Below are 87744 nucleotides of genomic sequence, written 5' to 3'. Positions count from 1 at the left end.
CGGAACCCACAGTGCCGCCGCTGCCGGCCGAACCGGCCCCGCCGAACCTGGTCGAGCGCGTGATCGGTGCGGTCAAACACTGGTTCACCCAGGGCAACGTGCCGGTGAAGATCGGCATGCTGGTGCTGCTGGCCGGTGTCGCCGCGCTGCTCAAGTACGTCAGCGACCAGGGCTGGCTGGTGGTACCGGTCGAACTGCGGCTGGCGGGCATCACCGTCGGTGCGCTGGGCCTGCTGGCCTTCGGCTGGCACCAGCGTGAGCGCCGGCGGATGTTCGCGCTGGCCTTGCAGGGTGGCGCCATCGGCGTGCTGCTGCTGACCATCTTCGCCGCCTTCAAGCGTTTCGATCTGCTCGCGCCCGGTTTCGCTTTTGCCAGCTCGATCGCCCTGGTGGCGGGGCTGTGCGTGCTGGCGGTGGTGCAGAACTCGCGCACGTTGGCGGTGCTGGGCATCCTGGCGGGCTTCATGGCGCCGCTGTGGCTGTCCACAGGCAGTGGTAACCACGTCGGGCTGTTCAGCTACTACGCCGTGCTCAACGCGGGTATTTTCGTCATCGCCTGGTATCGGCCGTGGCGTGTGCTGAACCTGCTCGGTTTCGCGTTCACCTTCGGCATCGGCACGTTCTGGGGCGTGCTGCAGTACGACGCGGCCAAGTTCGCCAGCACCGAACCGTTCCTGCTGCTGTTCTTCGCCTTCTACCTGCTGATTCCGCTGTTGTATGCGCGCCGGCAGCCGGCTGGGCGGCGCGATCTGGTCGACGGCAGCCTGGTGTTCGGCACGCCGCTGATCGCCTTCTCGCTGCAGGCCGGCATGCTGCACGAACAGCCGATGACGCTGGCCCTGTGTGCGCTGGGCCTGGCCGCGATCTATGCATTGCTGGCCCGCGCTCTGATCGCGCGCGCGTCGTACACAGTGCTGGCGCAGTCGCATGCGGTACTGGCGGTGGGCTTTGCGACGCTGGCGGTGCCGTTGGCATTCTCGGCGCGTGCCACCGGCGCGGTATTCGCGCTTGAAGGTGCCGGCCTGGCGTGGCTGGGGTTGCGCCAGAAGCGCTGGTTGCCGCAGGTGACCGGTGCGCTGCTGCAGCTCGCCGCCGCATTCGCGTTCGTGGTGGGTGCCGACCATTGGCATCAGGACCAGCGCTTCCTGCTCAACCCGACCGCGATCGGCGCGCTGCTGCTGGCCGTGGCGGGCTTCGCGGCGGCGTGGAGCTATCAGCGCAGGCAGCGCCATGACATCGCCCTGGCGTATTACCTGTGGGGCCTGCTGTGGTGGTTGGGTGGTCTGGTGCATGAAATCGGCCGCTTCTTCCAGCATTCGGCGCAGGCCGATGCCGTGCTGGTGCAGGCCGCTATCACCGCCTGGTTGGCGTCGGAAGTACAGCGCCGCATGCCGGCACGTGCGCTGGGTGTGACCGCGCTGGTGATGCTGGCAGCGGGCTTCCCGTTGGCGCTGCTGCAGAGCGACGCGCACCAGCAGCCGTTTGCCGGCTATGGCGCGCTGGCATGGGCAGTGTTCGCCGTGCTCGGCGTGCGCAGCCTGCTGTGCCTGCGTCAGGGCAGTGGTGGCGTGGCCCGTATCGCCCAGTTCCTGTGGTGGCTGCTGTGGCCATCGCTGCTTTCGCTGCTGGCCCTGTGGGGCGGCGGCGACGCGCGCCTGGCGCAGGGCTGGACCGCATTGCTGGTCACCCTGCCGTGGTTGCTGCTGGCGGCGCTGTCGCTGTGGCGCTGGAACGTGCTGCGCTGGCCGCTGGGTGCTGCGTTTGATCCGGTGCGCCTGCCGCTGCAGAGCGTGATTTTCGCGGTGCTGGCGTTGGCCTGGTTGTTCGGCCTGACCCTGGCGGGTGACGCCACGCCGTTGCCGTGGTTGCCGCTGCTCAATCCTGCCGAACTGGCACAGTGGGTCAGCCTGTTGCTGATCGCGCGCTGGCTGTATGACGTACAGGGACCGGCGCCGCTGCAGCGGTTGCGTGTGCCGGTGCTGGCCGTGGCCGGTTTCATCGCGTTGACCAGCACCGTGCTGCATGGCGTGCATCACTGGGGCGGGGTGGTCTGGGATCCGACAATGGCCCGCTTCAGCCTGGCCCAGACCAGCCTGACCGTGTTGTGGAGCGTGCTCGGCGTGATCGCCTGGGTGTGGGGCTCGCGTCGCGGCCAGCGTGTGCTGTGGATGGTCGGTGCCGTGTTGATGGCCGTGGTGCTGGCCAAGCTGGTGCTGATCGACCGACAGCACCTGGGCAACCTGCTGGGAATCGCATCGTTCATCGCCTACGGCCTGCTGTGCACCGTGGTGGGTTACCTGGCGCCCGCGCCGCCGAGCGCGCCGCCAACCGTGGAGGAAAACCAATGAGGAAGTGGAGCCGAGCGTTGCTGCCGGTATTGTTCGGGGTGGCCGGTGTAGTTGCTGCACAGGCCACGGACTACCGCGCGCAGTACGCCGAACAATGGCCGCTGAGCCTGTCCAGCGCACAGTCCGGTGCCTACCGGGTGGTGCTGGAGCCGGCGATCTATCGCCGTGCAGGCACAGCCGATCTGGGCGACCTGCAGGTGTTCAACGCCGCTGGCCAGGCATTGCCGTCGGCGCTGCTGGCACCGGACCAGCCGTTGGCGCAGCCGCCGGTACAGCGCGAATTGCCGTGGTTTGCACTACCGCCGCTGGCCGAGGCCCAGCGCAACGACCTGCAGCTGCTGACCGAGCGTGATACTGACGGCCGTGTGCGCCGGGTCGAAGCCCGGCTCGGTGGTGGTGCGGTGGCGAACGGGCAGGGTGGCTGGTTGATCGATGCCAGTGTGCTCGGCCAGCAACCGCTGGCAGCGCTGGTGCTGGACTGGGCCGAAAGCAGCCAGCCACTGCAGGCGCAGGTACAGCTGGATGCCAGCGACGATCTGCAGCGCTGGCAGTCGATCGCCCGCGACGTCCCCCTGGTGGACCTGCAGCGCGCGGGCAAGCGCCTGCTGCAGCGCCGCCTGCAGGTCGACAGCAACGTGCGCTACCTGCGCATCCTGCCGCAGGGCGAGGCGCGCCTGCCGGAGCTGCGCAGCGTCCTGGCGGAACTGCCGCCGGCGCCGGCAACGGTGCCGTGGGAGTGGCTGTCGCTGGAACCGACCGCGCAGGGCAAGGGGGAATTCACCTTTGAACTGGATGGTCGATTCCCGGTGACCCGCGCCGACGTGGCCAGCACCGACAACAGCCTGGTGCAGTGGACCTTGTTCAGTCGCGATGACGCTGCCGCCGAATGGCAGCGCCGCAGCGCGCCCTGGATTGCCTATCAGCTGCAGCAGGGCGCACCGGGCCAGCGCCAGCAATCGGCGGCACAGCCGTTGGGCGGCATGTACCGCGACCGCTACTGGAAGCTGGTAGCGAGCCCGGTGGAGACCACCAGCGCGCCGACCCTGCGCCTGGGCTATCAACCGGAAGTGATGGTGTTCCTCAGCCAGGGCGCGGCGCCCTACGCGCTGGCCGTGGGCAGTACCACCGCGCGCCGCGCAGAGGCACCGATCACGGTGCTGATCGAGGAACTGCGCCAGCGCAATGATCCTTCGTGGCAGCCGACGCTGGCACGCTTGGAAGGCAGCCCGGAGACGCTGGCCGGTGATGCGGCGCTGAAGCCGCAGCACGACTGGAAGGCGTGGCTGCTGTGGGCGTTGCTGGGGTTGGGGGTGCTGGTTGTCGGCGGATTGGCGTTGAGCCTGCTGAAGCAGAAGCCGTCGCCTTCGGCGTAGTTTGCAGCGAACGGCGCAGCCCCTCGTGGGTGGTCGGTTGGTCGCAGGGAGCAAAAGCCTCGCTTGGCCGGGCGGGTGGGCTGGGCAGGGGACGCCGCAAGTACGTCCCTGTAGGCTTGGCAGCCGCATCCATGCGGCTGACACCCCTGCCCAGCCCACCCGCCCGGCCTCTGACAGTTTCCGTGTGCGTCCACCCACGGAAGAGAAAAAAAGAAGAGCAAGAGCAGAAGCGGGTCGCTTCGCTCGAGACCCCTTCTTCCTTCATCCGACACCAGAAACCGCCTTTGCTTTCGCCATCCGCTCCGCCTCATGAACCTGTCGAGGCCGGGGTGGTGTGGGCTCGCGGGGGCGTAAGCGCCATGGATGGCGCGCCCGAGCCTCCAGGGATGGATTCACGGCGTCCCCCGCGGGCCCACACCGCCCCGGCCCACCCACAGCACCACGAAGCGCCAGCGCTTCGGCCGTTGCTGTTGCCGTTGCCGTTGCCGTTGCTTCGAAGCCTGCCGCAGGCAGCGGCGCGGCCGCCAGCCGCACCCGATACAATGACCGTCTGCCGCAAACCGGCATCCCATCTCCAGAGCCAAAGAGTTGCCCATGTCCATCGTCCGCATGACCGACCTCGACCTCTCCGGCAAGCGCGTGCTGATCCGCCAGGATCTGAACGTGCCGATCGAGAATGGCCGCATCACCTCCGAACAGCGCATCACCGCTTCCCTGCCGACGCTCAAGCGCGCGCTGGAGCAGGGCGCGGCGGTGATGGTCACCTCGCACCTGGGCCGCCCGAAGGAAGGCGTGTGGAGCGAAGCCGATTCGCTGGCGCCGGTTGCGCAGCGCCTGTCGGTGCTGCTGGGCCGCGAAGTGCCGCTGGTGCGTGACTGGGTCGACGGCGTCGACGTGCAGCCGGGCCAGTTGGTGCTGCTGGAAAACTGCCGCATGAACGTCGGCGAGGGCAAGGACGATGAAGTCCTGTCGAAGAAGTACGCCGCCCTCTGCGATGTGTTCGTGATGGATGCGTTCGGTACCGCGCATCGTGCGCAGGCGTCCACCCATGGCGTGATCCGTTTTGCCCCGGTTGCTGCCGGTGGCCCGCTGCTGATGGCCGAGCTGGATGCGCTGGCACTGGCACTGGATGCACCGGCCAAGCCGCTGCTGGCCATCGTCGCCGGCAGCAAGGTCAGCACCAAGCTGGAACTGCTGGCCAACCTGGTCGGCAAGGTCGACCAGCTGATCGTCGGTGGCGGTATCGCCAACACCTTCATCGCGGCGGCCGGCTACAAGGTCGGCAAGTCGCTGTACGAGCCGGACCTGCTGGATACCGCGAAGAAGATCGTGGCCGACGCCAAGGCGCGCGGTGCGGACATCCCGCTGCCGGTGGACGTGGTCACCGCCAAGCAGTTCCTGCCCGACGCGGTTGCCGAAGTGAAGGCCGTCGATGCGGTGGCCGAGGATGATCTGATCCTGGACATCGGCCCGCAGACCGCCGCGCAGTACGCGCAGCTGATCCAGAAGGCCGGCACCGTGGTCTGGAACGGTCCGGTCGGCGTGTTCGAGTTCGAAGCCTTCAGCAAGGGCACCGAAGCGCTGGCCCGCGCCATCGCCAGTTCGCCGGCGTTCTCCATCGCCGGTGGTGGCGATACCCTGGCCGCGGTCGACAAGTTCGATATCGCCCAGCAGGTCAGCTACATCTCCACCGGTGGCGGCGCATTCCTGGAATTCCTGGAAGGCAAGACCCTGCCGGCCGTTGCCGCCCTGGCCGCGCGCGGCGCATGAGCGTCGACCTGCGGGTGGACGGAGAAGAGCGTGCAACGCTCTTCTTCGACATGGACGGTACGCTGATCGATTCGGAAGTGGGCATCACCACCTGCATCGCCTATGCGCTGCAGAAGATGGACCATCCGGTGCCGTCGCAGGAAACCCTGCTGGGCTGGATCGGTCCGTCGCTGCGCACCACGTTCGCGCCGCTGTTCGGCGATGCCGAACGGGTGGAGCAGGCCGTGGCCTTCTATCGCGAGCGCTTCGACGTGGAAGGCTGGCGCGAGCACACGATCTATCCGGACATCGAAGCGGTGGTGCGCGCACTGCACGAACGGGGGCACCGCTTGGCCGTGGTCACCGCCAAGAACGAGCCGCATGCCCGCCGCATCGTCGAGCATCTGCCGTTCGGTGACCTGTTCGAGGACGTGATCGGTTCCACGCCGGATGGCTCGCGCAGCAGCAAGCCGCAGCTGGTGGGCGAAGCGCTGCATCGCCTGCAGCTGGCACCGGAACGCTGTTGGATGATCGGCGACCGCCGCATGGACATCGAAGGTGCCCGTCATCACGGCCTGCGCAGCGTGGGCGTGCTGTGGGGCTTTGGTGGCGAGCAGGAGCTGACCGAGGCCGGTGCAGGGCAGTTGGCCCGTGATCCGGCGCAGCTGCTGGCATTGCTGGCCTGAAGTAGACGAGGCAGCGCGCCGGGCCTTGCCCGGCGGCGTTTCCGCTGCCATCGACCGGCGTATGTCCGGAACATGTCCGTGCGATGTCCCGCAGAGTCAGGCAGCACAAGGCTGTAACCGTATACATGGGACGTGAAGGATGTGCTAATTTCCGTCCTTTAACGGGAGAGGCCCATCCATCATGTTCGAGCGTCAGCGTCGCACCAAGATCCTTGCCACCCTCGGTCCGGCTACCGATCCGCCGGGCGTGCTGGAGGATCTGTTCCGCGCCGGCGTCAACGTGGTGCGCCTCAACTTCAGCCACGGTGACCCGTCCGGCCAGGCCAAGCGTGCCGCCGATGTGCGCGCCGCCGCGCAGCGGGTGGGCGTGGAAGTGGGCATCCTGGCCGACCTGCCGGGCCCGAAGATCCGCATCGAGCGCTTCGCCGAAGGCAAGGTGCATCTCAAGGCCGGCGACCGTTTCGACCTGATCGCCAGCACCAATGCCGGACCGGGCGATGCGACCCAGGTGGGCGTGAGCTACCTCGGCCTGCCGCAGGACGTGACCGCCGGTGACGTGCTGCTGCTCGACGATGGCCTGATGCAGCTGCAGGTGGTGGAAGTGCAGGGCGAGCGCATCATCAACACCGTGCTCAATGACGGTCCGTTGTCCGATCGCAAGGGCTTGAACAAGCAGGGCGGTGGCCTGTCGCTGGGCGCGCTGACCGAGCGCGACAAGGAGCTGATCGGCATCGTCGCCAAGATCGGCGTGGACTTCATCGCCGTGTCGTTCTGCCGCAACGCGCAGGACATGAACGATGCACGCGAGATCGCCGAATCGCACGGCTGCTACGCCGCGCTGGTGTCGAAGATCGAGCGCACCGAAGCCATCGAGAACCTGGAAGAGATCGTCGACGCCAGTGACGTGGTGATGGTGGCGCGTGGTGACCTGGGCGTGGAAATCGGCGATGCCGAGCTGCCGGGCCTGCAGAAGAAGATCATCAAGGCCTCGCTGGCGCAGAACAAGGTGGTGATCACCGCCACGCAGATGCTGCAGTCGATGGTCGAAAGCCCGATCCCGACCCGCGCCGAAGTGCTGGACGTGGCCAACTCGGTCATCGACGGCACCGATGCGGTGATGCTGTCGGCCGAAACCGCCGCTGGTGCGTATCCGGTCAAGGCGGTCGAAGCGATGGCGCGCATCTGCCTGGGCGCCGAGCGCCAGTTCCAGACCGAGACCGACTTCGGCGCCTCGCCGCGCAACCTGGAACGTGCCGACCAGGCCATTGCCATGGCCACCATGTTCCTGTCCCAGCACGTGGGCGTGCGCGCGATCGTGGCGATGACCGAATCCGGTGGCACCGCCCGCTATCTGTCGCGTTTCCGTGCCTCGGCTCCGGTGTTCGCGGTGACCCGCCACGACGGCGCCCGCCGGCAGATGGCGCTGATGCGCGATGTGTTCCCGATCAACTTCGACAGCCGTGGCTTCACCCCGCGCGAAGCCGCACGCGGCAGCATCCGCCTGCTGGTGGAAGGCGGCATGTTGCAGGCCGGCGACCGCGTGGTGTTCACCAGCGGTGAGCACATGGAAACCCACGGCGCGACCAATACCCTGCGCCTGCTGGAAGTGGGCGACGACGGCCGCGCCAGCGGTCTCGGCGACCTGTAAGACGTGTCGCGTCGGGTCGGAGCCGCTGCGCGGGTCCGACCCCGGGGTCAGATCCCCGAAGGGGCTCTGACCCGATCCGGCAGGACATTTCCTGACCCGCACAGACAGTGGAACCGGTTCCATCCGAGCCTCCACGTCGGGGCAACGGGTAGCGGGGCTATACTTACGTTTTTCCCGCACCCGCCACAGGAAGTACATGAGCATCGAACAGCTGGCTGAAACCGCCCAGGCCATGGTTGCCCCGGGCAAGGGCATCATCGCGATCGACGAATCCACCGGTACCATCGCCAAGCGCTTTGCCAGCGTCGGCATCGAGAACACCGAAGAGAACCGTCGCGCCTACCGCGAACTGCTGCTGACCACGCCGAAGCTCAACGAGCACATTTCCGGCGCGATCCTGTACGACGAGACCATCCGTCAGTCGACCAAGGACGGCGTGCCGTTCGCCAAGTACATGGCCGACCACGGCATGATCCCGGGCATCAAGGTGGACAAGGGTGCGCACCCGCTGGCCGGTTGCCCGGGCGAGCTGGTCACCGAAGGCCTGGACGGCCTGCGTGAGCGCCTGCAGGAGTACTACAAGCTGGGCGCGCGCTTCGCCAAGTGGCGTGCGGTCATCAACATCGGCGAGAGCATTCCGTCGGGCACCTGCATCGAGTCCAACGCGCATGCGCTGGCCCGCTATGCCGCGCTGTGCCAGGAATGCGGCCTGGTGCCGATGGTCGAGCCGGAAGTGATCATGGACGGCGAGCACGACATCGAGACCTGCTACGAAGTCACCGAAGCCACCCTGCGCTCGCTGTTCGACGCGCTGTACCAGCAGAACGTGCTGCTGGAAGGCACCATCCTGAAGGCCTCGATGGTCATCTCCGGCAAGGGCTGCGACGAGCAGGCCGACGTCGAGGAAGTGGCCGAGTCGACCGTGATGTGCCTGAAGAGCACCGTGCCGGCGATCCTGCCGGGCGTGGTGTTCCTGTCCGGCGGCCAGGGCGATGAGCAGTCCACCGCCCACCTCAATGCCATGAACCAGATGGGTCACCTGCCGTGGCCGCTGAGCTTCTCCTATGGCCGTGCCATGCAGCAGGCGGCACTGAAGCTGTGGGGCAAGGACATGAAGGGCAACTACGCCGCCGCGCAGAAGACCGTCTACGAGCGCGCCAAGGAAAACGGCCAGGCCGCCCTGGGCAAGTGGAACGGCTGATCCGTCGTTTCGCAGCATGAACTGAACAAGGCAGCGCCGGCATCACGCCGGCGTTTGCTTTTGCCGGTATCGTTGCCGCCTCCCGCACGCCAGGCCAGTGCGTGGGGGCATACATGGAAGGCCAAGGAGAAAAAACATGCGTATTACCGCAATCACGCTGGCCGTTGCCACGGTGCTGGCTGTCGGCGGCTGCAACCGGATGGGTGGCAGCCCGGACGTGGGCAAGGCCCCCTCGCTGGAGTTCGACAAGCCGGTATCCGGCGAAATCACCTCGCGCAGCGGCGTCAATTTCAATGATGGCAGCCACCATCAGCTGTACCAGCTGAAGCTGGACGACAAGCAACTGGTCGGCATCAAGTTGACCGGCGCGCTGCGCGGCTCGATCGCCGTGTTCAACAACGGCGTGCTGGTGGCCAGCAGCAGTTCGGGCTACGAGCGCGGCGACGACGTCTCGCTGGCATTCCGCGCCAATGGCACCGGCAGCTACCAGGTGGCCATCAATGCCGACGGCCCCTCCGCCTTCGGCCCGTACCGCCTGCGCGCCGAGAAGCTGGTGCCGTATGACGGCAAGCCGATGGTGGCCGAAGGCGAGATCGTCGACCTGCTGGTCTCCAAGTCGCAGGATTACACCCTGCAGGTGGACAAGGCGGGCATGTACGAGATCCGCCTGGAATCGGATGCGTTCGATACCGTGCTGAAGCTGGACGGCAACGGCGCTCAGTCGGAAAACGACGACGGCGGCGACGGCACCAATTCGCGCATCGGCATGCCGCTGGAACCGGGCAAGTACACCCTGCGCGTGCGCAGCCTGGGCGAAGACGGTACCGGCGCCTTCAAGCTGACTGCCAAGCGCACCGAGCTGCCGGCCAACATGGTCATGCGTGATGGCACCACCCTGCCGAACTCCGGCAGCGTGTTCGCCATGCTTGATGGCGAAGGGCGCCGCCGCTTCCTGCTGAGCCTGCCGCGTCCGGCCGATGTGCGCCTGGATGCGATTTCCAGCCAGGTGGATACGGTGCTGCGCGTGGTCGGTTCGAACGTGGAGCTGGTGGACGACGATGGTGGCAATGGCACCAACGCACGCCTGGAAGAATCGCTGCCGGCCGGCCACTACACCGTGGACGTAACCAGCCTGAGCGGCGAAGCGGGCATGGTGGAAGTGCGTGTGCAGGTCGACGGCGCCGCTTCGGCCGCGGCATCGGCGGCTGCTACGGCGGCGGCCGACGCTGCCGCCGAAGTAACGAACTGACGCTGTCGCGACGGATGTAAACGAAAAGGCCGGGCAATGCCCGGCCTTTTTTTCTTCCACGCCCCGCATTGTTTCAATGCGCCGGCACGAATCCGGTATCGCCCAGTGGGGGCAGCAGCGACCCGCGCCCGCTGTCGGCGACCTGACCTGCGGCCGACAGCGCCTGCTGGTAGGCCTTGGCGGTCGCCGTGTTGAATGCCACCAGCACGATCCGCATCGGCTGGGCGTGGCTGCGCTGCCAGGCCAGTGTTTCGGTCACCGCGATCTGCGCCGCCTGGTACAGCGGATAGCCATACACCCCGCAGCTGATGGCCGGGAACGCGATCGACTGCAGGTTCAGCGATTCGGCCAGCTGCAGCGACTTCCAGTAGCAGTTGGCCAGCAGTGCCGGTTCGTCGCGCTGGCCGTCGTGCCAGACCGGGCCGACGGTATGCAGTACGTGCCGTGCCGGAAGTGCATGGGCATCCGTTGCGCGCACCTCACCGGTCGGGCAGCGCACGCCGGGGCGCAGCTCCGGCAGACGCTCGCACTCGGCCAGCAGGCCGGGGCCAGCCGCACGATGGATCGCGCCGTCGACACCGCCGCCACCGAGCAGTGATTCATTGGCCGCGTTGACGATCGCATCCACCGCCAGGGCCGTGATGTCGCCCTGCCACACTTCGATCTTCATGCGTCCGTCTCCTGCCTGTAGTTGTTGCGCGCCGTGCCCACGCTGGCTGCACCCGCATCTTGCGGGACAGGGCATCGATGCTGCGTCATGACCGTCTCACGCACTGCGATCTGCCCTGTTCATGCACGATGGCCGGCAGTGCCTTCACGCAGGCTGAAGCGAGCGCCGCAGGCGGGCGAAACGAAAGTTTCCGAGGCGGTATGCTTCTGATTTCCTGGGAAAACGGTCCGCTTGCAACGGCAATGCCCAGTCAGGATTGCCCAAATGGAAACGCCCACCGCGAGGGTGGGCGTCATCCTGCTGTCATCGACAACGCGGCGATCAGGGCAGACCGGCCAGCCAGTCGTCGTCGGAACCTTCATTGACGTCGGCGAACAGCGGCGTGGAGAAGTAGCGTTCACCGGTGTCCGGCAACATCGCCAGGATCACCGCGCCCGGTTCAGCGCGATGTGCCACGTCCAGTGCGCTGGCCACGGTGGCACCGGCGGAGATGCCGACGAAGATGCCTTCCTCTGCGGCCAGCTGGCGGGCAGTGGCGATCGCGCGATCATCTTCCACGGTCACCAGTTCGTCCACCACATTGCGGTTGAGCACATCGGGCACGAAGTCCGGGGTCCAGCCCTGGATCTTGTGCGGCTTCCAGTCATCGCCCTTCAGCAAGGCGGCGCCTGCCGGTTCGGTGGCGATGATGCGGGTGTCGGGGCGGGCGACCTTCAGCACTTCACCGACACCGGTCAGGGTGCCGCCGGTGCCCCAGCCGCTGACGAAGTAGTCCAGGCGCTTGCCGGCGAAATCACGCAGGATCTCCGCGGCGGTGGTGTTGCGGTGGTAGGCCGGGTTGGCCGGGTTGGCGAACTGGCTGGCCAGGAACCAGCCGTGCTCCTCGGCCAGCTCGCGCGCCCTGCGCACCATGCCGCTGCCGCGCTCGGCGGCCGGGGTCAGGATGACCTTCGCACCGTAGGCGCGCATCAGCTTGCGGCGTTCCACCGAGAAGGTCTCGACCATCGTCGCCACGAACTTGTAGCCGCGTGCAGCGGCCACCATCGCCAGGGCGACGCCGGTGTTGCCCGAGGTGGCTTCGACGATGGTGTCGCCCGGCTTGAGCAGGCCACGCTGTTCGGCATCGAGGATGATCGCCAGCGCCAGTCGATCCTTCACCGAGCCGCCCGGATTGAAGGATTCAACCTTGGCGTACACGGTCACGCCCTGCGGCGCCAGGCGCTGCAGCTTGACGATGGGGGTGTTGCCGATGGTGTCGAGGATGGAGTCGTACAGGGCCATGGGAGCGCTCCAGGAACAGGCCGCGCCGGGCTCGGCGGGCATAAGGGAAGAAGGCTGGCTGTTCAGGCCAGCGGCTGCCGGCTGACCGTAGCGCCGGCATATGACGCCCGGAAATGACCAGATACCTTTCTTAAACAACCTTTGGTTATAAGCTGGTGACGGCAATTGACCCTAGAGTGGACCTCCGCCCCCACATCGCCCGCCTGCCATGACGCTGACCCAGCTGCGCTACCTGGTTGCCATCGCCGACGCCGAGCTGAACATCACGCTCGCCGCCTCGCGGGTGCATGCCACCCAGCCCGGCCTGTCCAAGCAGCTCAAGCAGCTGGAGGACGAACTGGGCTTCCTGCTGTTCGTACGCAAGGGACGCAGCCTGGAGTCGGTCACCCCGGCCGGCACCGAAGTGATCAGCCGCGCCCGCGCCGTGCTGTCCGAAGCCAACAACATCCGCACCTACGCGGCCAACCAGCGCCGCGAGAGCCAGGGCCAGCTGATCCTGACCACCACCCACACCCAGGCGCGCTTCGTACTGCCGCCGGCCGTGGCGCGCATCAAGCAGGCCTATCCGCAGGTCAGCGTGCACCTGCAGCAGGCGGGTGAGGCCGATGCGCTGGACCGGCTGAACCAGGGCGATGCCGATATCGCGATCATCAGTACCGCCGGCAGCGAACCCAGCGACGGCATCGCGGTGCCGCTGTTCCGCTGGCGGCGGTTGGTGGTGGTGCCCAAGGGCCATCCGCTGGACCGCGCCGGCCGCGTACCGGACCTGGCAGCATTGGCCCGCCAGCCGCTGATCAGCTACGAATCCTCGACCCGACCCAACTCCTCCCTGCAGCGTGCCTTTGCCGCGCAGAGCCTGGTGCCCGATCTGGCGCTGACCGCGCTGGATGCCGACCTGATCAAGACCTACGTGCGCACAGGTCTGGGGGTGGGGCTGCTGGCCGAGATGGCGATCAGCGCCAACGACGAGGACCTGCGGGTGTGGCCGGCACCGGCGCCGATCACCGAGTGCATCGCCTGGGCGGTGCTGCCACGCGACCGGGTGCTGCGCGATTACGCGCTGGAGCTGGTGCATGTGCTGGCCCCGCAGATCGATCCACGCGATCTGCGGCGGGTGCTGGACGGCAACCAGGCCGCGTCCTGGCCGGTGCCGCCGACCTGGGAATCGCTGACGCAGACCATCACGGTTTGAGGGTTGGTCGAGCAGGGCTGCGCCCTGCACCCGCTACCAGCCGGAGCAACAGCAACAGCAACAGCGTGCATTCCGTGGGGTGGCGGGGCGGTGTCGGAGTGCGGGGACGCCGCAAGTACGTCCCTGTAGGCTTGGCCGCGGCATCCATGCCGCGGACACCCCGCAATCCGACACCGCCCCGCCTCTGACAGATTTCGACGGCTGTTGGTAGGTGTCGACCTTGGTCGACACGGTAGATCCACGCCATGCGTGGATGCTTTTCGATCAATTGCCGAAATATTCGATTTCGTTGGAGATTCATCCACGCATGGAGTGGATCTACAGATCGCGGAAATCTGTCGAAGGCGGGATGGGTCCGGTTGCGGGGGCGTGAGCCGCATGGATGCGGCGACCGAGCTTACATGGACGTACTTGCAGCGTCCCCCGCAACCGGACCCACCCCGCCATCCCACAGGAAGCCAGCTTCTGCTGTTGCTTCGGCCGTTGCCGTTGCTGTTGCCTCTGCGGGTGCAGGGCGCAGCCCTGCCGATACCCCCCTCCTGCGACGGTTCGTCGCACGGCGCCCCCGGGGGGCACCTCTACACTAGCGCGGTGATCCGTACCGTCCAGCTGCATCGAACCCTGCTCCAGCTTGCCTTCATGGCGACGCTGCTGATGGTGCTCGCGCCGCTGGTCAGCCGCGCGCTTCAGGCGCAGCCGATGGATCATGCGGGCATGGCAGGCATGGACCACACGGCCATGGGCCACGACATGCACGACATGGCCATGGCCGGTCACGCGCACCACGATGCAGATCCGGCTGTGCCCCGCCCGCCCGCCGATCCGCACGCCATGCATGGCGAGGCCTGCGAGTACTGCGTGCTGGCCATGCGCCTGCTGCCGTGGCTGGCAGTGCTGGTGCTGCTGCTGCCACTGCTGTGGCGGCCGAAGCTGGTGTTCCCATGGTCACAGCTGCGCCTGCCGCTGCTGCATTGGCCGGCACACGCCGCGCGTGGCCCGCCGCCGATCTCCACCGTCCGCTGATTTCCCTATCGAATCCGTCGCACGATGCCTGCAAGGGCGTCGTGCGCGCGTGCGTACCTTGGAGCTGTTCCCATGAAAATGACTTTCCCCGACGCGGGCGCCCGTGCGCGCCTGCCGCTTGCCCTTGGCGTTGCCTTGGCCGCGCCCTTCGCCCATGCCGCGCCCGCTGAAGATGCGCGGACGCTGGATACGCTGGTGGTCACCGCCGCTGCACCGTCCTCACCCTTGCACTGGGTGACCGATCCGCGCCTGCCGCGACAGCCGGTGCCGGCCAGCGATGGCGCCGATTACCTGAAGACCGTTCCCGGCTTTTCCGCCATCCGCAACGGCGGCACCAACGGCGACCCGGTGCTGCGTGGCATGTTCGGTTCGCGCCTGAATATCCTCAGCAACGATGGCAATCTGATTGGTGCGTGTCCCTCGCGCATGGACAACCCGTTGTCCTACATCTCGCCGGAGAGCTTTGACCGGCTGACCATCATCAAGGGCCCGCAGAGCGTGCGCTGGGGCGCGGGTGCGTCTGCGGGCACCGTGCGTTTTGAGCGTGATACCCCGCGTTTCGACGAGCCCGGGCTGCGTGCCGATGCCAGCACGCTGGTTGGTTCGCGCAACCGCAACGACCAGGTGCTGGACCTCACCCTGGGCAATCCGACGGGCTATGTGCGTGCCAGCGGCAATCGCTCCGAAGCCGATGACTACAAGGACGGCAACGGTGATGTGGTTCCGTCGAAATGGCGCAAATGGAATGGCGACGTAGCCGTTGGCTGGACGCCTGATGCCGATACCCTGCTCGAAGTATCCGCCGGTGCCGGCGATGCGATCGCGCGCTACGCCGGGCGCGGCATGGACGGTGCCGCGTTCGAGCGCACCAGCTACGCCGCGCGCTTCGAGAAGCGCAACCTGCCCGGGGCGTGGGACACGCTGCAGGCCAACGTGTACTACAACGAAGCCGACCACGTGATGGACAACTACACGCTGCGCGAGCCGAACCCGCACAGCATGATGCCGATGCCGATGGCGTCGAACGTGGATCGCCGCACGCAGGGTGGGCGCATCAGCTCCGAATGGCGCTGGCAGGACGTGCAGCTGGTGGCCGGCGTCGACGGCGAGGACAGCCGACATCGCGGCCGCATGGGCATGGGCCGCGGCACCTACAGACAGGCGGACTGGAACACCGACGCCAACTTCCGCCGCTACGGTGCGTTCACCGAATTGACCCTCGGCGCCGGCACCGACCAGCGCTGGATCGGCGGCCTGCGCGTCGATCGTGCTAGCGTGCGCGATGAGCGCGCCGACATCGGCGGCATGATGATGGCCATGCCCAATCCCACCGCCGGCCAGCGCCGCAGGGACTGGCTGGGCAGTGGCTTCCTGCGCTACGAACAGGATCTCGCCGATGGCCTGACCTGGTATGCCGGCCTTGGTCACAGCCAGCGCATGCCCGACTACTGGGAACTGTTCTCGCCCGATCATGGCCCGGCAGGTGCGGTCAACGCGTTCGCTGGCATCCAGCCCGAACGCACCACCCAGCTCGACGTCGGCCTGCAATACAAAGGCCCGCGCGTGCAGGCCTGGGTCTCCGCCTATGCGGGGCAGATCCAGGACTACATCCTGTTCACCTATCGCGGCAGCGGCATGATGGGCATGAGCCAGGCCGACAACGTGCAGGCGCGCATCGCCGGTGCCGAGGCCGGTGTGCAGCTGCAGCTCGACGCGCAGTGGAAGCTGGGTGGCACCCTGGCCTATGCCTGGGGCGAGAACCGCGACCAGCATCGCCCGTTGCCGCAGATGCCGCCGCTGGAAGCGCGCCTGAGCGCTGACTGGGAAGGCCAGCGCTGGAGTGCCGGTGCGTTGGTGCGCGCGGTCACCCATCAGCACCGGGTCGCGGACGGGCAGGGCAACGTGGTGGCGCAGGACCTCGGGCCGAGCAGTGGCTTCGCCACGCTGGCGCTCAATGCGGCCTATCGTTTCAGTTCGCAGCTGCAGCTCAGCGCCGGTGTCGACAATCTGTTCGACCGCGCCTACAGCGAGCATCTGAATCTGGCCGGCAGCGCCGATTTCGGCTTCCCGGCCGATCCGGTACGCATCAACGAGCCCGGCCGCAGCCTGTGGATGAAGGTGAACTACCGATACTGATCCGCTGGGCATGGCCCGGCGCTACCCATGCGCCGGGCAAAGAAGGCCTGCGTCCAAAGAAAACGGGGTCGGATCCCCGCCAGGTTCCGACCCCGCCCGGCGCCCTCGGCCGGGCCTCCCGACTCTACGACGGCGTCGCCGCTCATGGCGCGCCGGGATACATCCCGACATACACCGACACCGTGCTGCGGACCCCTGCATGGAATGGGCGCGCAGCGCTATCGCAGCACCCGTTCCACGCCGGTAAACGCTTGGCACATATCGCTTTTGCGGGGCCTTGCCTACACTCGGCGGCCGTGGATCGCTCAGGATTGTTCATGTTGGCTCGTATCGCTTCGACCCTGGCCCTTGGCCTCAGCCTGGCCGTGCTGGCCGGGTGCGCAGGCAAACAGGAGGCCGCCGCGCGTCGGCAGGGCGAAGCCGTGCCGGTCACCGCGCAGGTCGTGCAGGCGATGCAGTGGAGCGACACGCTGCAGGCGCTGGGTACGGCCAAGGCGCGCGAGTCGATCAGCGTGACCGCCAAAGTGAGCGAGATCGTCGAGCGCGTGCATTTCGAAAGTGGCCAGCAGGTCGCCGCTGGCGCGCCGCTGGTGACCCTGCGCGGTCAGGCCCAGGAAGCCGCATTGGTGCAGGCGCAGGCGACCTTCCGCGAAGCCGACCAGTTGTACAAGCGCCAGCGCGAACTGGCGGCACAGCGGTTGGTGTCCAGCGCGACCCTGGATACGCAGAAGTCGATCCGTGATGCCGCCGAAGCACGCGTGGCGCAGATGCAGTCGGACATCGGTGATCGTCGTGTGCGCGCGCCGTTCGCCGGCGTCCTCGGCATCCGCCAGATCAGCCCGGGCACGCTGCTGACGCCGACCACGGTGATCGCCACCCTCGACGACGTCGAGCGCATGCACATCGATTTCCAGGTGCCGGAAGTGGAGCTGGCCGCGCTGACCATCGGCGACAAGGTGCAGGCCACCAGCGTGGCCTGGCCGGGCCGCACCTTCGAAGGCGAGGTCAGCACCATCGATGCACGTATCGACCCGGCCACCCGTGCGGTGACTGTGCGTGCCGACTTCGCCAACGGCGACCACGCACTGCGTCCGGGCATGCTGCTAGACGTGCGCCTGTTCCATCCTGATCGACCGGCACTGGTGGTGCCGGAAATCGCCGTGGTGCAGGTCGGTCGCGACAGCTTCATGTATCGCATCAAGGCCGATGACACCGTCGAACGCGTGGACGTGGTCACCGGTGCACGCCGCGCTGGCGTGGTCGAGATCAAGCAGGGCCTGCAGGCAGGCCAGCGCATCGTGGTGGACGGCACCGGCAAGCTGCGTGCAGGCCTGAAGGTGGCGGCCACCGACGCCGCGCCCGCCAGTGGCGCCCAGCCGGTGACGGCTGAAGCACCGGTCGCTGCCGAGGGTCACGGCGGATGAAGCTGTCTGACATCTCCATCCAGCGGCCGGTGTTTGCCGTGGTGATGAGCCTGCTGTTGCTGGTGCTGGGCGTGATGTCCTTCACTCGCTTGACCCTGCGCGAACTGCCGGCCATCGACCCGCCGATCGTCTCGGTGTCGGTGGACTACACCGGTGCCTCGGCAGCGGTGATCGAGAGCCGGATCACCCAGGTGCTGGAAGACGCGCTGGCCGGCATCGAAGGCATCGATACGATCAACGCGCGCAGCACCAACGGCCGTTCGCAGGTCAGCATCGAATTCACCTCCAATCGTGACATCGAAGCGGCGGCCAACGACGTGCGCGATGCGGTCAGCCGCGTGGCCGACCGCATGCCCGAAGAGGCGCGGCCACCGGAGATCGCCAAGGTCGAGAGCGATGCCGATCCGATCATCTGGTTCAACATGGTGTCCTCGACCATGGACACGCTGGAACTGAGCGACTACGCCGACCGCTACGTGGTCGACCGCTTTTCCAGCCTCGATGGCGTGGCCCAGGTCCGCATCGGTGGCCGCCAGCGCTATGCGATGCGCATCTGGCTGGACCGCGACCAGCTGGCCGCACGTGGCCTGACCACCGGCGACATCGAAACCGCGCTGCGCAACGAGAACGTGGAACTGCCGGCCGGCCGCATCGAATCCACCGACCGCGATTTCACCCTGCGCGTGGAGCGCAACTACATCAAGCCCGAAGACTTCGCGACCATTCCGCTGGGCAAGGGCAGTGATGGCTATGTGGTGCGCATGGGCGATGTGGCGAAGATCGAGCTGGCCTCGGCCGAGCGTCGCGCGTATTACCGCAGCAACGGCGAGCCCGGCATCGGCCTGGGCATCGTCAAGACCTCCACCGCCAACTCGCTGGACGTGGCGCGCACCGCGCGCGCCGAGGCCGAACGTGTTGCGCTGACCCTGCCCAAGGGCACGCAGATCTTCGTTGCCTTCGACAACACCACCTTCATCGAGGCCGCTGTCGACCGCGTGTACGCCACGCTGGTGGAGGCGATGATCCTGGTGTTGGCGGTGATCTGGCTGTTCCTCGGCAGTTTCCGCGCGGCATTGATTCCGGCGGTGACGGTGCCGGTGTGCCTGGTGGCGGCGTTCATCGCGCTGTATGCGTTCGACTTCTCGATCAACCTGCTGACGCTGTTGGCGCTGGTGCTGTGCATCGGCCTGGTGGTGGATGACGCGATCGTGGTGGTGGAGAACGTGCAACGCCGCATCGACCTGGGCGAGCCGCCGCTGGTGGCGTCCAAGCGCGGCACTGCGCAGGTCGCCTTCGCGGTGATCGCCACCACCGCCGTGCTGGTGGCGGTGTTCCTGCCGGTGGGTTTCCTGGAAGGCAATACCGGGCGCCTGTTCCGTGAACTGGCGGTGGCCCTGGCCGCAGCGGTTGCGCTGTCAGCGTTCGTCGCGCTGACGCTGACCCCGATGATGGCCTCCAAGCTGCTCAAGCCGCATACCGGGCAGGCCCCGCGCGGGCTGCACGGTTTCATCAACCGCAATCTGGAATGCCTGGCCAGCGCTTACGGTCGCGTGCTCGATCATCATGTGGATCGCACGTGGATCTATCTGCTGGTGATGGTCGCAGCGCTGGCGGCCAGCTGGCTGCTGATCAAAGTGCTGCCTTCGGAACTGGCTCCGGCCGAAGACCGAGGTTCGTTCCAGATCATGATCGATGGCCCGGAGGGCGCTGGCTACGACTACACCGTGCAGCAGGTGCAGCAGGTCGAAGCGCTGCTGGCACCGCATGTGGGCGCGGACAAGCCGATCGTGCGCGCCAACCCGCGCGTGCCCGGCGGCTTCGGCGCAAGCGAGGAAATGCACACCGGCCGCGTCAGCGTGTTCCTGCAGCCGTGGCGCCAGCGCAGCGAAGGCACGCCGGAAGTGGCCAATGAACTGCAGAAGGAACTGGACACCATCCGTGGCGTGCGCGTCCGTACCCAGGTCGGTGGCGGCCTGGTGCGCAGTGGCGGGCAGCCGTTCCAGATCGTGCTGGGTGGCCCGGAATACGCCGAGATCGCGCAGTGGCGCGACCGCATCCTGCTGCGCATGGCCGACAACCCCGGCCTGGTCGGTCCGGACTCGGACTACAAGGAAACCCGTCCGCAGATGCGGGTGAACATCGACCGCCAGCGTGCGGCCGACCTCGGCGTGCCGGTCACCGCGATCGGTTCGGCGCTGGAAACGATGATGGGCTCGCGCCGCGTCACCACCTTCGTCGACAACGGCGAGGAGTACGACGTGCTGGTCCAGGCCGGCCGTGATGGCCGCGCCAGCCCGGCTGACCTCGCCGCGATCCGCGTGCGTGCGACCTCCGGCGAACTGGTGCCGTTGGCCAACCTGGTCACGCTGAGCGAAGTGGCCGAAGCGGGCACCTTGAACCGCTTCAACCGCCTGCGCTCGATCACCATCAGTGCCGGCCTGGCACCTGGCTACCCGCTGGGCGAGGCCATCGCCTGGGCGCAGCAGGTGACCCGCGAAGAGCTGCCGCAGTACGCGCAGGTGAACTGGAAGGGCGAATCGCGCGAGTACCAGAGTGCGGGTGGCGCGGTGCTGCTGACCTTCGCCATGGCCCTGCTGGTGGTGTACCTGGTGCTGGCCGCGCAGTTCGAGAGCTTCATCCACCCGCTGACGATCATGCTGACCGTGCCGCTGGGTGTGCTCGGTGCGCTGGTTGGCCTGTGGCTGAGTGGCGGCACGGTGAACCTGTTCAGCCAGATCGGCATCGTCATGCTGGTCGGCCTGGCGGCCAAGAACGGCATCCTGATCGTCGAATTCGCCAACCAGCTGCGCGACGACGGGCGAACCGTGCGCGAAGCAATCATCGAATCGGCGATGGTGCGCCTGCGTCCGATCCTGATGACCTCGATCGCCACCGTGGTCGGCGCGATTCCGCTGGTGGTGGCCGGTGGCCCCGGTTCGGCCAGCCGTGGCACCATCGGCATCGTGATCATCTTCGGCGTCACCCTGTCCACCTTCCTGTCGCTGTTCGTGGTGCCGGCGTTCTACGCGCGGCTGGCCCCGTATACCCGCTCGCCAGAGGCGGTGAAGCGCGAGCTGGAGAAGCAGGAGGCCGACTCGCCGTCGGTGGGTGGTCATGCCTGAGCCGGCGCGCATTCTGCAGGGCGAAGGCTTCCTCCTGCGGCCCTGGCGCAGCGATGACCTGGAGTCGCTGCTGCGCCACGCCAACGACGCGGACGTCTCGCGTGGACTGCGTGACCGCTTCCCGTATCCGTACACCCGCGAGGATGGCGAAGCCTTCCTGGGCGGGCGCGTGCTGGCCCCCGGCACGCTGAACCTGGCCATCGAGATCGACGGCCAGGCCTGCGGCAGCGTGGGCGCCCAGCAAGGCGTGGCCGAGCGCGGGCATACCGCTGAACTGGGTTACTGGCTCGGCCAGGTCCATTGGGGGCGGGGCCTGATGACCGGCGTGGTCGGTCTGTTCGCGCCCTGGGTGATGGACGAGCTTGGCCTGTTCAGGCTGCAGGCCACGGTGGTCGACTTCAACCTGGGCTCGGCCCGGGTACTGGAAAAGAACGGTTTCCAGGAAGAGGGCGTGGAGCGCTGCGCCGTCTACAAGCGCGGCGTCCTGCATGACCTGCGCCGCTTCGCCCGGGTGCGGACCGCGCTGCCCTGAAAGGCCGCCGGGCATGGCCCGGCGCTACCGGGTGCGCCGCCGTTTCCATTGACCGCCGGAGGTGCTGCCGTCTCCGGGGGTAGCGCCGGGCCATGCCCGGCGGAGAACACGCCCCCGCATCCGGCGCTATCGCAGCGACCTTCGATCAGGGAGAATCGACCGGTCCCTTCCAGCCGACGGGACGTCCTCACAACCCGCCGACTGGAGAGAGCGCGCGTGGAAGCTACCGTACATTTCATCAACAGCATCATCTGGAGCAAGGCGCTGATCTTCATGTGCCTGGCCGCCGGCCTGTTCTTCAGCCTGCGCACCCGCTTCATGCAGATCCGTGGTTTCGTCGAGATGTGCCGCCTCACCGTGTCCGGTGAGAAATCCGACGCCGGCGTGTCCTCGTTCCAGGCCCTGGCCATGTCGATGGCCGGCCGCATGGGCATCGGCAACATCGCCGGCGTGGCCACCGCCATCGCCTTCGGCGGCCCCGGCGCGATCTTCTGGATGTGGGTGATGGGCTTCCTCGGCGCATCCACTTCGTACGTGGAATGCACCCTGGCGCAGATCTACAAGACCAAGGATGCCGAAGGCCGCTACCGCGGTGGCCCGGCCTACTACATCGAAAAGGCGATGGGCCTGAAGTGGTATGCCATGGCCTTCGCCATCGCCACGATCATCGCTGCCGGCTTCCTGATGCCCGGCGTGCAGGCCAACGCGATCGCCGACAGCATCATCAATGCCTGCCGTGGCACCGCGCTGTGCGGTCCGCTCGATGGCCAGTCCTTCGGCATGGAATCGGTGCAGGCGCTGAAGCTGGGCATCGGCATCGTCGTCGCCCTGCTGCTGGGCGTGGTGATCTTCGGTGGCGTCAAGCGCATCGCCAACTTCGCCGAAGTGGTGGTGCCGTTCATGGCGGCCGGCTTCATCCTGATGGCCATCGTCATCATGATCATCAACTACGACCGCGTGCCGGAAATGTTCGGCATCATCTTCAAGAGCGCCTTCGGTACCCACGCCGCGTTCGGCGCGATGATGGGCCTGGCAGTGGAGTGGGGCATCAAGCGCGGCATCTACGCCAACGAGGCCGGTCAGGGTTCGGGTCCGCACGCTGCGGCGGCTTCGGAGGTCTCGCACCCGGCCAAGCAGGGGTACGTGCAGGCCTTCGCCATCTACTTCGACACCATGATGGTGTGCACCGCCACCGCCTTCCTGATCCTGGCCAGCGGCACCTACAACGTGTATTCGCCGGTCGCGGGTGCTGAGCCGATCTTCCAGGGCCTGGCCGGCATTCCAGAAGGTGCGGGCTACGCGCAGGCGGGTGTGGAAGCGGTGCTGCCGGGCTGGGGTTCGGCGTTCGTGTCGGTGGCGATCTTCTTCTTCGCCTTCACCACGATCATGGCCTATTACTACATGGCCGAAACCAACCTGACCTACGTCAACCACAACAGGAAGCGGCCGTTCACCGTGCTGCTGCTGCGCCTGGGCATCATCGGCATGGTGGTGTTCGGTGCCTTCCACAACGCCACCCTGGCCTGGGCGCTGGGCGACATCGGCGTAGGCCTGATGGCCTGGCTGAACATCATCGCCATCCTCATCGTGCAGAAGCCGGCCATGCTGGCGCTGCGCGATTACGAACGACAGAAGAAGCTCGGCCTGGATCCGATCTTCGACCCCGATGCCCTGGGCATCAAGAACGCCGATTTCTGGCGTCAACGCAAGCTGGAGTTGTCCCGTAGTGAATGATCCCTGGAAGAATGCCCGCCGCCCGTCGTCGCGACCGCCGCGGGCCACCCCGCTGCCACCGCGTGAGGGCGGCACCCCGCCGCCACCGGGGCGTGGCAACGACGAACTGCGCCTGTATGGCTGGAACGCGGTGCAGGCCCTGTTCGCCAAGCGTCCGCAGGCGCTGCGCAAGCTGTACCTGGTGGAGTCGCTGATTCCGCGCATGCAGCCGGTGCTGAAGTGGTGCGTGGCCAACCGCGTGGGCTACCGCGTGGTGGAAGAGGGCGACCTCAACAAGCTGGCCGCCACCACCCATCACGAAGGCCTGGTGGCCGACGTGCTGCGCGCACCGGTGGTGCCGCTGGCGCAGTGGCTGGCCGAACTGGGCGAAGGCCCGGCGCTGGCACTGTGGCTGGATGGCGTCGGCAATCCGCACAACTTCGGTGCGATCCTGCGCTCTGCCGCGCACTTCGGTGCCAAGGCGCTGCTGCTGCCTGCCAGCAGCACGCTGGCACTGTCCGGCGCGGCCGCACGCGTGGCCGAGGGCGGAGCAGAGTCGGTGCCGCTGGTGCAGCTGCCTGAAGACGCAGAAGCGATGGCGCAGCTGCGCGCGGCCGGTTTCGGCCTTGCCGCGACCCTGGTCGACGGTGGCGATGACGTGTTCCGCGCATCGTTGCCGGCCCGCCTGGTCTACGTGATGGGCGCGGAAAGTGAAGGCATGGATCGCGGCCTGGCCAGCCAGTGTGACCAGCAACTGTCGATTCCCGGCAGTGGCGCGGTTGAAAGCCTGAATGTCGCTTCCGCCACTGCCGTGCTGCTGGCGCAGTGGGTCAGCCAGCGCCGCTGATGGGTGGGTTTGCGGGCGCCGGGTAACGCCGGTGCCCGCGGATCGGAGCAGATCCACGTCGTGCGGGATTTCCTCATGCCGGGAAGGTGCCTCCTGCGTTGCACTACGCACGGCATGCACGGTTCACCGGTAGCGCCGGGCAACGCCCGGTGGATTTCCTGACAGTGCGATGCGCAAAGCATGCATGACGAATTGAAAGTTTCCTTATTGGTGTGCCGTTCCCGGCGACGCAGGGTGGAAGTCCATCCAACGTCGTACAGGAGTGGTCCCCATGCATCATCCTCCCCGCAGTACGGTGCGTGTCTGCCTGGTACTGGCATTCAGTGCGCTTGCCGCCGTGTCCGCGCAGGCCAACGAGCGCACGCTCGACGGCGTCAACTTCACCGGCCCGCTGATCACCCCCAATCCTGCCGGTATGCCGGCAGGTCGCTGGTACGTCGAACCCTATCTGGTGCGGGTCGACAGTTCCTCGTCCTTCGACCACAACGGCGACCGTCAACGCAGCGACGAGCGCAGTGGCGCGTGGGCGATGGTGGTGCCCATCGCCTACGGGTTCAGCGATCGGGTGACCGCCCAGGTCAACCTCAGTGCCTCGCGTGCAGAATCAGGCAACGCGCGCAGCAGTGGTTTCCGCGCCGGCGACACCACCGCACGCCTGCAGTACCTGCTGCAGCCTTCCAGTGCCGATGGCACCACCCCGGCGGTGTCAGTTGCACTGGTGCAGCGCTTCAGCACCGGCAGTCACGACCGGATCACCGGCAACCCGCTCGACGCCCAGGGTGACGGCACGCAGCGCACCGTGGCTGCGCTGGCGGTGCAGCAGGTGCTGTGGCTGGCGAACGATCGCCCGCTGCGCTGCCGCGCGCAGCTCAGTGCCGGGCCATCGCCCTCACGCACTGCGATTTCCGGCGGCAGCGTGTATGGCACCGATGACGGCTTCCAGGGACATATCGCGCGCGGTTCGGTGCTGGGTCTTTCGGTGGGCGCCGAGTACAGCTTCAACGAACGCTGGGTGGGTGTCATGGAAATGGCCGCCAGCCGTGAAAGCGGCCAGCGGCTGACCGGCTTCGCACCGGACGCGGCCGGTACGCTCCAGCGCATCGATGAGGCCCGTCCTGCCAGCCGCAACCTGACCTTCGCGCCGGCGATCGAGTACCACTTCAGTCCGTCGCTGGGGGTGATTGCCGGCGTCGAATTCACCGTTGCCGGTCGCAATACCGGCCGCATCATCAGCCCCCAGGTCGCCCTGGGCATGTTCTTCTGATGGGGGCCCTGCGATGAATGTCGAAACGATCGTCAATGCCGTTCTTGCCGTTGTCTGGAGCCCGTACCTGGTGGTGCTGTGCCTGGCGACGGGTCTGTACTTCAGCGTGCGTACCCGCTTCATCCAGCTGCGCGCGCTGCCGGACATGCTGCGCCTGATGTTCCGCCACGAACGCTCCGATGCCGGTGTCTCGCCGTTCCAGGCGTTGTCATTGTCGCTGTCCAGCCGGGTGGGCGTGGGCAACATCGCCGGTGTCGCCATGGCCATTGCCTTCGGCGGTCCCGGCGCGATCTTCTGGATGTGGGTAGTCGCCTTCCTCGGTGCCTCAAGCGCGTTCATCGAGTCCACCCTGGCGCAGATCTACAAGGATCGCGATGCCAAGGGGCAGTATCGCGGTGGTCCGGCGTACTACATCGAAAAGGGGTTGGGCCAGCGCTGGTACGCCGTGCTGTTCGCGCTGGTCACGGTGCTGGCGGGGGCGATGCTGGCGGGCACGCAGTCCAACGCCATCACCAGTGCGGTGAACGAAGCGTGGGATGTTCCGGTAATGGTCACCACCGGTGTGCTGCTGGTGGTGTTGGCGGCGATCCTGCTCGGCGGCGTGCGTCGCATCGCGCGCGTCGCCGAATGGGTGGTGCCGGTGATGGCCGTGGCCTATCTGCTGGTCACTGCGGTGGTGATGGTGCTCAATGTCGAGAAAGTGCCTGAGGTCATCGCCCTGGTGCTGCGCAGCGCGTTCGGTGTTGACGCCGCATTCGGCGCGATGATCGGCACCGCGATCCAATGGGGGGTGCGTCGTGGCGTGCTGTCCAACGAAGCGGGCATGGGCAGCGGCGCGCATCCTGCCGCCGCAGCGGAAGTGTCACACCCGGTGAAGCAGGGGCTGGTGCAGTCGTTCTCGGTGTACATCGACACCATGGTCGTGTGCAGCGCGACGGCCTTCCTGATTCTCTCCACCGGGCTCTACAACGTCTACGACCCGGCGGTGAACGGTGTGCCCGATGAGGCACGACTGCTGCTGGGCAACCTTCCTGGCGTGGAAGCGGGGCCGCGCTTCGTGCAGCACGCGGTGGAGTCGGCCTTGCCCGGCTTCGGCAAGTCATTCGTCGCGCTGGCGATCCTGCCTTTCGCCTTCACCACCATCCTCGCCCTGTACTACATGGCCGAGACCAACGTCAGCTACCTCTGCCGCGATCGTCCCCGACAGTGGGTGATGGGTGCCTTCCAGCTGCTGTTCCTGGCTGCTACGGGCTACTCGGCGATGAAGAGTGCGACAGTCGCGTGGGCGCTGGGCGATATCGGCGTAGGCATGATGAGCTGGCTGAACATCATCGCCATCCTGCTGCTGCAGAGGCCCGCGCTGGCAGCACTGCGTGATTACGAAAACCACCGGCGTCACGGGCGTGATCCGTTGTTCAATCCGAAGCTGCTGGGAGTTCGCAATACCAGCGTGTGGGCGGAGTAAGTGCCCAGGCAGGTAGCGCCGGGATGGCCCGGCGCTACCTGGTCAAGCGTTGATCCACGTCATGCGTGGATGCGGCTTCACTCGTTCGGCGGCGTGGTGGCCTTCGCTTCACTGCCGAAACTGCCATCGGCTTCGGCGGCCAGGTAGGCAAACACGGTGTAGGCCGCCACGTTCTGCGCCAGCGCCTTCGGGTCGATCTTGTCGAGCGTGTCGTCGGCGGTGTGGTGCAGGTGGAAGTAGTCCGAGCCATCCTGCGCCAGCCACGCCCATGCACCGCCCTTGGCCGCCAGCGGGCCGACGTCCGGGCCCGGGCCACCCTTGTCGGCCTGGTACTCGATGCCCAGCGGCTTCATCACCTCGGCAATCTGCTTCGTTGCCTCGCGCGAGCCTTCCGGGTTCGGCGAACCGGTGTTGAAGGCGTAGATGCGTCCAGCACCGAAATCGCTCTCGGCGGCCAGCTGGTGCAGGGCCACGTCCTTGGCGTGTGCCTCCGCGTAGGCCTTGCCGCCATACAGACCCTGTTCTTCGTTGGCGAAGGCGATCACGCGGATGGTGCGCTTCGGTGCCTGCTTGAGCTGGCCGATCAGATGACCGGCGGCCATGGTGATGCCCACGCCCGCACCGTCATCGACCGCGCCGGTGCCCAGGTCCCATGAATCCAGATGTCCGCCGATGACGACTACTTCCTTCGGCAGCGTGCGGCCGGTGATCTCACCGATCACGTTGTACGAGGTCGCGGTGCCATCCCAGCCACAGTCCAGCGCCACTTTCACCGTGGTCGCGCCACGCGCAAGCAGGCGGGCCAGCTGGTCGGCGTCGGGTACCGACAGCGCCGCCGACGGCACCGGGGTCAGGCCGTCATCGAAGCGGGTGATGCCGGTGTGCGGCACACGGTGCGAATCAGTACCGGCCGAACGCATCAGGAAGCCGACCGCGCCCTTGCGGATGGCCTCGGACGGGCCCTTGCTGCGGATCGCGCCGCCACGGCCATAGTCGCGGCCATCGCGGAACGGCAGCATCTGGTAATCGACGAAGGCGATCTTGCCCTTCAGCGAACCGGCCGGTGCGGCCTGCAGCGCAGCCAGATCGGCGAAGCGCACCACCTCGGCTTCCACCGTACCGCCCGGGCTGCCACCCAGCGCAGTGATCTGCAGCGGCTGCGGGTTCCTGCCGGTCACCGCAGCGTGTTCACTACGGCGCTCCCACTTCGGGAAGGTCACCGGTTCCTTCCACACCTTGTCAAAGCCCAGTGCCTTGAACTTGGCTTCGGCCCAGGCCACGGCACGCGCGTCGGCCTCGCTGCCGGCGATGCGCGGGCCGATCTCGGTGGTCAGCGATTCGACCACCTTCCAGCCGGTGTCGTCGGCCAGCGCCTGGTCGCGCAGCTGTGCGGCGGTAGCCAGCGAGGCCGGCGGCAGGGTGGTGGCATGCGGCGCCGCGAAGGCCGGCGCGGCCAGCAGGGCGAGGGAGGATGCGATGGCAAGGACGCGGCGACGCATGGACAGCTCCGGGAAGGGTGTAAGCCTTGGAGCTTAACAGTCGTTCAGCGCCGCGCATGGGCGGGAGGTCATGGCCGCTGCGGATGCTGTTTTCCGCCAGATGCAGCAAAGCGAAAGCCCCGCCGGAGCGGGGCTTTCGCATGCCTCTGCGGTAGCGCCGGGCCATGCCCGGCGAGCGCAGCGGCAAGATGGCGTTCCGCCGGGCATGGCCCGGCGCTACCACCTTATTTCTTCAGGTTGTCGCGGATCTCGCGCAGCAGCAGAACTTCCTCGGCCGGCGCTGCCGGTGCCGCTTCCTTCTTGCGCGACAGGCGGTTGATCACCTTGATCACCAGGAAGATGGCGAAGGCCACGATCACGAACTGGATCAGCGTGTTGATGAAATCACCGTAGCCGATCACCACGGCCGGGATTTCCTTGCCATCGGCACCGATGCTGGCCGGCGACAGCGTCCACGCAAGCTGCGAGAAATCGACCTTGCCGATCAGCATGCCCAGCGGCGGCATGATGATCTTCTCCACCAGCGCGGTGACGATCTTGCCGAAGGCCGCGCCGATGACCACGCCGACGGCGAGGTCGATGACGTTGCCGCGCATCGCGAATTCCTTGAACTCGGTGAGCATTCCCATTGTTGTTTTTCTCCTGAGGGCGAGGGGGGACAGCGCGCAGGGTAGCGCAGGTGATGTCAGCCGGCGATCACGCCGTGGCGCTCGGCCACGTTCTCAAGGCGTGCGCTGAAACGGTCGCCGGGCTTCAGCGCGGCCACGCCGGACGGCGTGCCCATGAACACCAGGTCGCCGGCACGCAGCTGCCACAGCTTGGACAGCTCGTGCAGGATCTCCGGCACGTTCCAGATCATCTGATCGAGCAGGGACTGCTGGCGTACTTCGCCGTTGATCTCCAACGACAGGTTGAGCGCAGCCAGGTCACCGACTTCACCGGCATGCACGATCTCGCTGATCGGCGCGGAGGCATCGAAGCCCTTGGCCGAATCCCACGGGTGGCCCTTTTCCTTGGCGGCGGCCTGCAGATCGCGGCGGGTCAGGTCCAGGCCCACGGCATAGCCATACACCAGTGCCTCGGCATCGGCCACGGCCAGCTCGCCGGCGGGTGCGTCACGGCCGATCGCCACCACCAGTTCCACCTCGTGGTGCAGGTTGCTGGTGGCAGGCGGGTAGGGGATCACATCATCGTGGCCGACCACGATGGCGTCGGCCGGCTTGGTGAAGAACATCGGGCGGCCGCGATCGTCGGCTGCAGGCACGGCAGCACCCATCTCACGCGCATGGTCGGCGAAGTTGCGGCCGACACAGTAAATGCGGTGCACGGGAAAACTGCCGCCGCCAACGACCGGTACACGCGGCGTGGCTGCAGCAGGGATCACATCGGAGACATCGGACATGCGGGCATCCAGGAAGGGAGTGCCCGCAGTCTAGAACGCAGCAAGGCCCGCCGTCAGCGGGCAGCGTCGATCAGCGCGAGGCCGGCAGCGCCGACTTGCGCACCACGTGGTACTCGCCCTCGACCACGTTCGGGTCGGCCGGGCGGCTCGGGCCGGGCTTGCGCGAAGCCAGCAGCTTCCACGCCAGGCCCACTAGGATCATGGCCGCACCGACGAATACGCCGATGAACACCATCGCGGCCAGGATCGCCAGGCCGAGCAGGCCCACGGCAACGCGCACCAGCGGATGACGCGGCTTGCGCGGGGCAAACAGGGTGCGGAACTGGTTGAAGGCGAAATCGCGATTGAACATGGTGGCTCGATAGGCTGGAAATCAGCGAGCCATGAGTATCGGCAGCTGCCACTGTCATTGAGTGAAAAACTCGTTAAATATAGCCTTGGCTTATTACGGATCAATGACTTGTGTTCATGTCGCAGCTAGTCACATGACCAGGCATGCGACAATGCGCGATTCCGTCCGAGCCTTCGCCATGACTGCCGCTGTCGCCCTGATCACCCTTGATGCCATTGCCGATGGTGCGTTTGCCGAGGTTGAAGCGGTGGTCGATGGCGATGCCGAGTCGCTGCTGCTGTACCGCGACGGTGAGCAGGTGCGCGCGTTCCTGAACATCTGCCCGCACGCGGGCCGCCGCCTGGACTGGGCACCGGGCCAGTTCCTGAAGAGCCGCGAAGGCCATCTGGTCTGCGCCGCCCACGGCGCCTCGTTCGCGCTGGACAGCGGCGACTGCATCGCCGGCCCCTGCAAGGGCGACCGCCTGCGCGCCGTGCCGGTGGACGTCCGCGACGGGCAGGTCTACCTGGCCTGATGCATCGGTGTGCGGACCAACGGTCCGCACCCACCAAGCCAACAGTCCGCACCCAATAGATCAACAGGTATCCAGAGATCCATCCACGCATGGCGTGGATCTACTGCAGATTGCGGCGATTTGTCGAAGGCGGGGTGGGTCCGGTTGCGGGGGTGTCCGCGGCATGGATGCCACGGCCAAGCCTACAGGGACGTACTTGCGGCGTCCCCCGCCACCGGGCCCACCCCGCCATCCCACGGATAGCCAGCTTTTGCTGTTGCTCCGGCTGTTGCCGTTGCCGTTGCCTCTGCGGGTGCAGGGCGCAGCCCTGCCAACAAACCCCCACCCTCAGAACATCAGGTTGATCATCACCACCACCACGCACGTATAGATCAGCGACAGCGGGCCGCCAACCCGCCACATCTCGCGCGGGGTGTAGTTGGCCGGGCCGGTGATCATCGAAATCACCGGGTTCGACGCCGTCATCAGGTTGTTGGACGCCGACAGCGCCACGATCAGCGCGAACGCGGTCGGGTTACCGCCTGCCGCCAGCGCCAGGTTCACCGCGATTGGCACCATCACGATCGTCGCCCCCACATGGCTGATCACCAGCGAAAACACCGTGGTCAGCAGCGCCAGCGCCAGTTCCAGCACCCAGATCGGAATGCCGGTGGGCAGCTTGTCGATGGTATGGCCGGCCACCCACGCCGCGGCGCCGCTGGAATCCATCGCCCAGCCAAGCGGAATCAGCCCGGCCATCATGAACACCGTCTTCCAGTTGATCGAGGCATAGGCCTCGTCCATGCGCAGCACGCCGGTCAACAGCATGCCGGCCACGCCGGTCATCAGGGTCAGCGCCACCGGCAGCTTGCTGGTCAGCGCGATCAGGATGGTCAGGGCGAAGATCGCCATGGCGATCTTGAACTTGTGCGGGCGCTGCTCGCCGGTCGGGTAGTCGGTGACCACCACGAAGTCGCGGCTCTTGGCGGCCTGCGCCAGGTCGGTCCAGATGCTGTGGAAGACCAGCATGTCGCCGGCGCGCAGCTGCACATCGCGCACATCCTCGCGGATCACCTGCTTGTCGCGGTTGATCGCCAGCAGGCTGATGCCGCGTTCCTTGCGCAGGCGCAGGTCGGCCGCGCTCTTGCCGATCACGTTCGAGGTCGGCGGCACCACTGCTTCGGAAATGCCGGCGCGGCTGGGATTGAACAGGTCGCCCAGGTGTTTCAGGCGCGAGGACATGCGCAGGAACTGGTTCTGCGCGAAATCGTGGATCTGCTCGCGCGGGCCCATCGCCCCCAGCACGCTGCCCACCCAGATGCGCATTTCCGCTGGCGGCGCCAGGCGGGTGTCATTGCCGGTCTTCAGCGCCAGCAGCAGGGGTGAATCATGCAGGTTCTCCGCTTCGCCCAGGGTCATGCCGACCAGCGGACTCTCGGCGGTGACCACCAGCTCGAACACATCCCCTTCGATACCGTAGGTCTTGGCGAAGTAGCTCTCGGTGCGGGCCGGCGTGGTGCCGTCGTTGACCAGGCTTTCCTCTTCCACCAGCTTGCGGTCGCCGTAATAGCGGAAATACAGCAGCGAGGCGATCAGCAGGGCGATGCCGATCGGCAGCGGCGCGAACATGCGCAGCGGCTCGATGGTGGCCAGGCCGGAGGGCAGGTTGTTGTTGGCCGAGGCCAGCAGATCGTTCAGCAGGATCAGCGGCGAGTTGCCGACCATGGTCAGCGCGCCACCCATCACGATCGCCGCCGAGATCGGCAGCAGCAGGCGCTGCATGGTCAGCCCGGTGCGCGCGGCCAGGCGCGAGGCGACCGGCAGGTACAGCGCCATCACCGATGGGTTCTGCATGAAGGACGAGTTCAGGCCGGCGATGGCCGTGGTCATCATCAGCAGCCGCTGCTCCACACCGTGGCCTCGCCGCAGCAGCCAGGCCGCAAGGCGGTTCAGCGCACCGGTGCGGTCCAGGCCGGCGCCGAGGATGGTGGTGGCGATGATGCTCATCACCGCGTTGCCGGAGAAACCGCCGAAGATCTCCTCCGGCGCGATCAGGCCGGTCACGCCCAGCACCACCAGCACCACCAACGCGACCACGTCGGCGCGGATGCGCTCGAACAGGAACATCGCCATTGTGAAGCCGACCAGCCCGAGCACGAGCTTCATGTCAGTGGTCAGCGTCAGCGCGGTATCCATGTGGGGCGCGGCGTCCTCAGGCGTTCATCAGGTGCGGTCGTACAACAGGTCCCAGACACCATGGCCGAGCTTCTGGCCGCGGGTCTCGAAGTGGGTCTGCGGGCGCCAGTCCGGGCGCGGCACGCTGCCACGCGGGCCGGCACGGTTGACCAGGCCGGGGGTGGCATCCAGCACGTCCCACATCTGCTCGGCGTAATCTTCCCAGTCGGTGGCGCAGTGCAGACGGCCACCGGAGCGCAGTTTGCGCACCAGCAGCTCGGCAAAGCCCGGCTGGATCAGGCGACGCTTGTTGTGGCGCTTCTTGTGCCACGGGTCGGGGAAATAGATGCGCACTTCGTCCAGTGCGCCATCGGCGATTTCCTTTTCCAGCACTTCCACCGCGTCGTGGTGGTACAGGCGCACGTGGTCGGCGTTGTCGTCGGCCAGCGCGTTCAGCAGGCGGCCGACGCCGGGCGCGTGCACTTCCAGGCCGATGTAGTCGCGGCTCGGGTCGTGCTGTGCGGCAAAGCGCAGCGCGGCACCGTTGCCGAAGCCGATTTCCAGCACCTTGCGTGCATCGCGGCCGAAGGTGGCATCCAGATCACGCGGTTCACCACTGAAATCCAGGCCGAAACGCGGCCAGCGCTCGTCGAACGCGCGCTGCTGGGCGGGGGTGAAACGACCTTGGCGCAGCACGAAGCTGCGCACTTCACGGCGGCCTTCGTTGACCGTGAACGGCTTGGGCGGCGCCTTCGAACCGGCGCTGTCGAATGGATTGGTCATCAGCCGATCAACCCATCGATCGGCGAGGACGCACTGGCGTAGCGCTTGCGCGGAATGCGGCCGGCCAGGTATGCCTCGCGGCCTGCTTCCACGGCCTTGCGCATCGCGCTGGCCATCAGCACCGGGTGGCGCGCACCGGCGATGGCGGTGTTCATCAGCACGCCGTCGCAGCCCAGCTCCATCGCGATCGCCGCGTCCGAAGCGGTGCCCACGCCGGCGTCGACGATGATCGGCACCTTGGCGTCTTCGATGATCTGCAGCAGGTTGTACTTGTTCTGGATGCCCAGGCCCGAGCCGATCGGCGCGGCCAGCGGCATCACCGCAGCGCAGCCGATCTCTTCCAGGCGCTTGGCCAGGATCGGGTCGTCGGAGGTATAGACCATCACCTCGAAACCGTCCTTGACCAGCTGTTCGGCGGCCTTGAGGGTCTGCACCACGTCCGGGTACAGCGACTTCTGGTCGCCCAGCACTTCCAGCTTGGTCAGGTTGTGGCCGTCCAGCAGTTCACGGGCCAGGCGGCAGGTGCGCACGGCATCCTCGGCGGTGTAGCAGCCGGCGGTATTGGGCAGGATGGTGTAACGGTCCGGCGGCAGCACGTCGAGCAGATTCGGTTCGCCCGGGTTCTGGCCGATGTTGGTGCGGCGGATGGCCACGGTGACGATCCGGGCGCCTGCGGCCTCGGTGGCCAGGCGGGTTTCTTCCAGATCCTTGAACTTGCCGGTGCCGGTGAGCAGCCGCGAGCTGTAGGTCTTGCCGGCGATCACCAGCGAATCGGGGGAGACATGAGCGTTCATGGCGCGATTATCGCTTATCCGCCTGAAGATGGGGTCGTCGCAGAAGGCGGGGTCGGATCCTTTTGCCACAGGCAAAGGGCTCTGACCCCCGCTGTCCGCAGGGCGCGGGCTTTGCTTCAACCACCGCCCAGCGCATGCACGATCTCCACCACATCGCCCTCGGCCAGTACATGCTCGGCATGACGGCTGCGGCTGACGATCTCGCCGTTGACCTCCACCGCCACCCGGCGCTGCAGCAGCTGCTCGGCCGCGAGCAGGTCCAGGAGGGTCGCCGAAGCGGGCAGGGTGCGGGGTTCGCCATTGAGCTGGATGTTCATGCGGCCATTGTCGCTGATCGCCGGTTCGCATCGGAACCGTTGCAAGTTGCGCGCTACGCCCGCACCGGCAAAGCCCACCAGGCCTGGCTCGGGCGACAATCCATGCGGCGGCGCAGCGTGAGCAATTGGCGGCGCAGTGAAACCATTCACCGTGCGCCGGCGTACGTGCGTCGGATCCTCAACGATATCCCCACAGGAGTTTTTACATGCTGCTCAGCAAACGCCCGATCCGCTCCCTCATGGCGGCCGCGATCGCGCTGGCCGCGCTGCCGGCCATGGCAGGCGAATCCCCCTACAGCCACGCGGTCTTCTTCGGCGACAGCCTGACCGACGCTGGCTACTTCCGTCCGCTGCTGCCGGCCGACGTGCGCCCGGTCACGGGCCAGTTCACCACCAACCCGGGCTGGGTGTGGTCGCAGCAGGTGGCCAACTACTACGGCCTCAATGGCGCTGCCAACGGCAACGGCCAGAACGGCGACAACTACGCTGTCGGCGGTGCCCGTGTCGGCGTCGACGTGGCTAGTGCCCTGGGCACCATCCCATCGCTGAAGAGCCAGACGGCCCGTTATCTGGCCGCCAACGGCGGCAAGGCTGACGCCAATGCCCTGTACACGGTCTGGGGCGGTGCCAACGACCTGTTCGCCGCAGCGCGTGCGCCGGCCCAGGCGCAGGCCATCATCGGCGCGGCCGTCACCGACCAGGTGGCCCTGGTGGGCGCCCTCAAGCAGGCCGGTGCCGAGTACGTGCTCGTCCCCAACCTGCCCGACGTCGGCATTGCCCCGCAGTTCCGCTCGCTGGGTCCGGCCGGTGCCGCGCAGGCCACCGCGCTGGCGGCTGGCTACAACAAGGCCCTGTATGGCGGCCTGAAGCAGGCCGGCATCGAGTTCATCCCGCTCGATACCTTCACCGTGCTGCGTGAAGTGGCGGCCAACCCGGCCATGTACGGCTTCCGCAACGTCACCGACACCGGTTGCAGGATCAACCCTGCTGACACCACCACCAGCATCCTCACCTGCAACCCGACCAGCTACGTCAGCCCGGATGCGGCCACCGCCTATCTGTTCGCCGACGGCGTGCACCCGACCACTGCCGGCCATGCGCTGCTGGGCCAGTACGCGGTGTCGATCCTCGAAGGTCCGCGCCTGCAGCAGGTGCTGAGCCATTCGGCACAGACCATCGGCCGCTCGCGTGCCGACCAGGTCAGCCTGCACCAGGCGGGTCGCCCGGCTGACGGCCTGTCGTGGTGGGGCGGCGTGCGCGGCGACATGCAGCGCTATGACCACGCCGATCTGTACGACGGTCTGGCCCCGGCCGGCCTGTTCGGTATCGACTGGGCGCGTGACGGCATGGTCTTCGGCGGCTTCGCCGGCTTTGGCCGTCTGAATGCCGACTTCGGCAACAGCCGTGGCGACTTCACCCAGAAGGACACTACCGCAGGTCTGTTCGCTGGCTGGTACGGCGACCGCATCTGGGTCAATGGCCAGGTCAGCTACACCTGGCTGTCCTATGACGTGAACCGCAAGGTCCAGCTCGGCCCGGCAACCCGTGAGCACAGCGGCTCGCCGGACGGCAGCAACCTGACCGCCGCCCTGAACGCCGGTTACGAGTTCGGCACCGAGGGCGGTTTCCGCCACGGCCCGATCGCCTCGGTGATCTGGCAGCAGGTCAAGATCGACGGTTACACCGAAAGCGCCGATGCCGGCACCCTCGCCACCGCGCTGGGTTACGGCAAGCAGGATGTCGATTCCACCGTGGGCCGTATCGGTTGGCAGGCCCGCTTCGACGGCGGCACCGTCAAGCCGTACGTGCAGGTGACCTACGACCACGAGTTCGAAGACACCAAGCAGGCCAGCGCCTGGGTGCAGAGCCTGCCGGACGTGGGCATGTACCGCGTGCCGGGCATGGACTTCGACAAGAACTATGCGACCGCCATCCTGGGCGCGCGCATGGAACTGTTCGGCCTGCAGAGCAACATCGGCCTGAGCGCCACCACCCTGCAGAAGCGTGCGCAGGACGCGACGTTGTTTGCCAGCTTCAGCGGCAGCTTCTGATGCACACGACGGCAGGCCTGCGGGCTTGCCGTCTACTCGACGGGCAGGCTGCAAGGGCCTGCCCGTTGCGTTTGAACACGTGCCCCGCATAGACTTGTCGGGCAACGCGGGCGTAGCTCAATGGTAGAGCTGTAGCTTCCCAAGCTACTGACGAGGGTTCGATTCCCTTCGCCCGCTCCATGTCTCCCAAAGGTCCGCGGCTTCTCCAACCACTCCGCGATATCCGGACCGCTCCGCAATTCGCTGCGTCGAAGTGGCTTTGGAGTGTCTTTTCTTCTGGACGTGGATCCCGGTCGTGGTGACCGGTCAATGCCCCAGCCGGGCCGGCACCTCGCGAATGTCGATTGCCAAACAGGCCCTGTCTGCGCCGTCTCGGCGTGGAGATCGCGGAATTGAAAATCCCCTTCGCTCCTCCTTCGACCTTCCGGTTCCTGTCGAACCGATAGTTCAGTTGTTGCTTGGTTTGGAGATGCTAAAAGATCGTTAGCTAGGGGTTTTCATCATCCGTTGTCCGGAGCGCGAATGATCGCTGCACTTTTGCCAATCAGACGGTGCTTCGATTTTTCAGGGCGATCCAACCGGACAGAATTCTGGTCGTTCTTTCTGCTTGCTGCTCTCGTCGCGGCGCTCAGCTATAGCTTGGACAATGCCGGCTACTGGCTGATCGGCACCGATCTGCACAGCTGGGAACTGTCCTCGCGTCTCGGGGATGCGGGACGGGTGGTAGCGTTGGTTGCACTCATACTTTTCCCTCTGCCAATGCTCGCACTGACCGTTCGAAGACTGCACGACATTGATGAGTCTGGGTGGTTCGTTGTGATTGCGTTGGTTCCTCTAGGGGTGTTCGTTCTGTTTCCGGTGATGCTTCTCCCCGGCAGCGAGGAAGAGAATAGATTTGGTTGACCACCATGGACCCTACCGCTTCGGTTGGGCGGGTTGGGATTCGATTCCCTTCGCCCGCTCCTGAATCCAGGCCCCGGAAGCGGCATTGTCGTTTCCGGGGTTTTTCGTTTGCGCACGGCGTACAGATTCAAACAATCCGCATGTCCGACCGCTGCGGTCTTCGCTAGCGTATTGCTCTCATTTCAGGGAGTACGCAGGCATGGATCGCAGGGATGACGTCGTCACCGCGCTGCATCGGATCTTTCTTTCCGCTGGCATCGGCTCGGCCAAACAGGTTGAAGCGGTTCGAGCACTCGGGCGCGCCGGTGGCCCGCAGGCGGCGCAGTTGATCGGGCAGATCTATCAGGAGGCCTTCAGTGGATCGGCGATCCAGATGGCCTGCATCGCGGCGCTGGGCGAAGCGGCGCGCACTTATCCGTTGGCGCTGCCAGGCCCCGATTGAGCTGGGCAGCCACTGCCGCGCGTGGACCGAACAGCATCATCCAGACGCAACGTCGCCACGCTATGCTGCGCGCCTGCCGACCGATCCCACTGCGATGAAGCTCGCCATCCTGTCCCGCAATACCCGGCTGTATTCCACCCGTCGGCTGGTCGAGGCCGCGCGCGCGCGCGGCCATACCGTACGCATCCTGGATCCGCTGCGCTGCTACATGCGCATCGCCGCGGACGGCTTTTCCATGCACTACAAGGGCCGGCCGATGACTGGCGTGGACGCGGTCATCCCGCGCATCGGCGCTTCGGTCACCCGCTATGGCACCGCCGTATTGCGCCAGTTCGAACTGATGGGCGCGCGCACGCCCAATCCGTCCGACGCGATCCTGCGCTCGCGCGACAAGCTGCGGGCGCACCAGCTGCTGGCGGCCAAGGGCATCGACATGCCGGTCACCGTCTTTGGCGACAACCCTGACGACACCGTCGACCTGCTGTCCATGCTCGGCCCGCCGCCGCACGTGGTGAAGCTCAACGAAGGCACCCAGGGCCGCGGTGTGATCCTCACCGAGAAGGCCAGCGCTTCGCGCGGCATCGTCGAAGCCCTGCGTGGGCTGTATGCCAACTTCCTGATGCAGGAGTTCATCGGCGAGGCCAAGGGCGCCGACCTGCGCTGCTTCGTGGTCGGCGACCAGGTGGTGGCGTCGATGCAGCGTCAGGCCCCGGAAGGGGATTTCCGCTCGAACCTGCATGCCGGCGGTACCGCGGTGGCGTCCAAGGCCAGCCGGGCCGAGCAGCAGGTGGCGGTGCGTTCGGCCAAGGCGCTGGGGTTGGGCGTCTGTGGCGTGGACCTGATCCGCTCCGAGCGCGGCCCGCTGGTGTTGGAGGTGAACTCCACCCCGGGTCTGGAAGGGATCGAGGCTGCCTGCGGGGTGGACGTGGCCGCACGCATCATCGCGCATGTCGAGAAAATCAAAAAACCTTGATATTTCAGCGGGTTGAAATTTAATTCAGGCAGGGTTGGCGGGTTTAACACCGCTTTAATCGCCCCGGGCGTAGCCTTCAACGAACCGCAGCTCTGCCTCTCAGCAGGATCGGTATCGGGATACAACTTCAGGCCCAGGCGGGTGCACCGCCTGGGTCTTTTTTATGCTCGATGCCCCCCTGCCAAGGGTCCCTTGTGGGCGCGCGGGGACACTCGTAGAGTTGGGCCTTCGTTCCGAAGGATCGGGAGGTTGGCGATGTACCGCACCACGATGATCGTGCTGTTGCTGTGCCTGCCTGGCGTTGCACTGGCCAAGCCGGAAAAGGCGGCTGTGCAGATGGACCGCCAGAGCCCGGTGGCCGAGCAGGTCCGCCAGGTCGAAAAAGCCCTGCAGCAGGGCGATTACAGCGAAATCTCCGCCGAGGACCGCAGTCAGGTCCAGCAGGCACTGGCGCGGATCACCCAGCGGCTGGGCGACCGCCAGACCGTCCAGGAGCTGCCGCCGCAGGTACAGAATGACGTTTTCAACGATCAGGAGCGGGTCAACAGCATCCTGACGCGCGCCCACGACGACAGTCGCCAGATCTGCTCATACCAGCGCACCACGGGCAGCAATATGCCCAAGAGCCGCTGCCTGACCGTGGCCGAACGGCGCCGTATCGAAGAGAAGGGCAAGGCCCTGCTCAACGACCAGCGCACCTACAGCAACTTGAATCCGGATTCCAAGCTTTAGGGCCACCTGCACCCTGCCGGCCAGCACTTGCTGGCAGCGCGCGCATCCGCATACAGTCGGCGTTCACCTCAAACAGGGATTCGTTTGTCATGAAGCATCCAGTGATATCAGCGGTTCTGGTTTCGGCATTGGTCCTGGTCGCTGCCTCGGCAGGGGCCAAGAGTGCCGAAGAGGTGTTCCTGCCGGGCAAGCCGCTGCTGCAGCAGATTGAGCGCATCGAGATCGAACTCAACGACGGCGAAACCTATTCCGAACTGCGTCAGGAAGAGCGGGGCAAGGTCCGTGAGACCCTGGTTCGCATCCGTACCGCCGCCGAGCAGTATCCGACCAGGGACGCGATGCCTGAATCGGTACGAACTGAGGTCTTCAACGATCAGCAGGTCGTGAACACCGTTTTGACACAGGCGCGTGAAGATAGTCGTCTAATATGCCGACGTGAGAAGGCCATCGGTTCCAACATGTCGTCCACGCAATGCATGACCGTCGCCGAGCGTGCTCGGCAGAAGGACAAGGCACAGCGCGACATGGGCCAGGCCCAGCGCGTCGGTAAATTCGTCAATTAGAGGTGACAGTGAGAATCCTGGTAATCGAAGACAACAGCGACATTGCGGCCAATCTGGGCGACTACCTGGAGGACCGGGGCCACACCGTGGACTTCGCTGCCGACGGAGTGACCGGGTTGCATCTGGCTGTCGTGCACGAGTTCGACGCGATTGTCCTGGATCTCAACCTGCCGGGCATGGACGGTATCGAAGTCTGCCGCAAGCTTCGCAACGAAGCACGCAAGCAGACCCCGGTGCTGATGTTGACCGCGCGCGATTCGCTGGACAACAAACTGGCCGGCTTTGATTCCGGTGCTGACGACTACCTGATCAAGCCGTTCGCGCTGCAGGAAGTCGAGGTACGTCTGAACGCCCTGTCGCGTCGCGGCAAGGGCGTGCAGACCCGCGTGCTGGAAACCGGTGACCTGGAATACAACCTGGACACGCTGGAAGTGCGTCGCCAGGGCAAGCTGCTGCAGCTCAACCCGACCGCACTGAAGATCCTGCAGGCGTTGATGGAAGCGGCCCCGGCCGTGGTCACCCGACAGGAACTGGAAACCCGTGTCTGGGGCGAAGAGCTGCCGGACTCCGATTCGCTGCGCGTGCACATCCATGGCCTGCGCGCCGTGGTGGACAAGCCCTTTGAAGTGCCGATGATCCAGACCCGCCATGGCATCGGATACCGCATCGCCACGCCGGAAGCCTGATTCTGTGGCAAGCAAGGGGGAGCGCCGGCGCACGCCTTATCGGCGGCGTCTGCGCAGCCGCATCATCGTCTCGTTCGTGTTGTTGGGCTTCTGCCTGACGACACTGTTCGCGTTTGCCACCAACTGGGCCCGCATGCGGGTGGAAAACCAGTTGGTGGAAGACGTGATGAACCGCAACATCAGCGAGTACGTGCGGCGTTACTACGAAAGCCCGGACCGCAACCCCGACCTGCCGGTGCAGCAGATGCGCGCGCGCCTGATCAAGCCGGACAAGTTCGAGGCGCTGCGCGAGGAGGAGCCGGACTGGTACGAGTTCAAGGACGGCCTGTACAACATGGGCGGTGTGGACGAGCGCGGAGAGCGCTATTCCTACAAGCTGGCCGTGCGCAAGACCCCTGATGCCTGGGCGTTCCTGGCCTACGACATGACCGACAGCGTTCGCGGTGGGCAGCAGCTCAACCGCGCGCTGTTCCTGTCGGTGCTGGTGTTCAGCCTGTTGTCGTTGGTGCTGGGTTGGTGGTCGGCCTCCAAGGTGATGAAGCCGGTCTCGGATCTGGCCGCGCGCCTGCGTGCGTACCGTGGCGGCACCAGCGACCCCGAACCCTTGGCGCCGCGCTTCCCCGATGACGAAGTGGGGCAGCTGGCCCAGGCGCTCGATGACTATTCTTCGCGGCTGACCGAAGTGGTGCAGCGCGACCGTGAGTTCAATGCGGACGTCAGCCATGAGCTGCGTACGCCGCTGGCGGTGATCCGTGGCGCTACCGAGCTGCTGCTGACCCGCCCGGGCCTGGACGAGAAGGTGCTGCAGCGCCTGCAGCGCATCCAACGTGCCGAGCAACAGTGCAGCGATCTGATCGGCGCGCTGTTGCTGCTGTCGCGCAACGAACGCGGCCAGGGCAGCAGCAATGTGGCGCGTGTGGCCGAACAGCTGCTGGATGCGCATCGCGCGCAGTTGGGTGGCAAGCCGCTGGAACTGCATCTGGATGGCGAACGCGATCTGGTCATCGACGCCCCCGAAGCGGCGTTGTCGGTGGCGCTGGGCAACCTGATCGGCAATGCGGTGAAGTATTCGCAGGATGGCGAAGTCCGCGTGCATGTGGGTGCCAACGCCGTATCGGTGACCGACAGCGGGCCGGGCCTGAGCGAGGAAGATGCCGCCAAGCTGTTCCAGCGCGGTTATCGCGGCACCCATGCCGGTCATTCGCAGGGCGGCGGTATCGGCCTGTCGATCGTCAGCCGCCTGTGCGACCTGTACGGCTGGCAGGTAAGCGTGCGCCCGGGCGGCGCCCGCGGCGTGATCGCCACCCTGACGTTCTCGCCGAAGCCGTTGTAATTCATTCTGGCTGCTGCTTTGGTAGGTGCCGACCTTGGTCGGCACGAATCCATCCGTCGTCGAAATCTCCCACTCGGCGCGAAATGTCGCATGCAGCGCCAATGCAGTTTTCGCGAAGGCGCGGCGCTTCTGGCCCCGCACGACACCTGCGTGACGCACTCCGCGCCCTGCGCGTGTCACACCGCACGGTTCCGCAGACGGTTGGCCCGCATGGCGTTTTCGCCTCATGACCGCTTTGCATGCAGCTGGCGAGATGGCATGGCTGGGGTCATCGCCCTGGCCGGGATTGGCGTCCCGAACAAACCCGACAATTCAACAGCTCCTGATGCGCCTAGGCCATCATGGAAAATGCACCGCATGCTCTTGCTTCGGCGGGCGGTGCGTGGGGATTCACCAGAATCCGCTGGAGTCTTTTTCCTTGCTGTTGAGTTGTTGGGTCTCCGGTACGCCAACCCGCACCGTCCGCCACCTCGCTTCTGCGGGTGGCCTTGCCGTCTGCGAGGAGCACTGCCATGTCCACACGCACCACCTATCCGAACCTGCGCCGCCTGGTCGGCGAATCCGCCGACCAGTTGCCGGCCGACATCGCCGAACGCATCGAAGACGTGCTGGCCGAACCCAGCGACCTGCTGCCGGCACTGATGGCACGCATGGATGGCCGCGACAACGCCGATGGCCAGACCCGGCAGGGCGCGGGTCTCACCCCGTCGCAAGCGGTAACCCTGGCCAGCCTCAGCCGCACGCTGGCTGGCCTCAATGCGTTGATCCAGATGCTGCACGCCGCTGAAGCGGCACGGGTGCAGGGCAGTGCAGGCCAGCAACTGCCGCCGGACGTAGTGGAAGGCCTGTTGCTGGCCGCCCGCGAACTGGCCCGCTACGCCCGCCAGCAGCTGGAGTAGATCCACGCCGTGCGTGGATGCCTGTTCGGTCGGAGCCGGCAGACCTGCCGGCTTACCCGACTGCCAACCCCAGATATCGAGCATGCAACCGCTCCACCTGCGCCTGCAGGTCATCCGGATGGCCATCATTGACGACCACGTCATCAGCCAGCGCCAAGCGCTGCGCGCGGCTGGCCTGGGCGGCAATCATCTGGTCGGCCAGCGCGGCGTCGATGCCGTCGCGCTGCATCAGCCGGGCGTGCTGCACGGCCTCCGGGGCATCCACCAGTAGCACCCGGTCCAGCCACGAGAAGGCCTGGCGGCGGCCCACTTCGGTCAACAAGGGAGTCGTCGCCTTCACATGCGCGGTGGCGGCTTAGAGAAGCCGCTGGGAAGTCGATGTGGTCAAGTGGGCGGCGGGAATGGACCCTGGTCTCACTTTTGATTTCTGGCCTTGTCGCCAAGTTTGGATCGTCCTAGCCTGACGGACTAGGGCTCCAAGGACGGATGCAAGACATCATCGGTATTCCTTGGTGTGAATCTGAACTTCAGGGGATAGTGATGCGTGGAAAAGCCAGCCCTTTGGGCGCGATTGGCAGTGTTCTGATTTTTTCTGGTCTATTGGGGGCATCCGCTGGGAGTCAAGCTAACGACCTTCCGCCATCTGCCCCCCCCGCCCTTGAGAACTACTGCCCGTCAACAGGGGGGTGCTTTAAAAGTCTTCATGAGGCGGAGCAGGCGCTGGAGCAGGAGTATCCGGAGTATCAAGGATTGCTCCGTCAACAGAGTGCTCGGCCCTACGGGGCAGGATCTGAATCCTTGCGGATCGATTATGCCGTCGACAAGCAATCTCCCAAGACACTATTTCCGCCTGTTTATCGAATTGCTGGCTGGCAAGATTCCAGTCCCGTATGCGAAGCGAATTTAGCTAATGGCGACCCTCATCATCAACTCCTATGTTTGAATGAGGCCTATTTGATTGAGCAGTACAAGGCGAAATATTTAAAGGAATCGGCTCAATGCAAATATAGCAATGTTGAAGTGACTGGAGGTTATGGATCTTCTCCATCGGGACACTCGCCGAATCCTCCCGGCCCTTATGGATATGTCCATTTTATGTCTCCTGGCAAGGAGTTGAAGTGGGATATCTACTGTTCCGGCTGGGGAGATGTGCCGCCTGATCAGGGCGGAGTTCCTCTCGTAAAGTTCCAGTCATATATATGTCCGGCTGGCTTCTATGGTGAGCAATCGCGGACTCCTTCGCTCAATGCGGTATGTGCTCCATCCCGCTCCATGCCGCATATTGTAGTTAGGAAAATAACGCAAACTTTTTCGTGTCCGGCAAATCCATATCCATGCCACCCTGATAATGGTGATAAGTCTCGGATTGAAGCGGATTTCGAGTTTGCTGGCAAGCTGTTTAATCGCTACTATCATTCGTTGCGGCAAGTGGGTTTTGGTCGCGATTTTCCCCTTGGTTGGACCTATACCTATAGCGCGCGCCTTGATTTTCCTTACGGGTACATAATTTCCGATGAGGGGTACTACGCAAAGCTGACTCGGTTGGCTGGCGACGTGTACAGTGTGGGAATGTCGACGAGTACGCTGACGCGAGTTTCTAGTGATAAGTATGTTCTTCGTGACGGGATTGGCGGCGTTCGGATTTTTGATGGTAAAGGTCGATTGGTGGTTGTTCAGGATTTGAATAATCCTGCCAACGACGTTGTTGTGGCGCATGAGCCAGTGACAGGTTTATCCGAGGCGTTCCGTATCGCCAGTCTGACAGACGGTGCTGGGCGAGTAGTTCGATTTCACTATGCAAATGGGCGCCTCGATTCAATTGAGCTGCCCGGTGGGGCGCATATTGTCTATTCTCAGAACGATCTGGGGAGTTTGTTGGCTGTGGACTACGGTGCTGGTCAGGTCAAACGCTATCATTATGGTGAGGAGGGGTTGGCCACAAGTCTAAGTCCCTATCTGCTGACTGGCATCACCGGCGAGGATGGCGCTCGCTATGCCAGCTTCGGCTACGACCTGTGGGGGCGAGTGACATCAAGTGAGCTGCACACCGTCGAAGGAAAAGTGCAGGGTACATATCTTTCCTATAAGGATGATCAGCACGTCTTTGTAAAGGTCTCATCTGGCGAGGTCGTTTCCTATAAGTTTGATAGCACATTTTATCGGTCACCCATATCGGTCCAGGATTCGCGCGGTAGCGAGCTGATGAAGCACGACGCCCAAGGTCGATTGCTCGAACGCACCGGGCGTCGTGGCGCTGTGGATGTATTTTCATATGCAGGTGCGCATCGCGTTTCAGTAGAAGAAGCAGTCGGGACCTCTGTGCGACGTATCGTTCAAATAGATTGGGATGAATCCATAAATTCACCTATCGAGCGTCGTGTCTTGGATTCGGAGGGGCGGGTGGTGTCCATCGTCCGCTGGTCTTACAACTCGCGTGGTCAGGTATCAACTAGTGCTGCGCTAGATCCGGTGTCTCTTGAGGCGCGTTTCCAAACATTCAATTACTGCGAGGCTGCGGATGTAGGCGCCGGGACTTGCCCTCGGATAGGCCTGCTGCGAAGCATCGACGGTCCGCGAACGGACGTGGCCGATACCATGACCTATGCCTGGTACACCGCTGATGATGCGGGGTGTGCGACCAGCGGCACCTGTGCGTTCCGCAAGGGCGATCTGCGCAGCATCACCAGTGCGCTGGGTCATACCGTTGAGACCCTAGCCTACGATGCCTTCGGGCGCCCGTTGTCAGTGCGTGATGCCAATGGCGTGGTGACCGACTACACCTATCATCCACGTGGCTGGCCGACGTCGATCACCGTGCGTGGCGGCACTACTGCCGAAGACCGCAGCACCCAGCTGAGCTACTGGCCCACCGGCCACGTGCAGCGGATCACCGAGCCCGACGGTAGCAGCGTCACCTATGTCTACGACGCAGCCCAGCGGCTGACGGACATTGCGGACAGTGCCGGCAACACCATTCACTACACGCTGGACAACGCCGGCAACCGACTGCAGGAAAATACGGTCGATGCAGGGGGGACGCTGCGCCGCACGCTGGCCCGCGTCTACAACACTCTAGGGCAGTTGACCACGCTGAAGGATGCCGGCAACAACGCCACCGGCTTTACTTACGATGCCAATGGCAATCCGCAGTCGGTCACCGATGCCCTGCAGCGGGTGACGAAGCAGCAGTATGATCCGTTGAACCGGCTGGCGCAGACCTTGCAGGACGTGGGCGGCGTTGCTGCGGAAATCCGCTCCAGCTACAACGCGTTGGATCAGGTCACCCAGGTGACCGATCCCAAGGGGCTGCACACCACCTACGCCTACAACGGCTTCGGCGATCTGACCGGGCAGGTCAGCCCGGACAGCGGTAACACCACTTTCACCGTTGATGACGCTGGCAACCGCAAGACCCGTACCGATGCGCGCGGCGTGACTGCCGCTTACAGCTACGACGCGCTCAACCGACTGGTCGGCGTCGCGTATCCGGACCCCAGCCTGGACGTGGGTTATCAGTACGACAGCGCACCAGCGGTATGCGCCAATGATGAGAGTTTCGCCAAGGGGCGCCTGGGCCAGGTGCTGCACGCCAATGGCAGCACCGCGTACTGCCATGACCGCTTCGGCCAGGTCACCCGCAAGGTGCAGACGATCAATGGTTTAGCTAGCACGCTGCGCTACGCCTACAGCAAATCCGGTCGCTTGGCCGCGTTGACGTACCCGGACGGAAGCGTTGCCGACTATGTGCGCAACGCCCAAGGGCAGATCAACCAGATTGGCATGACTCGCCCGGGACAGACCCGGCAGGTGGTGGTCAACAACGTGACCTACGCGGCCTTCGGGCCGGCGACCGGCTGGACCTACGGCAACGGCCGCCAACTGCAGCGCCCGCTGGATCTGGATTACCGTCCGCAGGCGGTGCATGACCCCGCGGCAGGCGGTCTGTCACTGGGCTACGGCTACGATCCCGTCGGCTCGATCACCGAATTGAAGAGCGGTGCAGGCTCCGAGATGCTGGCCAAGTACGCCTATGACACGCTCGGCCGACTGACCCAGACGCAGGACGGTGCGACGGGCACGCCGATCGAAACCTATGGCTACGACGCCACAGGCAACCGCACGTCGCTGACCACCTCGGCGGGGACCGCAAGCTACACCTATCCGTCTGACAGCCATCGCCTGATTGCCGTGGATAGTCAGGCGCGCAACCAGGATGCCGCGGGCAATACCACCAGCATTGGCGGCAAGACGTTCGCCTACAACGATGCCAACCGCATGAATGCGGTGAAGCACGGCGCTGCTGTAGTGGAGAGTTACGGTTACAACCACCGCGGCGAACGCGTGCTGCGCAGCCCGGCTGGCGGCGATGCTCAGATCACGGTCTATGATGAAGCCGGGCAGTGGGTTGGCAACTATTCGGCCACCGGTCAGGCGCAGCAACAGGCGGTCTGGCTGGACAACTACCCTGTGGCGCTGATTCAGACACCAGCCACGGGCGTGCCGGAGCAGGCTTACATCCAGCCCGATCACCTGGGGACACCGCGCGTAGTGGTTGACCCCGTGCGCGATGTCGCGATCTGGGAGTGGAGCAACAAGAGTGAGGTATTTGGCGACCAGGCACCGGCCAATGACCCCGATGGGGATGGCGTGGTGTTTGATCTGGCGCTGCGCTTCCCGGGACAGCAGGCGACCGATGCGAGTGGGCTGTTCTACAACTACCAGCGGGAGTATGACCCGGCAGTGGGGCGGTACTCTCAGAGTGATCCGATTGGGCTAGCTGGGGGGGGTGGAGCGTATGTATATGTTTACTCTGCGCCAACGAATCTTATTGATCCGGTTGGGCTTTGGAGTTTGTCTGTAGGAGGCTACATCCCATCAGAAATATTAGGGCCAGTTGGCCCGGGCGGATTCCTAGTTGTCTCCGGCGAGGGCTTTTCGGTGACATCGTTTAGCCTTCGCGGAGGGTTGGGGCTCGGCGGTGGAGCTTCCTTTGATCCTATGGGCGGAGCCCCAGATTCGACAGCCGATACTGCGTGCGATGGTGCTAATGGCTTTGGCGTGTATGGTGAAGCCTCGGTGACTTCTTACGGCGTCGGTGTGGGAGGGGGCTGGAATTATGGAACTACTCAGTCACGAGACTCCAAGGGGCGCCTGAAGAATTCTGAATATGGTGGTGTATCTCCTAGTTCATCGCTCACGCCCTCGATTCGGTACGGATTGCAGTTCCAAATCGGTGTGGGAGTGGAATTGACGAGATATTTTCAAAGTGATCAGGGGAGGTGAGTGCATCAAGACTTAGTGAAAGTTTGATTGTGCTCAGTATCTAAACTCCACTTGAGAATGTAGATGTCAATTTCACTGGGTCGCTAGTCGACGATACGTGTGGTCGAGTCGCTCCACCTGTGCCTGCAGGTCATCCGGATGGCCATCATTGACCACCACGTCATCGGCCAGCGCCAGGCGCTTTGCGCGGGTAGCCTGGGCGGCGATCATCTGGTCGGCCAGCGCGGCGTCGATGCCGTCGCGCTGCATCAGTCGGGCGTGCTGCACCGCCTCGGGCGCGTCCACCAGCAGCACCCGGTCCAGCCACGGGTAGGCCTGGCGGCCGCCCACTTCGGTCAACAGCGGGATCGCCGCCAGCGCATAGGGGCTGGCGGCTTGCTCGCACTGCTGCTGCATCAACCGGCGAATGGCCGGGTGGGTGATCGCTTCCAGCGCCGTCCGCTCGGCCGGGTCTGCAAAGATGTGGGCACGCAGACGCGCCCGGTCCAGGCCGCCGTCGGCCAGCAGCATGTCCGCGCCGAAGCGTTCGGCAATCAGGGACAGGGCAGGGCTGCCGATTGCCACCACCGCGCGCGCGGCCAGGTCGGCATCGGCCACAACAATCCCCAGCGCCTCGAAGCGCCGGGTCACCTCACTCTTGCCCGAGGCGATGCCGCCGGTCAGGCCAACCACATACTGGCTCATGGGGACTCCCCTCAGCGCAGCCCGCTCATCACCAGATACTGGTTCAGCAGGGGCTCGCCCCACATGAAGAACAGCCAGCCGGCCAGTGCCAGGTAGGGACCGAATGGGATCGGCGTCGCCCGGTCACGGCCACGGCTGTACAGCCAGATCGAGCCGATGATGGCGCCCAGCACCGACGACATCAGGATGATCGGCAGGATGCCCTTCATCCCGCACCAGGCGCCCAGCGCGGCCAGCAGCTTGAAGTCGCCGTGGCCCATGCCTTCCTTGCCGGTCAGCTGCTTGAACAGCCACCACACCGACCACAGCGACAGGTAGCCCAGCAGGGCGCCGAGCAGGGCCGGTTTGGCGGGCATGTACAGGTTGTCGATGCTGCCTATCAACCCCAGCCACATCAGGGGTAGGGTCAACTGGTCTGGCAGCAGTTGGGTGCGCAGGTCGATGCCGGACAGGGCGATCAGGAAGCAGGTCAGCACGATCGCGCCAAAGCCCTGCCAGCCGAAGCCGAACTGCCACACGCAGGCCAGCACCATCACCGCGGTCAGCGCTTCCACCAGCGGGTACTGGATGGAGATGGGCGCCTTGCAGTGGCGGCACTTGCCGCCCTGGATCATCCAGCTGAACAGCGGGATGTTCTCGTACCAGGCCAGCTTGTGCTTGCAGTGCGGGCAGTGCGAAGGCTCCACCACGATGCCCGGCGGGGGCGGCTCGTAGAAGTCCGGCTCTTCCAGAACCTCGCGCGCATCGCGCTTCCACTGCCATTCCAGCCGCTTGGGCAGGCGCAGGATGACAACGTTCAGGAAGCTGCCCAGAAGCAGTCCCAGACCGGCCGCAGCGGGATAGCCGAGGCCGGGATGCTGGTCGAGAAATGCCATTGTTACCTTTAGCCGACGACGGCGCCGAGTTTGAAGATGGGCAGGTACATGCCGATGACCATACCGCCGACAATGGTACCAATGAACACCATGATCATCGGTTCCAGCAGGCTGCTCAGGGCATCCACGGCATTGTTGACTTCCTGCTCATAGTACTCGGCAACCTTGAACAGCATGGTGTCCAGTGCGCCAGCCTCTTCACCGATCGCGGTCATCTGGATGACCATGTGCGGGAACAGGTTGAGTTGTTTCATGGCCATATTGACCGGGTAGCCTACCGACACGTCATCTCGCATCCGCAGGACGCCTTCCTCATACACCTTGTTGCCGGTTGCGCCGGCGACAATGCTCAGGGCTTCCACCAGCGGCACGCCGGCCTTGAAGGTCACGGCAGTCGTCCGGGCAAAACGGGCAATGGCGCTGTTATGCATGATTTCGCCGATCACCGGCACCTTCAGGATGATGCGATCAACGCGATGCTGCAGAACGGGAGAGCGCTTGAAGGCCATGATGAATCCTACGGCGCTGCCGACGGCTACGAGGAGCATCAGCCACCACCAGGAGACCATGAAGCGCGACGCGTTCACGATCATCTGGGTGAAGGCTGGTAGATCGGCGCCAAAGTTCTTGAAGACGTCTTCAAATTGAGGGACGACCCAGATGAGCAGAATCGAGCTGACGATGATGGCAACGGCTACCACCATCGCAGGGTAGAACATGGCTTTTTTGATCTTGCCCTTGAGGGTTTCGATGTTCTCTTTGTAGGTGGCAACGGTATCAAGCACCGTCTCCAGTACGCCTGCGCCCTCGCCAGCGCGGACCAGGTTGCGATATAGCTCGTCGAATTGAACCGGGTGTTTGCTGACGGCTTCGTGCAGTGATGAGCCGCCCTCGATATCCGTGCGAACCCCGTCGACCATCTTCTTCATGCGTGGGTTCTTGTGCCCACTGGCAATGATCTCCAGCGCCGATACGATCGGTACACCGGATTTCATCATGGTCGCCATTTGCCGGCTGAAGAACGCAATGTCCTTGGGGGTGACCCGTTTGCCCGCCGCGCCGAACAGCGGCTTGGACTTCGGCTTGACCTGCCCCGGATTGATCCCTTGGCGACGCAGTTCGGCGCGTAGCAGATTGGCGTTCTTCGCCAACTGTTCGCCTTTCATCTTGATTCCCCGCTTGTCGGTCCCCTCCCAGACAAACGGTTGCAGCTCCATCGTGGCGCGGGCCACGGGCTCCTTCTTCATCGCACTGCGACTGACAGACATATTGGCTCCCCGGCCCGCCATCCCCAGACGGGCATCTGCCGATGGTAGCGGGTTCATCGCCGACTTGGCAGAGTCTGAGCGGGCAAGAGTGCGAATTCGTGCCGGCTACCGACCAAAGGTGACGTACTGCGTCACATTGCTGGGTCCGTCGCAGAATGATGACCGGGGGGTTCACATCCCGGAAATTGCTGCCATCATGGGCGCGGGGAAATCCAGGGGGAGGCGTGCCGGGGTTGGCACGCAACCTGCGTTGATCCACCCGCAGGGTGTAGGACCCGCTCAGCCGGCCGATGGCCGGATCGATCCTGCGCACTGACTCAACCACCACTATCTTGGGGATGTATCACTATGAAGAACCAGAAGGGCTTCACCCTTATCGAACTGATGATCGTTGTTGCGATCATTGCCATCCTGGCCGCCATCGCTCTGCCGGCTTACCAGGACTACCTGATCAAGTCGCGCGTTTCGGAAGTCGTGCTGGCTGCTTCGTCGGCCCGTACTACCGTTGCGGAAGCGGCTGCTTCGGACACCGCCACCACCATGCCGGCCACCGTCGCTATCGAAACCCAGTCGTCCAAGTATGTCTCGGGCGTGACCTACGCTACAGGCGTGATCACCGCCACCTCGCAGGCTCTGGGCGGCAGCGCCACCGGTAACATCACCCTGACCGGTACCAAGGCCGCCAACGGCCAGGTGACCTGGATCTGCAGTGGCTCGATCCCGGCCAAGTACCGTCCGGCTACCTGCCAGTAATTCGGCAGGCATAACACGCCAGACGTTGTACCCGAGCCCCGCGTCTGCGGGGCTCGCTTTTTCTGGATGCGGACCTCGTTCATGCTGACGTTGCGCAGGATCGCGCCGTGGTGCTTTGCGCTGGCGCTGATCGTCTATCTCAGGCCCTATACAGGTATTCGCCATGACGCGACGCTGTATCTCGCGCAGGCATTGCGACTGATTTCGCCGGACATCTTCAATCGTGACCTGTTCTTCGTGGCAGGCAGTCAGGCCAGTTTCACCCTGTTCCCTCAGTTGCTGGCGCTCCTGCTGGCCCACGTGGAGCCGGGCAAGGCCTTCATGGCGCTGACCTTCGTCGGCCGCTTTCTTTTCTACGCGGCCAGTGCGTGGTGTGTGCACGTGCTGTTCCCGCCGCGCTGGCGCTGGCCCGCGTTGCTGGCGTTGATCGTAATGCCCACCGGCTACGGCGCGTTCAGCATGTTCTCGTATGCCGAACCCTTCCTGACCGCACGGCCAATTGCAGAGGCTCTGTGCCTGCTCGCGCTGGCGGCCTTGGTCCAAGGGCGGATGGGCTGGGCGATAGTGGGGTTCGCCCTAGCGGGGCTGCTACACCCACTTCAGGCCATCGCGGCGGTGCTGGCGGCTTTGTGTTGGCTGGTGCTCGGGGATCGCCGCTGGCTGTGGTCGCTACTGCTGGCGGTGCCGGTACTGGTGCTGGCCGCCCTGAAGGTGGGGCCGCTGGGCGGTCTGCTGCAGGTCATGGATCTAGAGTGGCGCGCCATGATCGATGGCGTGGGCGACCAGGTGTTTCTGGGCGCCTGGGCCCTTCGGGACTGGTGCATCGTGCTGGCCGACATCTATCTGCTCCATCTGGTGGCACAGCACGGTGGCGCCAACACACTGTTTGGCCGCCTGGCCAAGGCCTTGCTGCTCGCTATGATTGTGGGCCTTGGCCTGAGCTATCTGCTGGCCGATGTGCTGAGATTGATTCTGCCCGTCGGCCTGCAGTTGTGGCGCGTGCTGTGGCTGGTCCATTGGCTGGCGGCTGCAGCCATTCCCTTCCTGGTCTGGGAGCAGTGGCAACGCGGCGGGCGTGATTGGGTAGGCCCGCTGCTGGTCATTGCCATCGCCGTCATTGGTGCCAGCGTGCCGCGCAGCACGCTGCCCTGGGCGGTACTCGGTCTTATTCCATTGCATATGGTCTGGCCCTTGGTCGCGGCCAAGGTCAGTGCTCCCATCCGCCGCCTGTTGCTGGTCGGCCTGGTACTAGCGTTGGCCGTGGCCTGTTTCCGATACCAGCTGCAGATTTGGGCTGTGTACGAGATGACGGGCCGCAACTCCGAGATAATCCGCCAGGACGTGATGATCTTCGCCTACCCGCTGCTGTGCGGTGGGACCGTGGCCTTGCTGGTTTGGGGCTATCAGCGCAGTGGTGAAAAGGGTCAGGCGTTGCTGGGAGCCTTGTCAGTACTGGCCCTGCTGGGGGCGTTGTGGCTGTGGGATTCCCGTAGCCCGTGGACGCGTGCCCAGGAGTCTGCGCACGGCACTCCTGTATTTGCCGAAAATATTCCGCGTAGCGCAGTTGTTTTCTGGTATGCCAGCGAGGCGTCCCCGCGCGCCGCTTGGATGGTACTTCGTCGCGCCAACTACTTTAGTCCGCAGCAGCTGTCCGGGCAGATGTTCAATCGGCAGACGGCGCTGCTTGGAAAACAATTGAACACCCAGGTCGAGCCGGTGACATTACAGGCTGAAATCTGCGGCGTGCTGGCCAATGTGCAGGAGAATCCGGAGCCCTGCCGGGTGAGCGAACTGGGGCTACGTCACCTGTGCACCCGACATGGCGAACTGGCGCCGCCCGACTATTTCGTGCTGCCGTATGACCAAGAAAAGCACGTACGCGGCCGGTGGCAGGTACGCCACCCCGGCACCGGTGAAGTGATCTCCACCGAGTATCTGTACAAGTGCTCGGATTGGGTAGCTTCCGAGGGTGAGGCCACGCCATGAGCGAGCAGCCGCTGGTGGAGCTCGAGGCGGACCTCGCGACCCGGCGGGGTTGGCTGTCCGAGGGAAGCGGCTATCTGCTGGCCTCGGCGGCAGCGCTGTTGGCTGATCTGGGTGTGTTCGCTCTGCTGGCCCACCTGGGGTGGGACTGGTATGCCGCCGCGACGGGCGGCTTCCTGCTGGGCAGTGTGGTGGCCTATGTCATTAGCGTGCGCTGGGTGTTCGCGGCGCGCAGTTTCCGTTCCCGTTCGGCGGAACTGGCGACCTTTGTGCTGATCGGCTGCTTAGGCTTGCTGGTCGTGCAAGGCGTAATGTGGGTGTGTATCGAGTGGTTTGGCGTGCGGGGGAGCATTGCCAGGGTGGTTGCGGTGGGCTTTTCGTTCACCAGCAACTTCGTACTGCGTAAACTGATTCTGTTCCGGTCGCGCGTGAGCGGCCGGTCCATTGTGGAAGGGGAAGCATCATGAGCAAGCAGATAGTAATAATCGGCGCCGGCCCCGCCGGCCTGACCGCAGCACTGGAGCTGGTGGGGCAGCCCGACGTGCAGGTGACGATTGTCGAGGCCGACGATTGCGTGGGCGGTATTTCGCGCACGGTCAACCATAATGGAAACCGCATTGATATCGGCGGTCACCGGTTCTTTTCCAAGTCCGATTGGGTCATGCAGTGGTGGGCCAATCTGATGCCCATCGAGCACGCCGGCGATGTCCCGCTGAACCTGCGCTACCAGGGACAGGCCCGCGAAGGGGTTCCGCCAGGCGCGACACGGGCCGAGGGCGCCGAGCCGACGGCCATGCTGGTGCGCAACCGTCTTTCGCGGATTTACTTCAATCGTCGCTTTTTCTCGTACCCGCTGAAGTTGAATGCGGACAGTTTCCGCAACCTCGGGCTTGGCAAATCCATGCAGTTTGGTCTCAGCTATCTGCGCTCGCAGATCAGCAAGATCGAGCCTGAGCGCAGCCTTGAAGATTTCCTGATCAATCGCTTCGGTCAGCGCCTGTACCGCCAGTTTTTTAAGGAATACACCGAGAAGGTCTGGGGCGTGTCGTGCAACCAGATCAGCGCGGAGTGGGGTGCGCAACGCATCAAGAGCCTGTCCGTCACCAAGGCCGTGTTTCACGCACTGCGTGGCATGCTAGGGATGAACGGTAAGGTCGCGCAGACCTCGCTGATCGAGAATTTCCTGTACCCCAAGCATGGCCCGGGTGAAATGTGGGAAACCGCAGCGCAGGTGTTCCAGGCACGTGGCGGCACCTTGTTGATGAAGCACAAGGCCGTGGGACTGGCGGTTGAGGGCGGGAAAGTGCGCAGCGTGACGGTGCAGGGCGAATCGGGTGAAGCGATCCAGCTGGAGTGCACCCATGTCGTCTCCACCATGCCGGTGCGCGATCTGGTGGCGGCCTCGCGACAGAGCTGGAGCCACGAGGTTGCGGTCATCGCCGACAATCTCCAGTACCGCGATTTCATCACGGTGGGCTTGCTGTACAGCGCCGATGAGCTGCCGCGCGCACTCGGCGATAATTGGATCTATATCCAGGAACCCGGCGTGAATGTGGGGCGTGTGCAGGTCTTCAACAACTGGAGCCCGTACATGGTGAAGGACGCATCCATGGTCTGGATGGGTCTGGAGTTCTTCTGCTGCGAGACAGACGATCTGTGGAAGATGCCTGACGCGGAACTGCAGGCGCTCGCGCAGCGTGAAATGCTGCAGATCGGTCTGGTCTCAGCCGCATCGGCACAGGATGCGGTCGTCATCCGGGTGCCCAAGGCCTACCCGGGCTACTTCGGCGAGGCCTACGCGAACTTTGATCGACTGCGTACTGCGCTGGACACGGTGCCTAATCTGTTTCTGGTGGGGCGCAATGGCATGCACCGCTACAACAACCAGGATCATTCCATGTTGACGGCCAAGGAAGCTGCCGACCAGATCACGAGCGGCAACGTAGACAAGAGCCGCCTGTGGTCCATCAACGTGGACGACGAGTACCACGAAGAGGCCAAGGCCTGAGATCAGTCAGTCTTGATCAAGCCTGCACCTGCCGCGTGGTAGTTGCGGCGTGGGGTCGAGTTGTTGCGGTATGGGATTTTGCGTGGAGACAGGCAGATGTGGAACGTCCTGGTCTGCGGAGGGGCAGGGTATATCGGCAGCCACATGTCGCAGTGGCTTGCCGAACAGGGTCATTCGGTTACCGTGCTGGACAATCTGTCCACGGGCCACCGTGCGGCTGTGAAATGGGGCGACTTCATCCATGCGGACTTGCTGGATGAGTCAGCCCTGGAACGAGCATTTGCGGGGCGCCACTTCGACGTCGTGATGCATTTTGCAGCGACTTCGCTGGTGGCCGACTCCGTGGCGGACCCGTTCAACACCTACCAGAACAACATCACCGGGTCGTTGAATCTGCTGCGGCAGATGCGACGTCGGGACGTTGATCGGCTGGTGTTTTCCTCGACCGCAGCAGTCTTCGGGCAGTCCCCGACCGGGCTGATCGACGAGCAGCACCCTATGCATCCGATCAACCCGTATGGGGCGAGCAAGTTGATGGTGGAGCGGATACTGGCCGATGTCTGGGCTGCGCATGGCATGTCCTCGGTGGTGCTGCGTTACTTCAATGCAGCAGGGGCGCTTGCCGACCACGGAATCGGCGAGGCGCATGCCTGTGAAACCCATCTGATTCCCAACGTCCTGCGTGCCGCGGCTGGGCAAGCGCCGCCGCTCAGGATATTCGGGTCCGACTACCCCACCGTCGATGGCACATGTGTCCGCGATTACGTCCATGTCCAGGACCTGGCCCGTGCCCATGCCTTGGCGGTGGAGCTGCTTGAGCGTTCGCCCGGCGCCCACGACTTCAACCTGGGAAGCGAGGAAGGGTCGTCGGTGCTGCAGATCGTCGCGGCGGCTGCCGAGGTGGTTGGCCGGGCCGTGCCCTTTGAGCTGGCGGCGCGCCGCCCAGGTGATCCTGCACGTTTGGTTGCCTCCAGTGGAAAGGCCCAGGAGGTGCTGGGATGGACACGTGAGTGGCGCGACCTGGGCGGAATCATCGAAAGCGCCTGGCGGTGGCACCGTGCGCAGCCCTTCTGAGCCTGGGCGTGTAGCCCAGAGGCATGCGTTCACGCCAGCTACGCGGTTAGTATGTCACCCCTATGCACAACACGGCGTCTGCCTTGGGCGGAGCGTCGGCCCCAGTAGAGGAATCGCATGAACGCCGTCACCACCGCCAATCTCGTCGGCATTACCGGCTTGGCCCGTCGCCTTGTGCAGGACGGCGCCTTGGATGAAGCCGGCGCCCGCGATGCCATGGCCAAGGCGACGGCCGCCAGGCAGCCGCTGCCAACATGGTTCGCACAGAACAAGGTCGTCGGCGCGGCCCAGTTGGCCGCCGCCAACTCGCTCGAGTTCGGCATGCCGCTGTTCGATGTGTCCACCTTCGACAGCAGCCAGAACGCGATGAGCCTGGTCAGCGAGGAACTGCTGCGCAAGCACAACGTGCTGCCGCTGTTCAAACGCGGCGGCAAGCTGTTCGTCGGCACCAGCAACCCCACCCACTCGCTGGATGAGATCAAGTTCCACACCAATCTGGTGGTTGAACCGATCCTGGTGGACGAGGACCAGATACGCCGCACGTTGGAGCAGTGGCATGCCAGCCACGACACCATGGGCGATGCGCTCGGCGGCGACGACGACGCCATGGCCAATCTCGACATCGGCGGTGGCGACGATGACATGGCCAGCACCGACAGCGGCATCGACGCCAAGGGCGACGATACTCCGGTGGTCAAGTTCATCAACAAGGTGTTGATCGATGCGATCCGCAAGGGCGCGTCGGACATCCACTTCGAGCCCTACGAAGACGACTATCGCGTGCGTCTGCGCATTGACGGCCTGCTGAAGATGGTCGCGCGCGCACCGACCAAGCTCAACCAGCGCATCGCTGCGCGCCTGAAAGTGATGGCGCAGCTGGATATCGCGGAAAAGCGCGTGCCGCAGGATGGTCGCATCAAGCTCAACCTGTCCAAGACCCGGCAGATCGACTTCCGTGTCAGCACGTTGCCGACGCTGTTCGGTGAGAAGGTGGTGCTGCGTATCCTCGATGGCAGCGCGGCCAAGCTGGGCATCGACAAGCTGGGTTACGAGCCGGATCAGCAGAAGCTGTTCCTGGAAGCGATCCACAAACCGTATGGCATGGTGCTGGTGACCGGCCCGACCGGTTCGGGCAAGACGGTGTCGCTGTATACCGCGCTGGGCATCCTCAACGACGAAACCCGCAATATTTCTACGGCCGAAGACCCGGTGGAAATCCGTCTGCCCGGCGTCAACCAGGTGCAGCAGAACAACAAGCGCGGCATGACCTTCGCCGCAGCCCTGCGCTCGTTCCTGCGACAGGATCCGGACATCATCATGGTCGGCGAAATCCGCGACCTGGAAACGGCGGAAATTGCGATCAAGGCCGCACAGACCGGTCACATGGTGCTGTCCACGCTGCATACCAACGACGCGCCGCAGACCATCGCGCGCCTGATGAACATGGGCATCGCGCCGTACAACATCACCAGCTCGGTGACGCTGGTGATCGCCCAGCGCTTGGCGCGCCGCCTGTGTTCGAACTGCAAGCGGCCGACAGACCTGCCCGCGCATGCGCTGCTGGCAGAAGGCTTCACCCAGGCGCAGCTGGATGCGGGCATCCAGCTGCACGAAGCGGTCGGCTGCGATGAATGCACCGAGGGCTACAAGGGCCGTACCGGTCTCTACCAGGTGATGCCGATGACCGACGAGATCGCGACCATCGTGCTGGCGGGCGGCAACGCGCTGCAGATTGCCGAGGCTGCGCAGGCGATCGGTGTGAACGACCTGCGGCAGTCGGCGTTGAAGAAGGCGGCTGCAGGTGTGACCAGCCTGGCAGAGATTAACCGCGTCACCAAGGATTGATGCAGTAGATCCGCGCCACGCGCGGCTAGCATGATGCATGGCTCTGCCGGCCAATGGCCGGCACCATTCATTGAATCCTGAGCAGGTACATATTGATTGCTGTCTGGTTCGTAACGTCATCTGCGTAGATGATCGACAGCATTACCGGGTCACCCTTGTCGCAGGACCACGGTGGGGTTGAGGCCTGCGATACTGTTGCCTTGCCGTCCGGTGTGAACACAAGGCATCCCTTCGGCAGGTACATCAGTTTGTCCGATCCGGTGATGTCGGTGGCAACGCCATTTGGGTCGATCAACTTGACCCGGAACTGCACGGTCGACCCCACTTTGACACCTGTGGAGGAGTCGAGCGCTGCTGCCTTGACGTTCTCACCGTCACCAACGATCGGCATTTTGGAAAGCTCCCATTCGCCGACGAGCTCTTTACCTTCCAGGGAGGCCTGCAGTGACCACGTAGGAGGCTGGTCCTCCTGAGCGACCGCTCCGAAGCTGATCAATGCAAGGCTGAGGCCGGTGAGTGAGGTCAGGGTCCAACTTCGCATACTTGCCCCTTGAGTTCGTCGTTGATTGGTTTCGGGCGGCCATCCAGAAATCTCTCAGCTTCGCAGAGGGTTCGAATCTCTCCGCGAACGGCGCTGATCAGGGTGCTGCCGAACTTGTAGTAGACCTCTGGAAACCCTGGCTGGGTTTCCCGCAGGCAAGGTTCGATCCTTTCGCCGACAAGGTTCCAGTCTCTTTGACTACCGCAGCCGTGTACGACCAGGCTGTTACGAAGATCTGTCGCGACGTGATACCAGCCCATAAGGGCGAAGCACTCTTGCTTTGCGACCCAGTTACCTCCGAATTTCGCTTTCAGCCTTATCATGTTCGCGGTGCATGAAGTCTCTATAGGCTGCCAGGAGTTCTGCTTTTCCAGATATGGGTCGACAAAGCCCGGAATGACGTTGTCCATCCATTTGCAGTTATCCATATCACATCGCAATGCGCAGGATTCCCGCGCGATGCAGGTCTGCTGTACATGGAATGGATAGGTCGGACTGGAGGGCGCCGGTGTTGATGTCTCGAGCTGGGCGATGCTCTTGCCGCACCCGAAATTCTTGTTGTCTGGGTATTTTGCACAATCACCTGCAGGGCGCAGGCATTCTCCGTTGCTGAACATCATACTGAACCCAGGCCTGCAGACTCCGTAGATGCTGAGGTATCGCGAGGTGTCGTAGGCGTTTCCTGGCGGAGAGAGGCCATCAGGGCGATAGCTTTGGCAGGTGTGCGTGAATTTCAGCGCTCCGTACCAACGCTGCGTGTACGCGTTATAGCTGACTTCCGTGTAATCCGTTTTCACCGGCCCACACTTTGTCCTCCAGACCGAAGCAGGTTGAGGAAGATCCCAGCCGTTCTTGTTGATGTAGTCCCCAATCCCTCTGGCTTTGGCCTGAGCTTCGGTCGAATACTGAGGGCTGCGATATTCATATGGTCCTGCTTTCCCTCCAGTGAAAATCGTGCAGGGGCCTGTCTCGCAGTAGGCGTAGAACTCAAGATCTTTCCTGAGGTCCTGGGCGATAGCGCTGGAAACAGGCGCCGTCCCGGCGAGAAGGAAAATCAAAACAAGCAGGCGGCGAAGTGTGCCTGATGCATTCCGTTGCATTGTGCCGTCCCTGATCCCGGAGGGGGGGGCGCAAATATAGCGCAGGCATCGGGCCGGAGAGCACATGCGGAGGGCAGATTGAGACCCACTTCGCGTTAACTGCTGAAGGAGCAGCAAAGTCGTGCTGGGCCGACACAGTCTTGCCGCTCAACGTTAGTACCTACCGATGCTCCGTAGATCCACGCCATGCGTGGATGCACGGTGCATGAGGTTGCCGGCCAGCGGCCGGCACTACCTACTCCATCCCCAGCTTCTTCAGCTTGTAACGCAGCGCGCGGAAGGTGATGCCCAGCTGCGCGGCGGTACGGGTCTTGTTCCAGCGGTTTTCTTCCAGCGCGCGCTGGATCGCACTGCGCTCAAGCTGCTCGATGTACGAGGGCAGGGCGGCGCTGCCGGGGTGCAGGTCGACCACTGCTTCGGCATGGGCGGCACTGCCCGGTGAGCGCGGCGCGTGCTGCGGCAGGCGCAGGTCGTCGGCACCGATGCGGTCTTCTTCCGCCAGCGCCAGCGCGCGTTCCAGGATGTTCTCCAGCTCGCGCACGTTGCCGGGGAAGCCGTACTGGGCCAGCGCGTCCAGCGCCGAGGGCGCCAGCAGCGGGGTGGCGCGGCCGTGGCTGCGGGCCAGCCGTGCCAGGATTGATGCGGCCAGCGCCGGCAGATCCTGGCGGCGCTCGCGCAGCGGCGGCACGCGCAGTTCGATCACGTTGATGCGGTAGTACAGGTCGTGGCGGAAACGCCCGTCTTCGACCAGCTCGGCCAGATCCTTGTGGGTGGCCGAGAGGATGCGCACATCCACCGGCTCTTCGCTGGGCGCGCCAACCGCACGCACCGATTTCTCCTGGATCGCACGCAGCAGCTTAACCTGCATCTGCAGCGGCAGTTCGGCCACTTCATCCAGGAACAGGGTGCCGCCGTGCGCGGCCTGGAACAGCCCCGGCTTGTCGGCATGGGCACCGGTGAAGCTGCCCTTGCGGTGGCCGAAGAACTCGCTCTCCATCAACTCGGTGGGGATGGCGCCACAGTTGACCGGCACGAACGGCCCGGCCGCGCGTGCACCCTGTGCGTGGATGGTGCGTGCGACCAGTTCCTTGCCCACCCCGGACTCGCCCAGGATGTAGACCGGTGCCTGGCTGCGCGCGACCTTGCTGATGGTGGCGCGCAGTACGTCCATGGCCGGCGATTCGCCGAGCAGGCGCGCGGCTTGTTCCGCGGCGGGGCCGGCAACGGGGCGTTCGCTGTTGTTGAGTTCCAGTGCATGCTTGACCAGGCCGCGCAGCACGGTGATGTCCACCGGCTTGCTGACGAAATCGAAGGCGCCGGCTTTCAGTGCTTCCACTGCCAGGTCCATGCTGCCGAAGGCGGTGATCATCGCCACCGGCGTGCGCGGGTAGTGCTGGGCGATCTCACTGACCAGTTCGATGCCGTTGCCGTCGGGCAGGCGCATGTCGGTGATGCACAGGTCGTACGGATTGCTGGCCAGCAGTTCGCGGGCTTCGGCGAGGTTGGCGGCGGTGCTGATGCGCAGGCCCATGCGGCCGAGGGTCAACACCAGCAGTTCGCGGATATCGCGTTCATCGTCGACGACGAGGGCGCTGCGGGTTTCGTTCATGGGAGGGAAAGATAGCCGAGGGGGTGGGAGGCGACAAATGTTTGACGCGTGGGATCAGTGCGGAAGCAGGGTGTGCGGGCCGGGCAGAACCAATCGGAAGCAGGAGCCGCCGGCGGGGACGGGAATGTAATCCAGCCGCGCCTGGTTGGCCCGGCACAGCTCGCGGGCGATATACAGGCCCAGGCCGGTGCCGTGCTCGGAGGTGGTGAAGAAGGGGCGGAACAGCTGCGCGGCGACGGTCTCGGGAATGCCGGGGCCACGGTCCATTACGTCGATCACCGCACTGCGTTCGTGCTGGGCCACGCGCAACCGCACGCGCGCGGGCTGCTCGCCGATGCGGCCGTATTTCAGGGCGTTGTGCACCAGCACGGTCAGCACCTGGTACAGGTGTCGCGGGTCGACCTGGGCCGGCACCGAGGTATCGTTGATGATCGGTTCGATGCTGTCCGTTTCCAGCGTCTGCCCCTGCTTGTACTCCAGCACGAAGCGGCGCACGAAGGCGGCGAGGTCGACGTTTTCCGGATTGGCGCGTTCGCGCCGGGCCAGGCCCAGCACGCTCTCAACGATGCCGTTGGTGCGTTGGCACTGCTGGTGGATGATCTGCAGCAGGCGGCGGTCGCTGTCGTTGAAGCCGGTGCCTTCCTCGAGCAGCTGCACGGCGTAGTTGATGGCCGCCAGCGGGTTGCGGATCTCGTGGGCGAGGCTGGCCGAGAAGCGCCCCATCGCCGACAGGGTGAGCGATTCGGCGCGGCGCGAGACCACGCTGGAGTCATCCAGGAACACCAGCACCAGGTCGCTGCCAGCCAGCAGGCGGGCGAAGCGCGGTTGCACTTCCGGCTGGTCGGGGTTGAGCTGCAGTGGCATTTCATCCTGCGCCCAGCCGTTGCGCCACCGTTGCAGGCGCCGGGCAAGTTCGGGGGCGACGCTGGCCAGGTCGAGGCGGCCGGAATCGCTGTTGCCATCACTGTCGCCGAGCAGGATCGAGGCGGCTTCGTTGGCCAGGGTGATGCGGTTGTCGGCGTCCACCACCACCACGCCGGTACGCATGCGGCGGATGATCAGTTCGTTGATCTGGAACAGGTTGGCTACTTCGTCGCCGCGCTGGTTGGCCAACTGCTGGTTGCGGCGCGCGCGGTTGCCGACCTGGTAGCTGATGAAGGCCAGCGCCAGGTAACTGGTGGCGAACATCGCCAGTTCTGCCAGGGTGCGGGTGGGATCGCCGCCTTCCAGCACTTTCCACAGGTATTCGGCGGCGGTGGCGACGCTGGCGGCCAGCGCCAGCAGCAGGCCCCAGCTGAGCGGCAGCAGGGTGGCGGCGGCGGCGATGTTGAACAGCAGCGACATCGAGATGCCGGCGCTGGCACCGGGCAGGGCGTGCGCCAGCAGGCTGGCGGCGACGATGTCCAGCAGCACGCCACCGACCACGATCTGCCGCAGCCAGCGTTCGTTGCGGCCGATCACCAGCCACAACAGGGACAGCAGCAGGTAAGCCGCGCCTACGCTGTTGGCCAGGCGAGGGTGGTGGGCTTCGCCGACCATGGCCGACAGCGGGCTGTACAGCAGGGCGGCGATGACCGAGGCGATCAGCACCCGGTACAGGGCGAAGAAATACAGCTCTCGCCGCGGTATCGATTCGATGCGGTCGATCAATGAAGCACTGGGTGACACGCCGGAACTCCCCTTCTGGCTGCCTGGAACTGGATCATGCCGGCGGTGGGCCGAACCTTCCCGACGTCCCCCGATCGTCGGATCTGCTCGCTGCCCGGTTACCGGCACCGTGGGCTCGAATTTACGGGGTCAGTATAGGGCGCCTGCAGCGGGCTGGGCTGCGCAATCGGCCGGTGCCGGCGCGGGGGACGTGGTCCAGGCCGTGCCGCAACTGCCTGAATGACCGTGGAAATCTGGCCGGTTCCGGCCTTTTGTCCATACTTCTTTGCGCCCCGGCGCTGGCTCGGCCACAATAGTGGGCCCGCCGCGGTCCATGCCGGCGCCCCGCCGGGGCCCTGAGGAATTGCGTGCGGTCGTTCCTATTCCCACGGTGACGCATGAATTTCCACGAATACCAGTCAAAACAACTGCTTGCCGAGTACGGCATCCCGGTCCCGGCCGGCAAGGTCGCTGCGACCCCGGACGAAGCTGTTGCCGCTGCCAACTCCCTGGGCCAGGGCCCCTGGATGGTCAAGGCGCAGATCCACGCTGGCGGCCGCGGCAAGGCTGGCGGCGTCAAGTTCTGCAAGACCACCGACGACGTGAAGGCCGCTGCGGCCAAGATGCTCGGCACCAAGATGGCCACCTACCAGACCGCTGGCGTTGAACTGCCGGTCAACCTGGTGCTGGTGACCACCGCTGGCGAGATCGTCAAGGAACTGTACCTGTCGGTGCTGGTTGACCGTGGCACCAAGACCATCACCTACATCGCTTCTTCGGAAGGCGGCGTGGAGATCGAGCAGGTCGCCGCTGAAACCCCGGAGCTGATCCACTCGCTGAACGTCGACTTCGTCGAAGGCGTGCAGGGTTACCACGGTCGTGATTTCGGCTTCAAGCTGGGCCTGACCGCCAAGCAGGCCGGCCAGTTCGCCAACATCATGGTGAACCTGTACCGCCTGTTCAACGAAAAGGACCTGGCGCTGGTTGAAATCAACCCGCTGGCCATCCTGGATGACGGCAACCTGTACGCGCTGGACGGCAAGTTCGACAGCGACGACAACGCCGCGTTCCGCCAGAAGGCCCTGGTCGCCATGCGCGACAAGACCCAGGAAGATCCGACCGAAGTGATCGCTTCGGAGCTGGACATCAACTACGTCACCATGGACGGCAACATCGGCTGCATGGTCAACGGCGCAGGCCTGGCCATGGCCACCATGGACGTCATCAAGCTCAACGGCGGCGAGCCGGCGAACTTCCTGGACGTGGGCGGCGGTGCCAACAAGCAGCGCGTCATCGAAGCGTTCAAGCTGATCCTGTCCTCGGACAAGGTCGAAGGCATCTTCGTCAACATCTTCGGCGGCATCGTCCGCTGCGACATGATTGCCGAAGGCATCATCGCCGCTGTGAAGGAAGTGGGCGTCAAGGTTCCGGTCGTGGTGCGTCTGGAAGGCACCAACGTGGAAGAAGGCAAGCAGCTGCTGCGTGACAGCGGCATGGCCATCATCCCGGCCGACAACATCAACGACGGTGCCAAGAAGGTCGTCGAAGCTGTCAAGAACGCCGCCTGATCCGACACCGAAGGAAATCCAATGTCAGTTTTGATCAATAAGAACACCAAGGTGATCGTGCAGGGCTTCACCGGCCAGCAGGGCACCTTCCACGCCACTCAGATGATCGAGTACGGCACCCAGGTTGTTGGCGGCGTGACCCCGGGCAAGGGTGGCACCACCCATATCGACCTGCCGGTCTTCAACACCGTTGCCGACGCCGTGCAGAGCACCGGCGCCAACGCTTCGGTCATCTACGTGCCGCCGCCGTACGCGGCTGATGCGATCCTGGAAGCCGCTGCTGCCGGCATCAAGGTCATCGTCTGCATCACCGAAGGCATTCCGGTGCTGGACATGCTGCGCGTCAAGAACGTGCTGACCCGTTCGCATCCGGACACCGTGCTGATCGGGCCGAACTGCCCGGGCGTCATCACCCCGGGTGAGTGCAAGATCGGCATCATGCCGGGCCACATCCACAAGCCGGGCAAGATCGGCATCGTGTCGCGTTCGGGCACCCTGACCTATGAAGCGGTCAAGCAGACCACCGAAGTCGGCCTGGGCCAGTCCACCTGCATCGGCATCGGTGGTGACCCGATCAACGGCCTGAACTTCGTCGACTGCCTGAAGCTGTTCAACGAAGACCCGCAGACCGAAGGCATCATCATGGTCGGCGAAATCGGCGGCGACGCTGAAGAAGCCGGTGCCGAGTACATCAAGAACCACGTGAAGAAGCCGGTCGTCGGTTTCATCGCCGGTGCTTCGGCTCCGGCCGGCAAGCGCATGGGCCACGCCGGTGCGATCGCATCGGGCGGCAAGGGCACTGCCGAAGGCAAGTTTGCTGCAATGGAAGCTGCTGGCGTCGTCACCGTGCGTTCGCCGGGCGACCTGGGTGCTGCCATCGCCAAGCTGGTGAAATAAGATCGACTGCCTCTGGCAGACGATTCTGTAGAGCCGAGCCAACGCTCGGCTGCCTGAAACAGAAAGGCCGCCTCCGGGCGGCCTTTCTGCGTCTGGTGTCCTGAGCATCGCAGCCAACCCCATCCACGCATGGCGTGGATCTACTGAGCAGGGCCTGTCCATGGAGTGGGAGCGCCCGGCGCGCTGATGGCGCGGCGCTACAATGTGCGTATTGCAACCACAGGCTGGACCCTCATGGCTTCGATCCGCATCGCGATGGCGCAGTTCGACTTCCCGGTTGGCGATGTCGCCGGCAACACCGAGCGCATCATCGAGATGATCGGCCAGGCGCGCGACGAGTACGGCGCCGGGCTGGTGATGTTCCCCGAGCTGGCAGTCAGCGGCTATCCGCCAGAGGACCTGCTGCTGCGCCCGGGCTTCCTGTACGAGTGCGAGCAGGCGATGACCCGCATTGCGGCGGCGTGCCGTGGCATCACCGCCGTGGTCGGTTGGCCGCAGGCGGCCGGTGCGGTGGTCTACAACGCGGCCAGCGTGCTGCGCGATGGCCTGGTGGAGCAGACCTACCGCAAGCGCGAGCTGCCCAATTACGCGGTGTTCGACGAGCGTCGCTACTTCGACGTCGACCCGGACGGTGGCAGCTGCGTGTTCGAGGTTGATGGCATTCCGGTGGGCCTGCTGATCTGCGAAGACCTGTGGTTCGCCGAGCCGCTGGCCGATACGGTGCGTGCCGGTGCGCAGCTGGTGGTGGTGCCCAACGCTTCGCCCTACGAACGCGGCAAGCATGCCCAGCGCGATGCGGTGCTGGCGGCACGTACCCGCGAAAGCGGCGCGGCCATCGCCTACCTCAACGTGGTGGGCGGCCAGGATGCGCTGGTGTTCGATGGTGCATCGGTGGTGGCCGACGGCGATGGCACGGTGCATCCGGCGGCGGCTGCCTTCGTCGACCAGTGGCTGGTGGTGGAGTACGACGGCGCTACGCGCCGCTTCATGCCGCACGTGTGGATGGACGACGGCGACGAAAGCATGGATGCGCTGGCCTGGCGCGCGGTGACCCGCGGCATCCAGGACTACTGCAGCAAGAATGGTTTCAAGAAGGTGTGGCTGGGTCTGTCCGGCGGCATCGACTCGGCGATCGTGCTGGCGATGGCGGTCGATGCGCTGGGCGCGGAGAACGTCACCGCCGTGCGCCTGCCCTCGCGCTATACCGCAGGCATGTCCAACGACCTGGCCGCCGAGCAGTGCGAAGCGCTGGGTGTGAAGCTGGAAGCCGTTTCCATCGAGCCGGCATTCCAGGGCCTGATGCAGGCGCTGGCGCCGATGTTCGAGGGCACCACGCCGGATGTGACCGAAGAGAACCTGCAGTCGCGCAGCCGTGGCGTGATCCTGATGGCGCTGGCCAACAAGTTCGGTGGCCTGCTGCTGACCACCGGCAACAAGAGCGAATACGCGGTCGGCTACGCCACGATCTATGGCGACATGTGTGGCGGCTACGCGCCGCTGAAGGATCTGTACAAGACCGAGGTGTTCGGCCTGTCCAAGTGGCGCAACACGGTGGGTGGCGCACCGGTGATCCCGCCGGCGGTGATCAGCCGCCCGCCATCGGCCGAACTGCGCGAGAACCAGACCGACCAGGATTCGCTGCCGGCCTACGATGTGCTGGACGGCATCCTGTACCGCTACATCGACCAGGAGCAGTCGCGCACCGAGATCGTCGCCGCCGGCTATGACGCGGCGGTGGTGGATCGTGTGCTGCGGCTGGTGCGCATCAGCGAGTGGAAGCGTCACCAGGCCGCGCCGGGCCCGAAGGTCTCACGCCGCGCGTTCGGGCGTGAGCGCCGGTACCCGATCAGCAACGGCTACAAGAGCTGAGGGCCGGTCGCCGGGCCCAGCCCGGCGCTACCAAACGATAGGTAGTGCCGGCCGGTGGCCGGCAACCGCGTGAACCGCCCATCCACGCATGGCGTGGATCTACTGGGCTTCGTTGAGCAGCTGTTCCAGGCCGGCGGTTTCAGCGGCCTCGTTGAAGGAATCGTTGCCCAGCCGCGCACGAACGAATGCAAGGCCATCGGCCGCCGCGGCGTCGAGTGTGCCCCGATGGTCGACCGGGTATCGGCGGAATGCCACCGGTTCGGCGCGCAGGGCCAGGCCGACCGCATACAGCAGGGTGGTCAGATAGGGCACGTCGCGGTCCTGGCTGCCGTGGCCCAGCATCAGCGGCTGGCTGAAGCCCCGCCGTGGCACGCCCAGGTAGTCATGCAGCAGTGCCCAGATGCCCGGTACCGAGGTCAGCGGCGCGCTGAACATTTCTCCTGTATTGGCGCCTTCCAGGGTGGCAGCCAATGGGCCGAGGCACTGCTGGCGCGCCAGCGCGACCCGTGCATGGCCTTCATCGCTGAGCACCTGCGCGATGCGCGGTTCCACCTGCAGCAGGCCATCGAGCAGGTAGGCGTGATAGGCGTTGACCGCCCCGGGATTGGGGGCGCGGTTGTCGGGCTTCATGACCAGCGCGGTCAGTTCGACGGCCGTGGGCGTGCCGGTGGTGAAGCTGCCGCGGTACTGCAGCGAGGGTCCATAGGAGGGTGCCAGATAGCCGGCAGTGAGTGCGGCGGCGCCGCCCTGCGAGTGGCCCACGGAGACCCAGCGTGGTGACAGCGTGGCGTTGCCGAGGAAATGGCGGCCGGCCTTGATGAGGTCGATGGCGTTGCGCGCGGAGGTACGCACGTGCAGGTAGGCATGGTCACCCGGGCTGCCCAGGCCTTGGTAATCGGCTGCAACGACGGCATAGCCCTGTCCCAGGAACTGGTCGAGGAAGCGGCCATCGCGCTCGGGCTGGTAGGGGCCCGATACCGAAGGCGCGCAGTGATCGGCGATGCCCTGGGTGCCGTGTGCCCAGGACACCACCGGCCAGCCACCTGCCGGCGCAGGCCCGGCGGGCAGGTAGACCAGCCCGGTGGCCTGGGCCAGGCGACCGTGATGATCGGGGGTGCGGTAGGCCAGCTTGTAGGCCTGGGCGGCCTGGGAGGGCACCCAGCTGGCGCGGTAGGGCGAGGCTGAGAGCAGGTCGCCCGGCTGCGCTGCGAGGGCGGCAACGGGGCTGGCGGCCAGAACGAGCAGGGCCGTGACCAGCAGGGTCGGGCGGGGGCGGAACCGCAGGGACGATGAGGACATGTGGCGCTCCATGCAGGCCGGGATGGCCTTTGCGCCGCAGTCTGGAAGCTGTCCTTCGCGCTGACTGGGACGGACGTCGCAGCGATCGCGGATTCGGAGAATTCCTAGCGATGACGCCAGGCAAAAAAAAGGCCCCTTGCGGGGCCTCTTTTCTTACTTCTTTTCCAGTCGCGCGTTGCGCTGGCCGGTGGCGGCGGACTTCTCGCCGGCAAACGGGTTCAGCTTGCGGACCATCCACGGGTACTTCGGCCACTTGCCTTCCAGCCACGGGTGGTCCGGCTGGTTCAGCTGCAGAACGCGGCGGGCGTCGTCGGCCAGGGTCTTGTTGCCCAGGTGGGTATAGGAATCGGCCAGTACCGCCACGGCATCGTTCTGGAACGCGCTCTGCGGGTAGGTTTCCAGCAGGTAGTTGGCGCGGCCGGCGGCCGAGACCCACGCGCCACGGCGCATGTAGTACAGGGCATTGTCGAGCTCGTGCTGGGCGAATACGTCACGCAGCACCAGCATCCGCTGGCGCGCATCGGCGGCATAGCGGCTGTTGGGGTAGCGGTCGACCACGATGTTGAAGTCTGAATACGCCTGGTGCGGCGTGGACAGATCGCGGCGGCTTGCGTCCAGCGACCATACGCGACGCAGGAAAACCGTATTGCGGTTGGAGTTGGCCAGGCCGCGCAGGTAGTACAGGTACGCGATGTTGCGGTGGGTCGGGTAGGTACGGATGAAGCGGTCGATGCTGGACACCGCGTCATCGTGCTTGCCGGCCTTGTACTGGGCATAGGCCGATTCGATCATCGCCTGCTCGGTGTACGGGCCGTAGGGATACTGCGCCACCAGACGGCGGAAGCTGGCTTCAGCGCCGCTCCAGTTGCCGCCTTGCATCAGCTTGTGGCTCTTTTCGTAGAGCTGTTCGACCGGGGTGCCTTCATCAGGGCGATCGCCCTTGGTGCCGCGGTTGCAGCCGGTGGCGACGATGACCAGCACCAGCAGAAGGGCGGTGAGGCGGACGGGCGCGGAGAGCAGGACGGAGCGTCGGATCATGGGGTCAATGCGGGACGCGGCTGGAATACGAAGGGTCGATGATAGCCTAGTGTCCTGTCCAGCGACTGAAACCGGCTCGCCGGGACCCCAAAATTTCAAAGATGCCCCCTGCCATGTCTGAACAACCCTCCGAATCGGCCCGCCAGGCCATTGTCCCCGACACCTCCGCCGGCCGTCGTTTCGACGCGGTCGTGGCCGAGCTGTTCCCCGAATACTCCCGCTCCCGCCTGACCGAGTGGATCAAGGCCGGCGACGTCCTGCTGGACGGCGCACAGGCGCGCCCGCGCGACGCACTGCGCGGCGGCGAGGTGGTCACCCTGCAGGTGGTGCTGGAAGCCCAGACCACCGCCGAGCCGGAAGACATCCCGCTGGACGTGCTGTTCGAGGACGAGCACCTGCTGGTGATCAACAAGCCTGTTGGTCTGGTCGTGCACCCCGGCGCCGGCAACCACAGCGGCACTCTGGTCAATGCGCTGCTGTACCGCGACCCGTCGGTGGCGGTGCTGCCGCGCGCGGGCATCGTGCATCGCCTGGACAAGGACACCAGCGGCGTGATGGTCGTGGCCCGCACGCTGGAAGCGCAGACCGCGCTGGTCGAGCAGCTGGCCGCCCGTGACGTGCACCGCCAGTACCTTGCCGTGGTGATGGGCGCGCTGGTGGCCGGTGGTACGGCCGATGCGCCGATTGACCGTCACCCGCGCGACCGCCTGAAGATGGGCGTGCGCGAGGATGGCAAGGAAGCGGTGACCCATTACCGCCTGCGCGAGCGCTTCCGCGCGCATACGGCGCTGGAATGCCGCCTGGAAACCGGGCGTACCCACCAGATCCGCGTGCACATGGCGCACCTGCGTCATCCGATCGTGGGCGATCAGCTGTACGGCGGCGCGCTGAAGCTGCCCAAGGGTGCAAGCGACGAGCTGGTGGCCGCGCTGCGCGGCTTCAAGCGCCAGGCCCTGCATGCAGAGACTCTGGAGTTCGTGCATCCGATCAGCGGTGAGCCGGTGCGCAATACCGCGCCGGCGCCGGCCGACATGCTGCACCTGATGAAGGTGCTGCGCGAAGACAGCGCCGCCTTCGCCGAACGCGAGCGGGACCGCTGGTAATGAATACCGCGCTGCCGCTGCTGCAGGCCGATTGGCCGACGCACCCGGGTGTGCATGCGCTGACCACGCGCCGGCACGGCGCGGGCGCCTCGCCGGAGCCGTTCGCCCAGTTCAACCTGGGCAACCGGCACGCGGCCGACGGTGACACGCCGGCCAACGTTGAGCACAACCGGCAGTTGCTGCAGCAGGGGCTGGCGTTGCCATCGGCGCCGCATTGGCTGCGCCAGGTACACAGCAGCACCGTGCTGCGCTTTGGCGCGCCGCCGGTGGAGGGAGCCAGCGAGCCGGTGGCCGATGCCGCGGTGACCTCGGTACCGGGCGTGGTGCTGGCGATCCTCACTGCGGACTGCCTGCCGGTGGTGTTCGCCGCCGTCGATGGCAGCGAGGTGGGCGCTGCCCATGCCGGTTGGCGTGGACTGGCCGACGGCATGCTGGAGGCCACTGTGGCCGCCATGCAGACGCCGCCGGCACAGCTGCGCGCGTGGCTGGGCCCGGCAGCGGGACCGGCTGATTACGAGATCGGCGAAGAGGTGTACCACGCCTTCGTCGGCCATGACGCGGCCGCTGCTTCGGCCTTCATGGCGACCCGGCCCGGCCACTGGAAGGTGGATCTGTTCGCGCTGGCGCGACAGCGCCTGCAGGCGGCGGGCATGGGCCTGGGCAACATCCACGGCGGCACGGTCTCGACCATGGCGGATGCGGACCTGTACTCGCATCGCCGCGACCGCCGTACCGGCCGGATGGCGACGCTGGTGTGGATGGACTGATGCGGGGCGATCGCGTTGCGGGGGCAGAACCTGGCGGTGTGATCGTCTTCGACGGCGTCTGCGCGTTGTGCAGCCGCTGGGTGCGTTTCCTGCTGCGGTTCGACCGGCAGGAGCGCTTTCGCTTCGCGGCAATGCAGGGCGCGCAGGGCAGCGCGCTGTTGCGGGCGCACGGCCTGGACGCGCACGACCCGACGTCGTTCCTGCTGCTGGACGGGCAGGGCGCGTGGACCGATACCGATGCGATCCTGCGCGTTCTGGACGCACTGGGCGGTGCTTGGCGCCTGGCGGGCGTGCTGCGCGTGCTGCCACGGCGCTGGCGCGATGGTGCGTACCGCGTGCTGGCACGCAACCGCTATCGCTGGTTCGGGCGGCATGACGCCTGCTTCCTGCCGACGCCGGCACAGGCCGCGCGCTTCCTCGATTGATCGCCTGTTGTTGTAGAGCCGAGCCATGCTCGGCTGGCTCTTCCGCAGAGTTGAGCGGAGCAATCGAGCATGGCTTGACTCTACAAAAGCCAGCCGAGCATGGCTCGGCTCTACAGGAGCTCTTGCCTCAGCCCTCCAGCGCCTCGAGGTAGCTGCGGCGCCAGTGGTTGATGTCGTACGTGCGCAGATGTTCCATCATCGCGTGCCAGCGTTCCTGGCGCCTGCGCAGTGACATCGTGGCGGCGGTGGCAATGGCATCGGCCACACCATCCAGATCGTGCGGGTTGACCAGCAGTGCCTGCTTCAGTTCATCGGCGGCGCCGGCCAGCAGGGACAGCACCAGTACACCGGGATCTTCCGGGTCCTGCGATGCCACGTATTCCTTGGCGACCAGGTTCATGCCATCGCGCAACGGGGTGACCAGGCCGACAGCGGCGGCGCGGTAGAAACCGGTCAGGGTGGCGTGGGTGAAGTTCTGGTTGACGTAGCGCAGCGGGGTCCAGTCGGGCTCGGCGTGGCCACCGTTGATGTGGCCGGCGATCTGCTCCAGCTGGCTGCGCAGTTGCCGGTACTCGGTGACATCGCCGCGCGAGACCGGCGCGATCTGCAGGTAGGTGAGCGAGCCGCGCTGGTCGGGATGGCGCTGCAGGTAGCGTTCGAAGCCGAGGAAACGCTCGGGCAGCCCCTTGGAGTAGTCCAGGCGGTCCACGCCGATGGCGAGCTGGCGGTCGCGCAGGCTGCTGCGCAGGTTCTTCACTGCCGCCTTGCTGGCGGCGGTGCTGGCCTGGCGGGCGATCAGCTCGGTGTCGATGCCGATCGGGAACGCCGCGGCGCGGAAGTGGCGTCCACCGGGCGCTTCAAGGTTGCCGTTGTCGAGCACCCGACCGCCGCCGAACAGGCGCAGGTAGGTCTGGAAGCGATCGGCATCGCGCTGGGTCTGGAAGCCGACCAGGTCGTAGGCATACAGCGCCGAGAACAGCCGCAGATGGTCGGGCATGGCCTGCAGCAGGTCGGCCGAGGGCATCGGGATGTGCAGGAAGAAGCCGATGCGGCAGCCGATGCCGCGCTCGCGCAGCATCGCGCCGAGCGGAATCAGGTGGTAATCGTGGATCCAGACGATGTCGTCTTCGCGCAGCAGCGGCGCCAGCTTGTCGGCGAACAGTGCGTTGACCCTGTGGTAGGTCTCGCGGGTGCCGCGGTCGTAGTCGACCAGATCCAGGCGGAAGTGCAGCAGGGGCCACAGGGTGCGATTGGCGAAGCCGTTGTAGTAGCCGTCCACATCACGCTTGGCCAGGTCCATGGTGACGTACTGGATATCGCCGTCGCGCTGTTCGTGCAGCGCGCCACTGGCCTCGCGCACGCTCTTGCCGCTCCAGCCGAACCACAGCCCGCCGCGTTCTTTCAATGCCGCCAGCAGGCCCACGGCGAGGCCACCGGCGCGGTTTTCACCGGGGACGGCCACGCGGTTGGAAACGATGACAAGACGGCTCACGAGGCCTCCTGCCAGGAACGCGACAGGCGCATGGCCGCGGTGATCAGGCCGACATGCGAGTAGGTCTGCGGGAAGTTGCCCCAGGCTTCACCACCGTCGAAGGCAAGGTCCTCCGACAGCAGGCCCAGATGATTGCGTTGCTGCAGCAGCGCTTCGAACATCTCACGCGCTTCATCCATGCGGCCGATCGCAGCGAGCGCATCGATGTACCAGAACGTGCAGATGGTGAAGCTGGTTTCCGGCTCGCCGAAATCATCCGGTGCGATGTAGCGGTACAGCGCGTTGCCATGCTTGAGGTCACGGCCGATGGCCTCGACGGTGGCGACGAAGCGTGCGTCGTTGGCGTCGATGAAGCCGATGTCGGCCAGCAGCAGCAACGAGGCATCCAGTCGATGGCCATCGAAGGTATCGGTGAAGTGGCCGAGCTCCTCGCTCCAGGCTTTTTCCATGATGCGTGCGTGGATGGTGTCGGCACGTTCGCGCCAGTACTGCGCGCGGTCATCACGCTTCAGGCGCACGGCGATCTTGCACAGGCGATCGCACGCCGCCCAGCACATCGCGCTGGTGTAGGTGTGCACTTCGGTGCGGCCGCGGAATTCCCACAGGCCGGCGTCGGGCACGTCGTGCAGTGCGAAGGCCTGTTCACCCAGCGGTTCCAGCCGTGCGAAGGTATGGCTGTCACCCGGATCCTGCAGGCGGCGGTCGAAGAACAGCTGGGTGGAGGCCAGCACCACGCTGCCGTAGACATCGTGCTGGCGCTGCACCCAGGCCAGGTTGCCGCGCCGCACCGGGCCCATGCCGCGGTAGCCGGACAGGCTGGGTACTTCATCCTCGTCCAGCTTGGCTTCGAAGCCGATGCCGTACAGCGGCTGCAGGGTGCCGTCGGTGGTGGCGAGGTTGAAGATGTAGCCGAGGAACTGCTCCATCGTGCGGGTGGCGCCCAGGCGGTTCAACGCGCGCACCACGAAGGCGGCATCGCGCAGCCAGCAGTAGCGGTAATCCCAGTTGCGCACGCTGCCGGGCGCCTCCGGAATCGAGGTGGTCATCGCCGCGATGATCGCGCCACTGTCCTCGTACTGGCAGAGCTTGAGGGTGATCGCACTGCGGATCACCGCGTCCTGCCATTCCAGCGGAATGGACAGGTAACGCACCCATTCGCGCCAGTAGTCGCGGGTGCGCTGGAACGCTTCCTGCACGTAGCCGCTGATGGAACGGTTGAGCGATTCATCCACGCCCAGGATCAGATGGATGGGATGGTTGAGCACGAACGGCATGCCATCACGCACAAAGCGCACCGGGACATCGGTGGTCAGGCGCAGCACATGCTCGGGCAGGATCCAGCGCACGTGGTTGCTGCCCCAGGTGGACTCGGGCACGCGCGCGCCCCAGTCGGCCAGTGGGCGTGCGCGGATGACGATGCGCGGGCTGCCGGACAACGGACGCACCTGGCGGATCAGGCTGACTGGCCGGTAGAAACGATCGTTCTGGCGCCAGCGCGGGGCGAAATCGAGGATTTCCAGCGCGCCGCCATGCGCATCGCGCAGCACGGTGCGCAGGATCGCGGTGTTGGTGAGGTATTCCTGTTCGCTGTCGGCGAAGTCCTCCAGCTCGATGGCGAAGTCGCCGCCGGTCTGCTGGTTGGGGCTGAGCAGGGCACAGAAGGTCGGGTCGCCGTCGAAGGTCGGCAGGCAACTCCAGACAACACGGGCGTGTTTGTCGACCAGGGCGCCGAAGCTGCCGTTGCCGACCACGCCCAGATCAAGATCGGGTTGGGTCATCACGCGGTACATCTCGGTTGCGGCCGTGGGGGCCGGGGTCAATACGCATTCTCACGCAGCCAGGCGTGCACGCTGCGTATGTCGGGCAGCACGAACACCGCCGCGCTGGGTTCACGTTCGCCGATCAGCACGCTCCAGCCGTGCAGGCCGTTGGCTGCATCGAAGCCGAATTCATCGGTCAGGTCATCACCGAGGAACACCGGCAGACGCCCACGGAACGGCAGGTACTGCATCAGCCGACGTACGGCCCGGCCCTTGTTGGTAGCCACCGGAACGAATTCAACGACATGGTCGCCGGGCTGCAGGCGGTAGCTGGCGCGGCCGCGGATGTGGCGGTCGGCGAAGGCACGCACGTCGTTGGCTGCATGCGGCGCGCCACGCCAGTGCAGGGCCAGGCCTACGCCCTTGTTCTCGACCAGTACGCCGGGGTGGCCATGGGCGAAACGCATGGCTTGTTGATGAAGGGCATGCAGCCAGTCGGCGGTGTCGTCGCCATGCTCATCGCGTATCACGTGCCCGTCCTGTGCACGCAGCTCGTGGCCATGCAGGCCCGCGGCGGGAAGCTTGAGCGGCGCGAACAACTGGTCCAGCTGTTCAAGCGGGCGACCACTGACCAGTGCCACGGCACCTTCCAGTCGATCACTGATGCGGCCGATGGCTTCACGCACATCGGGGAGAAGCTGCACGGCGTCGGGGCGTGCAGCGAATTCGATCAGGGTGCCATCCACATCGAGGAACAACGCACAGGCGTCGTCCAGCAATGGAGGTGGCGGACGCAGGGGGAGCGGTTCAGCCATGGCGACCACCATGCCAGCGCCAGCGTGTACGTGGGGTCGAGGTCAGGCTACGGCTGGTAGCGCCGGCTGGTGCGGACCAACGGTCCGCACCAACCCGCAGCGATCAATGGCGTCCCGGTGGGTGCCGACCGTTGGTCGGCACGCCGTTCGCAGCAATCAGAACGTGTAACGCACGCGCCCGTAGTAATACGCACCGTTGCTGCCGATCGGCGACAGAACGTCGTAGGGCAGGTTGCCGAAGTAGTGGATGTCCTCGTTGGAGCGATCCGGGTAGTTGTCGGTCAGGTTCTGCCCACCGATGGCCACGCTCCACTGCGGCGTGATGCGGTACTCCACTTCCGCATCCAGCTGCCACTCGGCCTGGTAGGTCTGGCGCGGAATGTAGCCATCGCCGAAGTTGAATACGCGGGTGGCGCTGCCGTAGCGGTTCACCCGGCTGCTCAGCGACCAGCGGTCGTTGCTCCAGCTGGCCGCGAAACTGCCACGGGTGCGCGGCGTGGCATCGGTCAGCGTATTGGTCTCTTCGATGCCGAACAGTACGTAGTCCGGGTCGAGTGCCTGCAGTTGCGCGGGCGTGGCCAATACGTTCTTCAACGTGGTCTTGGTGTAGGCGTAGGTGCCGGTCAGCAGCAGCTGGCCATCGCCCAGCGACTGCCGCCAGTTGCTCACCAGCTCGGCGCCGCGGGTTCGCGTGTCGGCGGCGTTGACGAAGAAGCTGGCGCTCTGCAGGCCGCTGACGCCGTAGTTGGTGGCCACGTAGTCGGTCAGCGCATCGCCGGTGATGCTCTCCGACAGTGCGATGCGGTCGTCGATGTCGATCTGGAAGAAGTCCAGCGACAGGTCGAAGTGCTCGCCGATGCGGCTGGTGAAGCCGAGCGAGGTGTTCAGCGACTTCTCCGGCTTCAGGTCCTGCGCACCCAGGCCACGGGCGATGGGATTGTTGACCGAGAGCAGGCGGCCCTGTACCAGCTGGCCACCGGCGTTGTAACCGGTGGAGGTGGATTCGTAGCCGATCTGCGCCAGCGACGGCGCGCGGAAATTGTTGGAGATCGCACCGCGCAGGGCGAATGCGGGGGTGAATTCGTAGCGCAGGCCGAGCTTGCCGGTCAGCTCGCCACCGAAGTCATCGCTGTGTTCGTACCGCGCGGCCAGATCGGTGGAGAATTTCTCGCCGAACTGGCTGGACAGGCTGGCGTAGGCGCTGGCCACATCACGCGACAGGGTGGCCGCGTCCTGCGGGGTCAGGCCGCCACCTGCCTGCGAGCCAGTGGGACGATCGGTGTACGGGCCGGCGGCGTAGCTGGCCGGGTCGCCTGGACGCGTCTGGTAGCGCTCGTGGCGGGCTTCCGCACCCAGGCCCAGGGTGTGGCTGATGCTGTCGGACTGGGAGAACACGCGGCTCAGATCGAAGTTGCCCACGGTCTGCGCGTACTCGTAGTCGGCGGTCTTGAAGCGGGTCGGGCTGGTCGGGCCCAGCGAGGCGTTCAGCGAATCGCGCAGGCGGTAGGTGAAGTCGTTCTGGCCGTAATCCAGGCTGCCGTCGTAAGCCCATTCGCCCCACTGCCCGCGCACACCGGCCACCGCCTGCACGTCGCGGTTCTCGCCTTCGGAGATCGGCCGGTAGCCGTTGGGGTAGACCTGCTTCCAGTTGGCATCGCCGTCGGGGTAGCGGAAGTAGTTCGCGCCTTCGGTATCGCGCTGGTTGAACGTGCCGAACGCATAGAACGTCGCGGTCTTTCCGACCGGGATCTCGGTGTTCAGCCACAGGTTGATGTCCTTGCTGGCGCCATCACCGAGCACATAGTTGCGCTTGCCCTGCAGGGCAAGATTGGCCTCGGTCTGGTCCCACGGCGGAATCTGGTCGAAGCCGGCGCGGTTGGTGCCGTTGCGCTTCTTGTATTCCAGGCCCACGCGCAGGAAGCCGCCGTCCTCGCCCAGCGAGGTGCCGACCTTGGCGCTGATGTTGCCGGTCTGGCCATCAGTGAGGGTGCGGCCGATCGGCTTGAGATCCGTGTGGTTGGCGCCGTAGCTGGCTTCGATCTCGCCGCCGTCGCCGCCGTTGTCGAGAATCACGTTGATCACGCCGGCCACCGCATCGGAGCCGTACAGCGCACCGGCGCCATCACGCAGTACTTCGATGCGCTTGATGGCGCTGACCGGAATCGAATTGAAGTCGACCGGGGTGGTGCCCTTGCCGATCTTGCTGTCGGTGTTGACAAGCGCGGTGTGGTGGCGGCGCTTGCCGTTGATCAGCACCAGTACCTGGTCCGGCGACAGCCCGCGCAGCTGCGCGGCGCGCACGTGGTCGGCGCCGCCGGAGTTGGACTGGCGCGGGAAGTTGAACGAGGGCAGCAGGGCCTGCAGGGCGCTGCCCAGCTCGCCATTGACCACGCCGGCCTTGCGGATGTCCTCGGCGGTCAGCACGTCCACCGGCGAAGTGGATTCAAGCACGGTGCGGTCGGCGGCGCGGGTGCCGGTGACGATCACCGTGTCCAGGTTGGTGGCGGCGTCCTGGGCCGAAGCCAGGGCGGGGGACAGGGCGGGGGACAGGGCGAGCGCGATGGCGAGGCCGAGCGGCGACGCGGACAGGCGGGGGGACATGCGGACTCCAGCAGCAACGACGTGGGGAAGGGGCGGGGGAGATAGCTTCACTTACATCCATCCGGATGAAGCGATATATTATCTTGGCGTGAGGAGGTGGTGCGATGCAAGCCCCGTCTCCCATTGCATCACTTCATGCCCTGCCGGCATGAGGGCATTGGTTGCAGCCGCAACCGAGGCGCAGGTGTACCCTCCGTGCCCCTTCGTCGTGCTTTTTCCCCTTCCCGGAGTGCTGTTCCTGATGAAACACCTTGGCCTTGTCTTCGCCGTGCTGCTGGCAACCAGTGGCTGCGCCAGCCTGTCTTCCAAGGCGCCCAGCGCCTATGCCACCACCGCCGACCTGCAGGGCGACGCCGCGCGTCCGTCCAGCGGCCACGGCTGGGTGCGCAGCGAGCTGTACTTCGGTGTGGGCGAGGAGCAGGGCGCCGGTGACCGCCCGCAGGCCGACACCATCAGCGATGCGCAGTGGCGCGCTTTCCTGGACAAGGAAGTGACACCGCGCTTCCCGGATGGGCTGACTGTGTTCGATGCCTACGGCCAGTGGCTGTTCCGCGGCGATGCCACGCCCAACCGCCTGCGCACCAAGGTGCTGGTGGTGCTGCACGAGGACAGCCCGCAGCGCCGCGCCGACATCGAGGCCATCCGGCTGGCGTGGAAGCAGCAGACCAAGCACCAGTCGGTGCTGTGGTCGCGGCAGCCGGTTGACGTATCGTTCTGACCCAGAGGCGCCATAGTGGCGCTGCAGGGAATGACGATGAAACCCAGGGATGTGTTGTTGGGCGCGATGCTTGCCGGCGTGTTGGCGCCCGTGGCGCAGGCGCAGGATGAGGGCCAGGGCCCGCTGCGGTTTTCGCCGGCAGCGGGCGTGCAGGTGACGGCCGAGGTGCAGGAGGACGGCATGCTTGCCGTGCTGCTGCAGCCGGCAGGGAAGCGCCAGCGATTGCCTGGCGCGCCGGACGCCGATGGCAATTCGCGCCTGAGCGCGGAGGACCTCGATTTCGATGGACACCCTGAACTGGTCGCGCGCGCAGCGGTGGGCATGGTCAATGAGGCTGTTGCGGTCTATCGCTTCGACGCGGGCAGTGGTGAATTCCGCGCGCTGAAGGCGGTGACTCATGGACACGATCAGTGCGGTGAGCTGATGGGCCTCACTGCCGATGCCGCCACGCGCACGCTGACTGCCAGTTGCCGCAGTGGGCCGATGTGGTACACCGACGTGTATCGCTTCAACGGCCCGCAGCTCTATCTGTATCGGGGTGAGAATGTGCTGATGCTGGGCGATACGCTCAACCGAGCGCTGCGCTGGGAAGAGACCGAAAATCAAGGCCCGCTGGCGGTGTGGCGCACCTATGATCCTGCCGGCAAGGCGCTGGAAAGCGCCATTGGCGACGGGTTGGGCGCACCAGCCAGCCGCGCACCGCTGCGGGGCCAGGAAGCCACCGTGGTGCCAGCGCGCCTGTTCCTGTTCGACCGGCCCGGCGCATCAAGCACCAAGCGCTACCTGGTGCAGGGTGATCGCGTGGAAATGCTGGATGAGCAGGACGGCTGGGTGAAGCTGCGTTACCGCAATCCGAAACAGGGCGCGATCGAGGGCTGGATCAACGTCAACGATTGACGGCAGCGCTGCCCGTAGTTTGCACAACAAGGCGATCGGCCTCTTGCCCACGGCAGCATCACTTCACCGGGTCTAGCCTCGGGTTTCCCCCGAACCAGGCTGCAGCACCATGAGCAAGCGCGTTGCCGAGATCGTCGTCGATACATTGCAGCAGGCGGGCGTCCGCCGTTGTTATGGCATCGTCGGCGACACCCTGAACCATGTCACCGACGCACTGCATCGTAGTGAGATCGAGTGGGTGCATGTGCGCCACGAAGAGGTCGCGGCGTTCGCGGCCGGTGCCGATTCATTGATCAGCGGCCAGCTGACCGCCTGCGCGGGCTCGTGCGGGCCTGGTGGCCTGCACTTCATCAACGGCATCTTCGAGAGCAACCGCAACCGCGCGCCGATGGTGCTGATCGCCAGCCAGGTGGTCACCAGCGAACTTGGCATGGAATTCCCGCAGGAAGTGGATTTCAAGGCGGTATATGGCAGCTGCACGGTGTTCTGCGAGCAGGTGCACAGCCCGGCGCAGGCGCGCCGCGTGGTGGCGCTGGCCTGCCAGGCGGCCATCAGCCGGCGCGGCGTGGCGGTGGTGATCCTGCCGGCCGACATCAGCGAAGCGGAAGTGAAGCACGATGTGCCGTTCTCGGTGCATTACACCCAGCCGGTGCTGCGCCCATCCGATAGCGAACTGCAGCAGATTGCCGAACTGCTGGGGCAGGGCAAGCGTATCGGCATCTATGCCGGCGCCGGTTGCCAGGGTGCGCATGCACAGTTGCTGGAACTGGCGCGGCGCCTGCAGGCACCGGTGGCGCACACGTCGCGTGCGAAGGACTTCGTCGAACCGGACAACCCGTACAACATGGGCATGACCGGTGTGTTCGGCATCGAATCCGGCTTCCATACGTTGATGGAGTGCGACACGCTGCTGCTGCTCGGCGCAGATTTCGCCTGGGGCCAGTTCTATCCGGACAAGGCCACGATCATCCAGGTCGACCGCGATGGCAGCCACCTCGGCCGCCGCCATCCGGTGAACCTGGGCGTGGTCGGTGATATCGCACCGACGCTGGATGCGCTGCTGCCAATGTTGCCCCCGCGCGAAGACAGCAGCTTCCTGGACGAGTGCATCCAGCATCGCGACAAGGCGCTGAAGAAGCGCGAGCAGGAGGAGCAACCCGGTGAAGGCGAGCTGATCCATCCGCAGCACCTGACCGCGCTGCTGTCCAAATACGCTACCGACGACGCACTGTTCACCGCGGACGGTGGCTCGCCGATGGTGTGGGTGCTGCGCCACATCCGGGTGAACGGCCGGCGCCGCACGTTGACCAGCCTGCTGCACGGCACGATGGCCAACGCGATGCCGCAGGCGCTGGGTCTGCAGAAGGCATTTCCGGGAAGGCAGGTCATTTCGTTGTCCGGCGATGGCGGGCTGGCGATGCTGCTGGGCGATCTGCTGACGGCGGTGCAGGAAAATCTTCCGATCAAGGTGGTGGTGTTCAACAACGGCTCGCTGAACTTCGTCGAGCTGGAGCAGAAGGTGGAGGGCCTGCTGGACAACTACACCGACCTGAAGAATCCGGACTTCGGGCGGTTGGCCGAGGTGATCGGCTTCCACGGCCGCACGGTGACCCGCAGCGAGGATCTGGAGGAAGCGGTGCAGGATTTCCTGGCCCAGCGTGGGCCGGCCCTGCTGGACGTGCACACCAGTCGCGCGGAGCTGGTGATGCCGCCGCAGATCGAGGCCAAGCAGGTGGCGGGTACGGCGCTGTACGCGGCCAAGGCGGTGCTGAGTGGTCGCATCGACGACGTCAAGCATCTGCTGGTGGACAACTTCCTGAAGAAGTAAGAGGTTGGGTTTGATGCAGGGCTGCGCCCTGCACCCGCCGAGGCCAGAGCAACAGCCGAAGCAACAGCAACAGCTTGCTATCCGTGGGATGGCGGGGTGGGTCCGGTTGCGGGGGACGCCGTAAACCCATCCTTGGGGGCTTGGCCGCGGCATCCATGCCGCGGACACCCCCGCCACCGGACCCACCCCGCCTTCGACAGATTTCCGCGATCTGTGGGAATTGCATGGCCTGCTCTTGGTGGATGTCGACTGCTCTTGGTGGATGTCGACCTTGGTCGACACGGTAGATCCACGCTATGCGTGGATGCTTCCCGGTAGTGCCGGCCGCTGGCCGGCAACCAGGCAGATGCCTGCGATCAGGCGCTTGAGAGCGCAGCGACCGGCTTCTGCTTTTGATCTTTTGATTCTCTTCCGTGGCTGGCGCCCGCAGGAAACTGTCAGGGGCCGGGCGGGCAGGTTGCGCAGGGGCGTGAGCCGCATGGATGCGGCGACCGAGCTTACATGGGTGAGGGCGCTTTGCTTGCGAAGCACTGCTTCGCAAGCGCCCGAACGCACAGCCGCCAGCGGCTGGGCCGGGCCCCGGAGGGGGACTTGCAGCGTCCCCTGCGCAGCCTGCCCGCCCGGCCCAGCCCCAGAACCCGCTTTCGGCGACCAACCACGAGGGGCTCCGCCGTTGGCTGGAACCCATCATTCCACGCGCGAATTGGCGCGCCGGGCCCGCTGGGCCTACCATCGGCGGTCCCCACCCCCACCGCCCCTTCCATGTCCGCTCCCGCTTCCACCGCGCCGCGCCGCTGGTTCGTCGCTGGCGACTTCAACGGCTTCTTCGGCCTGGTCGTCGACAATCTCTCCATCCTCGGCTTCATCGCCATGGCACTGGTCGGGATGTTCCAGTTCCCCGCCGACGTGGTCTTCGGCCGCATGTTCCCCGGCACCGCCCTGGGCGTACTGGTCGGCAACCTGCTGTACACCCTGATGGCACGGCGCCTGGCCGCGCGCACCGGGCGCGACGATGTCACCGCCATGCCGCTGGGCCTGGATGCGCCGACCAGCATCGGCATGGCCCTGCTGGTGCTGGGCCCGGCCTTCCTGGCCTTCAAGCAGCAGGGCATGGACCCGCATGCCGCGGCCATCGCCACCTGGCAGTTGGGCATGGCCTCGCTGGTCATCATGGGCGTGCTCAAGCTGATCCTGTCCTTCTTCGGTGAAGCAGTGACCCGCGCGCTGCCGCGTGCCGCGCTGCTGGGCTCCATCGCCGGCATCGCACTGGTGCTGATGGGCCTGCTGCCGTTGCTGGAAACCCTGCGCTCGCCGCTGGTCGGCTTCACCACGCTGGGCCTGCTGCTGTACGTGCTGATCGCCAAGGGCAAGCTGCCGATGCGCGGTCCGGGTGTGCTGCTGGCGTTCGTGTTCGGCACCGCCCTGTATTACGGGCTTGGCCTGGCCGGGCTGGGCGTGCCCGGTTTCCAGATTCCGGCCTGGGTGCCGCCGCAGGTGGTACTGCCGCTGCCGACGCTGGGCTTCATCGAGGGCCTGCCGACCGCGATGACCTACCTGCCGCTGCTGCTGCCGTTCGGCCTGCTGATGGTGGTGGGTGGCATCAACGTATCCGAGAGCGCGCGCGCGGCCGGCGATGACTACCGCACCCGCGACATCCTGCTGGTGGAAGCGGTGGCCACGCTGGTCGCTGGCGTCTGCGGCGGCGTTGCGCAGACCACCCCGTACATCGGTCAGCCGGCCTACAAGCACATGGGCGCGCGCAGCGGCTACACGCTGCTGACCGGCCTGTTCGTTGGCATCGGCGGCATGCTCGGCATCATTTCCGGGCTGGTGCAGTGGCTGCCGCTGGCGGTGCTGGCGCCGATCATCGTGTACGTGTCGATCGACATCACCACCCAGGCGTTCCAGGCGACGCCGCGCCAGCATGCCGGCGCGATGGTGCTGGGCTTCCTGCCGTCGGCAGCCTACCTGCTGGCGATCAAGGCACCGGGCTGGATTCCGGCCGAGCAGATGGGCGCACTGCTGACCCACGTCGATGGCCACGGCCTGCCGGAGCTGGCGGTGATCTTCGCGCTCGGCAATGGCTTCATCATCACCTCGATGCTGTGGATCGCCACCGTCGCGGCGATGGTCGATGGGCGCCTGCGCCGCGCCTGCGGCTTCCTGCTGGTGGCAGCGGTGCTGACGCTGTTCGGCCTGATCCATTCGGTGGATCCGCGCGGCGGCATCTACCTGCCGTGGGATCTGCAGGGCCTGGCCCGCGTGATCAGCTGGCAGTTCGCCGGCGCGTATGTGGCGTTGGCCATCCTGTTGGGGCTGCTGTCGTTGCAGAAGCAGGCGGTGAAGCCGCTGGCTGAAAACGCCCATTGACCGGTAGCGCCGGGCCATGCCCGGCGTTGGGTTGCGTCGCCGCCGGGCATGGCCCGGCGCTACCGCTCTGAATCCAGCTCCGGGTAATGCCGGAAGATGCCGTTGGTGTTGAAGGCAAGCCGCCGCTCCGAAGCGAGATAGGCGGCGATGTTGGGCCGTTGCTCCACCCGATCCTTCAATGCGCGCAGCAGCGGCAACGTGGGCCACAGCGCCTGCATGCGGCGCGGAAACATGTAGTCCAGCCCGCTCAGCAGCTGGAACAGTGACAGGTCCACGTAGGAGTGTTCGCGCAACGGGTGGCGACCGCCGTTGGCCTTCAGCACCTGCTCGAAGTAGCCAAGGAACTTCGGCAGGCGCTCACCGCGCATCGCTGCCGCGCGTGCCTTGGCTTCGGTCTTCTGGTCTTCGTAGTACTTCGACGAGGCAATGGGATGGTGGGTGTCGTGCACCTCGGCCACCAGATCGGCGATGGTCAGCTGCCACTGCAGCGCCTGCATGCGCCGCGAGGCGGCCTGCGGGACCAGATCCAGCGTCGGGCCGAGGAAATCGAGAATGGCCGCAACCTGTGCGATGACCTGTCGCCCGGCCTTCAGGAACGGTGGCGCGAAAGGTTGCGCACCTTCGCTGTGGCCGTCGAGGAACGGCTGCATCACCGCGTCGCCGTGCACCCGCGCCATGTCGACATAGTCGGCGCCGGCATCTTCCAGCGCCAGCCGCACGAATTCGCCACGGCCCTGGATGCCGGTCCAGTAGTACAGCGCGTACTGCATGAAGGCTTCTCCGCAAGACAAGAACAGCAGGGTCGCGCGTATCGCGCAAAGCAGGCGTGAACCACAACGCCAGCGGAATGGATGGGGAACCCTGCGGAACGAGGGGAGTCACACCTTGTCCATGCAGGTGAAAAGCGAGGTACTGCATCATGCAGAGTGGAAAAGCGGTCTGGCCCTGGGTTCTGGGCGTGGTGGTGGTGGGTGGCGCGGGCACATGGTTGTTCCGCGACCAGTTGCAGAGCCTGGCAGATGGCGTATCGGTGCCGGTGCAATCCGCGCCGACCTCGGCAGGCGCCGCACCGAAGCCTGTTACCGTCGAAGAGCCCGCACCACCGCCGATCAGGCATCCGCTGGATTCCGAGGCCGCCGCTGACCCGGCGCTGCCGAAGCTTGCTGACAGCGATACCGCTGCCTGGAGCGCATTGAGCGAACTGTTCAAGGGCGAGGGTGCGTTGACCGTGCTGCTGCGTGATCACCTGATCCAGCGGCTGGTTACCCAGGTCGACAACCTGGACAAGGCCAGTGTGCCGCCTACCGCGCTGGCCGCTCGGCCGCTGCCGGGCCGCCTGCAGGTGGAGCAGGGCGAGGGCGGCGAACGCATCGCTGCGGCCAATGCAGCGCGCTATGCGCCCTATGTGCAGGCCTTCACTGCGCTCGACCCGGCGTCGGCGGCCTTGGCCTACAAGCGCTTCTATCCGTTGATCCAGCAGGCCTACGTTGATCTTGGAAAGCCCGATGGCTACTTCAATGACCGCTTGGTGTCAGTCATCGATCATCTGCTGGACACCCCTGAGCTTGCTCAAGCGCCGCTGGTGGAGCGCGATGAGCGCGGACGCTACCGCTTCGTCGACGCCACCCTGCAATCGCGCTCGATCGGCCAGAAGGCCTTGCTGCGCATGGACGCGGCGCGGGCGCGGGCGGTCAAGCAGCAGCTGCGGGCGATCCGTGCGGCCATCACGCATGGCTGAGGCTACAACGCCTGCAGGAAAGCTTCGAGGTCCTGCAGATCCTGGCGGCTGAGCCCGCGCGGGCGCAGCAACGGGTCGGGTTGCGGGAACGGATCGGCGTGGGCTGCCGACGCTGCGGGCGGGCGCGGACGCGCACCGCCCACGTTGTAGAACGCCAGCACGCCGGACAGGCGCGGAATCAGCCCGTTGTGCATGTAGGGCGCGGTGCTGGCCACACCACGCAGCGATGGGGTGCGAAAACGGCCGCTGTCGGCAGGATCGCCAGTGATCTCATACCGCCCAAGATCCTGCCGGGAGCGGCCATGAAAGTGAAGGCCGAGATTGTGGAAGCCGTTGTCGGTCAGGGCCGGGCCGTTGTGGCAGTTCATGCACCCGGCAGTGGTGCGGAACAGATGCAGGCCACGAAGCTGCGCATCCTCCAGCGCATGGGCATTACCGCGCAGGAAACGATCGAAACGGCTGTTGCGTGGCGACAGGCTGCGTTCGAAGGCAGCTATCGCCTGGCCCAGCTCGTTCGCATCGATACGCGGTTGGGCGAACACCTCTGCGAAGTCACGTCGATACGACGC

The 87744-nt window shown here is 65.4% G+C and carries 70 protein-coding genes, 1 tRNA gene and 1 pseudogene (1 of these 72 running past the window's edge); 46 read left to right on the top strand and 26 right to left on the bottom strand.

Annotated elements, in window-relative coordinates; all coding sequences use genetic code 11:
* The 7 genes from AC27VL_RS11265 to AC27VL_RS11235 form a co-directional block, all read left to right on the top strand.
* Positions 1-2348, top strand: a 2348-nt coding sequence (locus AC27VL_RS11265; protein WP_488766447.1) for a DUF2339 domain-containing protein, incomplete at its 5' end; no start/stop codon positions are given.
* On the top strand, positions 2345-3721 hold the full coding sequence (locus tag AC27VL_RS11260; RefSeq protein WP_488766445.1) for a DUF3999 domain-containing protein: 1377 nt from the start codon (positions 2345-2347) through the stop codon (positions 3719-3721). The genes AC27VL_RS11265 and AC27VL_RS11260, both read left to right, overlap by 4 nt.
* 594 nt (positions 3722-4315) lie before the next feature.
* A complete protein-coding gene (locus tag AC27VL_RS11255; protein ID WP_191078564.1) occupies positions 4316-5491 on the top strand; it encodes a phosphoglycerate kinase in 1176 nt (391 codons plus the stop codon).
* Positions 5488-6156, top strand: a complete 669-nt coding sequence (locus AC27VL_RS11250; protein ID WP_100553423.1) for an HAD hydrolase-like protein — start codon at positions 5488-5490, stop codon at positions 6154-6156. The genes AC27VL_RS11255 and AC27VL_RS11250 overlap by 4 nt, the downstream gene beginning before the upstream one ends.
* 181 nt (positions 6157-6337) lie before the next feature.
* A complete protein-coding gene (gene pyk, locus AC27VL_RS11245; protein WP_089236630.1) occupies positions 6338-7804 on the top strand; it encodes a pyruvate kinase in 1467 nt (488 codons plus the stop codon).
* Positions 7805-8000: 196 nt separating this feature from the next.
* Positions 8001-9005 carry a class I fructose-bisphosphate aldolase gene (locus AC27VL_RS11240; RefSeq protein ID WP_089236629.1) on the top strand — a complete coding sequence of 335 codons (1005 nt, stop codon included), beginning with the start codon at positions 8001-8003 and terminating at the stop codon, positions 9003-9005.
* 136 nt (positions 9006-9141) lie between these two features.
* Positions 9142-10254 carry a copper resistance CopC family protein gene (locus AC27VL_RS11235; protein ID WP_488766442.1) on the top strand — a complete coding sequence of 371 codons (1113 nt, stop codon included), beginning with the start codon at positions 9142-9144 and terminating at the stop codon, positions 10252-10254.
* A 73-nt stretch (positions 10255-10327) separates the two neighbouring features.
* On the opposite strand, the gene AC27VL_RS11230 is transcribed toward AC27VL_RS11235, so the two are convergent.
* Positions 10328-10924: an O-acetyl-ADP-ribose deacetylase gene (locus tag AC27VL_RS11230; protein WP_100460196.1), complete on the bottom strand. Its 597-nt coding sequence runs from the start codon at positions 10922-10924 to the stop codon at positions 10328-10330.
* A gap of 321 nt (positions 10925-11245) precedes the next feature.
* A complete protein-coding gene (cysK, locus tag AC27VL_RS11225; RefSeq protein ID WP_100553421.1) occupies positions 11246-12205 on the bottom strand; it encodes a cysteine synthase A in 960 nt (319 codons plus the stop codon).
* A gap of 208 nt (positions 12206-12413) precedes the next feature.
* On the opposite strand from cysK, the gene AC27VL_RS11220 reads away from it, so the two are divergent.
* The 10 genes from AC27VL_RS11220 (at position 12414) to AC27VL_RS11175 (ending at position 26923) form a co-directional block, all read left to right on the top strand.
* A complete protein-coding gene (locus AC27VL_RS11220) occupies positions 12414-13397 on the top strand; it encodes a LysR family transcriptional regulator (RefSeq protein ID WP_108265941.1) in 984 nt (327 codons plus the stop codon).
* 639 nt (positions 13398-14036) lie between these two features.
* Positions 14037-14420, top strand: coding sequence for a DUF2946 family protein (locus tag AC27VL_RS11215; protein ID WP_100554192.1), 384 nt, complete (start codon positions 14037-14039; stop codon positions 14418-14420).
* 72 nt (positions 14421-14492) lie between these two features.
* Positions 14493-16556 carry a TonB-dependent copper receptor gene (locus tag AC27VL_RS11210; RefSeq protein WP_191078253.1) on the top strand — a complete coding sequence of 688 codons (2064 nt, stop codon included), beginning with the start codon at positions 14493-14495 and terminating at the stop codon, positions 16554-16556.
* A gap of 317 nt (positions 16557-16873) precedes the next feature.
* A complete protein-coding gene (locus AC27VL_RS11205) occupies positions 16874-17980 on the top strand; it encodes an efflux RND transporter periplasmic adaptor subunit (RefSeq protein ID WP_100553417.1) in 1107 nt (368 codons plus the stop codon).
* Complete coding sequence (locus tag AC27VL_RS11200) at positions 17977-21102, top strand: efflux RND transporter permease subunit (protein WP_488766438.1); 3126 nt, start codon at positions 17977-17979, stop codon at positions 21100-21102. Before AC27VL_RS11205 ends, AC27VL_RS11200 begins: the two co-directional genes overlap by 4 nt.
* Complete coding sequence (locus AC27VL_RS11195; protein WP_488766436.1) at positions 21095-21634, top strand: GNAT family N-acetyltransferase; 540 nt, start codon at positions 21095-21097, stop codon at positions 21632-21634. The genes AC27VL_RS11200 and AC27VL_RS11195 overlap by 8 nt, the downstream gene beginning before the upstream one ends.
* A 216-nt stretch (positions 21635-21850) precedes the next feature.
* Positions 21851-23368 (top strand): alanine/glycine:cation symporter family protein, encoded by a 1518-nt coding sequence (locus tag AC27VL_RS11190; protein WP_089236620.1) that lies wholly within the window; start codon positions 21851-21853, stop codon positions 23366-23368.
* Positions 23361-24194, top strand: coding sequence for a TrmH family RNA methyltransferase (locus AC27VL_RS11185; RefSeq protein WP_100553414.1), 834 nt, complete (start codon positions 23361-23363; stop codon positions 24192-24194). Before AC27VL_RS11190 ends, AC27VL_RS11185 begins: the two co-directional genes overlap by 8 nt.
* 271 nt (positions 24195-24465) lie before the next feature.
* Entirely contained in the window at positions 24466-25458 is a 993-nt protein-coding gene (locus tag AC27VL_RS11180) for a hypothetical protein (protein WP_488766433.1), read from the top strand.
* Positions 25459-25471: 13 nt separating this feature from the next.
* On the top strand, positions 25472-26923 hold the full coding sequence (locus AC27VL_RS11175) for an alanine/glycine:cation symporter family protein (protein WP_100553412.1): 1452 nt from the start codon (positions 25472-25474) through the stop codon (positions 26921-26923).
* A 77-nt stretch (positions 26924-27000) separates the two neighbouring features.
* Here AC27VL_RS11175 and AC27VL_RS11170 read toward each other — a convergent pair whose 3' ends face one another.
* The 4 genes from AC27VL_RS11170 to AC27VL_RS11155 all read right to left on the bottom strand — a co-directional run bounded on the left by AC27VL_RS11170 (position 27001) and on the right by AC27VL_RS11155 (position 30176).
* Positions 27001-28422, bottom strand: coding sequence for a M28 family peptidase (locus tag AC27VL_RS11170; protein WP_089236617.1), 1422 nt, complete (start codon positions 28420-28422; stop codon positions 27001-27003).
* A 224-nt stretch (positions 28423-28646) separates the two neighbouring features.
* The gene (mscL, locus tag AC27VL_RS11165; protein ID WP_100553411.1) at positions 28647-29051 is read right to left on the bottom strand and encodes a large-conductance mechanosensitive channel protein MscL; all 405 of its coding nucleotides are present in this window, start codon (positions 29049-29051) and stop codon (positions 28647-28649) included.
* A 56-nt stretch (positions 29052-29107) separates the two neighbouring features.
* Positions 29108-29824, bottom strand: a complete 717-nt coding sequence (locus AC27VL_RS11160) for a fumarylacetoacetate hydrolase family protein (RefSeq protein WP_100553410.1) — start codon at positions 29822-29824, stop codon at positions 29108-29110.
* Positions 29825-29894: 70 nt separating this feature from the next.
* The gene (locus AC27VL_RS11155; protein WP_089236615.1) at positions 29895-30176 is read right to left on the bottom strand and encodes a hypothetical protein; all 282 of its coding nucleotides are present in this window, start codon (positions 30174-30176) and stop codon (positions 29895-29897) included.
* Between the two features lie 178 nt (positions 30177-30354).
* Here AC27VL_RS11155 and AC27VL_RS11150 point away from each other — a divergent pair, with 178 nt between their 5' ends.
* Positions 30355-30690, top strand: coding sequence for a Rieske (2Fe-2S) protein (locus tag AC27VL_RS11150; RefSeq protein ID WP_049469607.1), 336 nt, complete (start codon positions 30355-30357; stop codon positions 30688-30690).
* 327 nt (positions 30691-31017) lie between these two features.
* Here the strand turns inward: AC27VL_RS11150 and AC27VL_RS11145 are convergent, their stop codons facing one another.
* The 4 genes from AC27VL_RS11145 to thiS all read right to left on the bottom strand — a co-directional run bounded on the left by AC27VL_RS11145 (position 31018) and on the right by thiS (position 34738).
* On the bottom strand, positions 31018-32865 hold the full coding sequence (locus AC27VL_RS11145) for an SLC13 family permease (RefSeq protein ID WP_089236614.1): 1848 nt from the start codon (positions 32863-32865) through the stop codon (positions 31018-31020).
* 27 nt (positions 32866-32892) lie between these two features.
* Positions 32893-33627 (bottom strand): tRNA (guanosine(46)-N7)-methyltransferase TrmB, encoded by a 735-nt coding sequence (trmB, locus tag AC27VL_RS11140; RefSeq protein ID WP_089236613.1) that lies wholly within the window; start codon positions 33625-33627, stop codon positions 32893-32895.
* The gene (locus tag AC27VL_RS11135; protein ID WP_100553408.1) at positions 33627-34421 is read right to left on the bottom strand and encodes a thiazole synthase; all 795 of its coding nucleotides are present in this window, start codon (positions 34419-34421) and stop codon (positions 33627-33629) included. The genes trmB and AC27VL_RS11135 overlap by 1 nt, the downstream gene beginning before the upstream one ends.
* A gap of 116 nt (positions 34422-34537) precedes the next feature.
* Positions 34538-34738 carry a sulfur carrier protein ThiS gene (gene thiS / locus AC27VL_RS11130; RefSeq protein ID WP_025874279.1) on the bottom strand — a complete coding sequence of 67 codons (201 nt, stop codon included), beginning with the start codon at positions 34736-34738 and terminating at the stop codon, positions 34538-34540.
* 206 nt (positions 34739-34944) lie between these two features.
* On the opposite strand from thiS, the gene AC27VL_RS11125 reads away from it, so the two are divergent.
* From AC27VL_RS11125 to AC27VL_RS11080, 10 genes are all read left to right on the top strand, one after another.
* Positions 34945-36789: an autotransporter outer membrane beta-barrel domain-containing protein gene (locus tag AC27VL_RS11125; protein WP_100460181.1), complete on the top strand. Its 1845-nt coding sequence runs from the start codon at positions 34945-34947 to the stop codon at positions 36787-36789.
* Positions 36790-36895: 106 nt separating this feature from the next.
* Positions 36896-36969 (top strand) — tRNA-Gly (locus AC27VL_RS11120).
* A 342-nt stretch (positions 36970-37311) separates the two neighbouring features.
* Positions 37312-37692, top strand: a complete 381-nt coding sequence (locus tag AC27VL_RS11115) for a DUF805 domain-containing protein (protein ID WP_191078252.1) — start codon at positions 37312-37314, stop codon at positions 37690-37692.
* A gap of 199 nt (positions 37693-37891) precedes the next feature.
* On the top strand, positions 37892-38134 hold the full coding sequence (locus AC27VL_RS11110) for a hypothetical protein (protein WP_180165749.1): 243 nt from the start codon (positions 37892-37894) through the stop codon (positions 38132-38134).
* A gap of 94 nt (positions 38135-38228) precedes the next feature.
* Positions 38229-39107 carry a 30S ribosomal protein S6--L-glutamate ligase gene (rimK, locus tag AC27VL_RS11105; protein ID WP_100553389.1) on the top strand — a complete coding sequence of 293 codons (879 nt, stop codon included), beginning with the start codon at positions 38229-38231 and terminating at the stop codon, positions 39105-39107.
* Between the two features lie 255 nt (positions 39108-39362).
* A complete protein-coding gene (locus AC27VL_RS11100) occupies positions 39363-39839 on the top strand; it encodes a hypothetical protein (RefSeq protein ID WP_488766427.1) in 477 nt (158 codons plus the stop codon).
* Between the two features lie 89 nt (positions 39840-39928).
* Positions 39929-40402 (top strand): hypothetical protein, encoded by a 474-nt coding sequence (locus AC27VL_RS11095; RefSeq protein ID WP_191078251.1) that lies wholly within the window; start codon positions 39929-39931, stop codon positions 40400-40402.
* Positions 40403-40410: 8 nt separating this feature from the next.
* A complete protein-coding gene (locus AC27VL_RS11090) occupies positions 40411-41088 on the top strand; it encodes a response regulator transcription factor (protein ID WP_025874286.1) in 678 nt (225 codons plus the stop codon).
* Entirely contained in the window at positions 41051-42421 is a 1371-nt protein-coding gene (locus AC27VL_RS11085) for a sensor histidine kinase (RefSeq protein WP_100460170.1), read from the top strand. Before AC27VL_RS11090 ends, AC27VL_RS11085 begins: the two co-directional genes overlap by 38 nt.
* A 512-nt stretch (positions 42422-42933) precedes the next feature.
* Entirely contained in the window at positions 42934-43320 is a 387-nt protein-coding gene (locus tag AC27VL_RS11080; RefSeq protein WP_191078250.1) for a hypothetical protein, read from the top strand.
* A gap of 52 nt (positions 43321-43372) precedes the next feature.
* Here the strand turns inward: AC27VL_RS11080 and AC27VL_RS11075 are convergent.
* Positions 43373-43654: pseudogene (locus AC27VL_RS11075) on the bottom strand (dephospho-CoA kinase); the annotation flags it as partial.
* Positions 43655-43806: 152 nt separating this feature from the next.
* Between AC27VL_RS11075 and AC27VL_RS11070 the strand changes: the two are divergent.
* Positions 43807-48603, top strand: a complete 4797-nt coding sequence (locus AC27VL_RS11070; RefSeq protein ID WP_488766424.1) for an RHS repeat-associated core domain-containing protein — start codon at positions 43807-43809, stop codon at positions 48601-48603.
* Positions 48604-48675: 72 nt separating this feature from the next.
* Here AC27VL_RS11070 and coaE read toward each other — a convergent pair whose 3' ends face one another.
* Genes coaE through AC27VL_RS11055 form a run of 3 tightly spaced genes read right to left on the bottom strand, consistent with a single transcriptional unit; the run spans position 48676 to position 51430 of the window.
* A complete protein-coding gene (gene coaE, locus AC27VL_RS11065) occupies positions 48676-49287 on the bottom strand; it encodes a dephospho-CoA kinase (protein WP_191078249.1) in 612 nt (203 codons plus the stop codon).
* 11 nt (positions 49288-49298) lie between these two features.
* A complete protein-coding gene (locus AC27VL_RS11060; RefSeq protein ID WP_100553384.1) occupies positions 49299-50162 on the bottom strand; it encodes a prepilin peptidase in 864 nt (287 codons plus the stop codon).
* An 8-nt stretch (positions 50163-50170) separates the two neighbouring features.
* On the bottom strand, positions 50171-51430 hold the full coding sequence (locus tag AC27VL_RS11055) for a type II secretion system F family protein (RefSeq protein WP_191078248.1): 1260 nt from the start codon (positions 51428-51430) through the stop codon (positions 50171-50173).
* 348 nt (positions 51431-51778) lie between these two features.
* Between AC27VL_RS11055 and AC27VL_RS11050 the strand changes: the two genes are divergently transcribed.
* The 6 genes from AC27VL_RS11050 (at position 51779) to pilB (ending at position 59093) form a co-directional block, all read left to right on the top strand.
* Entirely contained in the window at positions 51779-52183 is a 405-nt protein-coding gene (locus tag AC27VL_RS11050; protein ID WP_191078247.1) for a pilin, read from the top strand.
* Positions 52184-52264: 81 nt separating this feature from the next.
* Positions 52265-54169 carry a hypothetical protein gene (locus AC27VL_RS11045; RefSeq protein WP_191078246.1) on the top strand — a complete coding sequence of 635 codons (1905 nt, stop codon included), beginning with the start codon at positions 52265-52267 and terminating at the stop codon, positions 54167-54169.
* Positions 54166-54633 (top strand): GtrA family protein, encoded by a 468-nt coding sequence (locus AC27VL_RS11040; RefSeq protein ID WP_191078245.1) that lies wholly within the window; start codon positions 54166-54168, stop codon positions 54631-54633. Before AC27VL_RS11045 ends, AC27VL_RS11040 begins: the two co-directional genes overlap by 4 nt.
* On the top strand, positions 54630-56174 hold the full coding sequence (locus AC27VL_RS11035; RefSeq protein ID WP_191078244.1) for an NAD(P)/FAD-dependent oxidoreductase: 1545 nt from the start codon (positions 54630-54632) through the stop codon (positions 56172-56174). Before AC27VL_RS11040 ends, AC27VL_RS11035 begins: the two co-directional genes overlap by 4 nt.
* Positions 56175-56270: 96 nt before the next feature.
* Positions 56271-57248 carry a UDP-glucose 4-epimerase GalE gene (galE, locus tag AC27VL_RS11030; protein ID WP_191078243.1) on the top strand — a complete coding sequence of 326 codons (978 nt, stop codon included), beginning with the start codon at positions 56271-56273 and terminating at the stop codon, positions 57246-57248.
* A gap of 117 nt (positions 57249-57365) precedes the next feature.
* On the top strand, positions 57366-59093 hold the full coding sequence (gene pilB / locus AC27VL_RS11025) for a type IV-A pilus assembly ATPase PilB (RefSeq protein WP_191078242.1): 1728 nt from the start codon (positions 57366-57368) through the stop codon (positions 59091-59093).
* 67 nt (positions 59094-59160) lie between these two features.
* On the opposite strand, the gene AC27VL_RS11020 is transcribed toward pilB, so the two are convergent.
* The 4 genes from AC27VL_RS11020 to AC27VL_RS11005 form a co-directional block, all read right to left on the bottom strand.
* Positions 59161-59634: a hypothetical protein gene (locus AC27VL_RS11020; RefSeq protein ID WP_488766420.1), complete on the bottom strand. Its 474-nt coding sequence runs from the start codon at positions 59632-59634 to the stop codon at positions 59161-59163.
* Positions 59616-60734 carry a hypothetical protein gene (locus AC27VL_RS11015; RefSeq protein WP_488766418.1) on the bottom strand — a complete coding sequence of 373 codons (1119 nt, stop codon included), beginning with the start codon at positions 60732-60734 and terminating at the stop codon, positions 59616-59618. The genes AC27VL_RS11020 and AC27VL_RS11015 overlap by 19 nt, the downstream gene beginning before the upstream one ends.
* A 235-nt stretch (positions 60735-60969) precedes the next feature.
* Entirely contained in the window at positions 60970-62343 is a 1374-nt protein-coding gene (locus tag AC27VL_RS11010) for a sigma-54-dependent transcriptional regulator (protein WP_100553378.1), read from the bottom strand.
* Between the two features lie 54 nt (positions 62344-62397).
* Entirely contained in the window at positions 62398-64011 is a 1614-nt protein-coding gene (locus tag AC27VL_RS11005) for a sensor histidine kinase (RefSeq protein WP_108265606.1), read from the bottom strand.
* Positions 64012-64388: 377 nt separating this feature from the next.
* On the opposite strand from AC27VL_RS11005, the gene sucC reads away from it, so the two are divergent.
* The 3 genes from sucC (at position 64389) to AC27VL_RS10990 (ending at position 68324) form a co-directional block, all read left to right on the top strand.
* Positions 64389-65558, top strand: a complete 1170-nt coding sequence (gene sucC, locus AC27VL_RS11000) for an ADP-forming succinate--CoA ligase subunit beta (RefSeq protein ID WP_025874298.1) — start codon at positions 64389-64391, stop codon at positions 65556-65558.
* A 21-nt stretch (positions 65559-65579) separates the two neighbouring features.
* Complete coding sequence (gene sucD / locus AC27VL_RS10995) at positions 65580-66455, top strand: succinate--CoA ligase subunit alpha (protein ID WP_017356169.1); 876 nt, start codon at positions 65580-65582, stop codon at positions 66453-66455.
* A 234-nt stretch (positions 66456-66689) separates the two neighbouring features.
* A complete protein-coding gene (locus AC27VL_RS10990) occupies positions 66690-68324 on the top strand; it encodes an NAD+ synthase (protein ID WP_230110602.1) in 1635 nt (544 codons plus the stop codon).
* Between the two features lie 99 nt (positions 68325-68423).
* On the opposite strand, the gene AC27VL_RS10985 is transcribed toward AC27VL_RS10990, so the two are convergent.
* Complete coding sequence (locus AC27VL_RS10985) at positions 68424-69623, bottom strand: lipase family protein (protein ID WP_100553375.1); 1200 nt, start codon at positions 69621-69623, stop codon at positions 68424-68426.
* 153 nt (positions 69624-69776) lie between these two features.
* The gene (locus tag AC27VL_RS10980) at positions 69777-70661 is read right to left on the bottom strand and encodes an outer membrane protein assembly factor BamD (RefSeq protein WP_100553374.1); all 885 of its coding nucleotides are present in this window, start codon (positions 70659-70661) and stop codon (positions 69777-69779) included.
* Positions 70662-70774: 113 nt separating this feature from the next.
* Here AC27VL_RS10980 and rluD point away from each other — a divergent pair, with 113 nt between their 5' ends.
* The 3 genes from rluD to AC27VL_RS10965 are packed head-to-tail and all read left to right on the top strand — an operon-like array spanning position 70775 to position 72956.
* Positions 70775-71764 carry a 23S rRNA pseudouridine(1911/1915/1917) synthase RluD gene (gene rluD, locus AC27VL_RS10975; RefSeq protein ID WP_089236593.1) on the top strand — a complete coding sequence of 330 codons (990 nt, stop codon included), beginning with the start codon at positions 70775-70777 and terminating at the stop codon, positions 71762-71764.
* Positions 71764-72531 carry a peptidoglycan editing factor PgeF gene (pgeF, locus tag AC27VL_RS10970; protein WP_488766412.1) on the top strand — a complete coding sequence of 256 codons (768 nt, stop codon included), beginning with the start codon at positions 71764-71766 and terminating at the stop codon, positions 72529-72531. The genes rluD and pgeF overlap by 1 nt, the downstream gene beginning before the upstream one ends.
* Positions 72531-72956, top strand: a complete 426-nt coding sequence (locus AC27VL_RS10965) for a thiol-disulfide oxidoreductase DCC family protein (RefSeq protein WP_100553372.1) — start codon at positions 72531-72533, stop codon at positions 72954-72956. Before pgeF ends, AC27VL_RS10965 begins: the two co-directional genes overlap by 1 nt.
* A gap of 127 nt (positions 72957-73083) precedes the next feature.
* Here AC27VL_RS10965 and otsA read toward each other — a convergent pair whose 3' ends face one another.
* The 4 genes from otsA to AC27VL_RS10945 form a co-directional block, all read right to left on the bottom strand.
* Positions 73084-74448: an alpha,alpha-trehalose-phosphate synthase (UDP-forming) gene (gene otsA / locus AC27VL_RS10960; RefSeq protein ID WP_100460157.1), complete on the bottom strand. Its 1365-nt coding sequence runs from the start codon at positions 74446-74448 to the stop codon at positions 73084-73086.
* A complete protein-coding gene (locus AC27VL_RS10955; RefSeq protein WP_099820903.1) occupies positions 74445-76226 on the bottom strand; it encodes a glycoside hydrolase family 15 protein in 1782 nt (593 codons plus the stop codon). The genes otsA and AC27VL_RS10955 overlap by 4 nt, the downstream gene beginning before the upstream one ends.
* Positions 76227-76264: 38 nt before the next feature.
* Positions 76265-77023, bottom strand: coding sequence for a trehalose-phosphatase (gene otsB, locus AC27VL_RS10950; RefSeq protein ID WP_488766409.1), 759 nt, complete (start codon positions 77021-77023; stop codon positions 76265-76267).
* 156 nt (positions 77024-77179) lie between these two features.
* Positions 77180-79624: a TonB-dependent receptor plug domain-containing protein gene (locus AC27VL_RS10945; RefSeq protein ID WP_488766407.1), complete on the bottom strand. Its 2445-nt coding sequence runs from the start codon at positions 79622-79624 to the stop codon at positions 77180-77182.
* 241 nt (positions 79625-79865) lie between these two features.
* Between AC27VL_RS10945 and AC27VL_RS10940 the strand changes: the two genes are divergently transcribed.
* The 4 genes from AC27VL_RS10940 to AC27VL_RS10925 all read left to right on the top strand — a co-directional run bounded on the left by AC27VL_RS10940 (position 79866) and on the right by AC27VL_RS10925 (position 85437).
* On the top strand, positions 79866-80342 hold the full coding sequence (locus tag AC27VL_RS10940; protein WP_165780999.1) for a DUF3574 domain-containing protein: 477 nt from the start codon (positions 79866-79868) through the stop codon (positions 80340-80342).
* Between the two features lie 36 nt (positions 80343-80378).
* Positions 80379-81239: an SH3 domain-containing protein gene (locus AC27VL_RS10935; protein ID WP_488766405.1), complete on the top strand. Its 861-nt coding sequence runs from the start codon at positions 80379-80381 to the stop codon at positions 81237-81239.
* 109 nt (positions 81240-81348) lie between these two features.
* The gene (locus tag AC27VL_RS10930) at positions 81349-83067 is read left to right on the top strand and encodes a thiamine pyrophosphate-dependent enzyme (RefSeq protein ID WP_488766403.1); all 1719 of its coding nucleotides are present in this window, start codon (positions 81349-81351) and stop codon (positions 83065-83067) included.
* Between the two features lie 762 nt (positions 83068-83829).
* On the top strand, positions 83830-85437 hold the full coding sequence (locus AC27VL_RS10925) for a SulP family inorganic anion transporter (protein WP_488766401.1): 1608 nt from the start codon (positions 83830-83832) through the stop codon (positions 85435-85437).
* A gap of 59 nt (positions 85438-85496) precedes the next feature.
* On the opposite strand, the gene AC27VL_RS10920 is transcribed toward AC27VL_RS10925, so the two are convergent.
* Positions 85497-86207: a glutathione S-transferase gene (locus tag AC27VL_RS10920; protein ID WP_488766399.1), complete on the bottom strand. Its 711-nt coding sequence runs from the start codon at positions 86205-86207 to the stop codon at positions 85497-85499.
* Positions 86208-86356: 149 nt separating this feature from the next.
* Between AC27VL_RS10920 and AC27VL_RS10915 the strand changes: the two genes are divergently transcribed.
* Positions 86357-87175, top strand: a complete 819-nt coding sequence (locus AC27VL_RS10915) for a DUF3014 domain-containing protein (RefSeq protein WP_488766397.1) — start codon at positions 86357-86359, stop codon at positions 87173-87175.
* Between the two features lie 2 nt (positions 87176-87177).
* Here AC27VL_RS10915 and AC27VL_RS10910 read toward each other — a convergent pair whose 3' ends face one another.
* Positions 87178-87744: the final stretch of a cytochrome-c peroxidase gene (locus tag AC27VL_RS10910; protein WP_488766395.1), read on the bottom strand. 567 nt of this gene lie beyond the right edge of the window; the window shows 567 of its 1134 coding nt (coding positions 568-1134); its start codon lies off the right edge, out of view; it ends in the stop codon at positions 87178-87180.

This window comes from Stenotrophomonas sp. 14P6.2.3 (assembly GCF_057799055.1).
The sequence above is the reverse complement of the archived record's forward strand: the minus strand, read 5'-3'. Positions and strand labels throughout refer to the sequence as shown.

Coding starts and splice junctions, on each gene's coding strand:
- AC27VL_RS11085 (WP_100460170.1), top strand. CDS start 41,051: ATGGCATCGGATACCGCATCGCCACGCCGGAAGCCTGATTCTGTGGCA.
- AC27VL_RS11135 (WP_100553408.1), bottom strand. CDS start 34,421: ATGAACGCTCATGTCTCCCCCGATTCGCTGGTGATCGCCGGCAAGACC.
- otsB (WP_488766409.1), bottom strand. CDS start 77,023: ATGGCTGAACCGCTCCCCCTGCGTCCGCCACCTCCATTGCTGGACGAC.
- AC27VL_RS11155 (WP_089236615.1), bottom strand. CDS start 30,176: ATGTTCAATCGCGATTTCGCCTTCAACCAGTTCCGCACCCTGTTTGCC.
- AC27VL_RS10940 (WP_165780999.1), top strand. CDS start 79,866: ATGAAACACCTTGGCCTTGTCTTCGCCGTGCTGCTGGCAACCAGTGGC.
- AC27VL_RS10920 (WP_488766399.1), bottom strand. CDS start 86,207: ATGCAGTACGCGCTGTACTACTGGACCGGCATCCAGGGCCGTGGCGAA.
- rimK (WP_100553389.1), top strand. CDS start 38,229: ATGAAGCTCGCCATCCTGTCCCGCAATACCCGGCTGTATTCCACCCGT.
- sucD (WP_017356169.1), top strand. CDS start 65,580: ATGTCAGTTTTGATCAATAAGAACACCAAGGTGATCGTGCAGGGCTTC.
- AC27VL_RS11095 (WP_191078251.1), top strand. CDS start 39,929: ATGAAGCATCCAGTGATATCAGCGGTTCTGGTTTCGGCATTGGTCCTG.
- sucC (WP_025874298.1), top strand. CDS start 64,389: ATGAATTTCCACGAATACCAGTCAAAACAACTGCTTGCCGAGTACGGC.
- AC27VL_RS11195 (WP_488766436.1), top strand. CDS start 21,095: ATGCCTGAGCCGGCGCGCATTCTGCAGGGCGAAGGCTTCCTCCTGCGG.
- AC27VL_RS11070 (WP_488766424.1), top strand. CDS start 43,807: ATGCAAGACATCATCGGTATTCCTTGGTGTGAATCTGAACTTCAGGGG.
- AC27VL_RS11100 (WP_488766427.1), top strand. CDS start 39,363: ATGTACCGCACCACGATGATCGTGCTGTTGCTGTGCCTGCCTGGCGTT.
- AC27VL_RS10925 (WP_488766401.1), top strand. CDS start 83,830: ATGTCCGCTCCCGCTTCCACCGCGCCGCGCCGCTGGTTCGTCGCTGGC.
- AC27VL_RS11115 (WP_191078252.1), top strand. CDS start 37,312: ATGATCGCTGCACTTTTGCCAATCAGACGGTGCTTCGATTTTTCAGGG.
- AC27VL_RS11045 (WP_191078246.1), top strand. CDS start 52,265: ATGCTGACGTTGCGCAGGATCGCGCCGTGGTGCTTTGCGCTGGCGCTG.
- AC27VL_RS11060 (WP_100553384.1), bottom strand. CDS start 50,162: ATGGCATTTCTCGACCAGCATCCCGGCCTCGGCTATCCCGCTGCGGCC.
- AC27VL_RS11055 (WP_191078248.1), bottom strand. CDS start 51,430: ATGTCTGTCAGTCGCAGTGCGATGAAGAAGGAGCCCGTGGCCCGCGCC.
- rluD (WP_089236593.1), top strand. CDS start 70,775: ATGTCTGAACAACCCTCCGAATCGGCCCGCCAGGCCATTGTCCCCGAC.
- AC27VL_RS11215 (WP_100554192.1), top strand. CDS start 14,037: ATGGCGACGCTGCTGATGGTGCTCGCGCCGCTGGTCAGCCGCGCGCTT.
- trmB (WP_089236613.1), bottom strand. CDS start 33,627: ATGACCAATCCATTCGACAGCGCCGGTTCGAAGGCGCCGCCCAAGCCG.
- AC27VL_RS11200 (WP_488766438.1), top strand. CDS start 17,977: ATGAAGCTGTCTGACATCTCCATCCAGCGGCCGGTGTTTGCCGTGGTG.
- thiS (WP_025874279.1), bottom strand. CDS start 34,738: ATGAACATCCAGCTCAATGGCGAACCCCGCACCCTGCCCGCTTCGGCG.
- AC27VL_RS11205 (WP_100553417.1), top strand. CDS start 16,874: ATGTTGGCTCGTATCGCTTCGACCCTGGCCCTTGGCCTCAGCCTGGCC.
- AC27VL_RS11050 (WP_191078247.1), top strand. CDS start 51,779: ATGAAGAACCAGAAGGGCTTCACCCTTATCGAACTGATGATCGTTGTT.
- AC27VL_RS11170 (WP_089236617.1), bottom strand. CDS start 28,422: ATGCGTCGCCGCGTCCTTGCCATCGCATCCTCCCTCGCCCTGCTGGCC.
- AC27VL_RS11255 (WP_191078564.1), top strand. CDS start 4,316: ATGTCCATCGTCCGCATGACCGACCTCGACCTCTCCGGCAAGCGCGTG.
- AC27VL_RS10990 (WP_230110602.1), top strand. CDS start 66,690: ATGGCTTCGATCCGCATCGCGATGGCGCAGTTCGACTTCCCGGTTGGC.
- AC27VL_RS10980 (WP_100553374.1), bottom strand. CDS start 70,661: ATGATCCGACGCTCCGTCCTGCTCTCCGCGCCCGTCCGCCTCACCGCC.
- AC27VL_RS10935 (WP_488766405.1), top strand. CDS start 80,379: ATGAAACCCAGGGATGTGTTGTTGGGCGCGATGCTTGCCGGCGTGTTG.
- AC27VL_RS11035 (WP_191078244.1), top strand. CDS start 54,630: ATGAGCAAGCAGATAGTAATAATCGGCGCCGGCCCCGCCGGCCTGACC.
- coaE (WP_191078249.1), bottom strand. CDS start 49,287: ATGAGCCAGTATGTGGTTGGCCTGACCGGCGGCATCGCCTCGGGCAAG.
- AC27VL_RS11260 (WP_488766445.1), top strand. CDS start 2,345: ATGAGGAAGTGGAGCCGAGCGTTGCTGCCGGTATTGTTCGGGGTGGCC.
- AC27VL_RS11240 (WP_089236629.1), top strand. CDS start 8,001: ATGAGCATCGAACAGCTGGCTGAAACCGCCCAGGCCATGGTTGCCCCG.
- pgeF (WP_488766412.1), top strand. CDS start 71,764: ATGAATACCGCGCTGCCGCTGCTGCAGGCCGATTGGCCGACGCACCCG.
- AC27VL_RS11250 (WP_100553423.1), top strand. CDS start 5,488: ATGAGCGTCGACCTGCGGGTGGACGGAGAAGAGCGTGCAACGCTCTTC.
- AC27VL_RS11150 (WP_049469607.1), top strand. CDS start 30,355: ATGACTGCCGCTGTCGCCCTGATCACCCTTGATGCCATTGCCGATGGT.
- AC27VL_RS10945 (WP_488766407.1), bottom strand. CDS start 79,624: ATGTCCCCCCGCCTGTCCGCGTCGCCGCTCGGCCTCGCCATCGCGCTC.
- AC27VL_RS10930 (WP_488766403.1), top strand. CDS start 81,349: ATGAGCAAGCGCGTTGCCGAGATCGTCGTCGATACATTGCAGCAGGCG.
- AC27VL_RS11125 (WP_100460181.1), top strand. CDS start 34,945: ATGCTGCTCAGCAAACGCCCGATCCGCTCCCTCATGGCGGCCGCGATC.
- AC27VL_RS10985 (WP_100553375.1), bottom strand. CDS start 69,623: ATGTCCTCATCGTCCCTGCGGTTCCGCCCCCGCCCGACCCTGCTGGTC.
- pyk (WP_089236630.1), top strand. CDS start 6,338: ATGTTCGAGCGTCAGCGTCGCACCAAGATCCTTGCCACCCTCGGTCCG.
- AC27VL_RS11015 (WP_488766418.1), bottom strand. CDS start 60,734: ATGCAACGGAATGCATCAGGCACACTTCGCCGCCTGCTTGTTTTGATT.
- AC27VL_RS10965 (WP_100553372.1), top strand. CDS start 72,531: ATGCGGGGCGATCGCGTTGCGGGGGCAGAACCTGGCGGTGTGATCGTC.
- AC27VL_RS11080 (WP_191078250.1), top strand. CDS start 42,934: ATGTCCACACGCACCACCTATCCGAACCTGCGCCGCCTGGTCGGCGAA.
- pilB (WP_191078242.1), top strand. CDS start 57,366: ATGAACGCCGTCACCACCGCCAATCTCGTCGGCATTACCGGCTTGGCC.
- AC27VL_RS11010 (WP_100553378.1), bottom strand. CDS start 62,343: ATGAACGAAACCCGCAGCGCCCTCGTCGTCGACGATGAACGCGATATC.
- mscL (WP_100553411.1), bottom strand. CDS start 29,051: ATGGGAATGCTCACCGAGTTCAAGGAATTCGCGATGCGCGGCAACGTC.
- AC27VL_RS11145 (WP_089236614.1), bottom strand. CDS start 32,865: ATGGATACCGCGCTGACGCTGACCACTGACATGAAGCTCGTGCTCGGG.
- AC27VL_RS11040 (WP_191078245.1), top strand. CDS start 54,166: ATGAGCGAGCAGCCGCTGGTGGAGCTCGAGGCGGACCTCGCGACCCGG.
- AC27VL_RS11180 (WP_488766433.1), top strand. CDS start 24,466: ATGCATCATCCTCCCCGCAGTACGGTGCGTGTCTGCCTGGTACTGGCA.
- AC27VL_RS10915 (WP_488766397.1), top strand. CDS start 86,357: ATGCAGAGTGGAAAAGCGGTCTGGCCCTGGGTTCTGGGCGTGGTGGTG.
- AC27VL_RS11220 (WP_108265941.1), top strand. CDS start 12,414: ATGACGCTGACCCAGCTGCGCTACCTGGTTGCCATCGCCGACGCCGAG.
- AC27VL_RS11020 (WP_488766420.1), bottom strand. CDS start 59,634: ATGCGAAGTTGGACCCTGACCTCACTCACCGGCCTCAGCCTTGCATTG.
- AC27VL_RS10955 (WP_099820903.1), bottom strand. CDS start 76,226: ATGACCCAACCCGATCTTGATCTGGGCGTGGTCGGCAACGGCAGCTTC.
- AC27VL_RS11230 (WP_100460196.1), bottom strand. CDS start 10,924: ATGAAGATCGAAGTGTGGCAGGGCGACATCACGGCCCTGGCGGTGGAT.
- cysK (WP_100553421.1), bottom strand. CDS start 12,205: ATGGCCCTGTACGACTCCATCCTCGACACCATCGGCAACACCCCCATC.
- AC27VL_RS11235 (WP_488766442.1), top strand. CDS start 9,142: ATGCGTATTACCGCAATCACGCTGGCCGTTGCCACGGTGCTGGCTGTC.
- AC27VL_RS11175 (WP_100553412.1), top strand. CDS start 25,472: ATGAATGTCGAAACGATCGTCAATGCCGTTCTTGCCGTTGTCTGGAGC.
- AC27VL_RS11210 (WP_191078253.1), top strand. CDS start 14,493: ATGAAAATGACTTTCCCCGACGCGGGCGCCCGTGCGCGCCTGCCGCTT.
- AC27VL_RS11160 (WP_100553410.1), bottom strand. CDS start 29,824: ATGTCCGATGTCTCCGATGTGATCCCTGCTGCAGCCACGCCGCGTGTA.
- AC27VL_RS11110 (WP_180165749.1), top strand. CDS start 37,892: ATGGATCGCAGGGATGACGTCGTCACCGCGCTGCATCGGATCTTTCTT.
- galE (WP_191078243.1), top strand. CDS start 56,271: ATGTGGAACGTCCTGGTCTGCGGAGGGGCAGGGTATATCGGCAGCCAC.